General features: G+C 45.2%; 102 protein-coding genes, 1 tRNA gene, 2 pseudogenes and 1 riboswitch (2 of these 106 only partly in view). Of the genes and pseudogenes, 42 read left to right on the forward strand and 63 right to left on the reverse strand.

Annotated features, from left to right (window positions below):
- Window positions 1-386, reverse strand: partial view of a thioesterase family protein gene (locus AC27KT_RS09310; protein ID WP_487129319.1) — the 5' portion only. It extends 127 nt beyond the left edge of the window; the window shows 386 of its 513 coding nt (coding positions 1-386); its start codon is at window positions 384-386; the stop codon falls past the left edge of the window.
- A gap of 213 nt (window positions 387-599) precedes the next feature.
- On the opposite strand from AC27KT_RS09310, the gene recQ reads away from it, so the two are divergent.
- On the forward strand, window positions 600-2,441 hold the full coding sequence (gene recQ / locus AC27KT_RS09315; protein ID WP_487129321.1) for a DNA helicase RecQ: 1,842 nt from the start codon (window positions 600-602) through the stop codon (window positions 2,439-2,441).
- 86 nt (window positions 2,442-2,527) lie between these two features.
- Here the strand turns inward: recQ and AC27KT_RS09320 are convergent, their stop codons facing one another.
- Window positions 2,528-3,196, reverse strand: a complete 669-nt coding sequence (locus AC27KT_RS09320) for a glutathione S-transferase (RefSeq protein ID WP_487129323.1) — start codon at window positions 3,194-3,196, stop codon at window positions 2,528-2,530.
- Between the two features lie 105 nt (window positions 3,197-3,301).
- On the opposite strand from AC27KT_RS09320, the gene AC27KT_RS09325 reads away from it, so the two are divergent.
- The 4 genes from AC27KT_RS09325 (at window position 3,302) to AC27KT_RS09340 (ending at window position 9,133) form a co-directional block, all read left to right on the forward strand.
- Complete coding sequence (locus AC27KT_RS09325) at window positions 3,302-3,619, forward strand: hypothetical protein (RefSeq protein ID WP_487129325.1); 318 nt, start codon at window positions 3,302-3,304, stop codon at window positions 3,617-3,619.
- Between the two features lie 151 nt (window positions 3,620-3,770).
- Entirely contained in the window at window positions 3,771-6,602 is a 2,832-nt protein-coding gene (locus AC27KT_RS09330) for an EAL domain-containing protein (protein ID WP_487129327.1), read from the forward strand.
- Window positions 6,603-6,734: 132 nt separating this feature from the next.
- The gene (ribA, locus tag AC27KT_RS09335) at window positions 6,735-7,349 is read left to right on the forward strand and encodes a GTP cyclohydrolase II (RefSeq protein ID WP_039220999.1); all 615 of its coding nucleotides are present in this window, start codon (window positions 6,735-6,737) and stop codon (window positions 7,347-7,349) included.
- Window positions 7,350-7,591: 242 nt separating this feature from the next.
- A complete protein-coding gene (locus AC27KT_RS09340; protein WP_487129329.1) occupies window positions 7,592-9,133 on the forward strand; it encodes a DUF3300 domain-containing protein in 1,542 nt (513 codons plus the stop codon).
- A gap of 97 nt (window positions 9,134-9,230) precedes the next feature.
- Here AC27KT_RS09340 and AC27KT_RS09345 read toward each other — a convergent pair whose 3' ends face one another.
- Window positions 9,231-10,103 carry an ATP-grasp domain-containing protein gene (locus tag AC27KT_RS09345; protein ID WP_487129331.1) on the reverse strand — a complete coding sequence of 291 codons (873 nt, stop codon included), beginning with the start codon at window positions 10,101-10,103 and terminating at the stop codon, window positions 9,231-9,233.
- Window positions 10,104-10,276: 173 nt separating this feature from the next.
- Here AC27KT_RS09345 and AC27KT_RS09350 point away from each other — a divergent pair, with 173 nt between their 5' ends.
- The 3 genes from AC27KT_RS09350 (at window position 10,277) to AC27KT_RS09360 (ending at window position 13,179) form a co-directional block, all read left to right on the forward strand.
- Window positions 10,277-11,758, forward strand: coding sequence for a methyl-accepting chemotaxis protein (locus AC27KT_RS09350; protein ID WP_487129333.1), 1,482 nt, complete (start codon window positions 10,277-10,279; stop codon window positions 11,756-11,758).
- A gap of 40 nt (window positions 11,759-11,798) precedes the next feature.
- Complete coding sequence (locus AC27KT_RS09355) at window positions 11,799-12,317, forward strand: DUF6436 domain-containing protein (RefSeq protein ID WP_487129335.1); 519 nt, start codon at window positions 11,799-11,801, stop codon at window positions 12,315-12,317.
- 121 nt (window positions 12,318-12,438) lie between these two features.
- A complete protein-coding gene (locus AC27KT_RS09360; RefSeq protein WP_487129337.1) occupies window positions 12,439-13,179 on the forward strand; it encodes a MauE/DoxX family redox-associated membrane protein in 741 nt (246 codons plus the stop codon).
- Between the two features lie 35 nt (window positions 13,180-13,214).
- On the opposite strand, the gene AC27KT_RS09365 is transcribed toward AC27KT_RS09360, so the two are convergent.
- From AC27KT_RS09365 to AC27KT_RS09390, 6 genes are all read right to left on the reverse strand, one after another.
- Window positions 13,215-14,195, reverse strand: coding sequence for a histone deacetylase family protein (locus AC27KT_RS09365; RefSeq protein WP_487129339.1), 981 nt, complete (start codon window positions 14,193-14,195; stop codon window positions 13,215-13,217).
- The gene (locus AC27KT_RS09370) at window positions 14,185-16,032 is read right to left on the reverse strand and encodes a GNAT family N-acetyltransferase (protein WP_487129341.1); all 1,848 of its coding nucleotides are present in this window, start codon (window positions 16,030-16,032) and stop codon (window positions 14,185-14,187) included. The genes AC27KT_RS09365 and AC27KT_RS09370 overlap by 11 nt, the downstream gene beginning before the upstream one ends.
- 236 nt (window positions 16,033-16,268) lie before the next feature.
- The gene (locus AC27KT_RS09375; RefSeq protein ID WP_039221014.1) at window positions 16,269-16,766 is read right to left on the reverse strand and encodes a YqiA/YcfP family alpha/beta fold hydrolase; all 498 of its coding nucleotides are present in this window, start codon (window positions 16,764-16,766) and stop codon (window positions 16,269-16,271) included.
- 57 nt (window positions 16,767-16,823) lie between these two features.
- On the reverse strand, window positions 16,824-19,922 hold the full coding sequence (locus tag AC27KT_RS09380; RefSeq protein WP_487129344.1) for an efflux RND transporter permease subunit: 3,099 nt from the start codon (window positions 19,920-19,922) through the stop codon (window positions 16,824-16,826).
- Between the two features lie 21 nt (window positions 19,923-19,943).
- A complete protein-coding gene (locus AC27KT_RS09385) occupies window positions 19,944-21,089 on the reverse strand; it encodes an efflux RND transporter periplasmic adaptor subunit (protein ID WP_487129346.1) in 1,146 nt (381 codons plus the stop codon).
- Window positions 21,090-21,400: 311 nt separating this feature from the next.
- Window positions 21,401-22,072, reverse strand: a complete 672-nt coding sequence (locus AC27KT_RS09390; protein ID WP_487129348.1) for a DNA-J related domain-containing protein — start codon at window positions 22,070-22,072, stop codon at window positions 21,401-21,403.
- 162 nt (window positions 22,073-22,234) lie between these two features.
- Between AC27KT_RS09390 and AC27KT_RS09395 the strand changes: the two genes are divergently transcribed.
- Window positions 22,235-22,951, forward strand: a complete 717-nt coding sequence (locus tag AC27KT_RS09395; RefSeq protein ID WP_487129350.1) for a DUF1499 domain-containing protein — start codon at window positions 22,235-22,237, stop codon at window positions 22,949-22,951.
- A 126-nt stretch (window positions 22,952-23,077) separates the two neighbouring features.
- Here the strand turns inward: AC27KT_RS09395 and AC27KT_RS09400 are convergent, their stop codons facing one another.
- Together AC27KT_RS09400 and AC27KT_RS09405 are read right to left on the reverse strand one after the other, a co-directional pair.
- On the reverse strand, window positions 23,078-23,395 hold the full coding sequence (locus tag AC27KT_RS09400) for a DMT family transporter (protein ID WP_487129352.1): 318 nt from the start codon (window positions 23,393-23,395) through the stop codon (window positions 23,078-23,080).
- Window positions 23,396-23,504: 109 nt separating this feature from the next.
- Window positions 23,505-24,107 (reverse strand): LysE/ArgO family amino acid transporter, encoded by a 603-nt coding sequence (locus AC27KT_RS09405; RefSeq protein ID WP_039221028.1) that lies wholly within the window; start codon window positions 24,105-24,107, stop codon window positions 23,505-23,507.
- 218 nt (window positions 24,108-24,325) lie between these two features.
- On the opposite strand from AC27KT_RS09405, the gene AC27KT_RS09410 reads away from it, so the two are divergent.
- Window positions 24,326-25,210 (forward strand): ArgP/LysG family DNA-binding transcriptional regulator, encoded by an 885-nt coding sequence (locus tag AC27KT_RS09410; protein WP_487129355.1) that lies wholly within the window; start codon window positions 24,326-24,328, stop codon window positions 25,208-25,210.
- 4 nt (window positions 25,211-25,214) lie between these two features.
- Here AC27KT_RS09410 and AC27KT_RS09415 read toward each other — a convergent pair whose 3' ends face one another.
- The 3 genes from AC27KT_RS09415 to AC27KT_RS09425 all read right to left on the reverse strand — a co-directional run bounded on the left by AC27KT_RS09415 (window position 25,215) and on the right by AC27KT_RS09425 (window position 28,617).
- A complete protein-coding gene (locus AC27KT_RS09415) occupies window positions 25,215-26,525 on the reverse strand; it encodes a GGDEF domain-containing protein (protein WP_487129357.1) in 1,311 nt (436 codons plus the stop codon).
- A 449-nt stretch (window positions 26,526-26,974) separates the two neighbouring features.
- A complete protein-coding gene (locus tag AC27KT_RS09420) occupies window positions 26,975-28,147 on the reverse strand; it encodes a diguanylate phosphodiesterase (RefSeq protein WP_487129359.1) in 1,173 nt (390 codons plus the stop codon).
- 161 nt (window positions 28,148-28,308) lie between these two features.
- Entirely contained in the window at window positions 28,309-28,617 is a 309-nt protein-coding gene (locus tag AC27KT_RS09425; protein ID WP_458730726.1) for a hypothetical protein, read from the reverse strand.
- 212 nt (window positions 28,618-28,829) lie between these two features.
- Here AC27KT_RS09425 and AC27KT_RS09430 point away from each other — a divergent pair, with 212 nt between their 5' ends.
- Complete coding sequence (locus AC27KT_RS09430; protein WP_487129361.1) at window positions 28,830-29,297, forward strand: hypothetical protein; 468 nt, start codon at window positions 28,830-28,832, stop codon at window positions 29,295-29,297.
- Here AC27KT_RS09430 and AC27KT_RS09435 read toward each other — a convergent pair.
- The gene (locus AC27KT_RS09435) at window positions 29,294-30,475 is read right to left on the reverse strand and encodes a BaiN/RdsA family NAD(P)/FAD-dependent oxidoreductase (RefSeq protein WP_487129363.1); all 1,182 of its coding nucleotides are present in this window, start codon (window positions 30,473-30,475) and stop codon (window positions 29,294-29,296) included. The two genes, AC27KT_RS09430 and AC27KT_RS09435, sit on opposite strands and share 4 nt — an antisense overlap.
- Window positions 30,476-30,855: 380 nt before the next feature.
- Here AC27KT_RS09435 and AC27KT_RS09440 point away from each other — a divergent pair.
- From AC27KT_RS09440 to AC27KT_RS09450, 3 genes and pseudogenes are all read left to right on the forward strand, one after another.
- Window positions 30,856-31,254: pseudogene (locus AC27KT_RS09440) on the forward strand (mechanosensitive ion channel family protein); the annotation flags it as partial.
- Between the two features lie 348 nt (window positions 31,255-31,602).
- Window positions 31,603-31,821, forward strand: coding sequence for a YgaP family membrane protein (locus AC27KT_RS09445; RefSeq protein ID WP_487129365.1), 219 nt, complete (start codon window positions 31,603-31,605; stop codon window positions 31,819-31,821).
- A 169-nt stretch (window positions 31,822-31,990) separates the two neighbouring features.
- Window positions 31,991-33,748: a putative bifunctional diguanylate cyclase/phosphodiesterase gene (locus AC27KT_RS09450; protein ID WP_487129367.1), complete on the forward strand. Its 1,758-nt coding sequence runs from the start codon at window positions 31,991-31,993 to the stop codon at window positions 33,746-33,748.
- A gap of 52 nt (window positions 33,749-33,800) precedes the next feature.
- On the opposite strand, the gene AC27KT_RS09455 is transcribed toward AC27KT_RS09450, so the two are convergent.
- The 12 genes from AC27KT_RS09455 to gmk all read right to left on the reverse strand — a co-directional run bounded on the left by AC27KT_RS09455 (window position 33,801) and on the right by gmk (window position 46,529).
- Complete coding sequence (locus tag AC27KT_RS09455; protein ID WP_487129369.1) at window positions 33,801-34,835, reverse strand: ABC transporter ATP-binding protein; 1,035 nt, start codon at window positions 34,833-34,835, stop codon at window positions 33,801-33,803.
- Complete coding sequence (locus tag AC27KT_RS09460) at window positions 34,835-36,358, reverse strand: ABC transporter permease (protein ID WP_487129371.1); 1,524 nt, start codon at window positions 36,356-36,358, stop codon at window positions 34,835-34,837. Before AC27KT_RS09460 ends, AC27KT_RS09455 begins: the two co-directional genes overlap by 1 nt.
- Window positions 36,355-37,389 (reverse strand): extracellular solute-binding protein, encoded by a 1,035-nt coding sequence (locus tag AC27KT_RS09465; protein WP_487129373.1) that lies wholly within the window; start codon window positions 37,387-37,389, stop codon window positions 36,355-36,357. Before AC27KT_RS09465 ends, AC27KT_RS09460 begins: the two co-directional genes overlap by 4 nt.
- A gap of 9 nt (window positions 37,390-37,398) precedes the next feature.
- Entirely contained in the window at window positions 37,399-38,208 is an 810-nt protein-coding gene (locus AC27KT_RS09470) for a hypothetical protein (RefSeq protein ID WP_487129375.1), read from the reverse strand.
- Window positions 38,209-38,549: 341 nt separating this feature from the next.
- The gene (locus tag AC27KT_RS09475; protein ID WP_487129377.1) at window positions 38,550-39,023 is read right to left on the reverse strand and encodes a redoxin family protein; all 474 of its coding nucleotides are present in this window, start codon (window positions 39,021-39,023) and stop codon (window positions 38,550-38,552) included.
- 1 nt (window position 39,024) lies between these two features.
- Window positions 39,025-39,810 carry a class I SAM-dependent methyltransferase gene (locus AC27KT_RS09480; RefSeq protein WP_487129379.1) on the reverse strand — a complete coding sequence of 262 codons (786 nt, stop codon included), beginning with the start codon at window positions 39,808-39,810 and terminating at the stop codon, window positions 39,025-39,027.
- Window positions 39,803-41,875 (reverse strand): ATP-dependent DNA helicase RecG, encoded by a 2,073-nt coding sequence (recG, locus tag AC27KT_RS09485; RefSeq protein WP_487129511.1) that lies wholly within the window; start codon window positions 41,873-41,875, stop codon window positions 39,803-39,805. Before recG ends, AC27KT_RS09480 begins: the two co-directional genes overlap by 8 nt.
- A 194-nt stretch (window positions 41,876-42,069) precedes the next feature.
- Window positions 42,070-42,777: a tRNA (guanosine(18)-2'-O)-methyltransferase TrmH gene (gene trmH / locus AC27KT_RS09490; RefSeq protein WP_014947808.1), complete on the reverse strand. Its 708-nt coding sequence runs from the start codon at window positions 42,775-42,777 to the stop codon at window positions 42,070-42,072.
- A gap of 3 nt (window positions 42,778-42,780) precedes the next feature.
- Window positions 42,781-43,167, reverse strand: coding sequence for a RidA family protein (locus tag AC27KT_RS09495; protein WP_014975316.1), 387 nt, complete (start codon window positions 43,165-43,167; stop codon window positions 42,781-42,783).
- Window positions 43,168-43,191: 24 nt separating this feature from the next.
- Window positions 43,192-45,303, reverse strand: a complete 2,112-nt coding sequence (gene spoT, locus AC27KT_RS09500) for a bifunctional GTP diphosphokinase/guanosine-3',5'-bis pyrophosphate 3'-pyrophosphohydrolase (protein ID WP_487129382.1) — start codon at window positions 45,301-45,303, stop codon at window positions 43,192-43,194.
- A gap of 142 nt (window positions 45,304-45,445) precedes the next feature.
- The gene (gene rpoZ / locus AC27KT_RS09505) at window positions 45,446-45,718 is read right to left on the reverse strand and encodes a DNA-directed RNA polymerase subunit omega (protein ID WP_015065914.1); all 273 of its coding nucleotides are present in this window, start codon (window positions 45,716-45,718) and stop codon (window positions 45,446-45,448) included.
- Window positions 45,719-45,887: 169 nt separating this feature from the next.
- A complete protein-coding gene (gene gmk, locus AC27KT_RS09510) occupies window positions 45,888-46,529 on the reverse strand; it encodes a guanylate kinase (RefSeq protein ID WP_487129384.1) in 642 nt (213 codons plus the stop codon).
- 277 nt (window positions 46,530-46,806) lie between these two features.
- On the opposite strand from gmk, the gene AC27KT_RS09515 reads away from it, so the two are divergent.
- Window positions 46,807-47,478 (forward strand): alpha/beta hydrolase, encoded by a 672-nt coding sequence (locus tag AC27KT_RS09515; protein ID WP_487129386.1) that lies wholly within the window; start codon window positions 46,807-46,809, stop codon window positions 47,476-47,478.
- A 167-nt stretch (window positions 47,479-47,645) separates the two neighbouring features.
- Here AC27KT_RS09515 and AC27KT_RS09520 read toward each other — a convergent pair whose 3' ends face one another.
- Window positions 47,646-48,707, reverse strand: coding sequence for a GGDEF domain-containing protein (locus AC27KT_RS09520; protein ID WP_487129388.1), 1,062 nt, complete (start codon window positions 48,705-48,707; stop codon window positions 47,646-47,648).
- A gap of 197 nt (window positions 48,708-48,904) precedes the next feature.
- On the opposite strand from AC27KT_RS09520, the gene hemC reads away from it, so the two are divergent.
- The 11 genes from hemC (at window position 48,905) to AC27KT_RS09575 (ending at window position 61,493) form a co-directional block, all read left to right on the forward strand.
- Window positions 48,905-49,843 (forward strand): hydroxymethylbilane synthase, encoded by a 939-nt coding sequence (gene hemC, locus AC27KT_RS09525; protein WP_487129390.1) that lies wholly within the window; start codon window positions 48,905-48,907, stop codon window positions 49,841-49,843.
- Window positions 49,844-49,921: 78 nt separating this feature from the next.
- On the forward strand, window positions 49,922-50,653 hold the full coding sequence (locus AC27KT_RS09530) for a uroporphyrinogen-III synthase (RefSeq protein WP_487129513.1): 732 nt from the start codon (window positions 49,922-49,924) through the stop codon (window positions 50,651-50,653).
- The gene (locus tag AC27KT_RS09535) at window positions 50,654-51,826 is read left to right on the forward strand and encodes a uroporphyrinogen-III C-methyltransferase (protein WP_487129392.1); all 1,173 of its coding nucleotides are present in this window, start codon (window positions 50,654-50,656) and stop codon (window positions 51,824-51,826) included.
- Window positions 51,823-52,998: a heme biosynthesis HemY N-terminal domain-containing protein gene (locus AC27KT_RS09540; RefSeq protein WP_487129394.1), complete on the forward strand. Its 1,176-nt coding sequence runs from the start codon at window positions 51,823-51,825 to the stop codon at window positions 52,996-52,998. Before AC27KT_RS09535 ends, AC27KT_RS09540 begins: the two co-directional genes overlap by 4 nt.
- Before the next feature lie 108 nt (window positions 52,999-53,106).
- Window positions 53,107-53,218, forward strand: a riboswitch (TPP riboswitch).
- A 275-nt stretch (window positions 53,219-53,493) separates the two neighbouring features.
- The gene (gene thiC / locus AC27KT_RS09545; RefSeq protein WP_487129396.1) at window positions 53,494-55,404 is read left to right on the forward strand and encodes a phosphomethylpyrimidine synthase ThiC; all 1,911 of its coding nucleotides are present in this window, start codon (window positions 53,494-53,496) and stop codon (window positions 55,402-55,404) included.
- Window positions 55,401-57,035 carry a thiamine phosphate synthase gene (gene thiE, locus AC27KT_RS09550; RefSeq protein ID WP_487129398.1) on the forward strand — a complete coding sequence of 545 codons (1,635 nt, stop codon included), beginning with the start codon at window positions 55,401-55,403 and terminating at the stop codon, window positions 57,033-57,035. The genes thiC and thiE overlap by 4 nt, the downstream gene beginning before the upstream one ends.
- A 142-nt stretch (window positions 57,036-57,177) precedes the next feature.
- The gene (locus AC27KT_RS09555) at window positions 57,178-57,915 is read left to right on the forward strand and encodes a HesA/MoeB/ThiF family protein (RefSeq protein ID WP_487129515.1); all 738 of its coding nucleotides are present in this window, start codon (window positions 57,178-57,180) and stop codon (window positions 57,913-57,915) included.
- On the forward strand, window positions 57,902-58,111 hold the full coding sequence (gene thiS, locus AC27KT_RS09560; protein ID WP_487129400.1) for a sulfur carrier protein ThiS: 210 nt from the start codon (window positions 57,902-57,904) through the stop codon (window positions 58,109-58,111). The genes AC27KT_RS09555 and thiS overlap by 14 nt, the downstream gene beginning before the upstream one ends.
- A gap of 1 nt (window position 58,112) precedes the next feature.
- A complete protein-coding gene (locus tag AC27KT_RS09565; RefSeq protein WP_487129402.1) occupies window positions 58,113-58,883 on the forward strand; it encodes a thiazole synthase in 771 nt (256 codons plus the stop codon).
- Window positions 58,880-60,019 carry a 2-iminoacetate synthase ThiH gene (gene thiH / locus AC27KT_RS09570; protein WP_487129404.1) on the forward strand — a complete coding sequence of 380 codons (1,140 nt, stop codon included), beginning with the start codon at window positions 58,880-58,882 and terminating at the stop codon, window positions 60,017-60,019. Before AC27KT_RS09565 ends, thiH begins: the two co-directional genes overlap by 4 nt.
- A gap of 247 nt (window positions 60,020-60,266) precedes the next feature.
- Window positions 60,267-61,493, forward strand: coding sequence for a threonine/serine exporter family protein (locus AC27KT_RS09575; RefSeq protein WP_487129406.1), 1,227 nt, complete (start codon window positions 60,267-60,269; stop codon window positions 61,491-61,493).
- A 174-nt stretch (window positions 61,494-61,667) separates the two neighbouring features.
- Here the strand turns inward: AC27KT_RS09575 and AC27KT_RS09580 are convergent, their stop codons facing one another.
- From AC27KT_RS09580 to AC27KT_RS09595, 4 genes are all read right to left on the reverse strand, one after another.
- Complete coding sequence (locus AC27KT_RS09580; protein WP_487129408.1) at window positions 61,668-62,744, reverse strand: DUF697 domain-containing protein; 1,077 nt, start codon at window positions 62,742-62,744, stop codon at window positions 61,668-61,670.
- Entirely contained in the window at window positions 62,741-64,132 is a 1,392-nt protein-coding gene (locus AC27KT_RS09585; protein WP_487129410.1) for a YcjX family protein, read from the reverse strand. Before AC27KT_RS09585 ends, AC27KT_RS09580 begins: the two co-directional genes overlap by 4 nt.
- 212 nt (window positions 64,133-64,344) lie before the next feature.
- The gene (locus AC27KT_RS09590; protein WP_487129412.1) at window positions 64,345-65,106 is read right to left on the reverse strand and encodes an MBL fold metallo-hydrolase; all 762 of its coding nucleotides are present in this window, start codon (window positions 65,104-65,106) and stop codon (window positions 64,345-64,347) included.
- A gap of 54 nt (window positions 65,107-65,160) precedes the next feature.
- Window positions 65,161-66,084 (reverse strand): LysR family transcriptional regulator, encoded by a 924-nt coding sequence (locus AC27KT_RS09595; protein WP_487129414.1) that lies wholly within the window; start codon window positions 66,082-66,084, stop codon window positions 65,161-65,163.
- A gap of 235 nt (window positions 66,085-66,319) precedes the next feature.
- Here AC27KT_RS09595 and AC27KT_RS09600 point away from each other — a divergent pair, with 235 nt between their 5' ends.
- On the forward strand, window positions 66,320-67,540 hold the full coding sequence (locus tag AC27KT_RS09600) for an acyl-CoA dehydrogenase family protein (RefSeq protein ID WP_487129416.1): 1,221 nt from the start codon (window positions 66,320-66,322) through the stop codon (window positions 67,538-67,540).
- A 62-nt stretch (window positions 67,541-67,602) separates the two neighbouring features.
- On the opposite strand, the gene AC27KT_RS09605 is transcribed toward AC27KT_RS09600, so the two are convergent.
- From AC27KT_RS09605 to AC27KT_RS09625, 5 genes are all read right to left on the reverse strand, one after another.
- Window positions 67,603-68,121: a hypothetical protein gene (locus AC27KT_RS09605; protein WP_487129418.1), complete on the reverse strand. Its 519-nt coding sequence runs from the start codon at window positions 68,119-68,121 to the stop codon at window positions 67,603-67,605.
- A gap of 150 nt (window positions 68,122-68,271) precedes the next feature.
- The gene (locus AC27KT_RS09610; protein WP_487129420.1) at window positions 68,272-70,998 is read right to left on the reverse strand and encodes a TonB-dependent receptor plug domain-containing protein; all 2,727 of its coding nucleotides are present in this window, start codon (window positions 70,996-70,998) and stop codon (window positions 68,272-68,274) included.
- 289 nt (window positions 70,999-71,287) lie between these two features.
- Window positions 71,288-73,006 (reverse strand): amidohydrolase, encoded by a 1,719-nt coding sequence (locus AC27KT_RS09615; RefSeq protein WP_487129422.1) that lies wholly within the window; start codon window positions 73,004-73,006, stop codon window positions 71,288-71,290.
- A 191-nt stretch (window positions 73,007-73,197) separates the two neighbouring features.
- Window positions 73,198-73,719, reverse strand: coding sequence for a hypothetical protein (locus AC27KT_RS09620; protein WP_487129424.1), 522 nt, complete (start codon window positions 73,717-73,719; stop codon window positions 73,198-73,200).
- 231 nt (window positions 73,720-73,950) lie between these two features.
- On the reverse strand, window positions 73,951-76,044 hold the full coding sequence (locus AC27KT_RS09625) for a TonB-dependent siderophore receptor (protein WP_487129426.1): 2,094 nt from the start codon (window positions 76,042-76,044) through the stop codon (window positions 73,951-73,953).
- A 181-nt stretch (window positions 76,045-76,225) separates the two neighbouring features.
- On the opposite strand from AC27KT_RS09625, the gene AC27KT_RS09630 reads away from it, so the two are divergent.
- From AC27KT_RS09630 to AC27KT_RS09650, 5 genes are all read left to right on the forward strand, one after another.
- On the forward strand, window positions 76,226-76,840 hold the full coding sequence (locus AC27KT_RS09630; RefSeq protein ID WP_487129428.1) for a class I SAM-dependent methyltransferase: 615 nt from the start codon (window positions 76,226-76,228) through the stop codon (window positions 76,838-76,840).
- Window positions 76,840-80,133 (forward strand): DUF3427 domain-containing protein, encoded by a 3,294-nt coding sequence (locus tag AC27KT_RS09635; RefSeq protein WP_487129430.1) that lies wholly within the window; start codon window positions 76,840-76,842, stop codon window positions 80,131-80,133. Before AC27KT_RS09630 ends, AC27KT_RS09635 begins: the two co-directional genes overlap by 1 nt.
- 87 nt (window positions 80,134-80,220) lie before the next feature.
- Window positions 80,221-80,634, forward strand: coding sequence for a hypothetical protein (locus tag AC27KT_RS09640; protein WP_487129432.1), 414 nt, complete (start codon window positions 80,221-80,223; stop codon window positions 80,632-80,634).
- Window positions 80,604-81,098: a nuclease-related domain-containing protein gene (locus AC27KT_RS09645; RefSeq protein WP_487129434.1), complete on the forward strand. Its 495-nt coding sequence runs from the start codon at window positions 80,604-80,606 to the stop codon at window positions 81,096-81,098. The genes AC27KT_RS09640 and AC27KT_RS09645 overlap by 31 nt, the downstream gene beginning before the upstream one ends.
- Window positions 81,099-81,444: 346 nt before the next feature.
- Window positions 81,445-81,693, forward strand: a complete 249-nt coding sequence (locus tag AC27KT_RS09650; RefSeq protein WP_071817702.1) for a DUF2960 family protein — start codon at window positions 81,445-81,447, stop codon at window positions 81,691-81,693.
- Between the two features lie 49 nt (window positions 81,694-81,742).
- Here AC27KT_RS09650 and AC27KT_RS09655 read toward each other — a convergent pair whose 3' ends face one another.
- Both AC27KT_RS09655 and AC27KT_RS09660 read right to left on the reverse strand, forming a co-directional pair.
- Window positions 81,743-82,384: a hypothetical protein gene (locus tag AC27KT_RS09655; RefSeq protein ID WP_487129437.1), complete on the reverse strand. Its 642-nt coding sequence runs from the start codon at window positions 82,382-82,384 to the stop codon at window positions 81,743-81,745.
- A gap of 121 nt (window positions 82,385-82,505) precedes the next feature.
- Window positions 82,506-84,266, reverse strand: a complete 1,761-nt coding sequence (locus tag AC27KT_RS09660) for a BCCT family transporter (protein WP_487129439.1) — start codon at window positions 84,264-84,266, stop codon at window positions 82,506-82,508.
- Window positions 84,267-84,544: 278 nt separating this feature from the next.
- Between AC27KT_RS09660 and AC27KT_RS09665 the strand changes: the two genes are divergently transcribed.
- Together AC27KT_RS09665 and AC27KT_RS09670 are read left to right on the forward strand one after the other, a co-directional pair.
- Window positions 84,545-84,973: a YeeE/YedE family protein gene (locus tag AC27KT_RS09665; protein WP_487129441.1), complete on the forward strand. Its 429-nt coding sequence runs from the start codon at window positions 84,545-84,547 to the stop codon at window positions 84,971-84,973.
- Window positions 84,974-84,994: 21 nt separating this feature from the next.
- On the forward strand, window positions 84,995-85,414 hold the full coding sequence (locus AC27KT_RS09670; protein ID WP_487129443.1) for a DUF6691 family protein: 420 nt from the start codon (window positions 84,995-84,997) through the stop codon (window positions 85,412-85,414).
- A 102-nt stretch (window positions 85,415-85,516) separates the two neighbouring features.
- Here the strand turns inward: AC27KT_RS09670 and nhaC are convergent, their stop codons facing one another.
- Window positions 85,517-86,914 (reverse strand): Na+/H+ antiporter NhaC, encoded by a 1,398-nt coding sequence (nhaC, locus tag AC27KT_RS09675; RefSeq protein WP_487129445.1) that lies wholly within the window; start codon window positions 86,912-86,914, stop codon window positions 85,517-85,519.
- 301 nt (window positions 86,915-87,215) lie between these two features.
- On the opposite strand from nhaC, the gene AC27KT_RS09680 reads away from it, so the two are divergent.
- Together AC27KT_RS09680 and AC27KT_RS09685 are read left to right on the forward strand one after the other, a co-directional pair.
- Window positions 87,216-87,506: a helix-turn-helix domain-containing protein gene (locus AC27KT_RS09680; RefSeq protein ID WP_487129447.1), complete on the forward strand. Its 291-nt coding sequence runs from the start codon at window positions 87,216-87,218 to the stop codon at window positions 87,504-87,506.
- Entirely contained in the window at window positions 87,496-88,689 is a 1,194-nt protein-coding gene (locus AC27KT_RS09685) for a type II toxin-antitoxin system HipA family toxin (protein WP_487129449.1), read from the forward strand. Before AC27KT_RS09680 ends, AC27KT_RS09685 begins: the two co-directional genes overlap by 11 nt.
- A 4-nt stretch (window positions 88,690-88,693) precedes the next feature.
- Here AC27KT_RS09685 and AC27KT_RS09690 read toward each other — a convergent pair.
- Window positions 88,694-88,770 (reverse strand) — tRNA-Arg (locus AC27KT_RS09690).
- A 280-nt stretch (window positions 88,771-89,050) separates the two neighbouring features.
- Here AC27KT_RS09690 and AC27KT_RS09695 point away from each other — a divergent pair.
- Together AC27KT_RS09695 and AC27KT_RS09700 are read left to right on the forward strand one after the other, a co-directional pair.
- Window positions 89,051-89,458 carry a c-type cytochrome gene (locus AC27KT_RS09695; protein ID WP_014947775.1) on the forward strand — a complete coding sequence of 136 codons (408 nt, stop codon included), beginning with the start codon at window positions 89,051-89,053 and terminating at the stop codon, window positions 89,456-89,458.
- A gap of 102 nt (window positions 89,459-89,560) precedes the next feature.
- Window positions 89,561-92,161: a sensor domain-containing phosphodiesterase gene (locus tag AC27KT_RS09700; RefSeq protein ID WP_487129452.1), complete on the forward strand. Its 2,601-nt coding sequence runs from the start codon at window positions 89,561-89,563 to the stop codon at window positions 92,159-92,161.
- Window positions 92,162-92,378: 217 nt separating this feature from the next.
- Here AC27KT_RS09700 and rep read toward each other — a convergent pair whose 3' ends face one another.
- On the reverse strand, window positions 92,379-94,394 hold the full coding sequence (rep, locus tag AC27KT_RS09705; protein WP_487129454.1) for a DNA helicase Rep: 2,016 nt from the start codon (window positions 94,392-94,394) through the stop codon (window positions 92,379-92,381).
- 111 nt (window positions 94,395-94,505) lie between these two features.
- Here rep and ubiK point away from each other — a divergent pair, with 111 nt between their 5' ends.
- Window positions 94,506-94,757: a ubiquinone biosynthesis accessory factor UbiK gene (gene ubiK / locus AC27KT_RS09710; RefSeq protein ID WP_136783222.1), complete on the forward strand. Its 252-nt coding sequence runs from the start codon at window positions 94,506-94,508 to the stop codon at window positions 94,755-94,757.
- A 113-nt stretch (window positions 94,758-94,870) separates the two neighbouring features.
- Here ubiK and AC27KT_RS09715 read toward each other — a convergent pair whose 3' ends face one another.
- From AC27KT_RS09715 to AC27KT_RS09730, 4 genes and pseudogenes are all read right to left on the reverse strand, one after another.
- Window positions 94,871-95,176 carry a helix-turn-helix domain-containing protein gene (locus AC27KT_RS09715; RefSeq protein WP_071816592.1) on the reverse strand — a complete coding sequence of 102 codons (306 nt, stop codon included), beginning with the start codon at window positions 95,174-95,176 and terminating at the stop codon, window positions 94,871-94,873.
- Between the two features lies 1 nt (window position 95,177).
- A pseudogene (locus AC27KT_RS09720) lies at window positions 95,178-95,551 on the reverse strand (type II toxin-antitoxin system RelE/ParE family toxin).
- Between the two features lie 164 nt (window positions 95,552-95,715).
- Window positions 95,716-96,576: a 4-hydroxybenzoate octaprenyltransferase gene (gene ubiA, locus AC27KT_RS09725; RefSeq protein ID WP_487129457.1), complete on the reverse strand. Its 861-nt coding sequence runs from the start codon at window positions 96,574-96,576 to the stop codon at window positions 95,716-95,718.
- Window positions 96,573-97,142, reverse strand: a complete 570-nt coding sequence (locus AC27KT_RS09730) for a chorismate--pyruvate lyase family protein (protein WP_487129459.1) — start codon at window positions 97,140-97,142, stop codon at window positions 96,573-96,575. Before AC27KT_RS09730 ends, ubiA begins: the two co-directional genes overlap by 4 nt.
- 148 nt (window positions 97,143-97,290) lie before the next feature.
- On the opposite strand from AC27KT_RS09730, the gene AC27KT_RS09735 reads away from it, so the two are divergent.
- Window positions 97,291-97,704, forward strand: coding sequence for a flagellar basal body-associated protein FliL (locus AC27KT_RS09735; RefSeq protein WP_474828792.1), 414 nt, complete (start codon window positions 97,291-97,293; stop codon window positions 97,702-97,704).
- A gap of 205 nt (window positions 97,705-97,909) precedes the next feature.
- Here the strand turns inward: AC27KT_RS09735 and glpG are convergent, their stop codons facing one another.
- The 8 genes from glpG to AC27KT_RS09775 all read right to left on the reverse strand — a co-directional run bounded on the left by glpG (window position 97,910) and on the right by AC27KT_RS09775 (window position 106,837).
- Window positions 97,910-98,773 (reverse strand): rhomboid family intramembrane serine protease GlpG, encoded by an 864-nt coding sequence (gene glpG, locus AC27KT_RS09740; protein WP_487129461.1) that lies wholly within the window; start codon window positions 98,771-98,773, stop codon window positions 97,910-97,912.
- A 158-nt stretch (window positions 98,774-98,931) separates the two neighbouring features.
- Window positions 98,932-99,243, reverse strand: a complete 312-nt coding sequence (glpE, locus tag AC27KT_RS09745; protein WP_487129463.1) for a thiosulfate sulfurtransferase GlpE — start codon at window positions 99,241-99,243, stop codon at window positions 98,932-98,934.
- The gene (gene tdh / locus AC27KT_RS09750) at window positions 99,243-100,268 is read right to left on the reverse strand and encodes an L-threonine 3-dehydrogenase (RefSeq protein ID WP_039222484.1); all 1,026 of its coding nucleotides are present in this window, start codon (window positions 100,266-100,268) and stop codon (window positions 99,243-99,245) included. Before tdh ends, glpE begins: the two co-directional genes overlap by 1 nt.
- Window positions 100,265-101,461 carry a glycine C-acetyltransferase gene (locus AC27KT_RS09755; RefSeq protein ID WP_487129466.1) on the reverse strand — a complete coding sequence of 399 codons (1,197 nt, stop codon included), beginning with the start codon at window positions 101,459-101,461 and terminating at the stop codon, window positions 100,265-100,267. Before AC27KT_RS09755 ends, tdh begins: the two co-directional genes overlap by 4 nt.
- Before the next feature lie 163 nt (window positions 101,462-101,624).
- Window positions 101,625-104,069: a putative bifunctional diguanylate cyclase/phosphodiesterase gene (locus AC27KT_RS09760; RefSeq protein ID WP_487129468.1), complete on the reverse strand. Its 2,445-nt coding sequence runs from the start codon at window positions 104,067-104,069 to the stop codon at window positions 101,625-101,627.
- 9 nt (window positions 104,070-104,078) lie between these two features.
- Window positions 104,079-105,254: a hypothetical protein gene (locus AC27KT_RS09765; protein WP_487129470.1), complete on the reverse strand. Its 1,176-nt coding sequence runs from the start codon at window positions 105,252-105,254 to the stop codon at window positions 104,079-104,081.
- Entirely contained in the window at window positions 105,251-105,724 is a 474-nt protein-coding gene (locus tag AC27KT_RS09770; protein WP_487129472.1) for a hypothetical protein, read from the reverse strand. Before AC27KT_RS09770 ends, AC27KT_RS09765 begins: the two co-directional genes overlap by 4 nt.
- Window positions 105,725-105,811: 87 nt before the next feature.
- Entirely contained in the window at window positions 105,812-106,837 is a 1,026-nt protein-coding gene (locus AC27KT_RS09775; RefSeq protein ID WP_487129473.1) for a glycosyltransferase family 9 protein, read from the reverse strand.
- A gap of 72 nt (window positions 106,838-106,909) precedes the next feature.
- Here AC27KT_RS09775 and AC27KT_RS09780 point away from each other — a divergent pair, with 72 nt between their 5' ends.
- Together AC27KT_RS09780 and coaD are read left to right on the forward strand one after the other, a co-directional pair.
- Window positions 106,910-107,635 (forward strand): 3-deoxy-D-manno-octulosonic acid kinase, encoded by a 726-nt coding sequence (locus AC27KT_RS09780; protein WP_487129475.1) that lies wholly within the window; start codon window positions 106,910-106,912, stop codon window positions 107,633-107,635.
- 107 nt (window positions 107,636-107,742) lie between these two features.
- Window positions 107,743-108,231: a pantetheine-phosphate adenylyltransferase gene (gene coaD / locus AC27KT_RS09785; RefSeq protein ID WP_179981907.1), complete on the forward strand. Its 489-nt coding sequence runs from the start codon at window positions 107,743-107,745 to the stop codon at window positions 108,229-108,231.
- Between the two features lie 100 nt (window positions 108,232-108,331).
- Here the strand turns inward: coaD and mutM are convergent, their stop codons facing one another.
- The 9 genes from mutM to radC all read right to left on the reverse strand — a co-directional run.
- Window positions 108,332-109,141 (reverse strand): bifunctional DNA-formamidopyrimidine glycosylase/DNA-(apurinic or apyrimidinic site) lyase, encoded by an 810-nt coding sequence (gene mutM, locus AC27KT_RS09790; RefSeq protein ID WP_487129477.1) that lies wholly within the window; start codon window positions 109,139-109,141, stop codon window positions 108,332-108,334.
- The gene (locus AC27KT_RS09795) at window positions 109,142-109,606 is read right to left on the reverse strand and encodes a hypothetical protein (protein ID WP_487129479.1); all 465 of its coding nucleotides are present in this window, start codon (window positions 109,604-109,606) and stop codon (window positions 109,142-109,144) included.
- 339 nt (window positions 109,607-109,945) lie between these two features.
- Entirely contained in the window at window positions 109,946-110,101 is a 156-nt protein-coding gene (rpmG, locus tag AC27KT_RS09800; RefSeq protein ID WP_012516577.1) for a 50S ribosomal protein L33, read from the reverse strand.
- An 11-nt stretch (window positions 110,102-110,112) separates the two neighbouring features.
- Window positions 110,113-110,349, reverse strand: coding sequence for a 50S ribosomal protein L28 (gene rpmB, locus AC27KT_RS09805; RefSeq protein ID WP_012516576.1), 237 nt, complete (start codon window positions 110,347-110,349; stop codon window positions 110,113-110,115).
- A gap of 330 nt (window positions 110,350-110,679) precedes the next feature.
- Window positions 110,680-112,812, reverse strand: a complete 2,133-nt coding sequence (locus AC27KT_RS09810) for a YjbH domain-containing protein (protein WP_487129481.1) — start codon at window positions 112,810-112,812, stop codon at window positions 110,680-110,682.
- A complete protein-coding gene (locus AC27KT_RS09815; RefSeq protein WP_487129483.1) occupies window positions 112,809-113,558 on the reverse strand; it encodes a capsule biosynthesis GfcC family protein in 750 nt (249 codons plus the stop codon). The genes AC27KT_RS09810 and AC27KT_RS09815 overlap by 4 nt, the downstream gene beginning before the upstream one ends.
- Window positions 113,558-114,247 (reverse strand): YjbF family lipoprotein, encoded by a 690-nt coding sequence (locus AC27KT_RS09820; RefSeq protein WP_458730508.1) that lies wholly within the window; start codon window positions 114,245-114,247, stop codon window positions 113,558-113,560. Before AC27KT_RS09820 ends, AC27KT_RS09815 begins: the two co-directional genes overlap by 1 nt.
- Before the next feature lie 94 nt (window positions 114,248-114,341).
- The gene (locus AC27KT_RS09825; RefSeq protein WP_458730507.1) at window positions 114,342-114,701 is read right to left on the reverse strand and encodes a hypothetical protein; all 360 of its coding nucleotides are present in this window, start codon (window positions 114,699-114,701) and stop codon (window positions 114,342-114,344) included.
- A 92-nt stretch (window positions 114,702-114,793) separates the two neighbouring features.
- Window positions 114,794-115,343, reverse strand: the 3' portion of a protein-coding gene (gene radC / locus AC27KT_RS09830) for a RadC family protein (RefSeq protein ID WP_039222513.1). The gene runs 128 nt beyond the window's last position; the window shows 550 of its 678 coding nt (coding positions 129-678); its start codon lies beyond the right edge, outside the window — the gene reads right to left on this strand; its stop codon occupies window positions 114,794-114,796.

Consider the following 115,343-nt stretch of genomic DNA (forward strand, 5'->3'; position numbering starts at 1 on the left):
CCTCTTCCCGGCCTTAAGTAGTCAACGCGCATATCAACCGTGCCCATGGTGGGCAATCTAACTTGAAGGTCCGCAAGGTGTTCACGCGCGGTTTGTTTGATGGTTTCTACAATTGAAACTAAACCACCGATGGTGTCTAGCATAGTCGCTGTTACACCGCCGTGTAGGATTTTTTGCATTGGATTGCCGGTCAGCGCTGGTTGCCAATCAAGGTGCAGGGAGATCTGTATATCCAGTCCCTCTCCTTCAGTAACAAATTCCAAGCCCAGCAACTGGTTAAACGGCATAGTATCACGAAAAAGCGCAATGACATGTTTAATCATTAGTTCATGGTTTAGTGTTTCGCTGCCCTTAGCTTCGTCTTTATTAGTCGTTTTGTTATCCACTCGCTTTCCTTGATGAATTGATATTTGTAATGTGCTTATAAGCAACATTACTACCGAACGTCAGTTTGACGGAAATTCATCCAACCAATGATGTTGAATCAAAATAAATTATAAGAGCTGCTGCCCCTCTGATCAGGACTATCGCTGAATTTTAGTCTAGTTTTTTAAATTGCCCCGTGAAGACGTCGCCAAAAACGCGTAAAATCCAGCGCCATGACAACTGCAATAGCTCCATCAGAATTAGCGCCAGAAACGCAACGTGTAAAAACACCAGAAACCGTCTTAAAAGATGTATTTGGTTACGATGCTTTTCGCGACGGTCAAGGCGAAGTCATTCACCAAGTATGTGAAGGTAAAGACGCACTTGTTTTGCTTCCAACAGGTGGTGGCAAGTCGCTGTGCTATCAAATTCCTGCGTTAGTGCGCCAAGGCACCGCTATTGTTGTGTCACCGCTTATATCGCTTATGCAGGACCAAGTAGAACAGCTTAAAGCGCTGGGCGTAAAAGCTGCTTATCTCAATTCAACGCTAGAAGCAGACGAACAAGCACGCATAAATGACGCACTTCAAGCAGGAAAGCTCGACTTGCTCTACGTGTCGCCTGAGCGTTTAATGCAGTATTATTTTCAGCAGTCGCTTGCGCACGCCGACATTGCCTTATTTGCCATTGATGAAGCGCACTGTGTCTCCCATTGGGGGCACGATTTCAGGCAGGATTATCGCGCTCTGGGGCAAATAAAGTCTCGCTTCCCTTCTATTCCTGTTATTGGATTAACAGCTACTGCAGATTCAGCCACCCAAGCAGACATACTGACGCAGCTAAACCTTAACGACCCGCTGGTTTATAAAGGCAGCTTCGACAGACCTAATATTCGCTACCGCGTAATGAGCAAGTACAAAGCCTTTGATCAAGTTGTTGCTTACGTAAAACAACAAGAAGGTAGCGGCATTATTTACTGTAACAGTCGCGCGAAAGTTGACGATCTGCACGCTAAATTATTCAGACAAGGTTTTCGCTGTGCGGCATATCACGCGGGAATGGATAACGACGAACGAGAGCTGGTACAACGCCAGTTCCTTAACGATAAAATTGATATTGTGGTGGCCACCGTTGCCTTTGGCATGGGTATCAACAAATCGAACGTGCGTTATGTGGTTCACCACGACGTTCCGCGCAGTGTTGAAAGCTATTATCAGGAGACCGGCCGAGCTGGGCGAGACGGCCTGGAGTCTGAAGCCTTATTGTTGTTTGATGAAAAAGACGCAGCCCGCGTAAAACAGTGGATAGAGCAAGGTGAAATAGCCGAGCGCAACCAAATTGAGTTACAAAAATTTGCGGCTATGGAAGCTTTTTCAGAAGCGCAAACCTGTCGTAGACAAGTACTCCTGAACTACTTTTCGCAGTTCAGTGACAGCGCCTGTGGCAACTGCGACATTTGCCTAGACCCACCTAAGATGATCGACGGTTTGGTGATTGCACAAAAAGTACTGTCGTGTGTACTTCGGCTCTCACAGCAAGCCTCCAGCCAGTACGTTATCGATGTGTTGCGAGGCAAACAGCTTCGGCGCCTTCAGGAAGCAGGTCACCACCAGCTTTCCACGTACGGCATAGGTAAAGATAAATCAGATAGCTACTGGCACAACATTATCAACCAGCTTGTTCATAAAGGCCTTATACGCGTTGATATTACCGCGCATGCCGCGTTGCGCTTAACTGAAGCAGCTCGGCCTGTGCTAAAAGGTGAAGTCGCCGTTCAGCTTGCCGTTCCGCGACTTGAATTTAAGCCCGACAAGAAAAAAGCAAAACAAGCGCCTGCTAACTACGACCGAACTTTATTCACCCGTCTTAAGCACTTACGCAAAGTGTTGGCCGAAGAAAACGAAGTGCCGCCGTATGTGGTATTTAGTGACGCTACCTTGGTGGATATGGCGTGTAAACTCCCCACGACGCGCAACACCTTGCTTGATGTAAGCGGCGTAGGCCAAACCAAACTCGAGCGTTATGGTGATGCCTTCATTCAGCTTATCGATGATTACATAAATCGAGAGCACTAGAAACTAATGAGCCAACTAGGGTTTCGTTTCCCAGCTGGCCGCAGGGTTTGCAGAAAGTAAAAGTGCACCCAGTAGAGATAAACACACTAGGCGTAAGCGTACTCACCACCTTTCTCTAGCGCCGCTTTGTAGGCTTCTCTGGCATGAACCCGCTTAACGTAACCTTGAATGGCTGTAAAATCTTTCGCTCGCCCGCTCGCTACCAGCGACTCTAACGGAAATATCATTTGAACATCAGCGCCACTAGGTTCATCACCGGCAAACCAGGTGTTCTTCGCAAGGTAAGATTCTACATAGCGCAAACTCTGCGCTAAATTAGGCCCATAGTAGGCGTTTAAAATACCGTCTATCAGTTTGTTAGTAATTGGCTTGATAAAGAAAGGCTTCGAACCTTTTTGACGCGCTTTCTCCAGCACCAAGTTTGCCACTAGTGGCGGCATTAATGAGCCTTCAGCGAAATGCAGCCAGAACCAATACTGTTGGAGCGCTTCTGGGTCTTCGGGGACAGAAAATACGTCAGTAGCGTGATGGCGAACAAGGTATTCCACAATAGCACCAGATTCCGCGATGGCACCGTGCGGCGTAGTAAGCACCGGAGAGCGTCCCAGCGGATGAACAGCGCGCAATGAATCCGGCGCTAGGTTCGTTTTACTGTCTCTTTGATAGAATTCTATTTTGTACTCTACGCCTAGCTCTTCAAGAAGCCACAAAATTCGCTGCGAGCGAGAGTTATTTAAATGGTGAAGTGTTAGCATACCCTGTCCTTAATACGCTTAAATTAACGCTATTGTTTTTATGTTGTACTATATACACGTTATAAAGCATGCAGGTTTACAAAAACCAGTGAATTGATACTTTTTATGCATAATTTCACCAAACAAGATATTCAAAAGAACGCTGCAATTAACGAACAAAGCCTAGAAATTAGACTTTCGTTACCAACCACACCGCTTAAAACCCAACAGTGGGTAGAACGATTTTGCGGCTTGTTTGATTTCAAGCTTTCAGAAAAAGATTGGGGAGCCGACCGGTTTCAGGCAGTGATCACGGCAAACAAAGGTGATACAGATCTGCAATGTATGCTTTGTATTGAGTGGCTTTGCGAAGCAATATGGCTTGAGCCTATTGGTACACAGCAGTCACCATCCATTATTTTAAACTACTTGATTCAACAATAGTGTAAGCCTTGTCACTTTACGTTGGGTTTGGCTTTTCATTAAAACTAGTATTATTCTAAGGAAAATCCCCGAGGGACGAGAGGGCTAAGCGATATATATTTTGCCTCTAAAAAACACCGCCCTCTTACTATGCGGTTCAAGGAATTAACGAGTGGTAACAGCGCGGCTAATAAAGTACGTATCAGCTATGCTCATCAGTTGGGTAATACTAACCGTCAACGCTTCGGCTAGCAGTCAGCTTACTGTCAACGAATCCTTTGAGCGTGAAATTATTAATCACTATGCGCGTTTAACTGTCGCACCAAGTAGCGCCACATACTTTGATATTTTAAACGACAACATTGCCATTCAAGCCCCGTCGTCAAACGGACGGGTATGGTACTCTACTGAACTTGTTCATACAGGCTACAGCCCAATACCACTGGTGCTTAATATTGACAGGCTGAACATTGACGACTTACAAATATTTCTTCTTGATAGTAGCGAGCGCATTGTTAAGTCTTATCGATACCAGGCTGGCAAAGGTGATTATTCTTTAAGGCAGCCCCTTCCCAATATTAGGCTTGCTTTTACCCTTCAGCCTTACCAAAACGCTCGCTTACTGATCGCTGTAAAAGATGAAGGGCTTAAGTACTTTCCTATTACATTGTGGGAGAAAGACCTTCTTGTCCAGCACGACACCAACATGCTTACCTTGCTCGGCGCGGTTACGGGTATCATGGCGTTAATTGCTTGCTATTTTCTATTTTCTTATCTTTATCAACGTATCCCCACGCGCTTTTGGCTTACCATGTCGTCGCTCGTCCTTATCGCTCTGCTTTTTATAACCGCGGGAGGGGTAGCGATTTGGCCAAGCCTGACCAACGGTAGTGAACATTTTTATGCGGTTTGTTTTGGCATATTGTTATTGTGCATTGCAAAAGTAACGCACCACCTATTCGCCCGTATCCCCTTTATTTTGCGCGCGTTGAATTATTTTGTACCTTTCGTAGCAACCCTCTATTGCTTTACTGTAAATGCATATACCACATCCATTACGCTACTGATATTAACAGCTGGAATGGGGCTATATCACGTCTTACTGGCCTTGGTGTTCAAGGATAAAGGCAGCCGTGCAGTCAGCATTACCTATATTCTCGCCTGGCTTTCCTTTTACGCATTCTACGCACTAGTGACGCAGAACTTATTCAATAATTTGGTTTATACCGTCGATGTAGCTATTGGCATGCTCTTCTTTCTTACACTCGGTTTTCTATGTTTTGGTTTTGCCGTCATAACTAAAGAAGAAGTTTTAAATCAACGCCAGCTTTCAACTCAGGCAGAAACGATTTCAAGCTTGAATCACTTCTATGATTTGTTCCGGCATTCAGCCGAAGGGCACTACACGTCGACATGGGATGGAAAGCTCATTTCAGTAAATCCCGCTATGTGTAAAGTTTTTGGCTACGACAATGAAGAAGAGATGCTTGCCGAAGCAGAGAACACAAAAGTGTTCTACGCCAGTGCTGAAGATAGAAAGATTTTACTGGGTGAAATATCGCAGCAAGGCCACGTTACCGGCAAAGAAATACGAGGCAAGCGCCGCGACGGTAGCGAATTTTGGTTTTCTCTATCGTGTCAAATTCGGGAAAACGATGAAGGCAGCTTTTTGTACGGCTCGATTATAGATATTACCGAAAAAAAGCAATCAGATTTAAGCCTTCAGTATTTAGCTACTCATGATTCACTCACGGGTGTTTATAACCGTCGTCAGTTTGAATTGGTATTTAAAGAAAAAGTACTCGAAGCGGACGACACGCCTATATGTTTGCTGTTTTTAGATCTCGATAGGTTTAAGGTGGTTAACGATACCTGCGGCCACAAAGCCGGGGATGTACTTATTAAAGATATTGCCCGCCTTATTGAAAATACGTTGCAGCCAGAAGCACAATTAGCTCGCCTTGGGGGCGATGAGTTCGGCGTTATCTATTCAAATATCGATACCGATGCCGTTTACTTGAATGCCGTAAAGATCCTCAACGCTGTTCAAGCTTATCGATTTATGTGGGACAACCGCATTTTCAACTTAGGTGTGAGTATAGGGATGGTTGTTTGTGACGACGCCGATGTTAGCTCTGGTCAGTATTTAAGTATGGCGGATGCGGCGTGTTACTTTGCAAAAGAACAAGGTCGAAACCAAGTTCACAGATACAACAAGAATGATGAAAGTATGCAGCGCTATCAGCGCGAGCTCGATTGGGTATCTTCCATAAACAATGCGCTAGAAGAAGGGCGCTTCGAGCTTTTCTATCAATCGTTAAGGCCATTGAGCAAAACCGCCGATGGACACTATTATGAAGTATTACTGCGGCTGCGAGAGAAAGATGGGAAGCTTGTAGAGCCTGCCAATTTCTTGCCCACAGCTGAGCGATTTGAAATGAACGTGAGTGTGGATAAATGGGTAGTAACGAATACGTTCAAGTGGTTGTCTGAAAACCCTGAACACCTGGCAGAATTGAAACGATGCAGCATTAACCTTAACTGCCACTCGCTGGCAGATAGGGATTTCACTCTGTTTATTCTAAATGCATTTGAGACCTTTAACATTCCTTACAACAAGATTTGCTTTGAGGTTATCGAGTCGGTAGCCATTATCAAAATGGAAGACACCCTTGCCTTTATGCGAACGTTTAACCGCCTTGGGTGTTCTTTTGCCCTTGACGATTTTGGCAGCGGCTTCTCCTCGTACAGCTACCTGAAAAGCTTACCGGTAAGTCAGGTAAAAATTGACGGTATGTTTATTAAGGACATGCTTAACGATAGTGTGGACACCGCAATGGTCGCATCCATTAACGATGTAGCAAAAGCTATGGGCATGCAAACTGTAGGCGAATTTGTTGAAAATGAAGGTACGATGGCGCAACTCGGAAAAATGGGCGTTGATTTCGCTCAGGGCTTCGGCGTTGCTAAGCCTGCTCCTTTGCGAGAATTCCAACCACTATAATAACCATATCTAATGCCTGTGTTACGAAAAAAGTGATAGCACAAGCGTCTACTCGCGTATAATAAAATGGTAGACTTGCAAAAATAGAAGTCACCCCCACTTATTGCCTACTGTCCAAAGTGTAGAAGTAACATGAGTAGCAAACAGCCTAAATACGAATATGTCAGTACTGCAAAATTACCCACTAGAATGGGTGATTTTAAAATACACGGCTTTGTTGAAGCCAGCGGCCAAGAGCACGTTGCCCTTTCCTACGGAGAGTGGAAAGCTGATGATGTAGTGCCTATTCGTATTCATTCAGAATGCTTAACCGGCGATTCTTTATTCAGCACCCGATGTGACTGTGGCTTTCAATTAGAAAAAGCCATGCAGAACATTGTAGATAACGGTCATGGCGTTTTGCTTTATTTACGCCAAGAGGGCCGAGGTATTGGTCTTTTAAACAAAATTCGCGCTTACAATCTGCAAGACAGCGGTATGGACACGGTTGAAGCTAACGAGCACCTTGGCTTTGACGCCGACTTAAGAAGCTATGACATCTGCAAGCTAATGCTAGATACGCTTAATGTAAAGCACGTTGAGCTTATGACAAATAACCCGAAAAAACTGGCAGCGTTGAAGGCGCTCGGTATAGATGTGGTAGCGAGAAAGCCTATTGACCACGGCATCACTAAAGACAACAAACACTATCTCAAAACGAAGACAGAAAAGCTTGGCCACGCTTTCGACCCGCACGTTTTTAAATAGTTAGGCACAGCGGCTTCGCCTTTCATGCTTTAACGCTTTCCCCTTTTAAAAAAATGCCCACGTTTAACGTGGGCATTTTCTATTCAGCTTAGGTTAATTATACGTTGACCATAATGTATACAGACTTACCACATTGCGCGCGAAAGCAGATGCTTGGCAGCACAGCAATTTATTACCAGTTCGCATAGAAAATTACCTTCTGAGTGGGCAATTCTCTATGCGGATTGGTATAAGGAGAATGTATGAAAAACATAGCCTTATCTGTAGTTATAGCGCTAGCCAGTGCCTCTGCACTGCCTGCGCTTGCTCAATCGAACACAATCTCTAGTCAGGTTTCGTCTACAGGTCAACAATATTCTGACGCAGACTTAGACAGTGTACTTGCGCCCATTGCGCTTTATCCAGACACGCTTCTTACACACATTTTGATTGCTTCTACCTACCCCTTAGATGTGGTTGCGGCCGATCGCTGGCGTCAAAGTAATAAGCATTTAGCACCGCAGCAGGTAGAGAGTGTATTAGACGGCGTTAGCTGGGACCCTAGTGTAAAAGCGCTCGCGTCTTTCACTGAACTACTTAACACCATGGCCAATGATCTTGAGTGGTTACAGCAGCTTGGCGACAATGTGCTTGTCGACCAAAGCCGTGTATTAGACCGTGTACAGGTACTAAGACAGCATGCGCACAACACGGGTAACCTAGTAACCAACGACTATATTGAAGTTGAGACAGAACGTGAAAACAGCCGAGAGATCATTTACATTGAGCCTCGCCAGCGAGAAGTAGTGTATGTACCGTATTACGACCCCCATGTGGTATATGGCAACTGGTGGCACACGAGTTCCCCTGTGCGCTGGCGTCATCATGTAAGCTATCATCACTATAGCAATGTTTATTGGTCTCCCAGTGTACGCCTTTCGACTTTCTTCTTTTTCGGTAGTGTGCATTGGCACAATCGTCACGTGGTTATTCACCGTGAGCCCGTTCGTCGGTATTACCACGGTAGCCCACGAAAACGCGTTGTAAGTCGTGACTATCGCCGCTGGGAGCACAATACAGTGCATCGCCGGGCACGTTATTCTGAACGCGTAGTGCGCAGTGCGCCTTCGCGCTACGAGCATGCCGGTGTTACGCGGGCCAAACATTTATCAAATAAGCACGTTAAAACGGTAAATACGCCGGCGCGTCATAATGATAAACGTTTTAATAAGCCTTTAGCGCGATCGGTTGAGAAGCCCTTAGCACGTACAAATGAAAAGCCCTTAGCGCGTGCTAATGAAAAACCCTTAGCGCGCACTAACGAAAAACCTTTAACGAGGTCTATCGATAACAAGCCGGTAAAACGGACTATCGAGCCTAAACAGGTAACACCACTAAGAGAAAATCGCTTTCAGAAGCAAGACTCAGCGAATCGTAAGCAGTCAATAGAGCACGCCCTGAAACGCAATCAAGCGGTGGCCAGAAGTGAGAAGCCAAACCGAGACAACACATTAAAAGCGTTAAAGCGAGACAAACCCACTCGCGTTACACCCGCTTCAGAGTCGAAGCGCTACGCGAATAGAGGCGAAACAACGCAACGTTCAATGAAGCAAAGCGTCAATCGCCAGCGTGTTGAAAGAACAAGTCCGCAGCAACGAACGATTGCACGCGAGAGCAGTCAGCCCAACCGTATTGAGCGAGCTAGTAGCAACAGGTCGGTGAAACACTCCAGCCGGGAGAAGTCACAAAGACAAGTATCCCGTGTTGAGCGCAGCGTTTCAAAGGGCAACAGCTATAGACACTAAGTTTTAAGTAAACTTAGAAGGATACTCAACATTCAACAGGCTTGCCGACACTAGGTCGCAAGCCTTTTTTAAAATCAGCTTTGGTTAGATGACACCCTTATTGTGCGTCTTCGTGAAAGCTCTCCAAAGCTTCTACAAAGCGGATGGGAGACTGGGCATCTAGGTTGAAATACAGTGAAGGCTCAATAAGCTCAAGTTCCATTATCGCCCAACTATCGTTTTGCCTTATTAAGTCAACTCGCGCATAAAGTGCTTCATATGGCATAGCAGATAATGCTTTTTGGGCGATATTTAATTGTTCTTTATCAACGTTAACGGGGTGTAAGCTGCCGCCGTGCTCTTCCTGAACGCGAAAGTCACCCTTTTGGGGTACCTTTTTGATAGCGTGACTGTACTTACCACCAAAATAAAACAGCGAGTATTCACCTTCTTCAACGACACTGGTTAAAAAAGGCTGCACCATGAAGTCCCGTTGATTAAACGTATCACAAAGTGCCTGCCGTTGATTATGCCAATCAGCCACCGAAAGTTTGAAAGTATCATCAGCGTTTGCGCTAAGCGTAGGTTTAATCACGACAGTGTTGCAATTGAAGTGCGAGAAGGCCTGATCAATAACACTGTTATTAAATGTATTTCCCCACAGCGTAGTGACAATAGGCACACCGTTTCGCTGTAAATCTTTAAGATAATGCTTTTCTAAATTCCACTGCATAAGCGGCAGTGGGTTGAGCAAAGTAGTACCCGACGCATCGATCTGACCTAAACACTTCATAAAAGCTCTCGGGTGCTGCTGATAATCCCAAGTGCTTCGTACGATCACATAGTCAAATCTATCCCACTTTTCTGACTGGCTATGCCAGGATATGGTCTCTACAGACCAGCCTCGCTCATTAAAATATGGAACCAACAGCTCGTCGTAAACAAAAAAGTCTTCAAGGTGATCGGTGGAAAGAAAGGCGATAGCAGGCATGATTGTCTCCTTCAGTTTAATCGGGCCACTTGCACATTAAACTTTTCAATAACAGTGACTTCTATACAAAAGTTAAATGGCCTAAAAACCGTTATTTCCGTAAACTGTGGCGAACATAGCATACCCCTCATTTTTAACCTACACTTAACCCCAAATACTTGTTGGAGATTGGCATGCAGTACCCTTGGCTCCTTGAAGGTCACAAAATTTTTCGCGTTGTGATTGTTGTACAACTACTAATTGCTGTAGGGATTGGTATGTTTACCGGTGAACTTTTACCTGCGTTTATTTTTGGTGTTCCTATTGCAGCTTTGCCGCTTGTACTCAGCCTTCAAAATCCCTACTCAGCAATAAGCCGCCATGCTATGGCTATCGGCGTTCAGTTGCTAACTGCCCTCCATATCCATCAATCTTTCGGTTTAATTGAAGTCCACTTCGAGATTTTTGTTCTTCTTGCCTTTCTTTCTTATTTCAGAGACTGGAAAGTGGTTGCAACAGGAACTGCTGTTGTTGCCGTCCATCATATCTCTTTCTTCTTTCTGCAGTCTGGCGGTGCACCGCTAATGATCTTTGAAGAAGGTCATGTAACCTTCCCTATCTTGCTCATGCATGCTGCTTTTGCATTAAGCGAGGGTGGCGTGTTGATGTACATGGCTAAGCAAAGCCATCAAGAGGGCGCGGGGGCAGCCGAACTGCGCTTGGCCATTGAAACAATGCAAAAAAGCGATGGTAAGCTCGATTTATCTGTTGACCTAAATCGCGCTAACAAGATAATCAGGCCTTTTGCTGAACTTATCGATCAAGTAAAGTCGCTGATTGAGCTTGCTTCCAATTTAACTGACGAAGTTGTGAGGGGCTGCGGTAAAATGGAATTGGCAGCCAATAACATGTTCGAAATTAGCAGAAATACCGACCAAGAAATTGCTATGGTATCGGCGTCGTCAGAAGAAATTGCACAAACCATGCAGCTTTCAACAGAGCAAACTACGCTTGCTAGCGACAAAGCATCGGCAGCGCAAAATGCATCCCAATCTACTCGCGATTCTATTTCTCAATCCAGTAAAACAATAGATTCGTTGCGCAATACCCTAAATGCTGCTGCGCAGACTAACTCTGCGCTTAATGAACAGTGTTCACATATTTCTGATGCCATGCGCTCTATCACTGCTGTAGCTGAACAAACTAATTTGCTTGCTCTGAATGCTGCTATTGAATCGGCCCGCGCTGGCGAATACGGTCGCGGTTTCGCCGTGGTTGCCGACGAAGTACGCACGCTAGCCATTCGTTCAAAAGAAAGTGCAGACCAAATTACTAGCATTACTGAACAATTAGTGGCACAAACCGCCAGTTCAGTTGAACAAATGCAAACGTGTATCCAATTAGTGGATGAGGCGGTCATTTCAAGTGATAGTGCCACCTCGGCCATGTCAGAAATCATGCAGCAAATCCGCGAGGCCAGCGAAAGCATGACCGAAATAGCCACCTCTGCCGTAGAGCAAGAAACCGCGTCTGCTTCCATCGCGCAGAGCACCGCTCGTTTGAGTGAATTTACTTCCGAAGAACTCGCTACAGCTGAATCGCTCGCGGGTGAAGTTGAAGTATTGTCACAAATTTCTCAGCGCATGCGCAGCGCAGTTGAGCGTTTTAAACTTTAAACGCAGTATTTAATGCAAAAAATGAAAGGCATTACGCCTTATGCAAAAAAAGACTAGCTGGCTATTATTAGCATTATGGGCGGTGGGTTTACTCACCGCCCTGCTCGTGTACGGTCAGCGCCAACTTTCACAGTTCGACCCTAATGGTGAATTGCTGCACCGCACCACGGCGCCAGACTTTGATGCAACGCTTGTTGAATTCTTAAAAAATCAGAACATCAAGGCGGGGGCAGTCATTCATGTGGGAACGCAGTCTCGCTGCTATTGCGATACGCTAACTACACCACACCAAACTCAGTTGCTAGCAAAGCTCGGGAATGACTATCACCAAGTTAGGTTAAACGTGGAGGATGTGCCCGAGTTAGCGGCTTTACTTGAGGCCGTGCCAGCGCTTATCGTGTTAGATAAACAAACTCAACTTCGCTATTTAGGCCCTTATGCAACAGGCTATGGTTGTTTTACCGGTAAAAACCTTGTCGAACAAGTGGTGAGCTACACCACTCAGCTTCCCTATAACGGTGCCGTTATCAATGCAGACGCAACAGGTTGTTTCTGCTAAAGCGCTGGCACAAATTTTGTTGTTTTCTTTGTATATCGCAATATTACTAATAATCGAGCTTGAAGTGCGCATATTTTGCACACCCTACGCTCTCTAGTGAAAGCTTTACAAGGAGTCCACAATGTCAAAGCGCGCCGTTCTTTATCGCATGGTTACCCCTGACCATATTTGCCCCTTTGGGCTCAAATCAAAAGACTTACTAGAGAGAAAAGGCTATAAAGTTGAGGATCATCACCTATCTAACCGAAGTGAAACCGACGCCTTTAAGGAAAAGCATAGTGTGAAAACAACCCCGCAGACGTTTATCGATAATGAGCGCATTGGTGGTTATGACGACCTTAGAGAGTATTTCGATTTGAAACAGGAAAGCGAATTCGGGTCACGCTATACACCTATCATTGTGATTTTTTCTTTAGCTGCACTTATGGTATTTGCGCTTATGCTAAAAGGCGGTCTACCAGCAGGGTTAGAGCCTTTTATATTGAATTTCATTGGAGTGGCGATGGTGATACTTGCCCTTCAAAAGCTGCAAGACTTAGTGGCTTTCTCAAACCAGTTTATTACCTATGACTTATTAGCAATGAAGCAGGTACGATACGCGTATATTTATCCATTCGCGGAGGCGTTTGCTGGGCTGGGTATGCTAGCAGGTCTTCCTGCACTATTGGTCTCACCCGTTTCCATTTTTATCGGCGCCATTGGTGCAGTTTCAGTTATCAAGGCGGTTTATATCGATAAGCGCGAGCTTAAATGTGCCTGTGTGGGCGGTAACTCAGACCTCCCCCTTGGCTTTATATCACTGACAGAAAACCTAGCCATGTTAGGGGCCGGACTTTACATGTTGTCTTCATGGCTAGCCTAGTCTGAAAGATTGTTGAGGCTAGATAACCCGTCGTCCTATTGTGCTTCTTCGATAGGACGACTCATGCCTTTTAGGTGGGACACTACGCTGCGGCCTAACGCACTTAAATCATAGCCGCCTTCTAGCATACTTACGATACGGCCTTCGCAACATGTATCAGCAACGGCGCGAAGCTGTTGACTTACCCAGAAATAGTCATCTTCTACTAGGCGTAGGTGAGCCATTGGGTCTTCGGCGTGAGCATCAAAGCCCGCAGAGATAAGAATCAGTTCAGGCTGAAAGTTGCGTAATGCATCAAACCAATGCTGCACTTTTTCTCTAAAAACGTCTCCTGTTGCGCCGGCTTCTAGCGGTACAGAGAGAATATTACTTGCCGACACCGGCGAGCCACTGTGCGGATAAAAAGGGTGCTGAAAACTGCTACACAGCATAATGCGCTGGTCGCCAGCAACAATTTGCTCGGTTCCATTTCCGTGGTGCACATCAAAATCGACAATAGCTACCCGTTTCAGCTCATAGTTTTGAAGCGCGTAGCGAGCGGCTATAACAATGTTATTAAAAATACAAAATCCCATAGCGCTATCATATGTCGCGTGGTGTCCTGGTGGCCTAGTGGCACAAAAGGCTTGCCGGTCATTGCCTTCCATTACCCAATCGACAGCATTACACCCTGCACCAGCCGACTCAAGCGCAGCGTTTAGGCTGTGGCGCATTAAGCCAGTGTCTTCATCTAACCATGCTACGTTATCTTTGTTTTCTGAATACAGCGTTTTTTCGTGGTCGTTAAATATAGATTGAGCCGCATGCTCAAACACACTTTTTACATAATATGGGTCGTGCGCTAGTTTCAGGTAAGCCTCGGCAATAGGCGTAGCGTCAGCATGTTCACACACCATATCTAATCCTGAAGAAAGCAGTTGGTCGTCAATCGCAAACAAGCGGTCTGGCGACTCGGGATGGTCTTTGCCTAAATCGTGTTTAGTGCCGTGCTTGCCACGAAATATTTTAATTGTCATGCAGTGATGCCACGTCTAGTACTAACTCTATATCACTGGGGTCGCCAGTAAATTTTCGTTTAAATTTGGCTTGTTCGAAAATAGCGATCATGGGGCTATTATCCCCACGCACGTAAGCCATCATTTTCGCAATGCCTCTTATTTTTGCTACCGTGATAAGCTCGTTTAACAAGCGGCTTGCCATGCCTTTTCCTTGCTGGGTTTCCCGAGTGACAAAAGCAGCTTCACAGGTATTATCGTTTGGGTTGTAATAGAAGCGCCCCACCGCGTGAATGGTAATGCGCGAGCCTTCTTGTCTTACTATACATAACGCTGCATCAGAGCTTTGATCCACCGACACCAAATTACATGACTTTTCACGCGACATTTGTTTCGGGTCGTAGTTGTAGCGCAGCCTTAACGTTTCTTTAGTATGGGAATAGAAAAATTCTTGCAGCCGCCTTTCATCTGCAGGATTAAGCGGGCGCATGTAAAACGTTTCACCCTGTATATTGAGCTTTTTAAGCTGAATAGCCCCTAGTTCCGGAATATCTGTGGGGTACTTCTCTTGATAATGGGGCACCCAGTAATGCTGACGCACTTCTTCTAATAGTGCGGCACGGAATTTAGGGTGGGCCACGCGAATAAGCTCTAACGCACGCTCTCGAATGCTTTTCCCTTTAAGCGATGCTATGCCGTATTCGGTAACTACATACTGTACATTACCGCGCGAGGTTACCACGCCTGCGCCTTCGCTTATACGCGGTGTAATACGTGAAATAGTTTCGTTTTTTGCGGTAGAAGGAAGCGCGATAATGGCTTTACCGCCTTTACTAATGGACGCGCCAGTTACGAAGTCAACTTGACCGCCTATGCCGCTGTAAAAGTCATAGCCCAGTGAGTCAGCTACCACCTGCCCGGTTAAATCCACTTCTAGGGCGCTATTTATGGCAACCATATTGTCGTTTTTTGCGATATTAGTCGGCTTGTTGACATAGCTACTCGGGTAAAACTCAATGTGCGGGTTACTATCAATTAAATCGTATAGGTTGCGTGTACCAATGGCAAAGCTAGTAACAATTTTACCGGGATGAAAAGTTTTCTTTTTATTCGTAATAGCGCCAGACTCTAACAGTTCAATAATACTGTCAGTAAGCATTTCACTATGAATACCTAAATCTTTGTGATTACACAGGTATTTGAGGGTGGCACTGGGTATTTTACCAATACCGAACTGCAATGTAGCCCCATCGTCCACCAGCATAGATACATACTGACCAATTCGTTCTGCCACCGAATCAATGGGCGGCGGCGTTACTTCAACCAACGGCTCTTCGGCTTCTATGCACGCCGTGATTTCACTGATATGAATATAGGAATGTCCTGAAGTTCTTGGCACCTGAGGGTTAATTTGAGCAATGACTTTTTTGCTTTGCCTGATGGCAGACATGGCAATATCTACCGCAGGGCCTAGCGAGCAGTAGCCGAATTCATCGGGAGGGCTTACATTAACCAGAGCAGCATCAAGCGCCAGTGTACCATCGCTAAACAAGCTTGAAATTTCAGAGAGGAAAACAGGGGTGTAGTCGGCGCGGCCTTCGTCAACGGCTTTTCGCATGGCCTCACCACCAATGAAAAACGTGTTGGCTTTAAAAAGGTTCTTATACTCGTCTTTTACCCATCGGGTGTCGCCTAAGGCCAACATATGTACCAGTTCAATGTCGCTGAACCCTTCGCTATTGTCAATCAGATGCTGTACCAATGCGTGCGGTACTGCCGCATTTCCCCCGACAAAGACACGACAACCCGACTTTATCAGCGACGACCACTGCGGCGCTTGAGGTAAGTTAAATGCCATTTCCTTCTGCCCCGTGTTAAGCAATGCCCCATCATGCCATAAATATGGGTAATTTTATGTATTAACCCTCACCTGACTATAAGCGATTAGTCTTACCTTACAGAGCAAACCAGTAGTAACAAAAAAGCCTACTCATTAATAAGTAGGCTTTAAACGCTAGCGATCTTTTTGACGCAACAAATATTACGCCGGTAGACCGTTTCAAAAGGTCAGCTCCCTTTGCGTAACACTATTCACTAGTAGCGGAACTTCTCCAGCCAATTTCTGAAAAAGGGGGAAATTACTGATTTACTGTTAGCTAAGCGATGACCATCGTTAAGCAATAACAACTGAGCTTTTTGGTGACGTGCATATTTAAGGCTGTTTTCAATAGGTACGATGTCATCATTCCAACCATGCACCAAGCTCACATAACCATCGTACGGGAAGCGTTGAATCTTGTAGTTGGGCAAGTAAAGCGCAGGCGCCATCAAAAACACGCCTCTGGCTGAAATCTGACTGGCGGCAGCAAGTGATACATAACCGCCCATGCTCGAGCCTACTAACACAACGTCATTACACTTTTCAGCGATGGTTTCTTTTAATCGCTCTAAGCGGGCTTCGGGACAGTCGAGATCTTGATAATCGATACTCTCAACACCAAAGCCCATATCGTTTGCTACATTAGAAAGCGTGGTTATCTTGCTGCCCCATGGCCCGCTTTCTTTACCGTGAGAAAAAACAACGGTGGTCATTACCAATATCCCTATGTAAAAAATGAAAAGTTTTTCCCACTCTAGCGTACTTACTCGTTACTTGTCTTCCTTATGAAATAGTTTTTCTACCATAACGTAGAACATAGGAACGAAGAATATTGCTAAAAAAGTCGCTGCAAACATGCCGCCCATTACCGCAATACCTATGGCGTTTTGGCTTGCTGCACCTGCACCACTGGCTAATGCTAATGGCGTAACCCCTAAGATAAACGCCATTGACGTCATCAAAATTGGGCGAAAGCGCTGAGATGCCGCATTAGACACAGCGGTCATCAGGTCTTCACCGTTTTCGTACTGCTCTTTAGCAAACTCTACGATAAGAATGGCGTTTTTCGCCGCTAAGCCTACGGTAGTTAAAAATGCGACCTGTAAATACACATCGTTGGGCAGGTTAAATATGAAGGCCGCGGTTACCGAACCTAAAATACCTAAAGGTACAACAAGCATTACCGCAAAGGGTACCGACCAGCTTTCGTACAACGCCGCTAAACATAGAAAGACAACCAAAATAGAAATGGCATAAAGCATAGGAGCCTGAGACCCCGCCTCTTGTTCCTCATAAGATAAGCCTGACCACTCAATGGCAAAACCAGGAGGCAACTGTTCAACCAGCTTCTGCATTTCAGCCATGGCTTCACCTGACGATACGCCTTCTGCCGCGCTACCCTGAATATTTACCGAAGACAAGCCATTAAAACGCTCTAGCTTAGGCGAGCCGTACACCCACTCTGTTGTTGAGAATGTACTGAAAGCTACCATTTCTCCGTCGCTGTTGCGCACAAACCACTTATCTAGGTCTTCAGGCGTCATACGATGGGGAAGATCTGCCTGCATATACACACGCTTAATTCGGCCTTTATCAATAAAGTCATTCACATAGCTTGAGCCCCAGGCGATTTGCAGCGCGTTATTGATCTCACTTAAATTCAAGCCAAGTGCCGATGCTTTTTCGCTATCAATGTTGATTTTAAACTGGGGCACATCGCTTAAACCGTTAGGGCGGACACCTGCCAGTTTCGGGTTCTGTGCAGCCATACCTAACAGCTGATTGCGCGCATTCATTAGTGCCTCATGGCCATTGCCACCACGATCCACCAGCTGCATGTCAAAGCCCGTTGCGTTACCTAATTCCATAATAGGTGGCGGCACAACCGGAAAGGCTGACGCATCTTGAATCTGGCTGAATGCTCCGAATGCTCTGCCCATTACAGCAAAGGCCGAGTTGCTTTCGTCACGCACACTCCAGTCACTGAAGTTTAAGAATGCCATACCGGCATTTTGCGCTTGTCCCGCGAAGCTAAAGCCCACTACCGCAAACATTCCGTTTACCGCTTCTTGTTCTTGTTCAAGAATGTAATCTTCAACCTGCTTAATGGATTCCAGGGTACGCCCTGCTGTCGCGCCCGGAGGTGTGCTTACTAACACCATCATTCGACCTTGGTCTTCATCAGGTAGAAAGGCTCCTGGAAGCTGGCTAAAGATAAATACCATTCCGCCCACAAGTAAGCCGTATACAACGAAGTAACGCTTAAAACGCTTTGCCATGTGGTTAGTTGTTTTCTGATAGCCGTCGCGTCCTTTATTAAAGGTGCGATTAAACCATCCAAAGAAGCCTTTATTCTTGTCGTGATCCTCTGAGTGCTGCTTCAACAAGGTGGCACATAATGAAGGCGAAAGCACAATAGCCACCAGCACTGAGAATGCCATAGCTGAAACAATGGTTACCGAGAACTGTCGGTAAATAGCTCCGGCAGAACCGCTGAAGAAAGCCATAGGAATAAATACCGTTGATAGCACAGCGGCAATACCCACAAGTGCACCGGTGATTTGCGACATAGACTTCTTCGTCGCTTCGGCAGGCGGCAAGCCTTCTTCTTCCATGATGCGTTCAACGTTTTCTACAACAACAATAGCGTCATCAACAAGAAGACCGATAGCCAACACCATGGCAAACATGGTCAATACGTTGATACTAAAACCAAAGGCCAGTAACACCGAGAAAGTCCCAAGTAGTACAACAGGTACAGCAATGGTGGGAATAAGCGTTGCGCGCCAGTTTTGAAGGAACAGCAGCATCACCAAGAATACTAGTACAACCGCTTCGATAAGCGTGTGAACCACTGACTCGATAGAAAGCTCAATAAAAGGCGAACTGTCTACTGGGTAAACCACTTTCACCGTATCAGGTAAGTTTGAACGCAGCTCTTCAACACGGGCTTTTACCGCTTTGATGGTGTCTAGCGCGTTCGCGCCTGAAGCAAGGCTTATCGCCATTCCTGATGCAGGCTTGCGGTCATAACGGACTATAACGTCATAACTTTGCGCACCAAGTTCAACACGTGCAACATCACGCACACGAACTTGTGAACCGTCTGTGTTCACACGAAGCACGATATTCTCAAAATCTTCTACGGTTTGAAGGCGGCTCTGCGCTTGAATCGTGGCGTTTATTTGTTGATTTTCGATGGCAGGTAAACCGCCCAACTGCCCCGCTGACACGTCGGTATTCTGCACTTGTACTGCGGCCTGCACGTCGGTAGGCGTTAAGTTATAGCTGTACAGTTTATCTGGGTCTAGCCAAATTCGCATTGAACGCTGTGCACCGAATACTCTTACGTTACCCACACCGTTAACCCGAGAAATAGGGTCACGGAACTGGGAAACGAGCAGGTCACTTAAGTCGTACTGCGTCATTGAGTCGTCTTCAGAGTAAAAGCCTACCGCCAATGCAAACGCGCTGTTTGCCTTAGTCACCGTCACCCCTTGCTGCTGCACTTGTGTGGGCAACAGTGGTAGTGCCCCCTGCACCTTGTTCTGAGTTTGCACCTGTGCAATATCGGGGTCAGCACCTGGTTCAAAAGTGAGCGTAATAGACATGCTGCTGTTAGAGCTGCTCGCAGAGAAATAACGAAGGTTATCAATGCCTGTTAGGCTTTGCTCAATAACTTGTGTTACCGAGTTTTCGACAGTCTCTGCAGATGCACCTGGATACGTTGCTGAGATAGTCACCGATGGTGGCGCTACCTTAGGGTATTGTTCAATGGGGAGTGAGGTAATTGCCAACACACCCGCCATCATTGTGATAATTGCCAGCACCCATGCAAACACGGGCCTGTCTATAAAAAAACGAGCCATATTACTTAAATCCCTTGTTTGCTATCGTGAGCCACGTGATGAAGGTTGCCATTCTGATGGGTTAACTTTGGCGCCAGGCTTTACCTTCTGATAGCCAGTCACAATGACTTTTTCGCCTTCGTTCACGCCATTTAGCACAACGTACTGGTCACGGTATATCTTGCCGATTTCTAAGGTTCGGCCCTCTACCTCATTATTTTGGTTCACTACATATACAGAGAGCGAACCATCTGGCTGACGCGTAGTAGCTCGCTGGGGAACAAGAAGCGCGTTCTCACGCCCTGTAATAACGTGGCCTTTTACAAACAAACCAGGAAGCAACACGCCATCAGGGTTAGGCATTTCAGCGCGCAGCGTTACCGAGCCTGTACTTTCATCAACCGTTACTTCAGAAAATTTAACGCTACCTTTTTGTTCGTAGCGCTTGCCAGTGACTTCATCTACGGTCAACTCAACATCCATTGAGCCTTGCTTACGCATAGACTGACGAAGTGTAATGATAGAGGCGCCAGATTCCTGCATATCGATATAAACAGGGTCTAATTGAGTAATAGTTGCTAACTGCTGTGCTTGATTCGTGGTTACCAGCGTGCCTTCGGTAACATATGAGCGGCTAATTCGACCGCTTATGGGCGCGTAAACCTTGGTGTAACCCATATTAACTTTAGCAACATCAACTGCCGCCTCAGCCACACTTATCGCTGCTTGTGCTTGCTCTTTTTGCGCAATAACATCATCATATTCTTGTTTGCTCACCGCATTTTGTGCCACAAGGTCATCGTAACGTCGCGCCTTGGCTTCCAATGTTTTTAGATTTGCTTGAACACTTTTAAGGTCGGCTTTGGCACTGTTTAGCTGTGCTAGGTAGCGCGCTTCATCTATTTGATATAGCTGCTGCCCTTTTTCCACATATGCGCCTTCTTCAAACAAACGTTCAGTGATAACACCATCCACCTGAGGTCGCACTTGCGACTGGCGCGACGGACTGACGCGGCCTGGCAACACCATTTCATGCACTACAGGTTGTTGTTTCAGCGTAACTACCGATACTGATGGAGCAGGCATGCCTTGCTGAGCACCTTGCTGTGCTTGCTCGCCTTCGTTCGAACACCCAATAACACCCAAAAGGGTTATTAATGCTGCTGTAACATAAAAAATGCGGCTCATAAAATTTCTATTTCCCAATAACTTTCATACAAAACACGGCCATGGTTCTGTATCGTTAAATTAAACGTTAGTTGTGCTTCCAATGCGCCGAGTTACCCCAACCCCTAAGTTCGGACATGAGGGGATAATCGGAAAAGACGTGGCATAGCTAAGCGATCATTAATACGAATCTACGCGCTTACAGGTCATATTGTGCGCATTTAATGATAATAATAAAAGCCAATGAAGCTGAAGTTACCGATGTTGTCGGTCAGTTACCGATGCCTATGTACATTATGCGAATAATACGAAGCTAAAAGGCAACACACATTCTATTTAGACGAATAGTAACGACTAAGAACTTGATAAGCGTGGATAACTGACTGTGCCTCTTGTTGCGTTCCACCTTTATCAGGGTGAGCGGATTGCAGTTTGCGTTTGTAAACATGTTTTAGCTGCACAAGTGTGACGGGCTCGCTTTCGGACAGCCCAAGTACAGTGTGAGAAGTGCTGATATCTTCTTGGTCATGCCTGCTATTAAAGCCACCCGACATCCTTTGCCAAAATGCATTGAGCAATGTGTCTACGGTTTTACGATTAGTTTCTTCAAAATTCCCCCAATCTAGATAATACTCAGCAAGTGCATCAGGTTTTTGTAACGCTGTCACTGCTTGTTCATCATTACAATGAGCTGGGACACTCTCATCAAAAATATTAAGTTTTATGCCTAGCGCATGAATCTCTAACACACCTTCATTTTGCTCTATCCAATACTGCTTTAACTGATAGAGTGCATGAAACAGAATAAAATGCGTTTTAAAAAGCATTAGCGGGTCGCGCAGCGCATCTTCATCGAACAGCTGATAAGGCGTTTTTTTTAATAGCTCAATAAGCGCATATTCAGAAATACCGTTAATAAACAGTGCTTTTTGCGTCGACAAAACATCAACAAGAAGTTCAGCTTGCAATGCGTGTATATTGTTGGCGTCCGGTTGTGTATTCAAACCCAGTACCTATTAATTAACGTCGGTAGAAGAAGATAAACCAAGCGGTCAAATATGTCGCGTGCGGCCATAGGTGAATTTTGTTTATCGAAAGTAAACCAAATTACCTCTTTCACTGTTAAAGTAGGTTGGTCAAACTAAAATAACAACCTTGGAGTTCCCTTGAAAGCACTCATTGCCCTTACCAGTATTGTTGGTTTTTTAATGGTGGTTTTACCTGGACCGCTATATCAGTACGCCGGTGTTAGTTTAGGTACTGCATTTACCTCACTTCGTTTTGGCGTATATGTAGGCGGCGCAGCGTTAATACTAATTATTCTGCAAGTATTGATTAATCGCAAACGCGTAAACTGGGGTAGTACACTTGTATGCGCGATTTTATCGTTAGTAGCAGTTGGCATGCCCGTTAGCATGATGAGTAAAGCGAGCGCCGTTCCTCCCATTCACGACATTACCACTGACGTAACAAACCCACCTGAGTTTGTTGCCATTGCACCACTTCGAGAAGGCGCACCAAACTCCATTGCCTATGAAGGTGGTGAGGTAACCAAACAGCAGCTTGAGGCTTATCCTGAAATTAAAACTCAGCTACTTCCTCAACCTATAAACGAAGTTTACATGGCTGCAGAAAAAGCCGTTGTAGCGCTTGGGTGGGAAAGAGCAAGTGAAGGCGCACTCCCTAATACGGTAGAGGCAACCGATACTACCGCTTGGTTTGGTTTTAAGGACGACGTAGTCATTCGATTAACCGCCAAAAGCGATGACACCCTTGTAGATGTTCGCAGTAAATCGCGAGTAGGTAAAAGTGACTTGGGTAAAAACGCTGAGCGAATTGAGACTTTCATGGCTGAACTAAGGAACCAATTGGGTTATCACTAAACCAACCTAAAAAGCTCAGCAACTATATAAAAGCCCAACAGTGAATCGCTGTTGGGCTTCTTCTTTTTATCAATCTATCGAATTAGCTAAACACAGCCATCGAAGCCAGGGTTCGGTTTTGTTGTACTAGTGCGCGAGTTTAAGTACCACTACGCCGGCCACAATAAGCGCTACGCCGAAGTAACGCGCTAGCGACGACGGGTCGCCGTAAAATATCACGCCTACCAAAAACGTGCCCGCTGCACCTATACCCGTCCATACGGCGTATGCGGTACCTATAGGAATTTGTTTTTGTGCCATCCAAAGGCAAAAACCACTGGTAGCCATAAACCCTATCGCCAGCAATATTCCTATTACACGGGTTTCCGCCTCTTGCGACATTTTTAGTCCTACGGGCCATCCAATTTCCAGTAAGCCCGCAACGATTAAATAAATCCAGCTCACTTATATATCCTTAACATTACTTGTTTTGGCTTATCGGTAGAATATACCTGCACGGCTATAGGATGATATTCAATGCATCTTAGCATGTTGCTATTCAGCGTTTTTCTTACTAAAGGCTAGCCAACTGAATGCTGACCATACCTAATACTGCTGCGTTTAAACGATTGAACCAGCGCCAAAAGTTAGGACGCTGCATATGGTGGGCAAAACGCGCTGTCAACGTGCTCAACCCTATAAACCACACAATAGATGCCCCAATCGCACCGCCAACGAACCACCATTTGTTTTCTTGCCATTGGCTCGCCAAATTGCCCATCAGCAGCAAAGTATCTAAATAGAAATGTGGATTTAACCAAGTTACCGCTAACGCAATAAGTAGCGCTTTTTTAAACGACAGCTGCTTTTTTGCCATTTCTAAAACAAGAGCATCATTTGCCAGCGAAGACTTTATCTTGTTAAACGCTATCCACAATAAAAACGCTACGCCAGCCCATTTGGTTACCGTTACTAGCATTGGGTACTCCTGCAGCAACAGGCCAAAGCCCATGGCACCCAAACTAATAGAGATGGCATCGCTTAAAATAAAGAGTAAAACAAATAGCGAAGTCCACTGCCTTTTCATCGACTGCTCAATCAGAAAGCTATTTTGCGCGCCTACTGCGATAATAAGGGTGCCGCCCATCACGAAACCACTTGTTGCTGCCGCCAACATGATAAATGCCTCTTCGAATAAATAATTGAATGAATGTTTCTATGCACGTTTCTTGCTTTGATTTGCGGCATTTGCCGCTTGACGTTAGATATGAATATCCCAGCAAGAAACTTAACTGACGCTATTTTATACACCTTGTGTCACTTAATTAAATTAATGATACTTGTATTGCATAAGCATAATTAATATTTTTAACGTTCATTTCACAGGCTACAAAAATGTTAGATTACGACGCACTTAGGTGCTTTCATGAAGTATTGCGCTATGGCGGCTTCGAAAAAGGAGCACAAGCATTAAATCTTACACAGTCAGCCGTTTCGCAAAAGATTAAACGGCTAGAACAAAGTGTAGGCGGGCCTGTTATGGTGCGAACAAAGCCTCTTAGAGCAACGCCGCTAGGAAAAGAACTGCTTGCACACATCCAGAAAGTTAGTGTATTGGAAGAAGCCCTTAACATTAAAAGCGGCTTAGAAGCTTCAGCTGCCCCTATTAGCGTGGCGGTGAACAATGATGTACTTGCTACTTGGTTTTCACAAGTTATGGCGGCGTTTAGCGATAAACGCGCTAACCCCGTTCACATCGTCAATGCTGATCAAACACAAACTAGAGACATTCTGCAGCAAGGTCGCGTTATGGCATGTATTAGCCAAACGGGCACGCCCGTTACTGGCGGTCAGTCGATAAGACTAGGTACCATGCGCTATCAGCTTTTTGCGTCGCCGCGTTTTATCGAACGATACCTTCACAAAGGCGTGACGCCCGATAGTGTGATGAAAACACCAGGCCTATTGTACGATGAGTATGATGTTACATTACTTACTGACTATCAAAGAGAGTGTTTACAAATAGCACCTTCGTTCACCACGTGCCACTGGTACCCGTCGTCTCACGGCTTTGTCAAAATGGCGCTGGATGGTGTGGTATGGGCGTTACTTCCCACATTACAGGTTGTGCAAGAAGTGAAAGAAGGAGAGCTCATTGCACTTTTCCCTGATAAAGAACTAGGCGTTCCTCTTTTTTGGCATTGGACTACCCTTGAATCGGCCGCCCTTGCCGACCTGACAAAAGCCGTAAAACAGGTCGCCAAAACACAGTTAAAATAACCTGCTATTGAGAGCTAGACGTGCATTGGTCAGTTTTATGTTTCTTTTTAACACTGTACATCAACTTGTCGGCTTTAGTTAATAAGCTCGATAAATCTTTGCAACGTTCTTTTGTAATATAAGCACCTACGCTCGCTGTAACGTTTATAACAGCGTTATCTGTTCTTATGTCTCGTTCAGCCAAGCTTTCTTCAATGCGCGCAGTCAGTCGCTCCGACTGACCTTCGCTATAACAATGACTTAATACGACGAATTCATCGCCCCCTAAGCGACCTACTGCATCTTGTTCTCTACACCGGCTCTTTAAGATTTTAGCAACGACTTGCAAGACATTGTCCCCTACGTGATGCCCGTACTGATCATTAATTTCTTTGAATTTATCAATATCAATGAAAAGTAATGTTAAATAGCCGCCCTCTTTGTTGAAGTTATTCAAGAGGGTTTGCGCTACCCCCTCCCAGCCACTGCGGTTTAGCACATTACATAACGAGTCAGTAGACGCGCGCTTGAATGCACTAAGCCTGTCATCATCGAGCTTTTTTACTTTCCTTGATGTGGCAATAGCAAAAATAAAGGCCTCCATAGTAATACCCACTATAAGAGAATATCGATACATGAATGCCGAGGCGTCTACGAAAACCAAACGAAAAAGCATTGAAAAAACCATGATGGCTATGCCAAGCATTACCAAGTCTGCGCAATGTACTTTGCGATACGCAGCATAAACACAACCTGATAGGGTACAGGTCATAGTGATAAGCGTTATAAAGCTCAGCATGCTGTTTATTTTCATGGCATCTGAAACTGGAAGAATAAGCTGAACTAAAGAAAACGCGAGTGCCGCACATGCCATTCCTAGCATAAATTGGCGCTGCCACGCTTTCAGCAGTGCTTTAAAATCAAGTAGCTGATCCAAGAATTTCACTCCAGCAAAAACCGTGACTCCAGCAAACAATAAGTGCAGTTGGAAATTCGCAAGTAGAGCTACTTCTGGAAATACAATGCTTAATAACCCTTCTTGGAGCAAGAAGAATACGCCAGCACTGAAAACGTAAAAGCTATAAGAATAAAAACCTAAGCTTTGCATGCTAGTTCCCAGCATGCCTACATATAAGGTCAGAGCCAAACAAAAGCCAACAAATAGACTCATCGTGAGCGTGTGAATCGACACATATTTTTGAAAATCACTAAGCGGCGTTACCTTAAACGTCACGCTGCGTTGAACCTGTGCATTAATATCAAGGTATAGGCGGTTGTTCGAACTGTCGATAGTGTATGCTTCAAACGCGCTGGGTAGTCTTTGCACTTTGCGCATTTCACTATCGTAGAGCTGGTTATAGTTTATATAGTTTCGCGGGAAATAAAGGATGTGTTGCGTATCTATGTTGCATATTAACCTGAGACGCTGATCGCCTGATTGCAGCATCATAGTAGAAGAGTGAGGATCTGCGCTATCTTCTAGGTAACATTTAGCAAGCGAGTGGGCACTTGCTGCACATAAAAAAAGGCCGATAAATAAGCGAATAAAATTACGTGACACACACCATGTCATAGATTTGCTTCCTACTGGTACCGCAGCCAAATCCGTGTAGCAAAAATATCCCTGTACGGCTATTACACTAAGATAAGTATGTTTGGTTATATTAAGGTATGAAAAACCAACACACATTAATCTTAGTTTATAAATTTCAATTCGCTAAATAATTTGCCTTTGAACACTCAAAACTAACATTAAGAGATAACAGGTTGTGAGTTAAAAGCACGTCAGACGTTGAACGAAATTCCCTTTACGCCGTTAAGTTTAGGTTTAGCAAATAAGTACCCCTGAAAACGCTGAACACCCGCATGCTGTAACCACAACCATTCATCTAAGGTTTCTACTCCCTCGACCACTAATGGAATACCCATTGAATTCGCAAACTCAAGTACGGCTTCTGTAATAGCCTGTCTATGTCCATTTTCATGAATACCAGTGGTGATTTTTCTGTCTAGTTTTATTTTGTCGGGCGAAAAATCTGCGAGTAATGAAAGCCCAGCGTAGCCTGCGCCAAAATCATCAATGGCTATACGAATACCGAAAGAACGAATTTGTTCAATTGCATCATGAAAAACACTACTTTCTTTGATTATCTCAACCTCAGTTACCTCTACGACTAACTGCTGGGGGTGAAGTCCTGATTGAGTAACCAAGCTATGCAAATATTCGCCTACATTTGCTCTATGAGCGATAGCACCGGGGCATAAATTTATCGACAACGATTGTTCAGAACTGATCAGTGCAGCTCCCTGCTTGATGGCAATAGCTTTCGTTTCCAAGTCAAACTCGTACTTTTCCGCCCCCTCTAGACACCCAATAATATCCTCGGGGTACTTACCATCTTCGCTTCTAATTAGCGCTTCTATTGATGAAATTCTTTCTTTACTGGTGTCGACAATGGGCTGAAAGGCAAACTGAATAGGTGAATCACGATAAGGTGCAACGTCCCTATCTAGTGTACTTACATTGACCTTAAGATTTTTGCGGTCTTCATTACTTAAACACGTCCGCCATTTACCAGAAGCAAAACTATTAAGAAGTGCAAAAATCCGGCTTTCCCGGTTTAAAATAATATCTGGTGGCAGCCAGTAACAACTGCTCCCCTCTACCACTGTTAATGCTCGCAAGTGCCAATCACCAAAATCTCTCTTATGAACAACGACTTCTGTAACCTTCACCACATTCTCGTGCCGGCTATCATTTTTTATGTGTTCAAAGAGAAAATCAACGGGCTCACCCTCGCCTTCAAGTACCTGGAAGAAATACTCTCCGTCGAAAAGTAGAATCCCCGTTATGTTATGACGTTCATTAAAACGTGAAGAGTCAAACGTGATTTTTTGTAAACCTGCTTCATCTATGTGACCGGTAGAATGGCTTCTATAAACTAACTGTTTTAGCACAAGACTCCTCTTTTATTTCAAACTCTAATCCTTTTAAAAGTTAAGCTGGTGCTGTCACCTTCAGTGACAGCCATTTATAGCCTTTGTATGACAGCCCCTGTCGATAATCATAGTAGTAAAAACGCCGTTTTCACAAAGTAAGTTCACAACTGAAGGTTTATTTAACGACGCTCAATAGCAGGTATTGCAAAGTAGGCATCTAAGTCTGACTCTTTTAGTGCATCGAGTTTGCGCTTTCTCTGAGCTCTTTCGTCAATGGTTTCCCCAAATACTTCTATATGTAGATCGGCTATTAGGGCTTTACCTTCTTCTTTGCTGATCAAGCCCATTAGTTCACCGGCATGCATAAAGCCTTGCACTCGATACTTTTCTGCTTCTACCTTTTTGCCTTGCTTGCTCGCGTTGTAAAGGCTTACAAGCTGCGTTTTGCAAGCGTCGATAAATATGTGTTTTTCGTTCTTGTTTTGCATTCCTGCATTCCTTCTAAAAACCCCAGACACCATAGCGATTTTTGATCTTATTAGGTAGCGCAATCGCCGCCCGCATGGAATTAAAGTGCATGTACTATGAAAAGGTACAACTAAAGTTCATTGGTGAGAAAGTCATAGTCCGTCTACTCTTTGAACAGTGCTAGAAGTTAAATCTTCTAGGAAGTCACAAATAAACGTAAGCGAGCATCATTATGCGAGTAAAAATAGCTTTAGGCTTGGTCACTGCCTTGGCATTTGCGCCTGATGTTGCAGCAAAGGGAAGTGCTCATCATTGGGAAACATCTCCCCACCACTTGTCTGCTCTTGTGGGCACTACCTACACGAAAGAGTGTGGCAACGCATTTACCTTGGGCATCGATTACGAGTATCGACTAAATGACTTTCTCGGTGTGGGGTTTGTTGCCGAATACGCCTTTGAAGATTTAGATGCCTACACCTACTTACTTGTCGCCGACCTTCACATTACCAACAATTTTATCGCACAAATTGGCCCTGGCGTTGAATTCCACGGCAGCCATAAGATGGAAGTGGCACGGTTAGGCTTATTGTATGAGTTTGAAATGTCAGGCTTTACCATCTCGCCACAGCTTCATTACGATTACCATCGAAACCACAAAAGCGCAGTGGTTGCTGGTCTGGCAATTGGTATGTCGTTTTAAACCACTTGCCCAGCTGCCCAGCCGCTACTCCAAGCCCACTGGAAGTTAAAGCCACCGAGCCAACCGGTAACGTCAACCACTTCACCTATGAAGTAAAGGCCTTCGACGTTTTTCGCCATCATGGTTTTTGACGAAAGTTCGTTGGTGTCTACGCCGCCAATGGTGACTTCCGCTGTTCTATAGCCTTCAGTGCCGTTTGGCTTTATTTGCCAATTCTCTAGGGTGTCAGCAATGGCGTCACACTCGCCGTGAGTTAGCTGTTTTACCGGCACGTTGCGCCAACTATGATACTCAATAAGGCTCTGTACCATACGCTTTGGAAATACTTTATTTAAACAAGTAGTAAGCAATGCGTCTGGCGTCTCTGTGCGTGCGGTTTGTAGAAGCGCCGTAGCATCATCATTAGGTAGCGTATTAATGCTTAAGCTGTCACCCGCCTCCCAATAACTTGAAATTTGCAGCATAGCGGGGCCGCTCAAACCACGGTGGGTAAAAAGCATCGCTTCTTTAAACGTGGTGTCGTTACAACTAGCGTATACATCAACGGCTATGCCGCTAAGCTCTGCCAGTGTGTCTTTGTCTTTATCGTGTAAGGTGAAGGGCACAAGTGCGGCGCGTGTGGGTAACACGTTCAGGCCGAATTGCTCGGCAATTTTGTAACCAAATGGCGTCGCTCCCAGCTTTGGCATACTTAAACCACCGGTTGCAATTACTAAAGACTCACACCTATATTCGCCGTTCGAAGTAGTTAGTAAGTACCCACCTTCAACCTTTTCTACGCTTGTAATTTCACAGCGAGTAGTAAGGGTAACGCCTGCTTTTTTACATTCGTTAAGCAATAAATCGACGATATCTTTGGCGCTGTCATCACAAAACAATTGGCCCAAAGTTTTTTCGTGATAGGCAATACCATGCTCGGCAACCAAGCCAATAAAATCCCATTGGGTATAGCGACTTAGTGCTGACTTACAAAAGTGAGGGTTTTGCGATAAGAAATTGGCGGGTTCTGCATACATATTGGTGAAGTTACAGCGGCCACCGCCTGACATAAGAATCTTGCGGCCTACTTTTTTAGCATGATCGAGCACTTCTACGCTGCGCCCGCGCGCGCCTGCCTGTGCCGCGCAGAACAGCCCTGCTGCACCTGCACCAATTACTATAACGTCGCGCTTAATCACTTTGTATTCACCTTACATCAAGCCAAAAAACTCACGCTCATTTAAGCGCAGGTTAAGAACCTCGGGATTATACGTAATAAGCCATACCGCACAATGCAAAGCCCGGTATTACTACAAATTTAATCTAGTTCTTTAGTTTAAAATCATGAGTTTTAATACTTTTTAACAATACTAAAGAAATTTTAATTCCTCTGTAAATACGCCCCAGAGTTGAGGTGCAACTCAATTTGAACGAACAAACAAACGAACAAAACATCGCAACTACTTCGCAAATTACAGAGGATTGTATCCATGGAAGAGTTCCTAGCGTCACTTGATATTAACCAATATCTGCCAGCCGCCTTGGCGAGGGCCACGAACATATTACTTGCTTTGGCAATTTTAATACTATTTTGCAAACCTTCGATAATAAGCAAATCATCATTCCAAATAGCCAAATTTGGGGTGAGCAAATTGTTAATCATTCTCACCATAAAATTCGCGGTGTAGATATGACCTTTGGTATTGCATACAACGAAAACATTGATGCCGCTCGCGCTGTTATCGATAAAGTCTTGGCAGATCACCCGCACGTACTTAAAGACCCGGCGCCATTTGTTGAGGTATCTACCCTTAACGATAGCTCGGTAGACTTTATTGTGCGTCCATTCTGTCATGGTGAGCACTACTTCGACATTCTGTTCTCAGTGCCAGAACAGGTGAAGAAAGCGCTAGATGAAGCGAATATCGAGATTCCATTCCCGCACCGCAAAGTGATTGTGGTAAACGAGAACGCGTAGTCTTATAGCGCGCTTAGACAGACTTTTTAAGCGTTCATTATTCTCGTTACACTAGATTATTTGCCTGTAGGCCAGTGTCACCAGTTGGTCTTTTCTCTAAATTTCCCTTGGTGTAAAGACACAAAGCTCAACAGCTTGCTTTTTTAGGCCTACATGGGTGGGCACTAAGTAAATTAGCTTCGCACCTGTCACTTCGAGTACTGCCGCTAACTAACTGCACTGCTGGCCCAGAATTTTAAATTTCATTGATAGCTGATCGTAAAGCCACTTAGTTCTTTCTAAAGTGTAGTATTCGATCTACTGAAAAACGGCTATGATTTATATAAATCACTATTAAAGAGGATTGTGATGGCTATAAAGTCTAATTTAAGCAGTATAGATCGCTACACACGAGGAGCGATTGGAATAGGCGTTACTGCCTTTGCACTTTTCAACGGCAGTATCATTGAAGACGTATTTATTGAGGTACTGTTGGGGATTTTCGGTTTTTTAAACCTTATCTCCCTTTTCACTGGATGGTGCCCGGTATATCAAGTTGCTGGAATAAGCACGAAAGACAGTACTTAATATCGAGCAGGTTTTAATGGATAACTCTCCTTCTTTACCTAAAAAAACCACTATTCGTTCGAAGTTAATATTTGCATGTTTAGCGGTTTCCGTTCTTATTTCTGCAATTTATGTCACTGTCTCTTATCGGTTAACTTCGGATGTAAACATACAGGCAGAAAGGAAAAGCATGCGGCTGCTTCTTTCTTTAGTTACAAGAGAAGTCGAAAAATTTACTCCGTTACAAACAGAAAGTGTGCAGGTCATCAAAGAGTTAATCGCGCAAGGAGAAAGTGCGGCCTTTTTACACATAAACCAAAATGAAGAGCAATTCACAGTCACCCACAACCTAGATGAGAAACTCACTAAAAAGTTAGTGCTGTCCATTGATAAACAGACTGCCGCAGAAAAATCTAGCGAATCGGTTATCGAACTTGGAGATAAAAGCTATTTGTGGGACATGGCATCAAAAAATGGGTTTACGGTTATTTACGCAAGAGAAACCGCACTGCTTGACGCTGCCCTTTACACTGTTGCAAAGCGACTATTCATAACGACGGTTATTGTTTTTTGGATAGCAGTTTGGCTGGCGTTGACCCTTTCATCGATTATCGCTAAACGTGCGGATGAAATAAATGAATCGTTAACCCGTCTAGCAACACACGATTCTCTGACGGGCTTACCCAACAGTTTTTATCTGAAAGAATTACTGACACGATTTGCCAGCAAACAAAAAGACAATCCGTCTTACAAACAAGCCTGCCTTTTTGCCATCGATTTGGATAAATTCAAGGACGTTAATGACACATTCGGTCATAGTGCTGGCGACCAACTTTTGATCACCTTGTCACGCCGTATCTTGGCAATACTCGAAAAGCCATGTGAGCTTATTCGTATTGGGGGCGACGAGTTTATTATTTGGGCACCGGCATTTACCGTGGAAGAGGGGAAAGCATTAGCCAAAAAGCTTATCAATACCTGTGATACTTCTATTCCCTTAAGCGGCCTGAATGTAAACACTGGGGCGAGTGTAGGCTTTTCTCATTACCCTTCACATACAGATAACCTGGAATCGTTGTTATCGTGTGCAGACACCGCTATGTATAAGGCTAAAAGACAACGCAGTGGGTGGGAAGTTTACGATCTTCAAAGTCGTATTAGTAATGAGCGTGATATCATGCTTAGAGCAGAGCTCAATAATGCGATGTCAGACAGGCAAATTATCCTGCACTTTCAACCCAAAATTGACATGCGAACCGGCGTTGTAACCGGTGTGGAAGGGCTCTGCCGTTGGCAACACCCATCACTTGGCTTGTTGAGTCCTTTCCACTTTATTGATTTAATTGAGCATTCTGGAAAAGTTCAGGATTTCGGTCGCTATATCGTTCAATTAGCAATAGAGCACGCCAGTAATTGGCGAAAAGCGAAGATTGTAACCCCAATTGCGATTAACTTGTCTCCATACAACTTACTGGACCCTACGCTGCCCAGTTATATTGCATGCCTTCTGCGTGAATTTGAACTGCCCGCAAGTGCCATTGAAATTGAGCTTACTGAAAATGAAACCTGCATCAATATTGAACACATTAGTAGCGCACTGACAGATATAAAAAACTTAGGAGTTGAAATCGCGATAGATGACTTTGGCACGGGCATGAGCTCACTAGCCTACTTAGATAACCTAAAAGCTAACACCATTAAAATTGATAAGTCTTTCATCTGTGATATTGACAAGAATGCAGGTCACCGAGCCATTGTCTCTTCAGCGTTAACCCTTGCTGATACCTTCAAATGCAGGGTATTAGCAGAAGGCGTCGAGACCCAATCTCAAGTTGATATGCTTATTTCGTTAGGCTGCTTTTATGCTCAAGGCTACTTTTATGCCAAGCCCATGTGCGAAACAGACCTGAAACAGTACATAAAAACAAGACTTGCACAAGCAGTCTGAGAGACAGCAAGTTAGGCATTTAAAAGACCTTAGCACCACAACAGGTTTTGAGTTATGTATTCGGAGGAAAAACAGCTAATGGGTGTGTAGTAATCAACTGCACAAAAGCGCGGGCTCCAGGCTTAATGGCGTTTTCATGACTTACGCGTACTTTAAGTTCATCTCCGCTATCTAGCATAACGGCATAAAGGCGGCTTTCACCCTCATAACGCACCCACTCCACCGTACAGTTAGTTTCACTGTGGGATGCATCTAAACTTAAATCGTCAGGGCGTACGAGTAAATCTACATTACCATTCGCACCTTGAAGCGGCGTGCCTGGTACGTTTCCAATTTCAGTAACCACTGTGTTGTCTGTATTTGCTGCGCTGCTAACGAATGTGGCACTTAAGAAGCTCGCTTCGCCCATAAAACGCGCAACAAAACGGCTTGCTGGCGACGAGTAACAGGCTTCAGGGGTGTCTAGTTGCTCAAGCACACCTTTATTCAGTATACCCACTCTATCGCCAACGCTTAATGCTTCTTCTTGATCGTGAGTTACCCAAATCGCTGGAACACCTGCTTTTTTAAGCGCATCGCGAATTTCCCAGCGCAAGCTGTCTTTTAGCGCCGCATCTAGGTTTGAAAGGGGCTCGTCTAGCAGTACAAAAGAAGGTTCGTGAGCTAGCGTTCGCGCTAGCGCAACGCGCTGCTTTTGACCGCCAGAAAGACGTGCAGGTTTTGCATCGCGGAAGTTATCTAGGCCTAATAATTTTAGCCAATGATCGGCAAGCTTAGTGTCTTTTAATCGAAAGCACACGTTTTGCTGAACGGTAAGGTGTGGAAATAACGCAAAGTCTTGAAACACCATGCCCACATTACGCTTTTCAGGCGGTACGTGTTTATTTGCTGTACTTTTCCAATCACCTAGGCTCATAGACCCTTCTGAAATAGGAATAAGCCCAGCCAATGCTTGCAAAATAGTAGTTTTACCGCAGCCAGTTGGCCCCACCAGCATCAGGATTTCGTCTTGCCCCAGCTCAAGATTTAACTTGTCGACAACGCGGGTAGACCCATAATTCACTGACAAATTACTTACACTAAGCATTACGAACGATCATCCTCGGTAACAGTAAACTGGGCTTTTCTTTCGCCCGACAGCATGAGAACCAACCCCACGCCAGACAATAAAACTAGCAGAAGCCCAGGTACGGCAGCGCGGCCAAAGTAGCCCGCCTCGTAAACACGCCACATATAAGTGGCTAAGGTTTCAAAACCTGTAGGCCCCAACATAAGCGTTGCTGGCAACTCGCGCATGGCTTCTAAGAACACCAGTGCTGCGCCCGCTATCATACCACGAAGGGTAAGTGGTAACGTAACTCTAATAAACGCCTCACGAGGGCTAGCACCAAGCACACGAGCCGCTTTCACTAACCCCGAATCTATATTCTCAGCGGTACTTCTTACGCTACCTACTGCAAGAGGAATAAAACGCAGTACATAGGCCATAACCAATAAACTTAAGGTTTGATAAAGCGCAGGCAAGTACTTAAGCCCCACGTAAACCAGCGCCGTTCCCATAACAATACCTGGTACACCAAAGCCGAAATAAGTAATACGCTCCATAAATCGCCCAGCTTTGCCGGCAATAGCCGCGTGAGCAACCGGAATGGCAAGCAGCACGGCTACAATAGCGGCGATAAAAGAGGCATGGGCTGAATTCCACGCATAGCTTAATTCAAAGCCGCCAGTTCCTTCCCGTACTAACCACAGCGTGAAGATAGCAAGGGGAAGTACAATAGCCATAAATACAACGGGCAAAGTCGCAAGTAACATGAGGTTGCGCTGCCAGCGTGCAGGAAATAATGATAAATGCTTTCCTGGGCGCTCTTGTGCGCCACCTATACGGCTTTCTATAAATAGAATAAGACCAACAATTACCATAAGCTGCAGGCTTAGCATGGCCGCCTGGCTTAAACCAAAAGCGTTATATTCAACAAAAATAACGCGAGTAAAGGTGTCGAAGCCCATTATTGCGGGCGTACCAAAATCAGATAACGCGTAAAGTGCAGCAAGAAGTGCCCCCGCAGCAACGCTATTGACTACGCGCGGTAGCACCACGCGCCATAAGCTAGCGCCCAAAGACAGACCTAACGTACGCGCCGCATTAACCAAGCTTGCATCTAAACTTAACAGGCTTGAACGGGTTGTCATCATTACAAAGGGGTAAGTGTATAGGCTCATGACCAGAGCCGAGCCCCACAAACCGCTAATTGGCGGCGTGCTAATACCTAAAACGTTCTCTATTTCTCCACCAGTACCAAATGAAAAATACATGGCGAACGCACCAATGTAGCTGGGTAGTGCCAGTGGCGCAGCGAGCAAAATAAGCCAGAACCGCTTAAACGGCATTTGCACATAGGCGGTTAAAAAGGCAAGCGGTACACCTATAAGCACCGAGCCAATGATAGTCAGTACAACAAGCGAAATTGTGTTGCCTAAAACGCGGAGATTGTGGGTATCGAAAAGCTGCGCACTATCTTGGGCTAAAGAAAACAAAACGCCGACGGGCAATAAAGCCATCAGCGCAATAAGAAGTGCCAGTGGATACGACTTTGGCCAGTTTGTCACAGTACGCCAACTTCCCTCATCAGGTTAAGTGTTGGGCGTAAATCAGCCAGTTTACGAAGGTCCATTTCTGGTGGCGAAAGCGCATTTAAATCCGCTAAGCCCTGTGGTGGTTCAACGCCTTGTACCAGAGGTATTTCGTATGCTTCGCGAGCAAGATAAGACTGTACTTCGTGCGACAGCAGATATCGGATAAAGTTAACCGGCAAATCACCGTCGCTCAACGCAACAATACCTGATGCGTTCACTAAACAGCCCGCATCGCCTTTGCTGTAAGCAAGGGCCACATTCGCGTTTGGTTTACCCGATTTAAGGCGAAGCGTGTAGTAGTGATTTGCAAAGCCTATATCTACTTCGCCACGTTCAACGCCCATCACTACACCGAGTTCGCCAGCGTACTTTTTTGCGTGCTTATTAATGCCTTTAAGCCACGCTTTGGTCGCTTTATCGCCTTCCCAAATACGCATAGCGGTAACAAAAGACTGGAACGACGAATACGCCGGTGCCCAGCCAATTTTCAAATCGCTATCGGCTAACGCCATAACGCTTTCTGGAATTTGTTCGGGCTTAACGCGCTCGGTATTGTAAGGCAGTGTACGCACGCGACCTGTTACCGGAGACCAGCTAGGGTACTGAAAATCTTCGCGAAGCTGCGAACGCAAATCGTCAGGCAACGGCTTTGCAGCACCTGCATCAGTAACCACACCAATAGAGCCCGTATCTACGGCCCAAAACAAGTCAGCGCGTTTAACGCCCGCTTTTGTTTCAGCAACAATGGTGTTTGCCAGTGCTGCCGAACCGCCGCGTCGAACCTTCAGGTTCAGTTTGGGATTGCGCTTTTCAATGGCTTTTAGAACATTCTCATACAGACCGCCTTCGCCACGCCCTAAATAAAGGGTGAGATCACCTTCTAATTTAGGCAAAGACTCAACCGACACACTGCCAGTTTGGGTCATAGCGTGGGCAAAACTAAACGGCAAGCCAGTCAATGCACCGGCTGCAGCTAAGCCTTGTAAGAATGTTCTACGTTGCATACCCCTTCCTTAAAATACGTCTTTGCGACTTTGTTCTACTTCAACTAAAAGTGCACGAGCGCGGTCAAGTTTAGCCTGCATAGACTCTACCACTTTACGCACCGCATCTACGCCAGTATCTTTCGAAATGGCTTGAGGAAGCGTTACGTTAAAGTCTTTTTCTAGGTCTTCAACCAAGGCTGCGTCTTTCGCAATCAAGTCACCTTCTACACCTTCAAAACGTTGAAGGTAGGTGTCGTGAACTAATGTTGTTGCCACTTCATGCAGCTGTTCTGCGTACTTGGCAACAACACGATCAAGACGTGTTTTTATATCATCGATAACTTCAGGGCCAGTAGTTGGTTCTTTTTCAGTGGTTTGAACTTTGCCTACCAAACCTTTCTTCTGATATTGAGACGCAAGTTTAACTGCGCCTAGCGCCTGCCACAAGGCATGATTTAGCTTCTCTTGCTCTACGCGCACATCAGAAACTGCCTTACCTTCATCAATAGCTACCTTTACACCATAAATACCTTGCCAAATAGAAGCATAAATAGGCACGTACTGGGTTTCGATAGCTGAGTGGAAGTCTACTTCTTCCCAATACTCAATCAGCGCATCGGTTTTAAGCGATTTATCTTTTGCTTCATACGCATCAACAACACTGCCAAACTTACTTTCTAACCAATGTACCTCTTCGGTGTATTCTCCAATATGCGCATGCAAGTTGTTTACGTGATCACCAATTGCACCGTTAGCAAGCGCCTGAGTAGAGAACATTGAGAAAGTAACGGCCGAAGCCATTACTAAAGCACTTATTTTTTTCAGTGTTATTGTCATATTTTTTCCTAAAACGTTTGTCTTTTCGCGCAAATGATACTTATTATCATTAAGCAAGTAAAGGTAACTAAACGAGGCTAGATGCCAAGTACCGCAGTGTCTTTGCCTTTAATTTCTTATGTTTTCCGACACGAAATAATGTGTGTTAGTTCATTAATCCTCGCTGAACACTTTGATATTCAACGCAAATAGCTATCTGCCAGATCATAGTTTGGTTACATTTTAATGAAATTAACGACCAAGTATACGCATATGTAAATTAATGAATATTCACAAAAAACTAAACGAAAAAAGCCCGCAACAATTGTTGCGGGCTTTGAGTATTTAAGGCCTTTTAAAAATTAAAGGCTATCTAACATGGTTTGCGCATCGCTCACGTCAAAACGACCAGGGTCTTCAACGTTTAGCTTTTTAACTTCGCCATCTTCTACAAGCATAGAATAACGTAGCGAACGTAAGCCACCGAAGTTACCTGTACTCATGTCTAAGCCAATTTGCTTGGTAAAGAAGCCGTTGCCGTCCGCCAGCATAGTAATTTCTTCAGCATTGTTTGCTTTACCCCACGCATCCATAACGAATGCATCGTTCACACTTAGGCAAATAATACTATCAACACCTTTTGCCTTAAGCTTATCAGCAAGCGCTACATAGCCTGGCAAGTGCGCTTGTGAACAGGTCGGTGTGAATGCACCGGGTACCGCAAACAATACAACGCGCTTATCTGAAAACAACTCGTTAGTTCCTGGGTTAGTTATCTCGCCATTTACTAAAAGGCTAAAATCTACTTCAGGCAAAGTGCCCCCAACTTGTATCATGCTACTCTCCTAGATTTTTTTGACACAAATACACATCAAATCTGTGTTTTTTGCTTTCAATAGCCATTGATGCTTTTATTCCTGCCAGCACGTCTGCACTGTTTGGGCGTTTAACCACTACCCGGTGCGTGGCTAGCTCTAGTGCTGGCGGTAACAGCGCATCTGCGTCTGGGTCATGACCAAGCAGTTGCTGAAACAGCCGCATTTCCTTTTTCACCAAGGCTGACTTCTTTTTGTGTGGGAACATGGGGTCTAAGTAAATAGCGTTCACATTCTCACCAGTGAAGTATTGCATTACCTCAGCACTATTTCCATGTTGAAGCGACATTTTAGCTGCAAGTTCCGGAAAACTAAGCGCTAATCTGCGAATACCATCTTCAAGTAAGGCGGCAACCACGGGCGAACGCTCTATCATAGTGACCTTGCAGCCAACGCTTACCAACACAAAGGCATCACGACCTAGCCCAGGCGTTGCATCCACTACGTGCCATGCTTCATTGCCTTTAAGACCAATGGCTTTAACAATGGGCTCTTTGCGCCCACCGCCGTGCTGCTTGCGATACAAACTCGCTGGCGAAGCAAAATCAACCTCTACCGGATTCACTTTTTTCTCACCTGCGTCGGCAAGCCCTAGCACGCCGTTTTGTACCTGCAAATACAAGCCTTCGCTTGGCTTTTCACTGCTGCTAACAACAGGAAAACCCCACTTTTTGCTGATTGCACTAATTAATGCAGCGTCATCGCTATTAGCGTCATCACAAATTATTAAAGGCACACTATTAAGCATGGCCGTACTGCTCCTTATGCCCTATCCATCTATTTATAATGGCTTGAGCGTGAGAGGGGTATTTGTCCCAAAGGGTATAGGCAATTTCCTGAACCTTTGGGATAAGGGCGGCGTCGCGTACTAGGTCTGCTATTTTAAGTTCGGCCATTCCCGTTTGCTTAGTACCCATAAATTCACCCGGGCCACGAATTTCCAAATCGCGCTGGGCAATATAAAAACCGTCGTTAGATTCGCGCAATACGCCAAGGCGCTGAGTAGCGGTTTTCGATAGCGGGCTTTGGTACATAAGTACGCACTGACTTTCCACCGCACCACGCCCTACTCGGCCTCTAAGCTGATGAAGCTGTGCTAAACCCAGTCGTTCAGGGTTTTCTATGATCATGATACTGGCGTTTGGCACATCTACGCCTACTTCAATAACCGTAGTTGCCACCAATAAGTCCAGTTTACCGTCTTTGAAATCAGCCATAACCTGCGCTTTTTCAGCGGGTTTTAATCGCCCGTGTACTAAGCCAACGTGTAAATCTGGCAGCGCAGTACGCAAGGTAACTGCAGCGTCTTCTGCTGCCTGACATTCCAACACTTCCGACTCGTCAATAAGCGTACACACCCAATAGGCTTGGCGGCCGTTTTCTTTACAAGCCTGACGTACGCGCTCTATCACATCCGCGCGGCGCGTATCGGGTAGCACAACGGTTTGTACCGGCGTTCTGCCCGGTGGTAGTTCATCAATTATCGAGGTGTCTAAATCGGCATAAGCTGTCATGGCCAGCGTTCTTGGAATAGGCGTTGCCGTCATAATTAGCTGATGAGGGTAGCGACCTTGCTGTTCGCCTTTATCGCGTAGGGCCAAACGTTGATGTACACCAAAACGGTGTTGTTCATCCACAATAACCAGCGCTAGCTGCTGGTAGTTTACGCTTTCCTGGAAGATGGCGTGAGTACCCACCAACATTTGAATGTCGCCAGCTTCTAAGCGCGCTAATACTTCATTGCGGGCTTTACCTTTCAGCTTTCCAGCAAGCCAACCTACTTCAATACCTAAAGGTTCTAGCCAGCCACGAAAGTTATTGGCATGCTGTTCTGCCAACAGCTCAGTAGGTGCCATTAACGCTACCTGATGCCCTGCCCCAATGGCTGATAGTGCAGCCAGTGCCGCAACTAAGGTTTTGCCCGACCCTACGTCCCCTTGTACAAGGCGCATCATAGGCCGAGCGTGCTCCATATCTTTTTGTATATCTTCCACTACCCGAGCCTGCGCACCCGTTGGTGAAAATGGCAGTTGAGCGAGCATTTTATCGATAAGCGGTTGATTCACCTTAATAGGAATACCAGGCTGGGCGTCAGATAGCTTGCGTACTTTCAACACACTTAGGTGGTGTGACAATAATTCTTCCAGAATTAACCGATACTGAGCCGGGTGCAGCCCCTCTTCCATTTCGTGTACGTCTACATCGGGTGGCGGGCGATGCACCAAATGAAGCGCCTCATTAAGGCTAATTTGGTCATCGTAAATGCCGTCGGGCAGCAAATCGGCCAGCGCCCCTTTATCCAAAAGCTTTAAAGCTTGATCAGTCAAATTGCGAAGGGTTAGCTGTTTTACACCGTCGGTAGTGGGATAAACCGGGGTTAGTGATTCTTCAGTGGGCGGGGCATCTTCATCCACAAGCTTAAACTCTGGGTGCATCATTTCAATGCCCCATTTGCCAGTACGCACTTCGCCGAAACAGCGTACCGTGTTGCCCGGTGTCATGATTGAACGCTGCACTGCGCCAAAATGGAAAAAGCGTAAGGTTATGGTACCCGTACCGTCGCTAAGCTTAACCACTAGCATGCGTTTTTTGCCGTACTGAATGTCGGCGCTCATTACCTCGCCCTGCACGCTTACATGGGTAAACGGACGGCACTCTGCCACGCTGTAAATACGGGTTCTGTCTTCGTAGCGATGAGGAAGATGAAACAGTATATCTTGAAGGGTAAACAAGCCTATTTTGTTAAGCTTTTCTGCCACCTTTGCGCCTACGCCTTTAAGCGCAGTAATGGGTGTAGTGGCCAGTGCTTGCATCAAGCGACATCCTTCTTTTGAAACATTAACTATTTAACCTTTGAATTGGCACAAGCTGGTGTTATTCAACATGTTATAGAAAAAGAAGTGTAAAGGATTGTTGAGGGGTTGGCGAGTACGCTTTAGGCCAGTTTTTTACGCTGGCCTACATACAGATGAGAACATAACTAAAAGCGAAACCAAGACATTAAGTCCTAGTCAGCTTCGAGCGCGTTAGCTTCTGCTTTTGTGATCTGCATTTCTTTCCACCAGCTATCGTCGGCATCCACTTCGCCAATGGCGTTAATAGCAGGCAAAGGCAAACCTTTGCGCTGGCAAAGTTTATACAAACGCGGGTAACCATTTTGAAAGGCCAATGCTTGGCACTCTTCTTCTGGTAACTGCTGAGTGTTATACATGCCCGCAATGGTACGTTGGCGTTGGGCTTCATATAACACCAGCGCAGCGGCTACCGATACGTTCAATGACTGCACCATGCCCATCATAGGAATAACAATGTCTTGATCGGCAATGGCTTTCGCCTCATCAGAGGCACCGTATTTCTCTTGGCCAAACAAAATAGCCGTAGGCTTGGTGTAATCAATATCACGAAAATCGACAGCGGTATCAGATAAGTGGGTGACTAGCACCTGCATGCCTTGGCCTTTTAGTTCAGCCATCGCGTCGTTAATATTATCGTGATTGGTTTGGCGCACCCATTGTTGGCTGCCCATAGCGGTGCCGCGACGAAACTGGTATTTCTTTTCCCACACGGTGTGAACGCGATGAATACCCACTGCATCACAGGTTCTCACTACTGCAGATACGTTATGTGGCTTATGTACATTTTCAAGGCAAACCGTAAGATCAGTTTGCCTTCTTTCCAGCACTTGTCTTATGCGCTGGTAACGCTCAGGTGACATGGCTTACTCCGGCAGTTCCATTACACCATCAATTTCAATTTGTGCACCTTTAGGCAATGCCGACACCTGAACGGCAGCACGTGCAGGATAAGGCTTAGTGAAATAACGGCTCATGATTTCATTAACCGTTGCAAAGTGACCTAAGTCGATAAGGAAGATGTTCACTTTCACCAAGTCGTTCGTGGTGCCGCCCGCCGCGTCACACACCGCTTTAATGTTCTCAAAAACTTGTACCGCTTGAGCTTCAAAGTCGTCAGAAACCATCTCCATGGTTTCAGCAACCAAAGGAATTTGGCCGGAAAGATAAACGGTAGTGCCTGCTTTAACTGCTTGGCTGTAAGTACCAATAGCAGCAGGTGCCTTATCGGTCTGAATAATAGACTTAGACATAGTAGTTCCTAAATAGTGTAGTAATTAGTGTCGTGATTGACTATGACGAGACACTTTCTGAACTTCTGGCATGGTGCGTATTTTCTTCATCACGCGGGCCAAATGCACACGGTTGTGCGTGGTAAGTTCTAGGTCGATAAAATAGATATTACTCTCTTTTTCTTCAGTTTGCAGGCCAATGATATTGGAATCGCACCCTGAAATAGTGTTCGTTAAAGTTGCCAGTGTGCCCTGATGGTTGAACAATTCTATACGCAGTGACGCTTTGAATTCACCCTGCGGATTGTCGTCCCATTGCATAGGCAGCACGCGCTGTGGCTCTTCACGGCTAAGCTTGCGAATATTGTTACAGCCAGTTTGGTGAATGGTCATACCGCGACCTGGGCTTAACACTGCAACAATCTCATCATCAGGTATAGGGTGGCAGCATCGAGAATAGTGAACAAGCAGGCCTTCCGTACCACGAATAGCCACATTGCCTTTTTTGTCAGACAGATCCGTTGTGCTCTCGCCTAATAAACGGCGAGCCACGATAGCACTTAGTTCGTTACCTAAGCCGATATCTACCAATAGGTCGTCAAAATTAGCGTGCTTGGTTTCTGCCACCACACGCTCAATATCTGCATTAGGAATGTCATCTAACTTCACTGTGCCTAATGCATGACGAAGTAGACGGTTACCCATGTTCACGGCTTCTTGAGAATGCTGTTTACGAAGGTATTGACGAATACGGGTGCGCGCTCGGGCACTCACCACAAAGTTTAGCCAATTCGCATTAGGCTTCGCTTTTGGCGAGGTAATAATTTCTACGGTTTGGCCGTTTTCAAGAGGCTTACTTAAGCTAAAGTTTCTGCGCTCTACGCGCACGCCCACGCAGGTATTGCCCACATCAGAGTGCACTGCATACGCAAAGTCAACAGCGGTAGCGCCCATTGGCAGCTCGATAATTCGCCCGTCTGGTGTAAACACGTAAATTTCATCAGGGAACAGGTCAGTCTTAACCGATTCGATGAATTCAAACGATGAACTGGCTGACTGCTGAAGTTCAAGTAAGCTTTGCATCCACTTGCGTGCGCGAAGCTGAGCGGTGGTGCCATTATCGCCTGGCTCTTTGTAAAGCCAGTGGGCCGCCACTCCTTTGTCTGCCATTTGATCCATTTCCTGGGTACGAATTTGAATTTCCACAGGAATGCCGTGCGGGCCAATTAATGACGTGTGCAACGACTGATAGCCGTTGGTGCGCGGAATAGCGATATAGTCTTTAAAACGGTTTTCAATTGGCTTGTACAAGCCGTGCATTGCACCGAGTGCGCGATAGCAGTTATCTACAGATTTAACCACTATACGAAACGCATAAATATCCATTACCTCGTTGAACATCAGTTCTTTATTTTTCATTTTACGGTAAATGGAATACAGGTGCTTCTCGCGGCCTAATACATCAGATTCAATCTCGTAGGCATCAAGACGCGTATTGAGCTCTTCACGAATGTTTTCAATGATTTCTTTACGGTTGCCTCGGGCCTGACGCACAGCAGATTTCAGTGCACGATGGCGCATCGGATACATGGCCTGAAAGCCTAAATCTTCAAGCTCATTTTTAATATCGTGAATACCCAAACGGTGGGCAATTGGCGCATAGATTTCGAGTGTTTCTAAAGCTATCCGACGACGCTTATCTGGACGTAAAGAGCCTAGCGTGCGCATATTGTGAGTGCGGTCGGCAAGCTTGATAAGAATAACCCTGATGTCTTGCACCATGGCCATCATCATTTTGCGGAAGTTTTCCGCCTGCGCTTCTTGCTTGGTACTAAAAGCAAGTTTATCTAACTTACTAACACCTTCAACCAGTTCGGCAACGGTATCACCAAACGCTTCAGCTAAATCTTCTTTGCTGTAATGGGTATCTTCAATAACGTCGTGAAGAAGTGCCGCCATGATCGTTTCGTGATCAAGGTGCATGTCGGCCAGTATGCCGGCAACAGCTACAGGGTGAGTAATGTACGGGTCGCCACTTGAGCGCATTTGTCCATCGTGCGCTTCTTGGGCTAGCACAAAAGATTCCTGAACCTGCTGTACGCGTTCAGCTGGCAAATACTCTAAAACTTTCTGCTTTAAACCTTCAAACAAATACACAGTGAAGCGTGACCCTTATCTAACGTTACAACCCTAAGAATACGTTTAAATGCGCAATAAGCCAATACACCAAAAGAAAAGCGCCAGTGCTTTTTTCAAAGCACTGGCGCTAAAATACAGATCAAACCGTTAAAAATAGGTCTTATTGGTCAGATAGGATATTTGCTACTGAAGCAAATTCAGCGTGTTCTTGCTGTTCTTGAGCTTGAAGTTCTGCTTGTTCAAGCGTTGCAGCAGTTACAAAACCTTCTTCAATTTCACGAAGTGCTGTAACAGTTGGCTTGTCGTTTTGAACGTCAACCATAGGATCTTTGCCTTCAGTGGCAATTTGACGTGCACGGCGTGCAGCAACAAGCACTAGGTCAAAGCGGTTACCAATTTTATCTACGGCATCTTCTACAGTTACGCGAGCCATGTATTTCTCCGAAAATTAGGTTGAGCAAGTTATTCAAAAAACGGCCGCGTAGTATACACAGATACGTGGCGCGATCCTAGTATTTTGTTTGAATTTGAAGCAGTCAGATCGTGCAGATTGGGCAGCGATCGCCTGATGTTAAAACAAAACACCTATAATGTCGTTAAGCTTACGCGCTGCCGAGCAATTCGTCCAATAGCACTTGATGACGCATTTGCTGTTTTACTGTGCGAAGGCGCTGCGCTGTTACAATGGCTTCTAAGTCATTTAACGCTGTTGCAAAGTCATCATTAATGATTACGCTATCGAACTCATTGAAATGAGACATTTCCGCCACAGCTTGTGCCATGCGCCCAGCAATCACTTCGTCGCTGTCCTGACCGCGGTTATTTAGGCGCTGCTCTAGTACGTCTAGCGACGGTGGAAGAATGAAAATACCACATGTGTCTGGCATAAGCTTTTTGACTTGACGCGCGCCCTGCCAGTCAATATCTAAAAATACATCAATACCGCGATGTAATGTTTGCTCGATAGTCACTCTTGATGTGCCGTAATAATTACCGAACACTTCTGCGTACTCAAAAAATACACCTTGTTCGATAAGTGCTTCAAACTGTTCTCGGCTTACAAAATGGTAATGTACACCGTCTACTTCACCCGGACGCGGTTGACGCGTGGTGTGAGACACAGACACCTGCATAGGCGTGGCTGTATTGCCTTCATACTTTTCCATAAGCGCCTTGATAAGGCTTGATTTTCCTGCCCCTGAAGGAGCAGCAAGTATAAATAAATTGCCGAGTAGTGAAGCCATAGGATATTAAAATTCTATCAAAATGTGGTTATTTCAAGTGGCAATGATAGCATATGAAGCCATTGCGCCGTAACTGCGATTATGAGGTTTATCCATTAATGATATGGCCGTTACCATTGCAGACTGGTGCTAGCAAAAATTAATAACAATAATAATTTTCTAAAAATGGTGGTGGCAGAAAATGTACTCTGACCACGTTTCTTGGAAAAGACAGAGATTGCCTGTGAGAAAGGATAACCATTGGTGATAAAGCAACAACAAAACTAGGAAATAAAGAATGACTCAGCAACTTCTGCCGTGCGTAGAGATAAACCCTTCCACTGCGCCTGATGCCTGCGTTATCTGGCTACACGGTTTAGGCGATTCTGGCCATGGTTTTGCGCCTATCGTGCCTGAACTTAAACTCCCCGAATCGATGGCGGTTAAATTTCTCTTTCCCCATGCGCCAGAGCGCCCTGTTACAATAAACGGCGGCATGCGAATGCGCGCATGGTACGACATCAAGTCATTAGATTTTGAAAGTCGTGCTGATTTAGAGGGCGTAAAAGAGTCTGCTGCGCAGGTAGAAGCACTTATTGAGGCGCAAATTGAAAGTGGTATTCCTAGTGAACGTATAGTACTTGCTGGGTTCTCTCAAGGCGGTGTTATTGCCCTTCACCTAGCCCCCAGATATGCCCGCAAGCTTGCTGGCGTTATTGCGCTATCAACTTATATGTGCGAGCCATCGCTACTTGCCAGTGAGGCAACAGACACCAACCGTGAAACCCCAATTATGATGGCCCACGGTGAGCAAGACGAGGTAGTGCCGGTATTTATGGGTAACGCTGCTTTTAAAACGCTCAACGAAAATGGTTTTAAAGCCACATGGCAAACCTACACCATGCAACATAACGTCTGCATGCAAGAACTAAACGACATCAGTGCTTGGCTTCAGAAGGTTTTAAACTAAGATTTACGATGCCTTACCCAGTGTGATAGCTAGCTGTAACAAAGCTAATTATCACACTATCTAATTACCACACTATGTCGAGCACCTTTGTGGTTATTACCGTTATATTCACGCGTTGCGTTCGTACTTGGCATTAAGATGCCGAACAGGTCGTCTCAAACATCTCGCTATTCAGCAACGCGGTTTCTGCCCCCATTTTTTGCCTTATAAAGATTATCATCGGCTTGTTTTAAGCTAGCGTGAAGCTTGTCTTCGGTAAGCGCGGTTGCCACGCCAAAGCTGGCGGTTATGTTATGGTTGATATCACCTTCCGTAAATGGGCTCTCTTCAACTACTTTTCTCATTTTTTCGGCAAGTTTTACGCCTTGGCTTAACGATGCAAGTGGAAAGAGTACTAGGAACTCCTCTCCTCCGGTGCGCGCAACAATATCAGACGCTCTAACAGCGCTTTTGATAACGCTTGTAAAGTGAATAAGTACCTCATCACCGATATCATGCCCAAAGGTGTCGTTAATTTTCTTGAAGTGGTCTATATCGACAACCACTGCGGTTAGAGGGAAAAAGGCACCTGGGTCTTTCATAGCCCGTTCAAAAAAAACGGTTTCTAAAAAGCGTCTATTTGGCAATTTAGTTAGCGGATCTGTATTAGCCTGCCTCATGCGCTCTAAGTTTTCACGCAGCATTTCTTTTCGGCTTTTGTGCCAAAAATTTTCGCCAATAAAAGCAACACATATAAAGCAAAAAGTGGAAATCAAAAACCGAGAGACATGCTCAGCAGGATATTTAGCCACAATGACGTCTTGGTTATAGAGCATGTAAATCGAGAGCCCAACGGTGACTGCAACATAGAGCATAGCGGGTTTAAATCGCACCACAATTATTTGAATAAAAAGTAGTGGGAATATGAAGTACAAACCCGTGTTATTCAGTCCGCCGGTATAAACCAAGGCATTGATGGTGAAAAGAACAATGAGTCCAGCGACATAATAAAAAACATCACTTTTTGGGAAAATATGTGAGAGCGCAACGTTAAGGTAAATAACGGTGGCGGATGTAGCCAATACTCCGACCAACAAAGGATTATTAGTACCCCAATTAAGCCATGCCATGAACGCTATAATGGTGCCACCAACGTAGGAAATAAAATATAGCGTCAGTTTGCGCCTTTTTATTTCAGCATCGTCTTGCTGTGCGTTTCTTAATAATTGTCCTATTGGCGTGTTGTCCATACTAACAACTTTTCCCCTCGCATGCTTAAGTAAACATTTTGTCCACACAGCATAGACGCATACTTCCTTAACCGCCAAGTAGAAAACTGCGCCTAATTTCAAACATTAATACAGAAAATGCGTATACTACGAGGTACTTCGTATAACGTTGTGTGTTACATCGTTTAAGTTTCTTTTTTACAGAGTTTGGAATAGCCATGAGTCACCTCAACACTACCCGCACCGTTCGAATTGCTACTAGAAAAAGTGCTTTAGCGCTTTGGCAAGCAGAGTATGTGAAGGCAAAATTGATAGAGCACTATCCATCAATGACCGTTGAGCTTGTACCTATGAGTACGCAGGGCGATAAAATTCTAGACACACCTTTAGCTAAAATTGGCGGGAAAGGGCTGTTCATTAAAGAGTTAGAGATTGCCATGCTAGAAGGCCGTGCTGATATTGCAGTACACTCAATGAAAGACGTACCGGTAGAGTTTCCTGAAGGCTTTGGTCTGCATGCTATTTGTGAACGCGAAAACCCGTTTGACGCTTTTGTGTCTAACAACCACGATAGCCTAGATGCGTTACCACAAGGTGCAGTAGTAGGCACATCTAGTCTTCGCAGACAGTGTCAAATTCGAAAATATCGTCCGGATCTTGTCATTAAAGACCTGCGCGGTAACGTAAATACCCGCCTAGCCAAGCTCGACGCCGGTGAGTACGACGCCATTATCCTGGCTTCTGCAGGTCTTATTCGCCTTGAAATGGAATCTCGTATTCGTATGCCGCTACCTGCCGACATTTCATTGCCGGCTGTAGGCCAAGGTGCTGTAGGCATTGAGTGCCGTAACGACGACGAAGAGCTAATTAGCTTGCTACAGGCTCTGAATCATACAGATACCAACACCCGTGTTACCGCAGAACGCGCCATGAACGAAAAACTGGAAGGCGGCTGCCAAGTACCTATCGGTAGCTTTGCTACCCTTGACGGCGACGTACTAACCTTAACTGGTATGGTTGGCAAACCAGATGGCTCTGAACTGTTGTTTGCGTCAGCAACAGCGTCACGCGAAAAAGCGACGGATATAGGCATTGAAGTGGCTGAAGCGCTTTTAGCGCAAGGTGCTGGTGAAATCCTTAAAGCACTTTATAACTAAGTTATATTTAGTAGAAGCGCGCATTTCTAATGCACATAGAAATGCGCAGCAAACTTAAAAGGATGAGAGTTGGATAAAATGCTTCTTTTCACGCGTCCACTGCCAAAGTTGAAAGCGAGTGCTTCGGCTTTCGAACAAGCAGGCATTAATGCTGTAGGGATAGCCACTTCTGACATTATTAAAATCTCTTCTGAACAAAAAGCCGCTGCAGACTATGTAGCGTCCAATAGAGTAAACGCAATTATCGTTACCAGCGTGTACGCTGTCGAACCTGTTATTTCTGGGCTGCGCGAATCAGCCTCCCCCTTACCTCTAATTATTGCCGTTGGCGATGCCACCGCAAGAAAATTACAAGCCGGACTTGAAGCACTACCAGCCGCGCAAATAGTCACACCAAAGAACCATACGTCCGAAGGTATACTGGCAATGCATCAGCTTAATGAGGCAAACTGTCAGCATGTCGTTATTATTAAAGGTGAAGGTGGGCGAGACGCCATCGCAAAAGGATTAGACGAAAAAGGTACTTTAGTAAATAGCTTTTGCGTTTATAAAAGGGAGCAACTTGCACGCCCAATTTACACAAAACGGTGGAAAATGGGCGAAGTTAGCGGCATTATCGCTACAAGCGAAGCAATGGCACTGCAACTGATAGAACAATTTGGTCATGCGCTATTAACCTTTAAATGGTTAACAGTGAGTGATCGCATCGCCCTAACCCTTAACAGCAAAGGCGTTAAGGAAGTAGCGGTTTGTCAGCGAGCCACCGATCAGGCACTCATCGCCTGGGTAAAGGATAACTGGGAGTATTGAATGGCCAACGATAATGAAAATAGCCCACAAAAAGAGGAACTCGTAAAAGTGGAAGCTGAAAAAGAAGTAATTGAGTCTTCTGCCACGCAGAGCGAATCGACTGAATCTGGCGCTAAGCAAAAGAAATCATCAGGCAATGGTCTGTTGTGGTTCGTCGTCATCGTCTTATTCTTGGCCGTGTTAGGTATGGCTGGCGCAGGTTACTGGTATTATATGCAGCAGCAATCGGCCAGCGCAGATTCCGCCAACGCACAGCAAAACAACACCGCAAAGTTAAACAGTATTGAGCGCGAGCGTGGTGACATTTTAGCGTCGCTAGAAGCAATGTCGCGAACGAATAAAGCACTGCAAGGCACGGTATCCGAGCTTAAAATACAAAATGAAAAGCTTAGCCTTCAAGCAGAATCTACGCTTCAACAGTTAAACAATATGGAAGGTCGCCGCCCTGCCGACTGGTTAATTGCTGAAGCTGATTACTTGGTACGCATGGCGGGTAGAAAACTTTGGCTGGAAAACGATGTTCGCACAGCAATTTTACTGCTAGTTAATGCGGATAAACGCTTAAAGTCGTTGGCCGACCCATCGGTGCTGCCCGTTCGTGCTACGCTAGCTGAAGATATTCAAACCCTTCAACAGCTAAACCCTGTGTCGCAAAGCTCAGTGGCGCTAGCCCTGACCGGCATGATTGCGCAAATTGATAAGCTTCCCCTTGATACTTTCGAGAAGCCTGAAGACGCCAATGCAGAAGACACCACCTTGTCAGAGTCGGCTGATGACTGGCAGGAAAATTTAGCAAAAGTATGGCGCTCATTGGTTAACGATTTTCTTACGGTTAAAACCATTGAGGGTCCTGTAGAGCCCGTGCTTTCATTAGAAGCACAGTTCCTAGCGAAAGAGCAGCTTCGCCTGCAGCTTATGCACGCGCAAACCGCGGCGCTTCAGGGTGATGCTGGCCTTTACAGCCAATCACTTCAATATGCTCAAACGTTAATTATTGAAAAGTTCGACACAGAAAAAAGCCAGGTAACCGGCTTTGTAGATGCACTACAAAACCTGATTGCTACCGATGTATCGCGCCCAATTCCAACAGAACTAGCGTCACAAAAACCGCTAGAACGCCTTCTGGATAGTCGCGTGAAGCAGGTGTTTGGACAAGGAGCAAGCGCACTATGAAATGGTTAGCTATTGCCCTTGCGGTATTAGCCGCATTCGTTGTTGCACTCATTGTTGGCCCAATGCTACTTGGCGACAAAGGCTACGTACTTATTTCGCTCGGTAACACTGCTATTGAAATGACAGTGATAAGCTTTTGTATTTTAGTGATCGGAGCCGTTATTGCTTGGTATGTGCTATCTCGACTTGTCTTATGGTCGTTAAGCCTGATCACCGGATCACATAAATGGTTCGGCACTTTGGGTGAGCGCAAGCGCAAACGCGCGTTTTACGATGGCTTACACGCTATGGCCGCTGGTGATTTTGATTCGGCGCAAAAAGCCTTAGGCAAAACCACCAACGGTGATTTCGAAGGTGTTAATTACTTGGCCTCAGCGCAAATTGCATTTGCCAACGGCGATTTGGCCAAAGCCCGCTACTTCCTTGTTCAAGCAACTGACTTTCCAAAAGCAAAAGTAGCCGCAACCGTCATGCACGCACGCATTGATGTGGCTGAAGAAAAGTACGATGCGGCACTGGAAAAACTTAACGAGCTTGACGAGCAAGAGCGCGAGAACAAGCAAGTTGTGCAGTTAAAAGCACAAATTCTTGCCAAGCTAGGTAAATGGCAAGTGCTTGAGGAGAATTTATCAGGCTGGCGTAAAGCATTGCCCAAAGCTGATTACACGACGTGGAGCCAGCGAATTGCCAAAGGTAAGTTTGCAGAAATTGCCAGTAAGCAAGGTGCAGTCGAGCTTAAATCGTATTGGGACACCCTTCCTCGTAAGCTTCGTCACGACGATGCTTACCGTGCTGCATACGTTCAGCAGTTGCTTGACCAAGGCATGCATGCCGACGCACAGAACTTGCTAGTTGAATGGCAAAAACGTGGCCCGAATAGCACCCTTTTTCCACTGTTCACGCAGCTTAATATTCCTGATGCATCGCCATCACTACGTTTGCTTGAAAGCTGGATAAAGCAAGACGAAGAGAACGTGTCGCTATATTCCACACTAGGCCAAGTGGCGTTCAATTCAGGCGATGATGTGTTGGCGGAAAAAGCGCTGCTTAAAGCCACTAAAATGCAGTCGCGTAAAGAAGACTTATTGCTGCTTTCTGCCATCAGTGAACGCAAGCATGACACAGCCGCTGCACTTCAGCTTTACAAGGAAGGTCAGCAGCTAGCCAGCTAAATGAACATTCGTTTAGTTTTTTAGTAGTACTTGTATTACCCATAAAATTGAAGATATAGTAAAAAGGAATTCTCAATTCGGGTTATTTCAACAACCCGAATTGACTTAAACAACTTGTCGGAGTGCTTCACTGGTAACCCAGTAAGCTGAGACCGCGAAAGCGGGATCCGTAGAACCTGATCAGGCTAGTACCTGCGAAGGGAACAAGAAAATACAATGTGTGCAATACCAAGCACTAGCTTGGCATTGTGAAGCGAAGTTATTTAGCTGTTGATGATTAACACACCACGCTTTACGACACTATGAGTTACTCATAGACAGTTGTTTAAGTGGGTTACCTAATAAACATCAACACAGGTTAAGCGTGTAATTATCGTAGCCTAATTTGAATGCCTCGCTAAAGTAACGGGTATAGCCCCTTCTGCACTTACACTTTGTATTCTCCTTCACTCCTGACAAGCATTTTTAGAACCTAAATTTAAAAGGTTAAATGCTATGTCGAACAGACGCGAACAACGCCAACAAGCACAACAATTCATTAATGAACTTGCGGGCGAAGCTTACCCTAATTCAACACGCCACTACGAGTGTGGCAGCCGCGACGATATTCGCGTGGCCATGCGCCTAATTCACCAGCACGACAGCCTAGTCGGTGGTACCGAAGAAAACCCTATTTTAGAGCCAAATCCGCCAATTCCTGTTTACGACACTTCAGGCCCCTATGGTGATCCGCAAGAAAACATAGATGTGCACAAAGGCTTGAGCCCACTTCGCCAAAAGTGGATTGAAGAACGCAGCGACACTATCGAACTAGCAGGCGTGTCATCAAGCTTTGCGAAAGAGCGTGAAAACGACATTTTTACCGAAGATTTCCGCTTTATCCGCAGCCGCAAACCACTAAAAGCGAAGGCAGGAAAAAACGTAACCCAGCTTCACTACGCAAGGCAGGGCATTATTACCCCAGAAATGGAATACATTGCCATTCGCGAAAACATGGGCCGCCAAGCCATTAAAGATGCAGAGCTAACGCAACAGCACAAAGGCGAACACTTTGGCGCGAATTTGCCCGACACCATCACACCTGAATTTGTACGTCAGGAAGTAGCCGCAGGCCGCGCCATCATTCCATGTAACATTAATCACCCCGAACTAGAGCCGATGATTATTGGTCGCAACTTCTTGGTGAAAATTAACGCGAATATTGGTAACTCAGCAGTCACCTCGTCTATTGAGGAAGAAGTAGAAAAGCTGGTGTGGTCTACCCGTTGGGGTGCCGATACCATCATGGACTTGTCTACCGGCAGAAACATTCACGAAACCCGCGAATGGCTGCTGCGAAATAGCCCTGTTCCACTTGGCACCGTGCCCATTTACCAAGCGCTAGAAAAAGTAAACGGCGTAGCTGAAGACTTAACTTGGGAAATGTTTAAAGACACGCTGATTGAGCAGGCCGAGCAAGGGGTAGACTACTTCACCATTCACGCAGGCGTATTACTCGAATACGTTCACCTTACCGCGAAGCGAGTTACTGGCATTGTATCGCGCGGTGGCTCAATCATGGCGAAGTGGTGCTTAAGCCACCACCAGCAAAGCTTTTTGTATGAACACTTCCACGATATTTGCGAGATTTGCGCTAAGTACGACGTGGCGCTGTCGCTAGGTGATGGCCTGCGCCCTGGCAGCGTTGCCGACGCTAATGACGATGCACAGTTCTCTGAGTTACGCACCCTTGGTGAACTAACGAAAATTGCCTGGGAATACGATGTTCAGGTAATGATTGAAGGTCCAGGTCATGTACCAATGCACATGATTAAAGCGAACATGGAAGAGCAACTTAAGCACTGTCACGAAGCGCCGTTTTATACCCTAGGCCCCCTCACCACAGACATTGCACCTGGCTATGATCACTTCACCTCAGGTATAGGTGCCGCCATGATTGGTTGGTATGGCTGCGCAATGCTGTGTTACGTAACGCCTAAAGAGCATTTGGGTTTACCTAACAAAGAAGACGTTAAACAGGGGCTTATCACTTATAAAATAGCGGCACACGCAGCCGACTTGGCGAAAGGCCACCCAGGCGCGCAAATACGCGATAATGCTATGTCGAAAGCCCGCTTCGAGTTTAGATGGGAAGATCAGTTTAACCTTGCATTAGACCCCCACACTGCGCGCGCTTATCACGATGAAACCTTGCCGCAGGCCTCTGGCAAAGTTGCGCACTTTTGCTCTATGTGCGGCCCTAAATTTTGCAGCATGAAAATTTCTCAGGAAGTGCGCGATGTGGCTAAACAAACGCAGCAGCAAGAGTTTGATAAAGAAAAAGGCATGAAAGACATGGCCGATGCGTTTAATCAATCGGGCGCTGAACTTTATCACACCGCTGATAGCAAGGTAGAGTTGCCATGACAAACAGCCACCTAACCACCCCAGTACTAGAGCCGCCTAGCATTAGGCTGCCGGTTGTATGGTGCATAGGCGGCGTTGATTCAAGCGGCGGCGCGGGAATAACCCGCGACGCCATTACGCTTGCCAATTTAAATGTTCATGCCTGTGTGCTCACTACACAACTTACTGTGCAATCAAACCAGCATCTGCTTAGCAAAGAAAGTATGAGTGCATCTGCGTTGAACCAGCAGTGGCAAGTGCTTTACGAAGATACGCCACCACGCGCTATTAAAATTGGCGCTATCGCAAACGATGAACAAGCACTGTTGCTTTGCGCCCGTATGCAGTCGTTGGTTAGCCCTCGCCCTTTTGTAATATGGGACCCTGTATTGTGCTCTTCATCTGGAGGTGTATTGAGCGACTTAAGTGAAAGCGTTATCGACGAACTGTTAACCACGGTAGATTTGGTAACGCCAAACATTGATGAACTCGCGAAACTTACCCACCTCTCTGTTAGCGATGATAAAAGCCTGCAAACTGCAATAAATCGACTTGTAGGAAAGGGCGCAAAAAGCGTTTACGTGAAAGGCGGTCATGCACAATGGCAAGAAACCGTATGCGACACCTATTTTTGCTCATCACACTCGCTTTATTTTAGGCAACCCAAAAACAGCAAAGGTGATCTTCGTGGTACAGGATGTATGTTAGCGAGTGCCATTGCTGCATTTGTTGTTCACGACTATTGCATTGAAGATGCGCTAACCTTGGCGAACGCTTATGTGAGTGAAGTAAGACATAACACGCTCGGCGTATCTGATAACAACCTCCCCATCACGGCTACTTCGAATCGACATAAAGCGGCTAGCCTGCCTGCTTACTTCGCAAGGGCTAATGGTTTTCCCACGCAGGCGGCTAGTTTTCCACAGGTGAGTTTTCATTGCCGTAACACTGCTTCTAAAAGAAATGCTGCGGGTGTTGATAAAACTCCACACAACAAAAAAAGAGTAGAAACGGCACTGGCAGGCAATGCTTTCTTCCCAGCACTCACCAACACTAAGTTGGGTATTTATCCCGTGGTAGATAGCGTTGAGTGGATAGCGAGGCTTTGGCCAACGGGCGTAAAAATCATTCAGCTGAGGGTGAAGGAAGGGTCACAACAAGACATTCGCCAACAGATAAGAGAGGCCATTGAGTTAGTGGAACACACCAACTGTCAGTTATTTATTAACGACTATTGGGAGTTAGCCATAGAGCTTGGGGCTTATGGCGTACATCTAGGTCAAGAAGATCTCGATACTGCTGATTTAAACGCTATTCGCGATGCCGGACTAAGACTGGGCATTTCAACTCATGGGTTCGCTGAAATTCAGTGTGTTCGCGCTTTAAACCCGTCTTACATTGCCCTTGGTCATATATTTCCAACCAATACCAAAGACATGCCTTCGAAACCACAAGGTCTAGTGCGCTTAGCAAAGTATGTGAAGCTGTGTGAGGGAATTCCTACGGTTGCCATTGGTGGGATTAATTTATCGCGTATAGGTGATGTGTCTAAAACCGGCGTAAATGGTATTGCAGTTGTGAGTGCTATTACACATGCAGAGCATCCGCTGAAAGCCTACCAAGCATTGGCTCAGGAGGCAGGTTTTGCATAGTCAATCAGCAAATAGTACCGCGACTGACTCAGTCAATAACGCTTATGGCTCACTTAATACCGGTAACGGTTCATTCAATAACGCCAGAGGTCCAGTTAATCGCGCTAAAGGCTTCGCTAGCCGCCAGCTTGAACACCAAGATATAAAGCGTTATAGCAGGCAGCTTTTGCTCGACTGTATCGACCACGACGGTCAACTTAATTTAGCAAACGCACACGCTGTAGTTGTAGGGCTGGGCGGACTAGGAAGCTTAACCGCCCGCTATCTAGCTGGCGCTGGTGTTGGCAACATTACTTTGATAGATGGCGATACGGTCGATATTAGTAATTTGCAGCGGCAGGTTAGCTACAATGAAATGCACTTAGGCGAGCTTAAAGCCAAGTCGCTGTATAACGAACTTCGCAAAGTTAACCCTCATCTAAACATCCAGTTTAAAAGCCTTTTTGCCGATAGTAATAACTTACCAACTTTAATTTCGTCAGCGACTTGCGTACTGGATTGCACCGACAACATTACGGTAAGGCGCCAAATTAATGCAGCGACCTATCGTGCATCTATTCCGCTTTTTATTGCGGCCGCTAGCGGGCTCACTTGGCAAGCACTGAACTTGCCGCAAAACTCAAACTCCAGTGGTTGTTACGAGTGCCTAGTGAACAAGGTTTCCGTGCGTGAAGACTGCATGAGCAAAGGCGTACTTGGCCCTGTTGTTGGTATGGCCGCTTGCCACCAGACAACACAAGCTTTGTTGTTTTTAGCAAAAGGTTTCCAAGCCGACATTAAGTGGGGGCACTATCTAACTGGGAATGCAGGCCTTGGTTCGCTACAAAGCTTTGCATTACCCCCCTCTTCTACTTGCGAGGTTTGCAATGACGCAAATTAAAGTAAACGTGAACAATCAACCTATGAACGTGATCTCGCCTATTTCACTTAGCGAGTTAATCGCTCTTAAACAACTGAATGACGACGGTACCGCCATTGCTAGAAATGCCGCCATAGTGAGTAAAAAAGAGTGGTCGACCACTTATCTTAAAGACAACGACATCGTTGATATCTTCACCCTAGTTGCAGGAGGCTAATATGCTAACGCTTGCAAACCACACTTTTTCATCACGTCTTTTAACCGGTACAGGAAAGTTCAGCAACGCCACCACTATGAAAGACGCAGTGGCCGCTGCACAAAGTAACATTGTTACCCTGGCAATGAAGCGCGTTGCAAGTAATAACGCGCAAGACGAAACGCTAACGGCCCTTCGAGAGTTAGGAGTTACCCTGCTGCCCAACACATCGGGGGCTAAAAATGCCCAAGAAGCCATATTTGCCGCAGAGCTTTCTTATGAGGCGCTAGGTAGCCCATGGATAAAACTTGAAATTCACCCTGACCAGCGCTACCTGCTGCCCGACCCAATCGAAACCCTTCAGGCCGCCGAGGCCTTGGTAAAAAAAGGGTTTCACGTACTGCCCTACTGCGGGGCAGACCCCGTTTTGTGTAAACGTTTAGAAGAAGTAGGCTGCGCCGCTGTTATGCCGTTAGGCGCTCCGATAGGAAGTAATCAAGGCTTACAAACTAAACCCTTCTTGCAGATTATCGTGGAGCAATCGACTATTCCAGTCATTGTCGATGCGGGTATAGGCAAACCCAGTGAAGCCATGGCAGCCATGGAAATGGGCGTAGATGCAGTGTTGGTGAATACAGCTATTGCCACTGCCCAGAACCCTGTTGCCATGGCAGAAGCCTTTGCAAATGCTGTGGAAACAGGCCGAAAAGCGTTTGAAGCAGGGCTTGGTGCTACCAGCAACTTTGCGCAGGCCTCTAGTCCGCTTACTGCCTTTTTGGAGCCAACGGTATGAAGGTAGCACAGGCACTAATGCAGCAAGACTTAACTCATCTAGCTATGTCAATTAACAGTAAAACCGCGAGTGATGTTGAGCGAGCATTAGGTAAAGAATCACTTTCACTTGATGACTTTATGGCGCTTATCTCGCCTGCTGGCTCAAATTACTTGGAAGCCATGGCAAGTCGCGCGCAGGCACTAACCCGTCACAGGTTTGGCAATACCATGCAGCTATTCGTGCCTTTGTACCTGTCGAACCTGTGTGCCAATGAATGTACTTATTGCGGCTTTACCATGAGTAATAAAATAAAGCGCAAGACCCTATCTATAAGTGAGGTGCTCACCGAAATCGAAGCTATTAAAGATTTGGGCTTTTCTCAGGTGTTGCTGGTAACTGGCGAACACGAGACTAAAGTGGGCATGGACTATTTCGAACAAGCCCTTAGCGCCATTCGCGACAAGATAAGCTACCTTATGATGGAGGTACAGCCACTAAAAAGGGAGCAATACGAAACACTGAAACACCAAGGGGTAGATGCTGTTTTAGTGTATCAAGAAACTTATTCGCCCCAGCAATACGCCAGCTACCATACCCGGGGTAAGAAACAGGATTTCTTATGGCGATTAGAAGCCAGCGACCGCATAGGGCAAGCGGGTATCGATAAAATAGGTATAGGTGCGCTACTAGGTTTAGGTGACTGGCGGGTTGATAGTGCAATGACCGCCTTTCACGGCAAACTAATCCAGCAGCACTATTGGCAAAGCCGTGTATCTATTGCCTTTCCGCGCCTTAGAAGCTGCGAAGGCAATAGCACTGGCGGCAATGCGCTTACCAATAACAAACTACCTAACGAACGAGACCTGCTGCAGCTGATATGTGCTCATCGTATATTTAACCCGCAAGCAGAACTATCCCTGTCTACCCGAGAGTCGGCTGCGTTTAGAGACGGCGTAATGCCCCTTGGAATAACGTCAATGAGTGCCGCTTCTCAAACTCAACCTGGCGGCTATAGCGAACCCTCACAAGCGTTAAACCAGTTTGATATTGATGACAGCCGCTCGGTACCAGAAGTGATAAACGCGATTGCAAGGAAAGGACTAGAGCCTGTTTGGAAGGATTGGATGCCCTTTGAAGCACGAAAGGTGGTTTAAAGTGAAGGCCGTAAGACTTTCTACCTCGTTACAGTATAAATAGCTATTTTTGATCTTGATTCCAAGCCTTTAGTTTGAGAAAGAGCATTAGTTTTTTTAAGGCAAAATAAATAAAAAATTTGTTTTGCTTTCGCGTAAAACCCTCCGTAGAATCCGCCCAAATTTTAGCCAGACACTTTATCTATGCGTCTGGCTTTTTTGTCTTATTTATCTCATATTAAAGTTATCAAAACTTAAGGGCAGTGCGTTGGATACCGTTGAATTTATTCAAATTCGTAGATTTATAGTGAAGCTTGGCAAAATGCTGCACAAGTATGGTACCCCTGCGTTTCGTCTGGAAGCTTACCTAGGTGAAGTCGCCAAGTATTTAGGTGTACACGCGTCATTTATTTCTACGCCTACGTCGCTAACTTTTGTTATTTGGAGCGATCGTCACGAAGACGAGTACAACCACGCAGCCCGTTTACTTCCTGGCGAACTAGACATGAATGCGCTGTCGCTAACTGACGAACTTGCCAGCGAGCTACTGTCTGGCAATTTAACATTGAGCGAAGCAGACAAGCGTTTAAACGAAATAGATGCCATGGGCAGCCCTTATGGCAAAGGAATAACCGGCGCCGCCTTTGCCATGGCCACCGGCGCATTTGCCATGCTAATGGGTGCAAGCTGGAGCGAAATTGGCTGGTCAGCCGCTTTGGGAATTGTGGCTTATTTGTGGACACTATGGGCGCAGCAGTCCAAGCGCGTAAACTTAATGCTAGAGCCTGTGACCGCGTTTGTTGGTGGTATTCTTGCCTGCGCCATTGGCCAGTACGTTGATCCTGGCATTAATATCCCTTTGGTTGTACTTTCTTCCGTTATTGTATTTGTGCCTGGGCTTGCGCTGACTATGGGCTTAGCCGAGCTATCTTCCCGCAACATGGTATCGGGTACCGCCCGCACTATGGACGCTATTATGCAGCTATTCAAACTGTATTTCGGTGCGTTTTTGGGCGTATCTATAGGTTTTAGCGCGTTTGGTGAGAACGTATATACGCCAGCAGAATCACTACCGTATTGGGCAACCTGGCTAGCGGTGTTCCTACTGTGCATTGCCCTAGTGGCCATATTCAGAACCCGTATTAAACATATTCCTTGGGCATTGGCTGCGGCGTTTATTGCTTACAGTGCTACCGCATGGAGCTCTGATTACATGAGCCCGGGACTAGGCGCATTCGTTGGAGCCTTTGCGTTAGGTATTTTTGCAAACGCGTTTACGCGCATTGCCAACCAGCCAGCGACTATTGTGGCTATGCACGGGCTTATCGTGCTGGTGCCGGGGTCTAAAACCTATATTGGTTTGAACTCGTTTATGACCGGCCAAGACTTCGTAAAAGCTGATCATTTAGGGCAGGAAGTGTTTCTTATTTTCATGTCGCTAGTGGCGGGGTTAATCTTTGCCAACGTAGTCGTGCCCACTAAGAAAGCGTTGTAACAGCATAGTCGCCGGGCAGCCTAAAAGAGCTAGGCTTGTTACGCAAACTTATGACGCAAAATTATAACGCTGCCTTGTAAGTGCCAGATCCGTTTAAATAAGCGTAGGCAAAAGCAGCGTAAACAAAGACAGCTTAAACAAAATCAGTATAATGAGGTAGCGTAGCTAAAAGCGCTATTTAAGTAGTTTAATTAACGCTCTTCCTAAACGGGCGTTAAGCGCACCGGCGGCAATGGCTTCAGCCGAGTTTTCCATAAACTTGGCCGACAAGCTGCCGCCAATTTGATTGGCTACTTCATCGGTAGCCAAGTCGAACACGCCCTGTGCCGCTATGTTTTGTGCCAGTACTTTTAGTAGCTTCCAATTGCCCGCTGTGCTTGGTCGTAACCCATAAACACGGGCCATCCGGCGAATGGTGCGAAAGCTAATCCATATCACTGCAAAGGTTTGAATAAGGTTGTTGGGGCTAATAAATGCCAAGCTTCCTGCGGTCACCGATTCTTTATTGAGCACCTTGTGCGCTTTTTCCTGAACAGGCTTTAATACTGCATCTTCGTAAAGACCAAGCCGTTCTGGCCCTGTCATGTCGTCTTGAAGTTGCTGCTTGTAACGGTCAAAACAATGAGCCGCATAAGAACCGCGAGAAAAACGTTTTCCGTGCTGACTTAACACGCTGTCTATTTTTTGTGGCGATGTTTCTCTTCCTCTATTAACCAATAAATCACGGATAACACCGGCATCTTCCATCGCTGTATTTACTTGCTTATAGCCGCACCATTCTTTAAAACTTAAAAAGCTGAAACAGCTTACAAACCCCACCAGCAGTGCCCCTAAAGCTCCGGTACCAATGGGGTGCTCAGAAACGTTCGCAGCAAGAGTGGTATAAGCTTCAAAAACGAAAAAGCCAATCAATGACACTACACCAAAGCCCAAGGTGGCGGCACCTAACGAAATGCCATCTTTTTTCGCATCTACTTCCCACGCGTCTTCACTGACTTGCTGTGGAAGTTTGGTTTCAGGCTGCGCAATATCTAATGTTTGTGTTTTGACTTTGGTTTTGTACTGCGGCTTGTTTACCGCACTCGTTTTTTGAGCACTTTGAGACGCTGTTTGAGGTTGCGTGTCTGCATTACCTTGCTGATCGCTATTAGCGCCATAAAGCGCATCGCTTCTTATATTGGACGAACTGATGGTGTCGGGCGAGCTAGACGGCTCTGGGCTTTCATCAAATGTATAAGGTTTATCGCTCATTCTTGCTCTCCTTTGCCCAGTAAAAACTGAAGCAATCTATCTACACCCTTGCCTGCTAAAATACGTGCTTTGAAATCGCTGGGCACACTCACATCTGGTACTGGGAAGTGACTGCCCTCTTCCATATCTTTCAGCGTACTGGGTATGGGTTCAAACGTAGATTCAACGTAACGACCGTCAGTGTCTTTGTAGCGAATAGCATCTTCATTACTGCCCTCGTCGGTGACTTGCATGCTAGACACTAAAAAATGTTCAAACTGAATAGGTTTACCGTCGAACCGTGCTCGTGCCCCTTCGGTAATTTGGGTTAGCAAACTAAGTAAGTTACCCCGTTGACTTACCGGCACCAAGTCAGACTTAGTGGCAACAAACGCCACCTTGCCAATTTGCTCTTTTTTCAGCACATTGCGCGAAAACCACGTACTTTGCCCGTACACAAAGGTATCGGCCAAGTGGCTTAAGGTTTCTTTTAACTGATACAAATGCAGTCTGCTGTGGTTGAGCCCTTCAAACAGGTCTACAAGAATAATTTGCTTATCGGTTTCTTTAAAAATGGACTGTTTTAACGGTGTTAACCAGCCGCTTTGAAACTTTGAAAAATGCTTATCAAATACTTTAAACCACGGGTGCGAGACGTCGCTGGTAATGCTTGAGGGCAGCGGCGTAAAGCCAAAGGCCTGCCAATCAAAGTCGCTCGACTCCAATAAAAAACTACCTGGCTGAAGCAAAGATATACCGTTAGCTTTAGCTTCAACTAAATAATCACGATAGGCGTTAACTAGCAGCTGAATGCGCTGTTCTGTGGGCTCTTGCTCAAAATCGAACTGATTAACAAAGGCTTTCCACTGACTGGCAAAATATTGCTGCGGCCCGCTGCTTAGCTGAGCCCATGCAGAGTCTGACCAATGAGCGTAGGTTTTACTTAACATGGGGATGTCCGTCACCCACTCCCCTGGGTAGTCAATAAATTCAAACACCACTTCGCTATGGGGTAAAACATGACGCTTCAGCGAAGCGGTTTCTTTTAAACGTACTACTAACTTAAAGCCAAACGCTTCTTCGGTCGCTTTTGGCCACTGACCGTTTTCAAGATCAGCAATATTCTGCAAATGTGGAAAGGTTTTATAGCCCTCAATAGGCGCTATGTGCATATCTAGCACTAGAGAAGGCGGTAAGTATCGCAATAACGGCAAACACGCATAGCCTTCTTCACTTCGGCTTTTCAGCATGGTGATAAGGCTGGTAAACAGCATAGACTTACCACTTCGACTAAGCCCAGTAATGGTGAACCGGTGCGTTTCTTTATTAAACGCACTACTTAGCTTGTCGCCAGTTAGCGACGCTAATTCCCGAGTTTTGTCAAAAAGCGTAGCGATATTCTTTTGCATTATTTTTGTTTGCTGCCTTTGCAGTTCCTATAGCCTTGAACCTATTACTTTGGCCTACTGCCTTAAGGATAAGTTGTCGCAAGGGGTGCTTTCACTTCGTTGCCCTCACTTCATTATAGATATGACTTAAAGAGTAATGTGGTTACTGAGGGATAAAAGCAAGGGCGGTGCCAGCTAAGTTATCACTGTGAAATAAAAAACGCGTTGGCTATTTAATGCTCGCGGGTTTGGTTAAAGAGCTTTTTCTTTATGCGGTTTTTGCTGGAATGCCAGTGATTCTTGGGCTTGCGCGGTGCATTTTCGATTACGTGTTCAAAATCGATATCTGACTTTTTCGTCGGTGGTACATGGGCGCAAAAGAATGTATCAATTTGTGACTGAGCCAGCCTTTTTAAGCTTTCACGGTATTGGTTTGGGTGACATAAAGGGTACGGCGGCACTAACTCTCCTTTAACCTGTACCAATACATCGGCTATGTAAGCCTGCTGCGTGGGAATATGCGCAAGGGTTAGGTCATGATCGGTATGGCCTGGCGTGTACATTACCTGCCAATCAGGAAAGCCCGGTAGCGTTTGATTGTCTTTAAGCGTGATGTCTGGCGCTAATATCGGGTTGTACCAAATGGGCATTCTTGGTTTGCCAATACGATTTGCCACCCACCAGGTTAATAGCAGGTCGATACCGTGAGCGGTACGCCCCGCAAAACCCGAATACCAGTTAACCGCCTTAGGATGAGACGCCACCTGCGCACCTGTACGCTTGCGCAACGCAATAGCGCCACCAGCGTGGTCAGGATGCATGTGGGTAACCACAATAAGCTTTAAGTGAGTTAACGGGCGCCCTAAGGTTTGGGTAATGTAATTGCACACATTGTCTACATCGGCACGACTACAACCATCAAGCAACAGCAAGCCACTCTTGTCTTCAACAAGATAAATATGCTGTATGTAGCCTACTAATGTGTGAATTTTCATTAAAACTTCCTTTTCACCCGACCCTGCGTCGATAGCATTAAATCCTATCAGAACCTATCTGGTAAGACCAGATTCAGCGAACAAGTGTAGCATTAAATCCCGTAACCACATCAGCCCTGGTTCGCCTTCTTGTTGGCTATGCCAGTAAAGGTGTGTTTCCAATGCGGGTATCTGATAAGGCAGCTTAGTGCTTATCAGGTTATCGTCACTTACCGCATCAGCCACTGATCCCGGCAAGGTTAACAAAGCTTCGGTATTTGCTACCACATCTGCTGCCGCACGGTAGTTTTGGCAACGCCACAAAGAAGGCCGGCTTACGCCCAACTGTTGCAGCGCAATTTCTTCCACCGACGCCCCTTTAGCGCGGTTAGACACCGTAATATGGCGGGCTGCCACGTACTTTTTCTTATCTAAATTCTGCGCCAAGGGGTTTTGTTTATTCATAAGCACTTTGTAGGTATCGCGACGTAAAAGCGAATGAGAAATGGGGGCAGCAACGGCGCGGCCAATATCAATGACCAAATGAAGGTTTCGATTGGTCAAATCAGCCACCATTGCGTCACGGTGTAAGCGGGTGCTTACTATTTCTATATTAGGAGCCTGTTTCTCTAAGGTTGAAAGCAACGCAGGTAATACACCTAATTCTAACGACTCTTGCATGGCAATAACAAAGCGCTGATGACTATGTAACGGGTTAAAATCAGTAAACTCTCCAAGTGCTTTTCGAATATCACCCAAAGCTTTCAAAATAGCGGGGGCTAACCGTTCGCAGGCAGCGGTGGGCAACATGCTTTGCTTTTCTTTAACAAAAAGCGGGTCGCCTAAAATATCCCGAAACCTGCGCATGGCATGGCTAACTGCAGACGGCGTAATATGCAGCGCTTCAGCCACACGGGTCATGTTTCTATGCTGCCAAAGCGCTTCGAACACCTTTAGCAAGTTCAAGTCTAGTTTTTCAAATTGTCTGCTTTCAAGCATCACCTTAACCATGAATGAAATTCACACTGCTTAAGGATTATATTTCATTTCATTCACTGAGCAAGTTTCTCTAATATGAAACTAACTAAGCACTTTCGCACTCATTCATCGATAGCTAAAGAACATGGATTTAGTGCACGCTTAACAAGCATGCTTAGCATGTGATGAAAAGCCTAAATACGCTGCTGAAAAGCATTACAAACTTAAGCGAACAATTTAAAAATAAAGGTACCCTATGGATTTTTCACATAACGACAAAACCAAAGCCTTATTAGAAAAGCTGGATAACTTCATTGCTGAGCATATTGCGCCAATTGAAAATGAAGTTTACGACTTTCACCATGAAGAAAATAACCACGGCGACTGGAAAAACTGGAAGCTGCACCCTGGCACCGAGGCAATAAAAGCCAAAGCACGTGAAGCGGGCTTAGCGAATTTATTTCTGCCAGATGCTGAATTAGGCCAAGGTCTTACCACGCTTGAATACGCGCCAATGGCTGAACGCATGGGTAAATACCTGTTTGCCCCTGAAATCTTCAACTGTAATGCGCCTGATACCGGCAACATGGAAGTGCTGTATCACTTTGGCAGCGATGCACAAAAAGAAAAATGGCTAACACCATTACTGGCTGGCGAGATCCGCTCAGTGTTTGGCATGACCGAACCGGATGTTGCATCGTCTGATGCTACCAACATGGCCGCAACCATTATTGAAGATGGTGACGACGTCGTTATTAACGGCAAGAAGTGGTGGTCGACAGGCCTAGGACACCCTAATGCAGCCTTCACGATATTCATGGGTTTATCGAACCCAGATAACGACAAGCACAGCCGTCACAGTATGGTGATAGTGCCGCTAGATACACCAGGAATTACCATAAAGCGTATGCTAGATGCTTACGGCGATTATGATGCGCCATACGGCCACGGTGAAATGCACTTTGATAATGTTCGCGTAAGTAAAGACAACATTATAATGGGTTTGGGCAAGGGGTTTGCCATAGCACAAGGTCGCTTAGGCCCTGGCCGCATTCATCACTGCATGCGCGCTATCGGTATGGCCGAAAAAGCATTAGAGCTTGCCCTTAAACGCGGTCACGAACGGGTTGCTTTTGGTAAGCCTATCATCCGCTTAGGTGGCAACCTAGAGCGTGTTGCTGATGCGCGCATGGCAATAGAGCAAGCGCGCTTGCTTACCCTACACGCGGCATGGAAAATAGATAACCTAGGGGTGAAGCACGCTATGACAGAGATCTCGGCCATTAAAGTAGTAGTGCCGAACATGCTACAAAGCGTCGTGGATATGGCACTACAAATTCACGGTGGTGCAGGCATGTGTAGCGACTTCCCGCTGGCCCGTTTTGCGGCTGGCGCAAGAGCCCTTCGCTTAGCTGACGGCCCTGACGAAGTACACAAAGGTATGGTGTCGCGCCTAGAGCTTAAAAAATATCAGTAGCAAAAACTAACACAAAAAATGCGGCTTAATGCCGCATTTTTTAGGTTCAAACGCCCTAAAAATTAGTTGTCTTCTTTGCGCAGCTCAATGCGCTGATGTAGCGCATCTAGTTTGCTAAAGCTGTCGAACAGCTCTGGGTGTGTGGCAATCAGCGCTGCAACATGCTCGAAGGCTTCTTCGCGCGTGTCGTTAGTAAGAAAACGAATTTCGTCATCGCTAGGTAAGCGATTGAAGTCAATTCCTACGCCTGTAGAAGAGGTTTGAATCTTCATTGCGCGAAAGTCTTTTACATAGCGGGGTTCGCAGCTTTTACGGGCAATTTTGCTACCAATGGGCTTTTCATATTTACAGATAACATCGAACTTCGCGATTTCGTTAATGTTGTTATACAGTTCCAAGAATTCGAAGCGCTGTTTATCGAATGCTCTTTTTAGTTGCGGTGTGGTCTTTTGGCCGAATACTTCAATGGTTTCAACGCGTTCCTTGTCGTTTTGCGCCGCCACCTGAAAGCTTGCAGCAAGTGCTAGCGAAAGCGCAGCTGTTTTTATGGTATGAAGTCCATATTTACGTGGGTTTATCACAATTAACATCCTCGTTGTTTTACTTGTACATTTCTTAACCTAGCACTTGAATAAATTCCAGTCAAAAAAATACCGCTTCTTATAACAAGAAGCGGTATTCAATTTTGTCTATAAACTAATTAGTTAGCTTTTTATCTGGCTAAGAATAGCTTAGTAAGTATAGCGTGCCTGCACGTACCACATACCACCATTGAAACCAAACGGGCTAGCTTCTGAGTAAAGCTGACCTAAGCTTCCCGCACTTGGGTTTTCTTCCGGGTATTCGTCGAACAGGTTGTTCACACCAATAACAAGGTCGAGGTTTTCGCTATAAGAGTATTTAGCTTCAACGTCTATCAAGATAGCCGCATCAATACCGTCTACACCGTTTCCTGTGTCGTCCCAACCACCGTAGTAGTTAGCGCGAACAAGCGTACGCAATGCGCCCTGGGTGTGTGTCCATGAAATATTACCGCGTAGGTTTGGCAGTAAGTCTTCAATAGCTGCAACACGGCCCTCGCCGATTGGGTTAAGCGTACCTACATCGTCTACTTCGGTTTCGTTGTAGTTTGCCGCTAGGGTAATACGTGAATTACCTTCCCATAAATCGAAGCTGTAGTTACCTACAATATCAATACCGCGTGTAGTGGTGTCGAAGCTGTTCGAGAAGAAACGGAACTGCGATAGGTCATCAAGGCCGATAAAGTCTGAACGGTCGATAATACCCGACGCATCAAGCTCGGTCAGCGCTTCAGAAACTGAAGCGTAGTCTGTACCACCACCGGCAAAGTTAAGCGCATCCAAGAAGTTCACGTTAGCACCAAGTGCAACACGGTTTTCCATTTCAATGTTGTAGAAGTCGATGGTCCAGCTCATATCTGCCACATCAATTGATGCACCAAACGAGAAGTTAACCGCTTCTTCTGGCCCCAAGTCTGGGCGACCGTTACCTTGGCTTTCAATGAAGTCAGCCGCTAGCTGACCTGCCGCCGATGACAATGGCAATGTGCCTTGGTCAATCAGCACGCCGTTCACGTTTTGCGTGGTAACGTTAGTAATGCTTGCTTGACCCGCTGTTGGCGCGTGAAAACCGGTTGAGTATGCACCGCGTAAACGGAAGTCGTCAGTTACGTGGAAAATACCCGCCAGTTTAAAGTCGGTAGTATCACCAAACTCACTGAAGTCTTCACGACGTAGCGCTGCTTGTAGGGTAAGCTGCTCTGTTACGTCGGCTTCCAAGTCAATGTAAACCGCGTTACTGTCTTGCGACGAGCTGGTATCACGAGGGAAACCACCAAAACCGTTAGAGCTAGAAGAGAAGCCTTGGCTTGCTAGCGGACCAAGAGCATAAGACGCTTCATCACCAGCAAATAGATCGAACTCTTCTTTGCGGTATTCAGCACCAAACGCAACGTTCAAGTCAGACGCTAAACCTACATCAACACCGTACACAAAGTTAAGGTTAACTAGGGTTTCGGTTTGCTCTTGACCACCAGGTACAAAGTCGCGAGGGGTTGCCGGGCCTAATGACGCATTAATGGTGTTCTTAATAAAGAAATCTGTGCGGTTCGAACCACGCTGCGCACTAAAGTCGTAGCCTAAGCCGTTACCAATATCTAAGTCACCACGTACACCTACAGTAAACGCCATGTCTTCGTTATCACCACCAAAGCGCGGTACAAAGCCCGTTGGGATGGTTTCAATGAACGAGAAACAATTATCGTCTGCCTGAACTTGCGCTAGGAATGTTGGGTCGGGGAATACATTGCCTTCACCGCCAATTGGAATACCGTCAATACAGCTTCCACCTACGCCTACACCGTCAAGGTCGCCAACAAGTACTGAGTGCACGCCGTCTGGGTCGGCTAAACCTGTGAGTGGGTCAACCAGTGGACCTGCGTATACACCGCCGCGCTGGCTACCTTCAGTTACTGGGTTACGGTAGAAGAAACCACCGGTAACCGTACGTTTACCGTAGTTACCAAATAGATAAAGCTCAGCTTTGTCGTTTAGCTCATACGCTGAGTTAATGAATAGCTTGTAGTCGTCTTCTACGTCTGGCTGGCCCCAATACTGTGGCACTTCGTTGGTGTAGGTGTTAATGGTAGAAAAGTCTGACTGTGTTAAGTAACCCGCATCAACCATGCCCTGCACGTCGTTACGTACTACTGAGCGCACCGTACCTTCAACGTCGCGAATTTCACCCGTGATATTTACAAAGCCGTCTGCACCTAACGAGAAACCGGCGTTAGCTGAAATAGTGTAGTTGTCGCCATCGCCTTCATAGGTAGAGCCATAGTTAGCACGGAACTCAAACCCTTCGTCGTTATCGCGAAGTAAGAAGTTAAGTACGCCAGCGATAGCATCTGAACCGTACTGTGATGATGCACCGTCACGCAGTACTTCTACTTGCTTAAGAGCGAGTGATGGAATTGCGGAAATATCAACACCCTGCGCACCATCAGAAATACCACCACCTAAGAAAGAGATAATAGAGCCACGGTGACGGCGCTTACCGTTTACCAGTACCAACACGTTATCTGGCGACAGGCCGCGCATGTTAGCCGGGCGCACAATAGTAGCGGCGTCACTAATTGGCTGTGTGTTTACATCGAACGACGGTACATTCGTACGCAGCATATCTTGCACGTCGCTTGACGAGTTTTGACGGAATTCCTCACCCGTAATTACATCTACCGGCACTGGCGAGTCGGCTGCAGAGCGGTTGCTCATGCGTGTACCCGTTACAATGATATTTTCAAAATCTTCTGCTTTCTCTTCCGCTTCTTGTGCAAAAGAAGGTGCTGACATTGCCGCAAAAAACGGTAATGAACTAGCAATAATGGCTGAGGTTATTCGATTAAGTTTTTTCCCTTTAGGGAAGTTACCTTGATCCAATGTGTTTCTCCTTCAAGACTTGTGGTTTTTTAAGCGTTTTAAGTTTTTTGATTATTTTTATTATTGGCGTAGGCAACACTTATTGGTGGTTGTTGAATGAAATGTGATACAACCAAACTAATAAGCAACTCTAAATTAGAATAGATTAACTAAAAAATACACCTTTAGGAGATAATTATCACTCATTAGACGAATATTATATTAGCCTTTAGGATAAAATAACGCTTTGTTATTAAGGAGAGTCGAGAAAACGCCGCACACAACGGCATGCAGCGGTTATAAAAGCAGATTAATTATTGGTAAGATTTTGGAAGACTACTTTGCCGTTTACCACCGTCATCACAACGCTGGCCTTCAAAATATCGCTAGGTTCTGCCGTCATAAAATTAGTGTCGAAAACGGAAAAGTCGGCGAGCTTGCCTACTTCAATAGAGCCTAAATTATCTTCTTGAAACGACGCATAGGCAGGCCACAGGGTGAACATGCGAAGCGCATCTTCCCGAGATAACGATAATTCTGGGTGCCAACCTTTATCTTGCGTACCGTTGAGCCTACTACGGGTAATGGCTGCGTAAAACTCAATGCGCGGGTCGCCCACTTCAACAGGGGCATCTGAGCCACCCACCAAAACAACGCCTTTATCCACTAAGGGTTTCCACGGGTAGGCATACTCCAAACGACTGTACCCCAATCGACTTGGCGCAAAGTTTAAGTCACCGATAGCATGACTAGGCTGCATTGATGCCACAATCTTCATGTCTGCCAGTCTGTCTTGCTGGTTAGGTGGAATAATTTGCGCGTGCTCTAAGCGCCATCGCAGATCGTCGCTTTTCCACTTAGCCTTGGGCAACGCCTCCCATGCCTCTTCGTACCAATTTAGCGTGGAGTATAGCGCACGGTCACCTATAACGTGGGTCATCACCTGGAACCCCTGCTTTAAGGCCTGCTCCAGTACCGGCATAAGTTCATCTTTTGTGGTGCGGTTCATAAAGCCACTGTGATCAGCGTCGCTATAAGGTGCAAGTAGCGCGGCGCCACGAGAACCTAAGGTACCGTCGATGAACACCTTTATCCCGTTTAAGTAAAACAGCCCTTCTGCAAGCGTTTCAGTGCCATTTTGAAAAAGCTTTTCTGACTCGCTAATAGGTATAGCAATATAAACCCGGTGCAGCATCTCGTCACTATTGGCCAGTTGCTTTAACTGCTGAACCTCTCGCCACTTCATGCCTGCGTCGTGAGTTGCCGTCCATCCTTGCGACACATTTACCTGCATACCGCGCTTTAAGTTATCTTGTATATATTGGTCGGACTCGGGGGGTAAAATATTTCTAAAGAAGTCCATTGCCGTTGCCAAAACATAACCGGTGGGCGTGCCATCGTCATAGCGTTCAAGCTTTCCACCTTCTGGGTCGGGCGTGTTTTTGGTAACACCGGCTAGGGCCAACGCTTTTGAGTTTACCACGGCTGAAACACCGTCGGCGCGGGGCATAAATAGCGGCTTATTTCGAGTGAATGGATCTAGGTCGGCAGCCGTTAAAAAGCGTTGCTCATCTTGCCACTCACGCTCTATCCATCCACGGCCTAATACCCACTCACCGTCTGGTACGTTTTGGGCAAAGCTTTTAATTTCAGCTACCGTTTGCTTTAGCGTAGGAATGCCAAACAAACTTAACGTGCGCGTGCGCTTACCTATACCTTCAAGATGCTGATGGCTGTCGGTAAAACCAGGGAAAAGCGTGCTGCCTTTCAAATCAATACGCTTTTCAGCACCGCAGTACCAAGGCGCTGCGTCGGCCTCTTTGCCAACAAACACTATGCGACCGTTTTCAACTGCTACCACCTCGGCCTGCCAGTTTTTATCGTCAGCAGTATATATAACACCGTTATAAAACACTACATCTGAGCTGTTACAGGATTCCGAGTTTTGTGCCAAAACATCATGAGATACAAAGGCTACAGTGGCGATAAAGCCCTTTAATATTAAGCGCGATAACGCGGTTGGAAACATTGAGTTCACCTACTTTATTATTACTCGCTTTCATTGGTAAAAAGCGAGAACTGGCCAGTTAAATGAACCCATGTTTGTTGAAACATACGTTTTTAAAAGTCCATTTTTTATGCAGTTCAACTACACTAGCAACTGCCCTAATTTTTATCAAGGCAGTGGCTTGGTGTTAGAAGCGTGAAAATTGCGGAAGGTTAGTTTTCAAGATTGTCGTCAGAGCTGCGCGCCTTTATGCGTTCATGCAGTGCATCTAGTTTCAAAAAGCTGTTTAGCAGCTTTTCATTAGTTGCCACTAACGCGGCTACATGTTGATAAGCCTCTTCGCGGGTGTCTTTCGTTAAAAAGCGTAGCGTGTCATCGTTAGGCAAGCGGTTAAAATCGATACCTGGCTGTGTTGACCAGGTTTGCATTGTTAAGGCACGAAAATCAATCATGTATCTAGGCTCGCATAACTTACGGGCAATTTGGCTGCCGGTAAATTTGCGCCATTTGCAAACCACCTCGAATTGGGTATCCGTGTTCACAGAATTGTATAACTCAATAAACGCCATTTGCTGCTTTTTAAAGGCACGCTTAAGTTGAGGCGTGGTTTTCTCGCCCTGCACATCGATAGTTTCAACAGACTGTTTATCGGGCTGAGCAAATACCGGCGTGTGCATGCTTATGCATAAAAAGGCGGCACTAAAAAACGCGGGTACTTTCTTTAATGACTGCATAACGGTTTCCTTTTACGTGTGATCCAAAGGAAACAGTACGCAGCGAACATTTTTTAATCAAATTAATTAAGGTTAAGTCTTAGTGACAAGCAAAAATAAGGGAATACGTGGAGCATCACTCAGCTATCAAAAAGCGGGCAGATGAAAGTAGCAAGACAGGTTGCTGAAAGTAAAGGCAAAAGGTAGCGCCACCTATAGGTTAGCTACCTTTACCCTAATATAGCGCTTTAATTAAAAGCTGTACGACGCACTTAGCTGAGCGTTAATGCCCGCGCCGTAATAACCCACGGTGTGTAGGCTGTTAATGTACTTCTTATCGAAGATATTATTGATGTTCATGCGAAGAGTAAAGTCTTCAGTAAACGCGCGTGATGCATACACATTACCTAAGAAATACGCGCCTTGTTCAACGTTATAGTCCACATTGCTTATTTCAGACTGCCAGCGACCGCCAAAGCCTACTTCCACCTCTGGTGCTTGCGGTACTGTGTAAGCTAGCTGGAAAGTTACTACGTCACGCGGTGCCCATAAGTTTGCATCATTGCCCTGTTCATCTTCTACATCAATATTGGTGTAAGACGCATTAACACGCAGTGCTTCGGTTACCTGCCCCGCTACTTCAATTTCAAAACCATCAGACTCTACCGACACGCCTTTGTAGTAATACTGAAGCGTGTCTGGGTTGGTGCCTGCATAGGCCGCCAAATTATCTTGCTCTGCAGTAAAGTACGCGAACGTGGTTAATAAACGGTCATCGAACCACTGGGCTTTCACCCCTGCTTCAAAGTTTTGGCCTTTGGTTGGGTCAAGGTACTGCCCGTTAATGTCGTACTGCTCTTGCGGCTGGTACACGTCTGAATAACTTACGTACGCGTTCACGTCTTCAGTGACCGCGTAAGTAGCGCCAACGTAAGGGCTGGCTTCGCTCTCTGAGTTATCGATAACCGCGCCTGCGTTTTGCCCTGTACGCTCAAAATCAATAGCGTTGAAACCAGCAATAACATGCATTTCATCAGTAATGCTAAAACGCGCAGAACCGAAGTAACGGGTTAGGTTTTGTTCAATGTTCGAATACTCAGAAGCGGCAAGCCAATCAGGCTCGGCAATGGCATCTAACGCATAAGGGAACGCAGGCGTTGGGCCGTAGGCAGGTGTGGTGGCATAATCAAATGCATGAACAAAAGACACATCGTCGCTAGTAGCGTGGCTTACCCCAAAGTTCACTTCGTGATTACGGCCAAATAGCGAAAAATCACCAAACACACGGCCTTCTACAAGATGAGAGTCGCGCTCTGAGTCATAACGACCCGGCCAGCCAACAAGACCTAAGCCCGTGTCTTTATCAATTGCGCCGTAGGCATAAAACAGTTTGCTTTGATCTTCAAAGTCGCGGTAGTTATAGCTAAGCAGAAGCTGCCAGTCGTTATCGAACACATAGTCTAGCTCTACAAACGCGTTGGTAGTTTCGGTATCCCACTTCGTCCACTCTTGGGTAGTGGTATCGCTAATGTCCCACTCTGCCTGGGTGCCATCAGTATTGTTAAATACAAGCCCACCCCACGTGTTGCCGTCGGTATTGGCATCTTGATATGACAACCCAAAAGTTACCGTTGCGTTGTCGGTAAGCTGGCCGTCTATCACACCATAAGCAAAGCTGCGGTTGTTCTCTAGGCCATCAAGGTGAGATCCTTTATCTTCCACACTGCCTACTACACGCGCCGCCCAGCGGCCGTCTTCGGTAAGCAGCATAGAGTAATCGCCCTGCACGCGCTTAAAGTTGTACGAGCCTATGCTTGCGCCAATTTCACCGCCCTCTTCATTCGTTGGGCGCTTGCGCACATAGTTAATGGTACCCGACGCATTACCCACACCGGTTAAAAGACCATTGGCACCACGAATAACTTCAATTTCTTCATAACCGTAAGCTTCAACAGAGCCGGTAACAATACCCCAGTCGTTCGGCAGGCCTACACCGTCAATTTGAGTGTTTTTAATTTCAAAACCACGGGCTGTGTAGTTGGTACGGTTAGTTTCCCACTCTTCTACATTAATACCCGGCGCAAGTTTTAGCGCGTCATTAATATTAAACGCACCAAACGACTGCATTAGGTCTTCAGAAAGAATACTAATAGACTGCGGCGTTTCGCTAATTTCCATGGTTAAGCCCGTTGCACCGCGGCTAACGCGGTTTTGACGAACGCCAACAATACGAATTTTTTCAACGTCTGCTTCTTTAACTTCTACCGTATCGCTTTGCGTAGTTTGCGCATTTACCGACAATGCAAACGCGATAGGCGTTAGTGCAAATAAACTGCTTAATTTCATGGTTTTCTCTGTTATTGGTTTTGAAGGGTTGTTTTTCGGGCAGAAGTATAAAACAGCTTAAACTTAATTTAAATGATAATTGTTATTATTTACAGTTATATGATTGGAGAAATGCTGTAACGCTGGCTGCGCAAAGCCTAATGCGATAATCTGTACTTCAGATCAGGGAGGCATCGACGTTTTGACCAGCAGTACAAAAAACACCATTACGCATTACAGCGAAAAAGCGCAGCACTATTTCGATTTGTACAATTCGGTAGAGGCAGAAAGTGTACACAGCGATTGGAAAGCATTCTTACAAAACGCCAATAAAGGTACTGTGCTAGACGTAGGCGCTGGTAGTGGCAGAGACGCCAACTGGTTAGCCAAACAAGGATGGAAAGTAGTAGCTGCAGAACCTGCCGATGAGCTTAGAAACTTAGCACAAGCCAATTCCCATAACAGTGTTACATGGTGCAATGCCAGCCTACCCGCGCTGACTGCCCTACCCCAACAGCCAAAAACTTACGACCTAATACTGCTTTCAGCGGTATGGATGCACTTGCCTAAAGATGAAAGGCCACCCGCGTTAAAAAGGTTAGCAGAATTGCTTTCAGAAAATGGAACCATGTATATCAGCCTTCGGTTTGGACCCAATGATGAAGCAAGACCCATGCACCCAGTTAGCTATGAGGAGTTGGCGGTTTTAGCACAAAGTAACGGACTAACTGCACGCAACTTAAACCCGGTTCCGAGTCAGGATGGTTTGAAGCGAGATGATGTGAAGTGGGTTACGGTTGAAGTGGTGAAGGGATAATGACTGCTACAAATTATTTGGTTACCGGTAGAAACAAGCAATACCTTCTACATGAGATTCGCGACGCCCTAAAAAACGCTACAAGTATAGAAATAGCAGTTTCGTTTATTCGTATGTCGGGCCTAAACCTTATCATTCAAGACATTGAAGATGCGATGAATTCGGAAGAGCGCAATGTGAAGTTATCATTGCTGACTTCTGACTATATGAACATAACTGAGCCACAAGCCTTAAAGCGTTTAATGCTGCTTAAAGAACGGGGCGCTGACATCCAAATCTTTGAAAGTAAGCAAGCCACCAGCTTTCATTTGAAGTCATATATATTTGTTAAAAATAGTGGCGAAGTACTAACCTCAGCTAGAGCGTTCGTTGGCTCTAGTAACATCAGTAAAACGGCACTTACCGACGGTATAGAGTGGAACTATCGAATTGATTACCCAAATCATAACGACAAAGAAGCCATAGCCAGAATTGAAGAAATCCGAGAGCAGTATCACTACCTCTTCACATTACCCCAAGTTAAGCCATTAACTTATGACCTAATAGCTGATTACGAAATTAGGTACAACACAGCAAGAGTTGTTACACCAATTCAATCTGCTGCATCATTGCCAGATGAAAAAGAGCATGTAATTCCGGAGCCAAGAGAACACCAAGCAAACGCTTTAGCAGCGCTTAATCAGGCTCGAGAAGAAGGCGTTCAAAAAGGTTTAGTAGTACTAGCAACAGGTATGGGTAAAACCTACCTAGCGGCTTTTGATGCTGCGCAGTTAAATGCTAAAAAAGTACTTTTTGTAGCACATCGAGAAGAGATCTTACTTCAAGCAGAGGCTAGCTTTCTTAAGATACACCCAAATAAAAAGGTAGGTCGATACAGCGGAAGGAAAAAGGATGAAGAATATGACTTTCTGTTTGCCTCCATTCAAACAATAGGACAGTCGTCTCATCTAGCTAAATTTCATGCTGTTGCTTTCGATTATATTGTTGTCGATGAGTTTCATCATGCCGCAGCGGGTGGTTACCAACGTTTACTGCAACATTTCACGCCGTCATTTTTGCTAGGTTTAACCGCAACACCGAACAGGACTGACGGTAGCGATATCCTCAAACTATGCGACAACAATCTTATTTACCAGCAAGACCTGTTCGATGGAGTCAAAGCTGATGCGTTGTGTCCTTTTTCTTATTTCGGCATTTTCGACAAAGAAGTAGACTACGAGCACCTACCTTGGCGCAATGGTAAATTCGACCCTGAAAAGCTATCTAATAAATTAGCGACCAAAGGCCGTGCGCAACATATTCTCACTGAGTGGAAAACTAAGTCGCAAGATGTATCACTAGCTTTTTGCGTATCGCGCAAACACGCCGATTACATGGCAGATTACTTTAATCAACAAGGTGTCGCAGCAGCCAGTGTTCATTCGGACTCATCACTTACGCGCAGCGAAGCCTTAGAAAAACTTAACAACGGCGAAATTAAAATATTATTTTCGGTAGACCTATTCAATGAAGGCGTCGATTTACCGAAGATAGATACCGTATTAATGCTTAGGCCTACTGAATCGAAGATACTTTTTCTACAGCAAATGGGGCGAGGCCTTCGTAAAAGCGAAGGAAAGGAAAGGCTCATTATTCTGGATTTTGTGGGTAATCATCATAGCTTTTTAAATCGCCCCGAAATGTTGTTAGCTAGCATTATAGCTGGCCCACAAAACCGCAGAAAAATAGTCGGCCTTGCCAAAAATGCCAATAAACTACTTCCAGACGGGTGTTATGTAAACTTTGATTTAGAATTCATTGATTTCCTAACAAGCCTTTCTGAAGACGAGCTTGATATCCAATACGATAAGTTAAAAGAAACGTTAGGTAGAAGGCCTACTTATACAGAGTTCTATCAGTCAGGCGCGAGCTTAGAAAAGCTTAGACGAAATAGGGGATCATGGTGGGAGTTTGTTGATAGCAAGGGCGACCTCAAAGCTGACGAACTGGAAGTGCTTGAAGAGCACCTACAGTGGTTTAAAGACCTAGCTGTTACTCGTACTTCGAAGTGCTACAAGCTGGTGTTACTTTCCACGATGATTGAGCATAAAGCTTTTCAGTCACAGGTAAGTGTTGATGATTTAGCAGAGTGGGCAAGACAGTGGTTTTTAGATAACCCAGAATGGATTTCAGATTTACCGCAAAGTAAACAACAATTAGAGACGTTAAGTAAATCAAAATGGCGAGCGCATTGGCGTAGTAACCCGATTGAATTTTGGTGTACTGAAGAGCCTGAATCGAAGGTTTCGTGGTTCAGCATTAGTAATCAGCAATTTCGTTTCAAGCAAAGTATCACAGCAATTCAACATGATTTGTTTTTGGCAATGACCGTTGAGGTTAATAACCAGCGCCTTGCCAAATACAGATATCAGAAGTTAGCTATAGCGGCCCCTTCTTCCAACAACATTGTTCAATTTCCCGAGAAAGTGCAGCTTCCCTTTTTCCCTGACATCAAAATAGCTTGCGGGCATTTCAAAACGGGCAATGCGGAGGCATCCGAACTTGTAAATGCACCATATGGCTATGGAAATATAGACAACTCTCGACATTTCATCGCTCGTGCATCTGGTAATTCTATGAACGGAGGTAAGAACCCTATTTATGATGGTGACTACCTGCTTTTAGAGCAAATCACACCAAATAATGCTGGTAGTATAAGCAATACAACAGTAGCCATCGAAAGGCAGGATGAAACTGGCGACAATCAATACTTGCTAAGGAAAGTACTCAAAAATCCAGATGGCTCTTATACTCTGAGAGCAGCTAATTCAGATTATGATGATCTCATAGCAAGTGAAGAAATGGTGACCTTCGCGCGCCTAAAAGGAAAAGTCGACCCGCTTGAGCTTTTTGTAGGGCAAGAACTAATGCGCGAAGAGATCCCTCCGCTTTTCAACGAAGAGTTCAATCCTGGTAATTGGCAATCGGGGCATGTCGTACTCAAAGAAAAGAATGTTCAAATTTTGCTGGTTACCCTAAACAAACAAGGGAAAGGCAGCGAACATCAGTACCATGATTATTTTATTGATGATAAACATTTTCATTGGCAGTCGCAAAATAGCACTTCACCAAGTAACAAGCGTGGAAGAGAAATAGTTGAACACCAGAAATTAGGTAGCCGCGTTTACCTTTTCGTTCGAGAGAGTAAATTAAGAGGGAAAACAGCTTCACCCTTTATGTTCTATGGCGAGGTGAAATATATTAGTCATGAGAGTGAAAAGCCGATGAATGTGACTTGGGAGTTACTAGGTTAAGTTTTGAATAATCTAAATAAATGCACAGGTTCGCAGACTCATCATTTCAACTTAAAATTTTAAAGTGCTTTAAAACAGGGACTGTACATGGAAATACTTTTCGTAATGGCGATATCTCTTTTCCCCTTCGCGTTAGTGATACTTTTCGCCGTTTGCTACAACAAAATTACAGATAAAAAATCGCGTATACCTTTTGACTATGCACGTACGGCACGAATCCCAGCCTTTACATTATTGCAGCAGCATAAAGATGCAACGTTAGACATGCTGGTATATTCACTACTATCAACCTTATACTTCCAACTTCCCTTTTCATTGCCAACCATTGCAGACTTGCTAGGTTTCGTTGATGTGTCGAAAAACTGGTTAATATATGTCACTATTTTTTTTGCAGCTGCTATTTATTCATTGTTTAAAGCAATAAAGGCCTTCAATAAAATTAGAACCACCAGATTAGGAATAGAGGCCGAGTGGGCAGTATCATTTGCTTTGAGGAAATAACAGATAGTAGAGTACGTGTATTTCACGACGTTCAGGCACCTAATTTTAATATTGACCATGTACTAACGTTTCCAGGAGGTGTATTAGCTATTGAGACTAAAGGAAGGCGGAAACCAAACGTAAAAAACTCTAAGAGTTCACACAAGTTAACCGTAGAAGGCGACAAAATTCAGTTCCCTCATTACACCGACACGTCGACGGTTGAGCAAGCGAAGCGACAAGCAGATTGGCTTAGTAAGCAGTTAACTCAAAGCACCGGTATGAGTGTGGAGGCCAGCCCCGTGGTTGTTATTCCTGGCTGGTTCATAGAATATAAACAAAAGCCTATAATTCCGATTATGAACCATAATTCATTAACTAAACACTATGCTTTGTCTAAAAAAACTATACTAGACAACTCATCACTTGATCGTATTAATCATCAACTTGAAGCTCTTACTCTGAGAGGGTCAGACCTGTTTTGATAATTAACAGGTCTTTTTATTTCAAGAGATAGAAGCTAAAGGATTCGAACCCATGACCTTTGCCTCCGGAGTGCTAAGGCACTGATCAACTTTTCATGGGTTGAACCTTAATCACCCAATCAAAGTCTATATCATTGTCAAAATAAAGCTGGCTTAGCCTACTTTTCTTGATTTTGTAGGCAGCACTGACAAAAGCAAGCGCTTCTAGAGCTACTAAATTCCTCATCGAACACCTCACGCTGTGTCTTTGCCACCCACTTTTTTAATACGCTAATCATTGGTACTAATTGAGTTTATAATAGCGGTTAAAGAGTTTTAGAATTGCAACGACCAACCTGAGTAGAACATGGCCCATAAAGTACGTTATAAGTTTAAAGGTGTGGCAAAAGAGATAAATTTTTCTTACAGCCGCCATCAAAATATGCATGAAGCTGTGGCCGATGCTGAGGGAATAGATCTTTCTCAGTTCCTGCAAACTGAACAGCAGCTTGCCGCTATCAGTAAAGACAAAAAAACCGTAAGAAACTTCAGAGATACCGAATTTGCAAAAATGGGGTTTTCTGAATTGTACTTCTTAAAAAACGGTCAGGAATGATGGTTGGGCCCGATAGGGGTCGAACCGCTGATTCCGAAGCGCAATGCCATCAATCAGCTTTTGATTGATGGTCTTCAACCAACCCATGAAAAGCCTCAATCGCCCTATCAAAGCTTTCATCGTTGTCGAAATAAAGCTGACTTAGTCGGCTTTTCTTGATTTTGTAGGTAGCGCTGGCAAAGGCTAGCGCTTCTCTAAAGCTGCTAAATTCTTCATCGAATACTTTAAACGCTTCGCGCTGTGGTTTTGCCACCCGCGTTATGTTGCCGTTTACTTCATAGTCGAACCCACCAAATTGAAGGCGTGAAAGGGTTTCTTTGCCCAATCGCATGCCGCCTTTTAGGCTTATTTGAAATGCGGCATCCATTTCTTCTATTTCTTCCATACTCCAGTGGTTATATACCCTAATGGCCTTTTTGTACTTTTCTGCCAATAGCTTTTTTAACACGGTAATTCTAGGTTCTAGCGTGGCGTTGTTTTCGTTTTTTAGCAGGTCGAAGCATTCGTTGCATGAAGGTACGGAAATGAAATCGGCCTGTAGATGTCCGCTTTGCCAGTCGTGAATGAATTTTATAGGCGGAATAAAGTCTTGGCGGGCCGCCTCGCAGCCACAGTAAATACAGCGATTGAAGTCAGCCGAATGTACTGCATTTAAGGGCTGATAGAATTTTTGATAATTCTTTACTGACATACCGCTACTTGTTCGAATGGTTAATGCTATTTGGGTGCTTTTAATCTTGGCTACGTTAACACAGCGCACCTTATGTAAAAATGAAATATGTGGCTTTTTCCTTTAGATTAATTTTTTAACCCTACAAACGCGATGGCCTACTATGCGGGTCGCCTTCTACGTGATCTTTTGGTTCGCGAGGTTTAGGTTTTGCCGCAATAGGCACTTCTTCCTCGCCTTCCTCATCGATATCCCATGTGCCTTCTTCGCTCCATGGGTCGTCGTCTGGGAACTCGCCAATGTTGATTTCTTTCACTGAATAGTCGGGCTGATAGCGCATGTCGTAATTAGCTGCCCGCACAATTGAAATACACAGCATTAAGGCTACAGCTAATAGCGGTACCCCCCCTATTATTGACGCGGTTTGTAGGGTTTCTAAGCCGCCCACAAACATAAGCACTATGGGCATGAAAGATAGCGCAAAGGCCCAGAACAAGCGGTTCCAGCGAAGTGGCTCTTCGTCTACTTCTTTTTGCACTACGGCAGCCAGAATGTACGAAATAGAGTCAAACGTAGTGGCAGTAAATATTAGCGCCAATAGGGTAAATACAAAAATAACCACGTAGTCCATGGGCAGTGTGTGCAGCATGGCAAAAATGGCCGCTGTTGGGCTTTCTTGGTTAAGTATAGTGACTACGTCTAGTTCGCCTGAAAGCTGTAAATACAGGCCGTAATTCCCCATTACCATGAAGAATAAAAAGCAGCCCATGGTGCCGAAGAACATAGAGCCCGCCACCATAGCGCGAATAGTACGGCCCCTTGAAATACGGGCAATGAATAAGCCTACGCTTGGCGCAAATACTAACCACCAAGCCCAGTAGAATATGGTCCAGTCTTGTGGGAAGTGGGTGTCTTCAAAGCCATTGAATTCGGCGAAGGGCTCTAGCCATGTGGCCATTTTAATGATGTTACTCATTACGCGGCCCAGGGCATCTAAACCTGTGTTCGCCATAAACAACGTTGGGCCCACAATAAAGATAAAGAGCAGTAGCCCAACTGCCAGCCAAAAGTTAATGTCTGATAGCAGCTTGATGCCTTTTTTAAGGCCAACATAGGCGCTGTAGCCAAATATTGCGGTGCAGGTGATTAATACAATCACTTGGGTAGTGAGTGATTTAGGCACACCAAAGAGCTCGTGAACCCCTTCGTTTATCATAGGTGCCGCCAAGCCAAGCGTTGTTGCCCCGCCGCCTAACATGCCGAAAATAAAGCTTACATCGATAATTTTACCTAACCAGCCGTGGGCCATTTTCTCGCCAATTACCGGCATTAGGGCTTCGGATATTTTAAGTACGCTGTGATTACGTACGTAGTAGAAGTAGGCAATAGGTACTGCAGGAATAAGGTAAATAGCCCAAGCAAGTGGGCCCCAGTGAAAAATGCCGTAAGCTGCGGCCCATTTGGCAGCTTCGGGAGTTTCACCTTCTATATGAAACGGCGGCGCTTGGTAGTAGTACACCCACTCGATCATAGACCAGTATAAAATAGACGCTCCAATACCTGCACAAAACAGCATGGCCGCCCAAGATACAGGCGAGAACTCAGGTTTTTCTTCAGGTTCACCCAGCTTTATTTGGCCGATGTCGCTAAACATGATGTAAACCATGAAGCCACCTGCGCCTACACCAAGTAGTAGATATAGCACGCCAAGTTTACTGGTAACGAAGTCTTTGGCGGCTGCCACCCATTGTGCGCCCTGGTCGGGCCAAATGATAAGAGGAATGGTGACGGAGAGAAGAAGAAGAAGAGAGCCAAAGAAGGTTGGCTTATCTATAACGCTAAACGCGTTTTCCTGTTTAATAGTAGCCTTTGGTGAGGCCGCATCTCGGGTATTACTACTCATACACGATCCTTTGTTTTGTTTTTTTATAGATGCTTTATGCGTTGAAACTTTAAACGGGCAATCTTGCTAAACAGTTTATCAGAATTATGTTATGCATGTTTTATTGCGGCTTTTAGCTGGTTGATAAATTAAACGCTAGAGCGGGACAGATGGGTATATTTGTGCGATTGAATTAACAGACTTTTCGCTGTAATAGCCGTAGAATATAAATATAAGATTATTTTTATATAAAGATTTGGGTTACACGTTTTTGATTGGTGAATATTAAGGAGAGTGCGTTGGAATACTGGACAACAACACCATTTGAGCCCTTAGCAGGGCTTGCAGGAGGTCTGCTTATTGGTACGTCGGTCGTATTATTGCTTTATACGCTTGGCCGCATTGCCGGTATTTCAGGTATTGCCGCTGGCGCAATGACTCAGCATGGCGCTGAACGATACTGGCGCTTAGCCTTTATTGCCGGCATTGTTTTGTCTGCCTTACTGTACATGGTGTTTGTAGGCGATTTACAAATTCAAACCCAAATGGGCTCGGCATGGCTGGTTATTGCTGGCTTATTAGTTGGCTTTGGTACGCGTCTTGGCTCTGGGTGTACGTCGGGCCATGGCGTTGCTGGCCTATCTCGGTTATCGCCTCGCTCTATTGTGGCAACCGTTACCTTTATGGCAGCTGCCATTGTGACCACGAATATCATCAGACACCTGTAAATTACCGAGGAGCATGTACTTATGAGAGCAATTATCGCCTCGCTTATTTGTGGGCTTTTATTTGGCTTTGGCCTTATTGTATCGGGTATGAGCAACCCTGCCCGCGTGCTGAACTTTTTAGATTTCAGTGCAAATTGGGATGCTACGTTAGCTTTTGTAATGGGCGGCGCTATTTTAGTGGCTGCACCTGGCATGTATTGGGTGCGCAAGCGCAGCAAACCCTTGTTTGCGAATAAGTTTGATATTCCTACCAGCAAAACTATTGATGTAAAGCTAATTCTGGGCTCTGCGGCTTTTGGCATTGGCTGGGGAATTAGCGGTTTCTGCCCAGGGCCTGCCGTAGTGGCGATTGCCTCGCTTCAAACTGATGTTTTGTTGTTTGTAGGCGCGATGATCGTTGGCATGCTGGCGCAGCATTGGTTGAAGCCAAAAGCAGCTTAAAACATAACTACCTTTGCGGCTTTATCCTCTAGTGAGGATAAAGTCGTAATCATCCTTTTAAGGGGGTAAACGTGACAGCTTACATACGTGAAAATAGCTGACTTATCGTTTTGCGGTTTTCCCTTTCAATAAACCTACCCCCAATGCGGCCATGGTTACGGCAATAACGCCGTTTAGATAGTTGAAAAAGGCATAGGGAGCATAGTCGAGCACGTCAACGCCTAGGGTGGCAGAGTAGAATGCACCAGCGGTTGTCCACGGAATAAGCCCTGTGGTCATGGTAGCGCCTTCTTCCACCGACCGTGACAACACGGCAGGATCAAGGTTCTGCTGTTCATATTTTGGTTTAAACAGTTGGCAGTTTAGAATGATGGAGATATAGGCCTCACCCATAGCTACGTTACCTAAAAAACCTGATGCTATGGTCACTCCAATTAGACTTGCCGTACATTTTACCCGCGTGATGATGCCCGCCAGTAGCGCCGCTAAAAAGCCCGCGCCGTGTAATATACCGCCTAATGCTATTGCCATTAGAGCAAGAAGTAGCGTCCAGTTCATACTGCTGATACCACCCCTACCTAAAAGCGCATCTAAATTCTCGATGCCCGTATTTTGCGGGGTGTTTTCCCACAGCGCGTTAAGCACGCTAGTGGTATTAGTATCTTGATAGAAAATGGCGATGATGACGGCCAGCAAAATACTGCATGACATGGTCACTTCAGCCGGCACTTTTTTAATGCTTAGTACTGTAAGCAATACTAGAGGTAACAGTGTTATATAGGGTGCAAGGTTATAGTGGCTGGCAAGCGCTGCTTTAATTTCAACTATCTGTTCAACATCTATATTTTGGTTTGCGTAGCTGAACCCTATTACTAAGAAAATAACGAAGGTAAGAAGAAAGCTAGGCAGCGTAGTAAACAGCATGGCGTACATATGCCGATAAAGGTTGGTGCCCGCACTCATGGCCGCTAGGTTGGTGGTATCAGAAACCGGTGACATTTTATCGCCAAAGGTTGCCCCGCATACCACCATGGCCGCCACAATGGGCAGTGGTATGTTCATGGCTGCGCCAATACCCATTAGCACTACGCCCATAGTCCCCACCGTACCCCACGATGTGCCCGTAGCTACCGACATGACCGCACACAAAATTAATCCCACCGCCAGGAAAACACTGGGGTTTAGCCAACTTAACCCGTAATAAATGAGCGTTGAAATAGTGCCGCTTTGCATAAAGCTGGCGATAACCATACCTATAAGGATAAAGATATAGATTGCTGGCATGGCCCGGGTTAATGCGCTGGTCATTAATTCGCGGATTTGTAGGTATGTGTATCCCAAACTAAACGCGTTAATACCCACCCACAGTAAGCACATAAATATAAGTGCGTGTAGGCTAATACCTAGGCCAAATAACCCACCCGCTATTAGCGCGACAATAACGCTAAAACAAACCAGTGACTGAGCAAAACTAGGGTTACGCAAAGACTTAGGCGACATGAGGGCTCGCTGATACGTTTGAAAAAATGGAAGTAGTGAAAAACAGTATAGCGACTTTGCTTTGCGTTGGAATGACTTTAACGTTGGATAGACTTAGGATGCGCACAGTGCCTTTGAAAACAATGCCTCTTTCAGCCAATAAGTGCTGCCTAAAAGAACAAAATGAAAGTTCGCTCCACTTATAAAACATCATAAATGACAAATTAAAGCCCTATTAGCCATTTATGATTATTTAATTGACACGCCTTGTAAAGTAGCCATACTAAATAATTACGTTACTAATGGCTATTTTTGGTGTTTTATGAACAAGGTTGAATATACGAAAAGACTACTTGGTAACCTCGTAAAGCAAGCGAGAGCCGCTTCTATGGATCAAGAAGAATTAGCGCTTAGAACCGGCACCAGTAAAAATACTGTTAGTAGATTAGAGCGAGGAAAAGGCATAAATTCAGATACGTTGCTTACAATATTAAATCAACTCGAAGTGCTTGACCCACTTATTGAAACCATCGAAAAGGAGTACGAATTAGTAAGCAATAACCCCTTGAGAAAAAGCTCACTCATAGAAAAGGAGTTACCTAATGACTTCTAGAGCTTATGTTTTCGTTGACGGACTCGAAAATAACCCGGTTATATGTGGCGTTGTTGAGTTAAACCCAAAGACCAATATCGGGAAGTTTCGATATGGACAAAGCTACCTACAAAGGGATGATGCATTCCCACTAGATCCAGTTCACCTCCCCCTACTTAGCGATCAGTTTATTACCAGAGTAAATAAAGGGATGTTTGGCGCTATTTTAGATGCTGGAGCAGATAGCTGGGGTAAAAAGCTTATTTTGTCGCTGCACTCAACTAAGCCTAACAATGACCTAGAACTCGTTCTGGCTGGTTCTGGGATGGGTGTTGGCGCACTTACTTTCAGCTTATCTAGAAATGCAAGTAAGCCAAAGAAGAATAAGAATACGCTTGGCGATATTCCCATGCTTTTGCAGGGGAAAAGGGCAATTCTTAAAAATGAAGACATTCCTAAGGAAGTCAAAAAAGCATTTGAATACGGGTCCAGTATGGGTGGCGCCCGACCTAAAACACTGATCGAAGACAGTGGTATAAATTACTTAGCGAAATTCAACCGTCCAGATGATTTATACAACGTATGTTTAGTAGAACATGCAACAATGACAATGCTAGAAGAGCTGGATGTTAGAGTTGCAGCCACGTCTATAGTGAACAACCAACAAGAAGACATATTATTGGTAGAGCGATTCGACTGTAACGCTGATAGACCAACACACCATTTCTTAAGTGCTAATTCCCTAATTAACCAAGAAAAATTGACGAATCAGGCACTAACTGAGAATTATAGTTATGGTGCTTTGGCAGAGTTTATAATGAAGCATGGAGCAGAGCCGAGAGATGCACATGAACTGTACACACGCATGGTTTTTAATATCTTAATGGGTAACACTGATGACCATTCCAGAAATCACGCTTTCTTGTATTCCTTCTCAGATAAAAAATGGCGCTTATCTCCAGCCTACGACGTATTGCCGATAAACAACTCCCGCCAACATGGAATTGGAATAGGGGTTCACGGCAGAGAAGGAACGCTCGAAAATGCGCTGTCTCAATCTAAAAGGTTTGGACTTTCTCAAACAAAAGCCAAAACAATCATTTCTATTGTGCAAGCGTTAACTAATGAATGGATATCTTATTTTACCAAGGCTGGTGTACCCGATACCGATATAGAAACGCTCAAGGGGATTATTCCTTCATAGGTAATGGCCCGCCCTAGAGGATTCGAACCTCTGACCTCGGCCTCCGGAGGGCCGCGCTCTATCCAGCTGAGCTAAGGGCGGTATGTAGAAACAGTGAATAACCACTGAACGTTTACAGTAGTTTACGCATACACCGAAGAGTACTGCAGCTATATGCATGCTGCAAACGGGGCGTAATAATACTGACGCCGTGAGTTCGCTTCAACTCATTTATTAAAATCTCTTTAGATGGCTTGGCATAACCGTTAAAAATCCTTACTTTTTATAGGTAATTGGCTTCAAATAGTTGTTCAACCCCAATTAACCGTTATAATCTGGCCAGTTATATTTTAAACAAATTCATCATTGCCTGGAGACAGATGTGAAATTAAAGACTTGGTTAACTGTTGCTGCTACTGCGCTAACTGTATTTGCAGCACAAGCACAAGAAATGAGTAACGATGAAATTGCCGATCGCATTAAGCCGGTAGGTCAGGTACACGTTGCAGGTGCAGCCGCAGAAGGTAGCGCTGGCGCAGCTGGCGGCGCAAAGTCTGGCGAAGACGTTTACAACTCTGCATGTGTAGCTTGCCACTCAGCAGGTGTTCTGGGCGCTCCTAAAGTTCACGTTGCCGCCGATTGGCAACCTCGCCTAGATGAGCGCGGTCTTGACGGCGTATGGCAGAATGCTTTGAACGGCATTAATGCGATGCCTCCTCGCGGTACGTGTGGCAACTGTTCTGACGACGAAATTAAAGCTGCTATTGAGTATATGATTGAAGGTATTTAGTACCTGATAAATAGCAACAACTTGATTGAAAAAGTAGCGTTTTACCCGCTAATCGGGTAGTTTAGCTCGTTGGGAAACGTTACTTTTTTACTGGCGAGCGGAATGTCAAAAGATTCGACGCAACACGAATTGACGGAAGAAGAACTGCGCGAACTTATACCGCAGCTTCAACAACTTACCGACAAGTACAAGCGCGCTGAACGTGTTCAGAAGGCGCTTTTTGATATTTCTGAACTTGCCAGTTCTGTAAGCCACCTAAATCGCCTTTACTCCGCTATTCATGAAATCATTGCCGACTTCATGAACGCAGACAACTTCTTTGTTGCCTTTTACGAACCAGAGACCCACATTGTCGACTTTGCCTATTTTATTGATGAATTCGACGAACAAACCGTTCCTCAGCTTCCTGCTGAATCTTTAATGGACGGTATGACCGGCTACATTTTAAGAACCGGTAATTATCTTTTTTACAAACGCGACGAAGAGGAAATTTTTGCCTCTGAGCTCGACATCAAATTAGTGGGCTCTCAACCTTATGAACTGCTGGGTGTTCCCCTAAAACGGGGCAGCCAAGTGATTGGGGCAATGGTAGTGCAAACATACGACGAAGGCGTGCACTACACTCAAGAAGATTTAGAAGTTCTACTTTTTGTTTCCCAGCATATTGTTACTACGGTAGATAGAGTAAAAAACAGAGAGCTGACTGAACGCACTATTCGCGAACGTACCCGCCAGCTTCGAAAAATTAACGACGACCTTCAAGAAGAAATTTTAGAGCGCCAAAAAGTAGAGTCATTGCAGCAAGCGCTGTTTGAAATTTCTGAATTAGCCGCCAACCTTGAAGGCGATATGGATGCGTTTTATTCCAGTTTGCATGAGATTTTGGCGAGGCTAATTAGTGCGCCAAACTGCTACATAGCCATTCATAATAAAGAAGAGGGCTTGTTAGAGTTCCCTTATTTTAGCGATACCAAACAAAGTAAAATTGATGCCAGACCGCTTGGATTGGGGCTGACTGAGTTTGTATTGCGCACTGGGCAAGCAGAGCTTATTAACCCGCCAAGAGTACTGGAACTTGCAGAGTCAGGGGAAATTGACGTTTCGTTAGCGCAAACTATGTTGAATAGCGCTAACTCGTGGCTTGGATCGCCACTTGTCGTTGAAGGCGAAATTGCCGGGGTTATTGCGGTTCAAACCTACGGCAAGCTGGCAAAATATAATGCCCGCGACCAAGAGCTTCTTCGCTTCGTTTCGCACCATATAGCGGTGGCAATTGAGCGCAAGCGCAACACAGAGTCGATGCAGCGATATAACGTTCAACTTGAAGAACGTGTTAAAGAACGTACCGCAGAACTTAACCGCGCAAACAAGTTTTTGAAACAGCAAATTGAAGAGCGTAAAGAGATTGAGCTTAAGCTTATTCACGATGCCCACCACGACTCGCTCACAGATTTGCCCAACCGTGCCATGTTCACCAGCCGTCTAGAGCTGGCTATAGCCAGTAAGCAGCGCTATAGCGAAAACTTGTTTGCGGTCTTGTTTATTGATTTAGATCGTTTCAAAGTCATAAACGACACGCTAGGTCATCATGCCGGCGATGAATTCTTAATTGAAGTAGCCAGACGTATTGCGCTATGTATTCGCGGTCATGACTTGCTAGCCCGTTTAGGCGGCGATGAGTTCGTAGTGCTTTTGGATAACTTTGAAGATGAAGCGGATGTTGAAGAGGTAGCAAGCCGTATCATTTCATCAATTTCAGAGCCGTTTTTACTGGATGGCCGAGAAATGTACTCAGGTGCCAGCGTGGGTATTGCGCACTTGGAAACCTATTATCGCAGCGCAGATGAAGTATTGCGTGACGCTGATGCCGCCATGTACCAGGCTAAAACACTTGGGCGCGGTCGCTTTGTCATGTTTGATAAGAGTATGCGCGACAGGCTTATTGAAGAACTTGAACTAGAAAACGAGTTCAGGCGCGCGCTGCGTGAAGAAGAGTTTGATTACTTTTTACAGCCCGTTATTGATTTAAATGACAACAGCACGCTGTATAAAGAAATGTATATTCGCTGGTCTCACCCTACCTACGGTAAGATAGCCCGCGAGCAGTTCAGACAAGTTGCGGAACACAGCGGTCTTACCCTGGACCTCGACTTATTTCAGCTGACCAAAGCGTGCGAGTTGCTAAATCACTATAAAAATACCGATGAGCATATCAACAAAATAGCAGTTAACGTATCGATTAATCATTTACTGCAGGCCTCTATGGTTAATCAAATGATAGATGTGATCGCAACATCTGACATTACGCCGAGCCAGCTAGTGTTTGAGTTTGACGAAAATGACTTAAACCGCCGTTCGCAGTTTATCTTACCGGCAATTAAAAAGCTTAAACGGGCTGGCGTAACCCTTGTGCTTGATAACTTTGGTAGCGGCTTGGCTTCGCTTAGCTATCTGTTTGCCTACCCCTTCGACTTCATCAAGATTGACCACAGATTTGTAAAATCGCTGCCGCGCTCTCAACGTAACTTAAAACTGATTCAGTCGGTTATGCTCATTTCTGAGCATTTGAAGTTCCAAGTAATTGCAGAAGGTGTAGATTCTCAGGCACAGCTTGATGCCCTCAGTGAAATTGAATGTTCATATGGTCAGGGCAAGATATTGAAGCACGCAAAAGTGCTTGATATGACGTCGTTAGCTGGATAAAAGTAAGCACTTACTTACAACCAAACCCATCTTCCATAGAATAAATAGGTGATGTAGATTCTAATTACACCATCTAAATTCTTTCAAACTACTTACCCGCTTTCAGCTGATGCTCGCTTAACGATGTATGCCTAGGACATCGGGCCGGAAAGTTTCTCACTAGGCTTATTTCGACCAGCCTTCACTGATAAAGCTAACTTAGTTCGATACTTGCCGACTACTTTTTACCTAAAATGCCTCTTAAGTTAGCAATACCCACCTGCGCTTTTTGTTGGCGCTCTTCCTTCGTTGCCTTCGGCTTTTGGTTTTCCCACTGAACGTCATCGGGGGGCAACTCGAATAAAAAGCGGCTTGGCTCAGGGTTTATCACCTCACCAAATTGACGGCGCTCTTTGGCAAGGCTAAATATAAGCTCGCGCTGGGCACGGGTAATTCCCACATAAGCAAGTCGGCGCTCTTCTTCCACGTTATCTTCGTCAATGCTGCTTTGGTGCGGCAATAAGCCTTCTTCCATCCCCACTAAGAATACAATGGGGAATTCCAAACCTTTTGAAGCGTGAAGCGTCATTAACTGTACTTGGTCCCCTTCCCCGTCGTCTTCGCCGCGCTCCATCATGTCGCGCAATATCAAACGGTTTACCACTTCGGTTAAGGTCATAGGTTGGTCCAAGTCGTTGCCTTCCAGCATATCGTTCACCCAACCGAATAGGGTACTTACGTTGGCCATGGCCATTTCAGCAGCTTTGGGGCTGGCGCTGGTTTCATATAGCCACTCTTCGTAGCCCATGGTTCGGATCATGGTGCGCACCGCATCAGCGGTGTTGCCACGCTCTGCATTGTCCGATAACTCCACTACCCAGCGGGCAAAGGTTGAAACCGAATGAAAAGCTTTGTCGGGCAGCACGCTATTTAAATTTGGATGGGTTGCCGCTTCAAACATAGACACGCCCAAGCTATTGGCGAAGTTACCCAGTTTTTCTAGTGTAGCGCGGCCTATACCACGCCCTGGCGTATTGATAACACGCAGCAGAGCGTTATCGTCGTCCTGATTCACTAAAAGCCTTAAATAGGCCATGATATCTTTAACTTCGGCGCGCCCAAAGAACGACATACCGCCGCTAATTTTGTAAGGAATGCGGTTACTCATTAACAGCTTTTCAAAAATACGGCTTTGATGATTCCCCCGATACAAAATAGCGTAGTCTTTAAACTGGGTACGATTCATGAACTTGTGCGCAAGCAGTTCTGCCACCACTCTCTCACCTTCATGCTCTTCGTTCTTCGCCTCTATGACTTTAAGCGGCTCGCCATACTGCAACTCTGAGAAGAGAGTTTTATCGAACAAGTGCGGGTTGTTCTGAATCAGTATATTCGCGCAATGCAGGATACGGCCTGACGAACGGTAGTTTTGCTGTAGCTTAATCACGTTCAACCGCGGGAAATCTTCTTGCAGCAAATGTAGATTTTGCGGTTTTGCACCACGCCATGAGTAAATAGACTGGTCGTCGTCACCAACCACGGTAAAGCGTGCGCGCTCCCCCACCAATAGCTTTACTAACTCATACTGGCTGGTATTGGTATCTTGGTACTCATCCACCAGCAGATAGCGAATTTTGCTCTGCCATTTGGCTCTTATTGCTTCGCTGCTTTTTAGAAGCAGGGTGGGAAGCAAAATAAGGTCGTCAAAGTCTAACGCATTATAGGCTTTTAGATTGTCTTGGTAGCGCTTATAGGCTTCTGCAAATTCTCGCTCGCCCGTGCTGGTTGCTGACTTTAATAAAGCATCGGGCAAGATAAGGTCGTTTTTCCAGTTCGAAATGCAGCTTTGCAGTAGCTGAAGCTGATCTTTATCACCATCTAGGGTGTCGGACGTTAGGTCATTAAGTAGGGCAAAGGAGTCTTTATCGTCGAATAACGAGAAGCCTGGCTTTAAACCAAGGTCTTTTACATGGGCTTTAATAATGGTTAAGCCCATGGTGTGAAAGGTCGATACTTTTAACCCGCGTGCTTCTGGCTTACCCAAGGTTTGCGCAACACGCTCTTTCATTTCACGTGCGGCTTTGTTGGTGAAGGTAACCGCTGCAATATAGCGCGCTGGCATATCGCAGTTTCTAACTAAATGAGCAATCTTGTTGGTAATTACACGGGTTTTACCACTGCCCGCCCCTGCCAGCACCAAACATGGGCCAGACACATAGGTTACGGCAGATTCTTGAGCTTCATTTAGTTTCATTTAATTCCTAAAACAACGTACGTTTGGCGGTAACACGGTTTTCATTGCATGTCGCGACGATACCGATAGAATAGCTTTCATATTTTGAGCTGCGCATTATAAGGGAATTCCATGTTGGATCCGAAGAAACTCGAAGATTTAGCGAAACAAATTGCTGATGCCGTACCACCTGGCGTTAAAAACATGGCTGAAGAAGCCGAAGGTCGAGTAAAGGCAGTATTGCAGTCGCAGCTGTCTAAGCTAGATTTAGTCACTCGGGAAGAGTTCGATATTCAAAGCCAAGTGCTTATTCGTACACGCGAGAAGCTAGACGCTATGGAAAGCCGCATTGCAGAGCTTGAAGAAAAGCTAGCAGAAAAGTAGCTGTTCACAGCTTATAGAAACCACAAAAAGCGCCTTTATGGCGTTTTTTTATTGAAACCGATAAATTAAAAAATGCTCTTCTGTCTTTGCAAAAGCGCAGAACAAAAGAAACGTTACATCAAGATCTCTAAACCTTTCTGCTCAACAAGACTCAGAAGCTTTAAAGAAGTACCTCGAGGTTTTTTGTTCCCCTGCTCCCACTGCTTGATTGTAGATGGCGTGATATTTAAATAGGCAGCAAAAACAGCTTGGCTTACTCTTGCTTTTTCACGGATTGCTTTTATCCGCTGTCCATCATATTGCTTGAGTTTGGGTAAACATAATGCATCAAACTTATGCATAGTCTGCTTATCCATTACTCCGGCTTCGCTCAAATCTTTTGCAGTACTATGTACTACATCTAAAATGCTTTCTTTCATGTTATCTCACCTCTTCAATACTACCTGAACCAATAGCTTTCTTAAGCTTTTCTTCGCTGTAGTTCAGTAGCTCTTTAGCTAAGAGTTTTAAAGACTTCATCTCTTTAACACTAATGTTAGAGCGGGTGCTTTTGGAAAACCGTAAATAAAAAAGGCTTTATTATCCACTTGAAAAGCTATGAGGGTTCTTAAACTTCTACTTTTGCCTTGCCCCAAAAGAGGTACTCGCTTTTTATATACGTTTGCACCTAAATCGGCGTCAACTAATCCCTGTTGCATTTCTGCAATTGCTAATTTTAGCAAGCTGTCTGATAAACCTTCCTTACTCGCCCACCTCTTGAACCACTTCAATTTATATATGCGTATAGATTCCATTCGACACCTAAAGTATAACACTTAGTAGCATACTTTGTGCGCGAGTTTTAAATACATTTAGTGAGTAAAGCGCGTGCCTATAAAAACTAGTAAATACTTTAGACTGGCTATAATTCAGTTATAAGGGGACATTGGTACAGGTTGAAGTTTGCTGTTGGTAAGTTTTACCTTACCAAATAAAAATGCAGTGCTGTACCAAGCGTAATGGCTAAACCAATGTAGTGGTTTTCAATAAACGCGGTGAAACAGCCTTCTCGCTGGCGGCGTTTAATAAGCTGATATTGGCGCACGCATAGCAAAGCAGAGAACAGCACGGCCGTGTAGTAAGGCCATGTCGCATTGATTGTTAAGCCTATGCACCACAGAATTGTTAGCGCGCAGCCCTGCAACAACATTACAATTAACACGTCGTTTTTACCGAACAAAATAGCGGTAGATTTAACGCCTATTTGTAAATCGTCGTCGCGGTCTACCATGGCGTACATAGTGTCGTACGCTACGGTCCATAGTAAGTTAGCAATAAACAACCACCAAGCGTACGTTGGTACAGTTTCTAGCACGGCCATAAACGCCATAGGAATGGCCCAGCCAAATGCCGCGCCTAATACCACCTGCGGCAAGTGGGTATAACGCTTCATGAAGGGATAGCTTGCAGCAAGCATAAGTGCCACAACAGACAACGAGATAGTTTGCCAGTTAAGAAACAGCACCAATATAAACGCGAAGGCGATAAGTGCGCCAAATAACTGCAGTGCTTGTTTAGGCTTAACTTCGCCCGTTGCCAACGGACGCTGGGTTGTGCGCTTTACGCGTCCATCTACTTTCCTGTCTGCATAATCGTTAATTACACAACCCGCTGAGCGCATAACAATTACACCAGCAACGAAAATAAGCGTAATGTCTAATGACGGTAAACCTTGGGCCGCCATTAAAAGCGCCCACAATGTAGGCCACAGCAGTAAATAAATACCTACGGGTTTATCGAGGCGCATAAGTCGCGCATATGCATTCCAATTATGCTTCATAACTGTTGTTCGCTTTCCTTTTCACATGTAGCTATCTGATCGTATGCCGGAGAGTCTGGAAGAAATACTTCTGCCACTATCATGCTGTAGTTGTCTAACGTAAATAGTGACCGCCTGCCCCACAAGACTTGGTTACTGTTAATACCAAAATGGGAAGCCGCGGCAGTGCACAATTGGAATTCTGATCGGGTGAACCGCGTGTCGTTAAACAAGCGTTTTCCCAGTGGCTCACGACCTAAGTCAGAAAGCTCACTGTCTACAAATGCTTGGGGAATAATAGAGCGCGCAAACACCCAGGGTTGGTGATTACCACACAGCAGGATTTCCCGAGCTTGATAGCGAGTGTTGCCGTTATTGTGTAATAGCGATAACTCATTGTCGTGGGGTATTTGCGTGCGCTGACCAATAAGCTCAAGCGAAAAATGGTCACTTAAGGATTGCACTCGCTCGGTTAATGACCCTGTGTCTAACAGCCAGTTTTTAAGCTGCGCATTAGGAAATGTGATGCCAGAAGGTGCTTGCCAGTCAACCGCCAAACCCACTGGAAAAGTGGCATTAAAACTCACACGAAAAGCCCGAATAATGAATCTGTTGGTATGATAACACGTCATGTAAGAATATTTTCACTTGGTTAAACTTTTGCAGTAGTGTGTTTGATCAGAGATTTGCTACACTACCAAGTGAATTTATTACTTTGGTGTTTCAGGCTTCACTATGTTTAAGTCACTAGTTTTACGTGTATTTGCGGTTAGTTTTTTTGTTTTTGGTTGCAACTCAGCATTGGCACAAGATAAAGCCAACTACGCTTATTTGGGCCTAGAGCCAGAGATTGTTACCAACTATATTAGCGATAGCGCACAGAAGCTGGGTTATGTTCGTGTATCGGTTGAATTAATGATCCACGATGTGAACCAGCTTGAAATTGCTGAACACCATATGCCGCTTCTACGCTCTACCGCCATTGAAATTTTCGGGCAGCAGCCTGCGGAGAAAGTAAAGTCGCTCACCGGCCGTGAAGATATTCGTCGCGCTATTTTAAAAGCGCTTCAAGAGCACATGCAGCAAGAAACAGGCGGTGAAGTGATTAAGAACGTTATCTTTACTAAGTACTTATATCAGGGCGCTTAAGCAGAAAAACCGCTGTCTACGTCAATGAAAAAGCGAGCTTTTAACCAGCTCGCTTTTTTGTTTCTAAAGCAGTTTTACCATTTTTTGTCTTAGCGTGTAATACGCCAATTCTCTAGGTTATAGCAGATTGCAGTCTCATATTTATACGCTTTGATACATGAACGCTTTAGCACCTTTGCAATCTGAGCCCTGCATTTATTAATTGCTAACGCTTACCAGAACCTAAGCTTAGCGTGGCAGCGAGTAGGCAGCCAGAGATAAGGCCGGCCGTATGCGCTGCATTTGCCATACTCACCCACAGAATGTCGGCATAGCCAAGTACTAGCCATACCAGCATAAAGCCAACGATAGAGTTTGGCAGCGATAAGCCCCAGCTTGGCCGCAGCCAGCCAAGCCACCAAACAAAGCCCATAACGGCATACACCACACCAGATAGACCGCCAAACAAGAGTAAATTACCTTGTACTGGGTCGCTAAATAGCGCTTGTGCAGCATTTGAAACCGTGGCTGATATGACAAAAACAATCAGCAGCATGCTTATGCCCAACGTACGCTCAATCTTGGCTCCCAACATGGCCCACCAGAGTAAGTTAAATACGATGTGAAGTACTGAAAAATGAATAAACGCCGGGCCAAGTAGCCGCCACCACTCGTGATTTTGCAACAAAACAGAAAACGGCTGCATAAGTAAGTGCTGTGCTATGGGGGCAAATAACCCAAATAAAGATAATAGGTACACCGCCACGCACAGTACAAACACCACAGAGGTAAACGGTGCTTTAACAGCATCGGACATTATTTTATTCAACGAAAAGCCGTTGCCTGAAGGCGCCAGCTGTACGTTCTTACCACTGTCCCAAGCCGCTTGCTGATATTTAGGGTTTGTTGGATTTGCTAAAAAATCTTCTGCGATAACCTTTGCGCGATCGATATGCTCACTATTATCCAGTACAACCACGAATTCTTTGTCGTGCTGTACGACCTTGGCGTTGATACCCTGACTGTTTAAATAGTTCGCGAGAAGGTGCGCTGGACTTTGCTGGTTAAACGCAATTAAAGGATGACCCATAAGCTAATTATTACCCCGAAAGCAGTAGAGTGTGAATGCAAGATACGCGGACAAGGTCATGATACCGTAGCGCGTTATATTCACTCTTTATACTGAATTAGTTAAAAGCCTGCAAAACATAAAACAAAGGTGCACATTGTGCACCTTTTGTTAAATAGCTATTCGGTTACTACCGGGTTCGCCTGTCGCCACGCTTCAAAGCCCCCGTCCATACTATAAACGGTTTCAAAGCCTTGCTGAGCAATCACTTGGGCAGCCTGCTGGCTGCTCACGCCGTGGTAACACACCACAACAACTGGGATATCTTTGGGTGTTTGATCGATAAACGTACCAAAGTTGTCGTTGTTTAGCGGTGCCGCATTGGGCATATGGCCATTAGCAAACGATTGGGGATCGCGAATATCCACAATGGTGACGTTGCCTTCAAAGTTAGCCACGTCGCTTACGCTAATGTGTGAGAATGTTGTCATTATTGCCAATCCAAAATAACTTTACCTGAATGTCCTGACCCCATGGTATCAAACCCTTTCTGAAAGTCATCAACCGAAAAGGTATGGGTGATAATAGGTGAAAGGTCTAGGCCGCTTTGTAGTAAGCTCGCCATTTTGTACCAGGTCTCGAACATTTCTCGGCCATAGATACCTTTTATCACCAACCCCTTGAAGATAACCTGGTTCCAATCGATAGCCACGTCTTGCGGAGGAATACCCAGCATGGCAATTTTGCCGCCGTGATTCATTTTGTTTAGCATGTCCCTAAAGGCTACGGGCACGCCAGACATTTCAAGACCCACATCGAAGCCCTCTGTCATACCTAACTCGTTCATGACATCTTTCAAATCTTCTTTGCTTACGTCGACAGCGCGGGTAGCACCCATTTTTTTAGCCAGCTCAAGACGATAAGGATTGATGTCGGTAACAACAACATGTCGCGCACCTACGTGCTTAGCGACTGCTGCAGCCATAATGCCGATAGGTCCAGCACCTGTAATAAGCACATCTTCACCGACTAAGTCAAAACTTAGCGCTGTGTGAACGGCATTACCAAACGGGTCGAAGATAGACGCGAGGTCGTCGCTGATATTGTCTGGAATTTTAAATGCGTTGAATGCGGGAATTACTAAATACTCTGCGAAAGCACCAGGACGGTTTACGCCCACACCCTCTGTGTTACGGCATAAATGAACACGCCCAGCACGACAGTTACGGCAGTGACCACAGGTAATGTGGCCTTCTCCCGATACGCGATCGCCAACGTTGAAGCCTTTCACTTCTTGGCCCATACCCACTACTTCGCCCACGTACTCGTGGCCGACTACCATAGGCACTGGGATCGTGTTTTGCGACCACTCGTCCCAGTTGTATATGTGCATGTCTGTACCGCAAATAGCGGTTTTGCGAATTTTAATCAGTAGGTCGTTATGCCCTACTTCAGGCTTTGGCGTGTCTTGAAGCCAAATACCTTTTTCCGCTTTTGCTTTTACAAGCGACTTCATGAGATCACTCCCATTTCACGGCCCACTTCGATAAATGCATCAATGGCTTTATCAACGTGTTCAAGGCTATGCCCTGCTGACATTTGCGTACGAATTCGGGCTTGGCCTTTTGGTACTACAGGGTAAGAGAAGCCGATAACATAGATGCCTTTTTCTAGGAGTTTGTCGGCCATTTCGCTGGCTAGGCGGGCATCGCCAAGCATTACAGGGATAATAGCGTGATCTTTTCCGGCAAGGGTAAAGCCAGCGTCTTCCATACGTTTGCGGAAGTGATTGGCGTTTCGCCACAAGTTAGCGCGTAACTCATCGCCTTCTTTCATCATTTCAAACACTTTAAGAGATGCTGAAACAATAGGTGGCGCAACAGAGTTTGAGAAAAGGTAAGGACGTGAGCGCTGACGTAGCCATTCTACAACTTCTTTTTTGCCCGACGTATAACCGCCAGACGCGCCGCCAAGGGCTTTACCTAATGTACCGGTAATAATATCAACGCGGCCCATTACACCACAGTATTCGTGGCTGCCTTTACCGTTTTCACCCAAGAAGCCTGTTGCATGGCAATCGTCAACCATAACCATTGCATCGTATTTGTCGGCAAGGTCACATATTGAGGCGAGGTCGGCAATGACACCGTCCATTGAGAATACACCGTCAGTAGCGATAATTTTAAAGCGCGCACCGTCGGCATCGGCTTGCTTTAACTGCTCTTCTAGCGCGGCCATGTCGTTATTGGCGTAACGATAGCGCTTAGCTTTACAAAGGCGAACGCCGTCAATGATACTGGCGTGGTTTAGCGCGTCAGAGATAATGGCATCTTCTGGTCCAAGCAGAGTTTCAAATAAACCGCCATTAGCGTCGAAGCAAGACGGATAAAGAATGGTATCTTCTGTACCTAAGAAGTCGCTGATAGAGGCTTCTAGCTGCTTGTGAATGTCTTGTGTACCGCAAATGAATCGCACAGATGCTACACCAAAACCATGACTGTCCAAGCCTTCTTTCGCTGCTTCAATCAAGCTTTCGTTGTTTGCAAGACCAAGGTAGTTGTTGGCACAAAAGTTTATGACATGCTCACCGCCAGCAACACCAATATCTGCTTGTTGTTGCGACGTGATAACACGCTCTTTTTTGTACAAACCATCTTCTTTTGTGGCTTCAACTTGCGATTGCAAATGAGAAATAAATGCCGCAGACATGCCATTCTCCGAGTGTAGGTGTATAAAAACCGCTAGTGTAATGAAAGCGCGTGAAAGGGTACACACCCTTGCGCTGTATTTAATGGGTTTGTCGACTAAGTTTGTAAATTATTCAACACACTCGCTGAAAAAACCGATAAATGCCGCGCGGTCTATCCACGCGTCATACAAAGTCTTTCCAGAAGCCGTTTTCAACTTTGTCTCTTAATGTGTCCCAGAGGTTGACCTCTGGTATAGGTCGGCTAATAAGATAGCCCTGGCCCTGATGGCAGTCGAAATGACAAAGCAATTCATACTGCTCATTGGTTTCAATGCCTTCAGCTACCACCTGCATGCCCATATTACGCACCATAGATATGGTGGAGTGGACTATGTTTCTGTCGTCTGCACTGTTGGCAATGTTGGCAACAAAAGAACGATCGACCTTAATGTAATCGGCTGGTAGCGATTTTAAATAGCTAAGTGACGAATAACCGGTACCAAAGTCGTCAATGGCTAACATACACCCCATATCGCGTATGGTTTGCATTATTTCCGTTGCGCGTTTGATATCCGAGACCAAAACGGTTTCCGTAAGCTCTAAGCATACCTGATCAGGCGCTATATCATTTTTGATGATTTGGTGTTGTAAAAACTCAGGTAAACTGGGGTCAAGGAACTGTCCCGCCGATAAGTTAATTGCGACTTTAATATCTGGATAGCCACTATTTTTAAGCTCATGTACCAAATGGGTGGAGCGCGTGATAACCCAGTAATCTAGCTCTAGCATAAACGACGTATTTTCAAGCAATGGAATAAAATCACCTGGTGAAATATGCCCTTTTTTAGGATGATACCAGCGCAATAGTGCTTCAAAGCCCATAAGCTTGCCGCTGTGCATGTCAATTTGCGGTTGCAAGGCAAGGCTGAACTGGTTACCCCTAAGGGCTTCACGAGCTTCAGATTCTAACTCAACCTTTTGCATTACCTTGAGGTTCATGGTGGCATCATACACCCTGAACTCAGCGCCTTTCTTCGCTTTTGCCTCGTACATTGCGATATCGGCATGGCGCAATAACTCAACTGGCGTGGCGCGAGAATGATTGGTTATGGCAATACCAATACTGATTGAGACATAAAAGGTAACGCCATCAACAATGATAGGCTCTTTAAACTCGTCGATAATTTTTTGCGCAACAGTATCAACATGCTTTTTGCTTTCTATATTTGACAATAAAATAACAAACTCATCGCCCCCGAAACGCGATGCTATATCAGATTCTCGAATAGGTCGTGAAATTCGCATTGCAGCGGCTTTAAGCAACTTGTCGCCTACGTCATGGCCATGACTATCGTTAACTTTCTTAAAGTCATCTAAGTCCATGAACATCAGGGCAACTAGCCTTTCATCCCGCAGGGAGCTGGCTAACTGCTTCTCTATTTGAAACGTCAACATGTTGCGGTTAGGTAACCCTGTGAGCACGTCGAACATGGCCATTTTTTCAAGCTTAGCGGTATTGATTGCCATTTGACCATCAAAGCTTTCTAGCTGGCGCGCTAAATCGTTCGCCGCTTCCTCAACCACATCCAGTTCGTCAGTTAGCTTAAACACGGGCAGTTTTCGGCGCTTGGCCGCAACGGTATAAAACTCACTAAACTTATGCTCCGCCAGCATAGGCAGGCGCTCGCTTATGTCTAAAAGCCTTGTGCGGTATTGATTTAAGAAAAGATAAAGTAGCGCTGAGAAAAGCAAAAACAAACCTATGGCGCTAGAGATAACAACGTATCGATATTGCTCGTTTTGTCGCATCATAGCCGACACGTCCTGCACTATGAGCAAATAGGGATGGTCGCCAGCAGCATGGTCGAAAGGCAAAAGACTCACTAAAAGCTGTTGGCTATCTAAACCTACATTAACCCCCTTGATAACGAGGTCGTCAACACGCCAGTTAGCCGGCAAAGCGTCAACGAGCAAGTTTAAATAATGTCGATTGGCCGCGGTAACTTGGCTCGCTATCTTTAATGAAAGTTTACCTTCTTGTGATTCATTCAACTGGACAATCGCCACCTTATGTACATCAGTAGCCCGGCTAAACAAATACAGAAGTTCCCGCATAGAAGTAGACACAATGATAACCGGCACTGTATCGCTCTGCGTCATTATTGGTATTGATATATAGTGAGTGCATACATTCTCACACGATAATAATGAACGGCTTTCAAATGATGCTCGCGTAGTGTCCACAAGCCGCTCAATATTGTCATTCACTGGATACGCTGGCTGTCCAACAATGCCATATTCATCAAACAGATAGAGTGTTTCAACCTGAAAATTTAGCGTTAGATACTCACTTAGCTCGTCTAAAGTGCTATAGAGTTCTTCGAGGTTGTTCGAGTACGCGCCATTCCTTCGGCTTATAATATCAATAAGGGTGATCATGCGGCTATGTAGAATATCTTCAAACAACTGCACGCGACGTTGATTGCTGATTTGGCTTTCACGCTGCTGCAGCACAACCTGCGCCTCAGACTCTTGAATTAGCACGGTAGAGATTACAATGGTCACAGTTAAAACCATTGCCAGTAATATAGCGATGGTTTTAGTGGTAAAAGATACCTGAACCTTCATTGATTACCCTTAAAACCAATACATCAATTGTATTGACCACATTTCCCAATGTTTATCAGCATGAGAAGCCACATCGCGATTTAATAAACTGACCACCCGTGTTGCACCTTCAACCCAGTGATATTCTCCCTGCAATCTCCATTTTGGTGCAATGTCCCAACGTAAACCCAACGTGTACGTATCTTGATACCCAAAATAAGCTGGGATAAGGCCTCCTGTCCTTGCCTCTAGGTCTTTGCCATCACTGTCGGAGGTATCATTAATGTACGTATCGTAGCCCAATAGGCCGCTAACGTGGTTGTTAAAAAGGTACCTAAATTGAACAAAGCCGCCTTCCCCAGTGCGCTTCTCAGTGAAGTCTGGCGCAAACAGCCCTTGACTGTCTTGCTTTTCTCGAATTAATTCAGCCGACACTTCCCAGTTCTCAGCAAAATATTGCGCAGAAAGCATAAATCGTTCTATGTTTGCCCCACCCGATAAGCGATTATCATCTTGCGATGGTGTATATCTAAAATCGGAATTAAGCCAACTCGCTCCTATTTTCCACGTCATTGATGAGGGCTGTAAAAACACGCTTGCTTGATGCACAAAATCTTGTTTGATCTTACCTTTTGCTTCACTGCCTAAAAGAAAGTCGCGCTGAGAGTCGTTAATATTTGAGCGTCCATAGCTCCAATTAAGCTCCCAGATGTATTCCTTTCCATAATGAGAAAAGCTGGTCAAAATGCCGTTGCTGCCTAATGCAACATCACGAAACCCGTCAAAATACACTGATTGAGGCAACACTGAGGTATATCGCGTTTGAGGGACGTCTCTGGTAGAGGAATATAGCCAATGGGTATTTTTAAAACGCCCCGCATGAATTTTTCCACGCCACCCGCCAGGTAAGTTAGGCAGTTTCCAATCAACAAATAAATAATCGAGTCGAGTCCCCTGCTCGAAGCGGTTACCACCTTCTAGATAATTTATTTGTCCAGCAATGGAAATGTTTTCTGCAAGTTGATAATAACTATTTAAGCCAATCTCGGTGAGTTCACCAGTTACGTTATTGTCGTCGGTGATAAAACTACTGTCTTTCGACTGGGTAATGCCTTGTGAAACATAGCCATGCCATGTGAAGTCTGTTTGCGCATTAACAGCAAATGAACTAACTATAGCGAGCGCAAAAGCAATGTGATTTTTCATTTTAGTTCTACCTCAACGCGTCTTAGCTTAACGATCTCAGTTCGCTCAACGTAACCAATAGCACCTTCTGTATTTTCCAGTGCATCAACTAAGGCTTGATAAGAGGTCACTCTGATAGGTGTAATACCTTGGCCGGAATAGGTAATTTGATCCCAAAGCCGAGATAACTGATAGGGAAACATTTGAAGAATATCGCGACAAAACTGACGATGTAATTCGTCGCTGTCTTGCAGTACAAAAACCGTTATTTTAGTGCCGTTGTCCCAGTACTGGCGCTGTCCTGTAAAGATCTGACGAAGCTCAGAGCGATTAAGCTCTGCAACCATTACGCTTTCATTCACCATGACGTTAAGTTCCGACGCATTTACTTTAGACACGCACATTAATAGCATTGCTAACGCTAGCAGCACTATTTTTGATGTGGTAAAAGCATAAATATCGGACAGCCATCGCAAAGCGGGCTTTTTCATTAAGTAACGACTCCCTGTTTCACAGAAGTACACTTCACAATGCTAAGTGTAGATAATAGTTGATTGTTTTACCTTACGATAAAAAAATTAAGCAAGAAACGGCGCAACTTTTTGCTTTACCATGTCTACGGTAATTTTTTCCATTAATTGATTCCCCTTGACTCGCGTACCCCATGGCAACGCGTCCCAGGGTTTCCCCTTTTGTTCTTCTACACATTCATCATACACAGAGACTACCCTATCAAGGTCGTTATAAGGCCCGGTTCTGCGTGGGTTAGAATGTGCGTATAGCCCAATAACTGGCGTGCCTACGGCGGTTGCCATGTGGGCAGGCCCGGTATCTGGTGCAATGACTAAATGGGCATGCTTTAGCAACATGAGCAGCTGATGCAATGTTGTTTGGCCAGTAAAATCTTGAAGCGGTTGTTTTACGCTCGCTTTAATTGCATCAGCGGTTTTGCGGTCTAAATCTCCTGGACCTCCGCATAATATCACGCCGACACCAGCCTCTTGGATATAATCTGCAATACTTGCGTATCGCTGTGGCAACCAATTTCTTTCAGCTTTACTTGCAGCAGGTGAAATAACCACATACTTTCCCAATGCTTTTGCTTGTTCTTCTCCCCACTGCACATCTTCAGGCGCAACGGGAATATTCCACGATACTGGCTTAGTCTCTGGTACGCCCAATGCATCGGCAAAATCCATGAAACCTTTAAGTACGTGGGCGTGTTTTGTGGCAGCAACTCGCTTATTAGCAAATAGCCAATGCAACTCTTTACTGCGTGCCCAGTCAAAGCCTATGCGCTGTTTGGCTTTAATCACTCGTGAGGCTAAATTCGCCCGTAACGCCACCTGCATCATCAATAGAGCATCAAAAGTTTCACCAGCGACTTCCGCTTTCAAGGATTCGACTGCAGCTTTCCCTTTTGATTTATCGAAAATAATGAACCGTACATTTGGCATTAGCCTCACCAGCTGGTACTCAACTTTCCCTATTACCCACGTAATTTCAGTATCGCGCCACTGCGATTGAATTCGGGTAACCATAGCGACGGCATGACACACGTCTCCAATAGCCGATAAGCGCATTAAACAAATCTTTTTTGCCACAGAAGCTCTCTCGTTGCTGAAAAACCAAAATAAATCATTAGAATGTGAAATTTACCATAAGTTGTGGGCAACATGGCGACAATGCGACGAGACATAGGTGCGGGGCACCACTTTATTTTCGACAATACCTTGGTCAGTCAGCCCAACACTGAAATGTTCAGCCCTGAGTTTTGGCAACTGCAAAACAAAATAACGGGCCAAGCTAAAGGGCGCGGTACAACTATCTTTATAGAGCATGAAGGTCAACACTGGGTTTTACGCCATTTTGTGCGGGGAGGCCTGGTAGGCAAAGTACTCAGCGACCAATATTTCTTTAACGGCGTTGAGCGCTCTAGACCTTTCGAAGAATTTAGGTTGCTCGAATACATGCGCGCTGAGGGCCTTTTAGTGCCTGTACCTGTTGCTGCTCGCATTCACCGCAGAGGCTTAATCTACCGCGGTGATCTGATTACACTTAGCATCCCTAACAGCCACGACCTTCATCATGTCTTGTGCCAGCAGCCATTATCACAAAGGGAATGGCATGAAGTTGGACGAGCGCTAGCCCGTATGCACAATTGTCAGGTTTATCATCATGACGCTAATATTCGCAATATCATGATAGATAGCGATAAACAGATTTGGCTTATTGATTTTGATCGCTGTTCAAAACGTCAGGGCGATAGCTGGAAGCAGGGCAATCTAGATCGCCTATTGCGCTCTTTACATAAAGAGCAAGCCAAAAATCCAATATTTCACTGGAAAAAAGACGATTGGACTGCATGCTTAGATGGCTATAACGAATTGGTGAAGCGCTAGGACTGTGGATAATAAACGCATTGGTTACATCACTTAGCATCGCAAATTAATGTGGTACAGTAGCCTCATAGAACTATAAACCCTATACAACGATAAGATTCAATTTTATGCATACTAGAGCACTCTATCCAGGCACTTTCGACCCAATTACGAACGGTCATGCAGACCTTATTGAACGCGCATCTCAGCTTTTCTCTCACGTAATTGTGGCCATCGCTTCTAATCCAAGTAAAAAACCGCTCTTTACATTAGAGGAACGGGTAGAAATGATAAAGAAAGTTACCGCCGATCTGCCTAATGTAGAAGTAGTAGGATTTACTGGTTTACTAGCGGACTTTGCGGATGAACAAAACGCGACTATTTTGATCCGTGGCTTGCGTGCAGTATCTGATTTCGAATACGAATTCCAGCTGGCCAATATGAATCGACGCCTTAACCCAAAGCTTGAAAGTGTATTTCTAACTCCAGCTGAAGAAAACTCGTTTATTTCTTCTACTCTAGTGAAAGAAGTAGCCTTACATCGCGGGGCCGTAAGTGGTTTTTGCCACCCCGTAGTGGAGCAAGCGTTAAGAGACAGGCTAGGTAAAAAGAGCTAAGTAAACCGGCGTTGTCCAGTAAAGCCGCTTTACAGTGTTAAGCTGCTTTGAGTTATCTTTCTAGCTGTAAACCTTTCTAGGTATGTCTCTTTTTTAGCTATTAGCGCTGGCAGCGAGTACAGAAAAAGGTGTTTCGCTGCCCTATCACCTTGCTTTCAATGGCTTTACCGCACACTTCACAAGGCTCACCTTTTCTTCCGTACACATTTAAATGCTGCGCAAAATAACCGGGCTTACCATCGGTTTGTGCAAAGTCTTTAAGCGTAGTACCGCCCTGCTCGATGGCTTTAGCAAGCACTTGCTTTATTGTTGCAGTAAGTGACTTATAGCGCTCTGCACTAATTTTCCCTGCCGCTCTTCGCGGATCGATACCGGCAAGAAATAAGGCTTCGTTCGCATAGATGTTGCCTACGCCAACCACAATTGCGTTATCCATGATGAAGTTTTTCACCGGGCCTTTGCGATTACGCGATAAACTGAACAAGCGCTTATCGTCAAAGTCGTCTGTAAGTGGCTCTGGGCCCAAGTTGTCGAACATTGCTTGTTGAGTATTGGGCGCTTGAAATAACACTGCACCAAAGCGTCTAGGGTCGTTTAAGCGTAAACACTTACCGGTATTTAAAACAATGTCCACGTGGTCGTGTTTCACAACGGGTATAGTTGCTTCGATGACACGCAGCTTGCCTGACATACCTAAGTGTAAAATCAGCGTGCCTGTTGCTGTTTCAATCAGCAGATATTTCGCTCGGCGTTTTACCGCAATTACCTTCTGACCCTCAACACTTGAGACCTCCTCAGGTATGGGCCAGCGCATTCTTCGTTCCCGTACCACGACATTAGTAATGGTATTGCCGATTAAATGCGGTGATATGCCTAGCCGGCTTACTTCAACTTCTGGTAATTCAGGCATTTACAATGTCCAAGGTAATAATTTATCTAGATCGGTATTAGTTAACGTGTACCAGTTATTTTCAAATTTGATCACTACTGGTGATGTATTGGGGTAAATAGCATAAACGTTGCCGTTATTATTGCCCGCAAGCCAAACTACAACAATATAAGGTTGGGTATTCATGACCGACTCAGGTACTTCCGATGCCGGAAGCAGCATGGCCCGTTGCCAATGAGAAAACTGTTCATATGGTGTAACTGCAAGACTTGTATCGGGCGCTTTTTGACGCCACTGTTGACCAATGCGCTCTAAGCTATTGTTATCATGCTCTATCTTAAGCACGTAAGCCTCTTCAGGTAACAGGCTACGCGTCTGTATTGTATTTTTCTTCGGTAGCAAACTGTCTAAGTTAAACAGTGCAATCATAATAAGCATTGCAATGATAACCACGTTGTTCATTGCTCGCTGAGAAATTCTTGCCACGCGTTATTCCCGTCAACTAGTAGGCTGTCTATAGCGCATTATAGTAATACCTCATTCTCTTATAAGCTAATTCAATGTTTTCGGTTTATGAGACATGTTCTGCTTAACGCTTAGCATTGTTGGGGCTTTATTTTATGTAATTTCAGCTTATTAAAACCCAAGATCGCACAGACTTCGTTGTTAGATCTGAAATAGGTACAGCATAGATTCGTATATTAAGTCAGCGGGATCTTGTTATGCCCGCCACGATCTGTAGGGAGAATTACTAGAAGTTTTCACAGTTCCAAAAGCAAAAAACCCAGCAAAAGCTGGGTTTTCGTGGAGACAAAAGCAAGCTAATTACTTGATTTTGGCCTCTTTAAACATAACGTGCTTACGCACAACGGGATCATACTTTTTGATCTCCATTTTGCCAGGCATGTTACGCTTGTTTTTATCAGTAGTGTAGAAGAAACCTGTACCTGCTGAAGAAACTAGTTTAATTTTATCACGCATTGTCGGCTTCCTTAGATTTTCTCACCACGGGCACGGATGTCAGTTAGTACTGAATCAATACCTTTCTTATCGATGATACGCATGCCTTTAGCAGACAAACGTAGTTTTACAAAACGGCTTTCGCTCTCAACCCAAAAACGGTGTGTTTGAAGGTTTGGTAAAAAGCGACGACGAGTCGCATTTCGTGCGTGTGAACGGTTATTACCAACCGTTGGACGCTTACCTGTTACTTGGCATACTCTTGACATTGTATTTGTCTCCAGAACAACGATAACTGTCGCGTCAGTTAATCCCAAGCGCTCAAACAGTGGTTGGGTCAAATGACGTATTACTATAAATTAGAGGGCGCATTTTATACAGCAAAGGCAGGATCATTTCAATAAGAAAGTACAAAAAGGTTACTTTTACGTACTATTTTTGCGCAAAATACCACCAACACTCTTTTTTGTGGCCCTTATTGTACTTTTCTCTTCGCTGTTTAGCTACGAATAAATAGGGTATTCCCACTTAAATTTTAACCTAATCCTATCTGTTCAAATGCTAAAAAAAACGCCACGATAACGTGGCGCTTTTCTTATTTAGTCATAAAAAGGTGACCTAACTTCCGTTAAATCTATTAACCGTGAAGGCCGGCGTAGTAGTTGACCACCATCACGCGAAATTGGCACCCAAGGGAAGAGTCCGCGTCCTTTCGACGGTTCTAGCAAGAACAAATCGGTAGGAATGGAAATATAGAAACCTTTGGTAAAACTTCCTTCTCCGTATTCTTCCGATGAAACATCAGTAAAGGCAGCATATGCTCCCACTATAATGCCGCTATCAAAGCGCTTGGCGTAATCAATATTAACACCCTTGTCTTTTGCCAAGAATTGACCTGCACTAACCGTGATTTGGGTATCATCAAGGAATTCAGGCTGCCAATAAACACTCGCATGACCGGTGATCGCATCGTAATCCTCTAAGCCGGTTTGACTGTAAGGGTCACGCTGCTTAACGTAGTTGATATCGATGCCATAGGCGACATTACTATCGACAGGACGATACAGAATTTCTCCGCCAACACCTGCGAACATAGTTTCAAGGTAACCTGCGTATGCTTGGGCATAAAGGTCTTCGGCAATATTGTCTTTGTAATGTAAAAACGCAGTATCTAACCAGACATCATTTTCAGACACATATTCACGAACCCTAGTACGTACACGAGGTAGTGACACATCTTCACCGTCAACGAGATAATTAAACTTATCGAAGTTATCAAGCAGTGTTACCCGTGCGCTGCTCATTACTGAGAAGTTTTCGTTTAACGCGTAGCCGCCATTTAGCATTAACCCAGTTTGATAAAGAAAGAAATCTTCTGGGTTACCAAACGACTGGGTGAAAAAGAAGTCAGCACTGTAGAAGAAACCCGAAGTATTTTCAGGGTCGTATGCTTCTTTTATCTCTTCAGAAGGCGATGTTCTCACGTACGTTTCCGTTATATCGGCATCGACCGATTCGTATCGCGCGGCTGAGATAAAGGCTTCAGCGTCTATTTGAGTATCGACCAGTGGTAGGCCACCGCGATTATCTACCATATGATAGGTTTTAACGCTATCTGGAAGCTCTGAAGCCGCAACACGACCTACCCGCTCAATAGCTTCATCTTGGTCGCGGTATTTGACCTGCGTCCCGTAAAAGGTCGCGCTATCTTCTTTAATCTCAGCATCGGATAAGAGGAAACCACCTGAGTTATAAAGGTCGTTATAAAGACGTGATTTGTTCACATCTTTAATATTAGATGGCGCATTTCTTCCCATTAAATTTCGCGGCGCATCGTCGAATTTGATTTGAGACGCAGTATTCATATTGAAGCGATACGTCACACCAAAGCCTATGGTGTTTCCACGTTGGTAGTTTAATGAGAAATCAAAGTCTTTATAGCGATATACCGCTCCCACATTCCAGCGAGAATCTTGCTCAAGCTGCCCCGCTCTGTCTCGGGAGTAATCGTTGCCTTCAAACTCAAGTTTTAGCGTTAACGGCTCCCATGGTGTTTGATACTCTACGCCACCAAAGAACGCGGTAGTACCTTTGAAAAACTGATCGTAATCGACCTTGCCACCTCGGCCTGAGAATCCGCCAGGGCGTTCACAGAAGCTATCTTTAACCTCACAAAATGGATTAGTAATATCATCTGCTGTCCCCAAATATCCCCAACCTAAGCCTAAATGGAAATCGAACGGTCCTACCGATTTACTGGCGTTTACGTACTCACTTTCAAAAAAGCCTGTCCCCCCGAAATCTCTGAAACCAACGCTGATATCAGGTAAGTAGTAACTTTCTTTCCAAAGCCTGAATTTAACGTCTAACCCTTTATCTTTTAAAGTCTGATCGCCGCTGAAGGAGTCAACTTGGCTGTATAAACGCGTACGCACATCGGTATAGCGGGCCGTCGCTTCCATCCAATCATAAAGTTGGATATTAACTGACCAGAAACGGTATTCACCATTGTCGGTATAATTGATGGCCATACCGCCTTCGTCGCGCATACGCGCAGTTGGCGTTTGTATAAGCCCGTTACCACCTTGCACCATTTGTGAGGGCGTAACACGAAGCTGGGTATCAGCAAGAGTGTTAGAAGATAGTGCACTGCCGATTACCAGCGCGAGTGTTTTTTTCTTAGATATTTTTTTCTTAGATATTTTTTTCTTAGATAATATTGGCGCACTCATTGAGGTAAAACCCTATGTACTGCTAACGCGGCAACGCGCTTATTTAATTGCTTAAGTTTATTGCTGAAAAGCTCTGAAGAAATAGGCACATAAATCTGGCTACCCGGCATAAGCTGGGCAAAATCTAAATTCCAGTAAGCAATCCCTTTTTCTTCTATGTTACCCATTGGGTCAATGACATAAACTACGCTTCTGTCTGCGTCTACCGCTTTTTTAACCGAATGAGCAGCCGTATAAATCGAGGTGTCGCTTTGATGCTGATAGGCACCTGGCTTTACTACAGCACCTGAGAAATGCACCACATTAGGACGTCCATTCAAACGGATCCAATATTTTCCTGGCTGGAACATAGGGTTGTCTTCGAAAAACAACCGAGCTCGATTGTAAGAAATAGGCATATCTATACGCGTAGACACCGTCCACGAAGATACTTGGTCTAAAAGATTTTGAAGTGCTTTATGGGTGTCCGAATTTTTATCAAAGCTAACCAAAAGCTCTCTTATCTGCGACAACGCTATCTCTTTTTCGCGTTCAGCTTTTGGATTGGTTAAATCAAATGCAGAAGCTGTTGGCCAATACCAGTCGCCACTGTCTACCACAATAGACAATACACTCGACAATCTAATTGGCCGGTCAAATTGATAGGTCTGCTTGTTCACCGTCACACTTACAATACCATCATTGGCGTACAAACTTGTGGATGTAATAAGACCCAAGGCAATAAAAAGCGTAGAAATAAACTTCATTATTGCGTTACTCCTTGTTTTTTCATCTGACGCACGACGCGGCTTAAATAAACCATGTCGTATACGTCTCCCTCTGGGCTGAACTTTTGCTTAGAGGCCAGCAGCTCTTTCGTGTGTTTATGTAAGAAGTAGGTATTTTCCCATGACAGTCCCACATCAATAAAGGGGGTATATTCTGAAAAATCTACGGTTTCAATTACTTTAATAAGGGGTACAGAAAAGCCAAGGTAGTTGTGTGTTTCTTCCCCCACAATACGCCATGAAGAATCCACTGGAACCCCGTAGCCTATTGAGGCAACATCGACTTTACGCTTCCAGCTAAAAGGCAAAACATCATTGGTGGCTAACGGATTGTGCTGCAAATTGCTTGTGTAAAAGAGGTCGTTATCTAAACCTTCCGTTTTCACAATAATACCGTGATGCATAGTGAAAATAACTTTGTCACCCGACACCCACTTATACTTATCACCGTCAATGTAGGCTAATGCAAGAGAGGCGGCGTCTCGTTCCCCCGCTTTAATTTGCATAAGATCCGCCTTACTCGCCGCGATTTCTTCAACGGTATAAGTTACCGTGCGGTCTTTAAGGGCAAGTTTAAGCGTATTGTAGTAGGCAATTGTTGTTGTGGAACATCCTGAAAGAGACAGGCAAAGAAAGCCAAAAACGGCTGATAGAATGTGTAGTTTCATTAAGGTACGCCGACAAAAACTAAAAACAATTAAATTTTGCTGTAAAAATAAAAAAAGCCGCTAAAAAAAGCGGCTTTTTCGAATACTCTTAAATTTACTGTACGGTCGGTGCGTAAGTAAATGTAACAGGCACAGTAATTGTTTTAGTTACAGTGCTTGTGCCAGAAGTAGTTACAGTAACAGTGTTAGTTGTACCAACACATACGCCGTCTACCAATGGATCGTCACCTTCACAAGTAGGTTGACCTGGATCAGTACCACCATTTCCTGGCGCGTCTGCAGAGTTGTTGTTTGCAACACCAGCGATAATACCAGCAGCAACAACACCAGTAGCGATTAGACCACCGCTTACTGCGCCCGCACCACCTGCACCAGCACCGCCTTCACCGTCTTGTGCGTTAACACCTGCTGCCATAGTTGCAGCTGCAAATAATGCAATGATTGACTTCTTCATAACAGTCCTTTAATAAAATTACCCACTAAATCCTATGCTAAATCATTTTCAACCATTTGACTAGATAATAATCGATAAATGACCTAGGTTTCTTATGTTAGCAAGCCTCGCTGCGCAAATGAAATGGTTTCTTTATCTCCAACCACAAAATGATCCAGCACGGGCACGTCGATCGATGCCATAGCATTTTTGATCTCTGTCGTTAAACGAATATCTGCATGACTCGGCTCTGCTACGCCTGAGGGGTGATTGTGGACCAAAATGATCGCCGCCGCATTATCGATCATAACTTGCTTGATCAATTCTCGCGGATACACTGCTGCGCTATTGATCGTTCCGTTGAACATGGTACGAAAAGCGATAAGTTGATGTTGGCTATCAAGCATCAAAAGCGCAAACTTTTCTCTTTCGCAGTCTCTTAATTTAGCCTGTAGATAACGCTTAGTATCATCTACATTATTAAATACATCTTGGCGCTTAAGTTTTATCTCTAAGTTGCGTTTAAATATTTCGAACCCCGCTTGAAACTGTGCGTATTTGCACGGCCCAACGCCAGACACTTTTGCATAACTTTCCTTTGTAGCCGTTACCACACCTCGCAAACAACCAAGCTCTTTTAGCAACTCGTGCGCGACAGACACA

Source organism: Alteromonas sp. 5NW40-0090 (genome assembly GCF_057552975.1).

What these genes read in the sequence shown, in the direction of transcription:
- AC27KT_RS09565 (WP_487129402.1), top strand. Translation starts at nt 58,113, where the DNA reads ATGCTAACGCTTGCAAACCACACTTTTTCATCACGTCTTTTAACCGGT.
- AC27KT_RS09425 (WP_458730726.1), bottom strand. Translation starts at nt 28,617, where the DNA reads ATGCAAAACAAGAACGAAAAACACATATTTATCGACGCTTGCAAAACG.
- AC27KT_RS09770 (WP_487129472.1), bottom strand. Translation starts at nt 105,724, where the DNA reads ATGAAAAAGCCCGCTTTGCGATGGCTGTCCGATATTTATGCTTTTACC.
- coaD (WP_179981907.1), top strand. Translation starts at nt 107,743, where the DNA reads ATGCATACTAGAGCACTCTATCCAGGCACTTTCGACCCAATTACGAAC.
- AC27KT_RS09475 (WP_487129377.1), bottom strand. Translation starts at nt 39,023, where the DNA reads ATGATACAAGTTGGGGGCACTTTGCCTGAAGTAGATTTTAGCCTTTTA.
- AC27KT_RS09450 (WP_487129367.1), top strand. Translation starts at nt 31,991, where the DNA reads ATGCGGCTGCTTCTTTCTTTAGTTACAAGAGAAGTCGAAAAATTTACT.
- thiC (WP_487129396.1), top strand. Translation starts at nt 53,494, where the DNA reads ATGTCGAACAGACGCGAACAACGCCAACAAGCACAACAATTCATTAAT.
- rep (WP_487129454.1), bottom strand. Translation starts at nt 94,394, where the DNA reads ATGAAACTAAATGAAGCTCAAGAATCTGCCGTAACCTATGTGTCTGGC.
- thiH (WP_487129404.1), top strand. Translation starts at nt 58,880, where the DNA reads ATGAAGGTAGCACAGGCACTAATGCAGCAAGACTTAACTCATCTAGCT.
- AC27KT_RS09455 (WP_487129369.1), bottom strand. Translation starts at nt 34,835, where the DNA reads ATGCTTAGTGTAAGTAATTTGTCAGTGAATTATGGGTCTACCCGCGTT.
- AC27KT_RS09650 (WP_071817702.1), top strand. Translation starts at nt 81,445, where the DNA reads ATGGCCCATAAAGTACGTTATAAGTTTAAAGGTGTGGCAAAAGAGATA.
- AC27KT_RS09640 (WP_487129432.1), top strand. Translation starts at nt 80,221, where the DNA reads ATGGAAATACTTTTCGTAATGGCGATATCTCTTTTCCCCTTCGCGTTA.
- AC27KT_RS09415 (WP_487129357.1), bottom strand. Translation starts at nt 26,525, where the DNA reads ATGCGCAAAGTGCAAAGACTACCCAGCGCGTTTGAAGCATACACTATC.
- AC27KT_RS09430 (WP_487129361.1), top strand. Translation starts at nt 28,830, where the DNA reads ATGCGAGTAAAAATAGCTTTAGGCTTGGTCACTGCCTTGGCATTTGCG.
- tdh (WP_039222484.1), bottom strand. Translation starts at nt 100,268, where the DNA reads ATGAAGTCGCTTGTAAAAGCAAAAGCGGAAAAAGGTATTTGGCTTCAA.
- AC27KT_RS09810 (WP_487129481.1), bottom strand. Translation starts at nt 112,812, where the DNA reads ATGAGTGCGCCAATATTATCTAAGAAAAAAATATCTAAGAAAAAAATA.
- nhaC (WP_487129445.1), bottom strand. Translation starts at nt 86,914, where the DNA reads ATGTCGCCTAAGTCTTTGCGTAACCCTAGTTTTGCTCAGTCACTGGTT.
- AC27KT_RS09660 (WP_487129439.1), bottom strand. Translation starts at nt 84,266, where the DNA reads ATGAGTAGTAATACCCGAGATGCGGCCTCACCAAAGGCTACTATTAAA.
- thiE (WP_487129398.1), top strand. Translation starts at nt 55,401, where the DNA reads ATGACAAACAGCCACCTAACCACCCCAGTACTAGAGCCGCCTAGCATT.
- AC27KT_RS09405 (WP_039221028.1), bottom strand. Translation starts at nt 24,107, where the DNA reads ATGTTGGCGGCAGCAACAAGTGGTTTCGTGATGGGCGGCACCCTTATT.
- AC27KT_RS09385 (WP_487129346.1), bottom strand. Translation starts at nt 21,089, where the DNA reads ATGAGCCGCATTTTTTATGTTACAGCAGCATTAATAACCCTTTTGGGT.
- AC27KT_RS09345 (WP_487129331.1), bottom strand. Translation starts at nt 10,103, where the DNA reads ATGCCTGCTATCGCCTTTCTTTCCACCGATCACCTTGAAGACTTTTTT.
- AC27KT_RS09325 (WP_487129325.1), top strand. Translation starts at nt 3,302, where the DNA reads ATGCATAATTTCACCAAACAAGATATTCAAAAGAACGCTGCAATTAAC.
- AC27KT_RS09375 (WP_039221014.1), bottom strand. Translation starts at nt 16,766, where the DNA reads ATGACCACCGTTGTTTTTTCTCACGGTAAAGAAAGCGGGCCATGGGGC.
- AC27KT_RS09825 (WP_458730507.1), bottom strand. Translation starts at nt 114,701, where the DNA reads ATGAAGAAGTCAATCATTGCATTATTTGCAGCTGCAACTATGGCAGCA.
- rpmB (WP_012516576.1), bottom strand. Translation starts at nt 110,349, where the DNA reads ATGTCAAGAGTATGCCAAGTAACAGGTAAGCGTCCAACGGTTGGTAAT.
- AC27KT_RS09445 (WP_487129365.1), top strand. Translation starts at nt 31,603, where the DNA reads ATGGCTATAAAGTCTAATTTAAGCAGTATAGATCGCTACACACGAGGA.
- recG (WP_487129511.1), bottom strand. Translation starts at nt 41,875, where the DNA reads ATGCAAGCACTGGCCACTACACCCATTACTGCGCTTAAAGGCGTAGGC.
- ubiK (WP_136783222.1), top strand. Translation starts at nt 94,506, where the DNA reads ATGTTGGATCCGAAGAAACTCGAAGATTTAGCGAAACAAATTGCTGAT.
- AC27KT_RS09365 (WP_487129339.1), bottom strand. Translation starts at nt 14,195, where the DNA reads ATGACAATTAAAATATTTCGTGGCAAGCACGGCACTAAACACGATTTA.
- AC27KT_RS09625 (WP_487129426.1), bottom strand. Translation starts at nt 76,044, where the DNA reads ATGAAATTAAGCAGTTTATTTGCACTAACGCCTATCGCGTTTGCATTG.
- AC27KT_RS09700 (WP_487129452.1), top strand. Translation starts at nt 89,561, where the DNA reads ATGTCAAAAGATTCGACGCAACACGAATTGACGGAAGAAGAACTGCGC.
- AC27KT_RS09815 (WP_487129483.1), bottom strand. Translation starts at nt 113,558, where the DNA reads ATGAAGTTTATTTCTACGCTTTTTATTGCCTTGGGTCTTATTACATCC.
- AC27KT_RS09590 (WP_487129412.1), bottom strand. Translation starts at nt 65,106, where the DNA reads ATGAAAATTCACACATTAGTAGGCTACATACAGCATATTTATCTTGTT.
- AC27KT_RS09370 (WP_487129341.1), bottom strand. Translation starts at nt 16,032, where the DNA reads ATGGCATTTAACTTACCTCAAGCGCCGCAGTGGTCGTCGCTGATAAAG.
- AC27KT_RS09320 (WP_487129323.1), bottom strand. Translation starts at nt 3,196, where the DNA reads ATGCTAACACTTCACCATTTAAATAACTCTCGCTCGCAGCGAATTTTG.
- AC27KT_RS09470 (WP_487129375.1), bottom strand. Translation starts at nt 38,208, where the DNA reads ATGACAATAACACTGAAAAAAATAAGTGCTTTAGTAATGGCTTCGGCC.
- AC27KT_RS09360 (WP_487129337.1), top strand. Translation starts at nt 12,439, where the DNA reads ATGTCAAAGCGCGCCGTTCTTTATCGCATGGTTACCCCTGACCATATT.
- AC27KT_RS09585 (WP_487129410.1), bottom strand. Translation starts at nt 64,132, where the DNA reads ATGCAAAAGAATATCGCTACGCTTTTTGACAAAACTCGGGAATTAGCG.
- trmH (WP_014947808.1), bottom strand. Translation starts at nt 42,777, where the DNA reads ATGTCACCTGAGCGTTACCAGCGCATAAGACAAGTGCTGGAAAGAAGG.
- AC27KT_RS09480 (WP_487129379.1), bottom strand. Translation starts at nt 39,810, where the DNA reads ATGCTTAATAGTGTGCCTTTAATAATTTGTGATGACGCTAATAGCGAT.
- AC27KT_RS09515 (WP_487129386.1), top strand. Translation starts at nt 46,807, where the DNA reads ATGACTCAGCAACTTCTGCCGTGCGTAGAGATAAACCCTTCCACTGCG.
- AC27KT_RS09615 (WP_487129422.1), bottom strand. Translation starts at nt 73,006, where the DNA reads ATGTTTCCAACCGCGTTATCGCGCTTAATATTAAAGGGCTTTATCGCC.
- AC27KT_RS09680 (WP_487129447.1), top strand. Translation starts at nt 87,216, where the DNA reads ATGAACAAGGTTGAATATACGAAAAGACTACTTGGTAACCTCGTAAAG.
- AC27KT_RS09635 (WP_487129430.1), top strand. Translation starts at nt 76,840, where the DNA reads ATGACTGCTACAAATTATTTGGTTACCGGTAGAAACAAGCAATACCTT.
- AC27KT_RS09780 (WP_487129475.1), top strand. Translation starts at nt 106,910, where the DNA reads ATGGCGACAATGCGACGAGACATAGGTGCGGGGCACCACTTTATTTTC.
- AC27KT_RS09530 (WP_487129513.1), top strand. Translation starts at nt 49,922, where the DNA reads ATGCTTCTTTTCACGCGTCCACTGCCAAAGTTGAAAGCGAGTGCTTCG.
- AC27KT_RS09580 (WP_487129408.1), bottom strand. Translation starts at nt 62,744, where the DNA reads ATGAGCGATAAACCTTATACATTTGATGAAAGCCCAGAGCCGTCTAGC.
- AC27KT_RS09765 (WP_487129470.1), bottom strand. Translation starts at nt 105,254, where the DNA reads ATGAAAAATCACATTGCTTTTGCGCTCGCTATAGTTAGTTCATTTGCT.
- gmk (WP_487129384.1), bottom strand. Translation starts at nt 46,529, where the DNA reads ATGGCTTCACTACTCGGCAATTTATTTATACTTGCTGCTCCTTCAGGG.
- AC27KT_RS09520 (WP_487129388.1), bottom strand. Translation starts at nt 48,707, where the DNA reads ATGGACAACACGCCAATAGGACAATTATTAAGAAACGCACAGCAAGAC.
- hemC (WP_487129390.1), top strand. Translation starts at nt 48,905, where the DNA reads ATGAGTCACCTCAACACTACCCGCACCGTTCGAATTGCTACTAGAAAA.
- AC27KT_RS09715 (WP_071816592.1), bottom strand. Translation starts at nt 95,176, where the DNA reads ATGAAAGAAAGCATTTTAGATGTAGTACATAGTACTGCAAAAGATTTG.
- AC27KT_RS09820 (WP_458730508.1), bottom strand. Translation starts at nt 114,247, where the DNA reads ATGAAACTACACATTCTATCAGCCGTTTTTGGCTTTCTTTGCCTGTCT.
- AC27KT_RS09760 (WP_487129468.1), bottom strand. Translation starts at nt 104,069, where the DNA reads ATGAAGGTTCAGGTATCTTTTACCACTAAAACCATCGCTATATTACTG.
- rpoZ (WP_015065914.1), bottom strand. Translation starts at nt 45,718, where the DNA reads ATGGCTCGCGTAACTGTAGAAGATGCCGTAGATAAAATTGGTAACCGC.
- AC27KT_RS09655 (WP_487129437.1), bottom strand. Translation starts at nt 82,384, where the DNA reads ATGTCAGTAAAGAATTATCAAAAATTCTATCAGCCCTTAAATGCAGTA.
- AC27KT_RS09535 (WP_487129392.1), top strand. Translation starts at nt 50,654, where the DNA reads ATGGCCAACGATAATGAAAATAGCCCACAAAAAGAGGAACTCGTAAAA.
- thiS (WP_487129400.1), top strand. Translation starts at nt 57,902, where the DNA reads ATGACGCAAATTAAAGTAAACGTGAACAATCAACCTATGAACGTGATC.
- rpmG (WP_012516577.1), bottom strand. Translation starts at nt 110,101, where the DNA reads ATGCGTGATAAAATTAAACTAGTTTCTTCAGCAGGTACAGGTTTCTTC.
- AC27KT_RS09465 (WP_487129373.1), bottom strand. Translation starts at nt 37,389, where the DNA reads ATGCAACGTAGAACATTCTTACAAGGCTTAGCTGCAGCCGGTGCATTG.
- ubiA (WP_487129457.1), bottom strand. Translation starts at nt 96,576, where the DNA reads ATGAAGCATAATTGGAATGCATATGCGCGACTTATGCGCCTCGATAAA.
- AC27KT_RS09600 (WP_487129416.1), top strand. Translation starts at nt 66,320, where the DNA reads ATGGATTTTTCACATAACGACAAAACCAAAGCCTTATTAGAAAAGCTG.
- AC27KT_RS09685 (WP_487129449.1), top strand. Translation starts at nt 87,496, where the DNA reads ATGACTTCTAGAGCTTATGTTTTCGTTGACGGACTCGAAAATAACCCG.
- AC27KT_RS09495 (WP_014975316.1), bottom strand. Translation starts at nt 43,167, where the DNA reads ATGTCTAAGTCTATTATTCAGACCGATAAGGCACCTGCTGCTATTGGT.
- AC27KT_RS09670 (WP_487129443.1), top strand. Translation starts at nt 84,995, where the DNA reads ATGAGAGCAATTATCGCCTCGCTTATTTGTGGGCTTTTATTTGGCTTT.
- AC27KT_RS09410 (WP_487129355.1), top strand. Translation starts at nt 24,326, where the DNA reads ATGTTAGATTACGACGCACTTAGGTGCTTTCATGAAGTATTGCGCTAT.
- AC27KT_RS09380 (WP_487129344.1), bottom strand. Translation starts at nt 19,922, where the DNA reads ATGGCTCGTTTTTTTATAGACAGGCCCGTGTTTGCATGGGTGCTGGCA.
- glpE (WP_487129463.1), bottom strand. Translation starts at nt 99,243, where the DNA reads ATGACAACATTCTCACACATTAGCGTAAGCGACGTGGCTAACTTTGAA.
- AC27KT_RS09755 (WP_487129466.1), bottom strand. Translation starts at nt 101,461, where the DNA reads ATGTCTGCGGCATTTATTTCTCATTTGCAATCGCAAGTTGAAGCCACA.
- AC27KT_RS09540 (WP_487129394.1), top strand. Translation starts at nt 51,823, where the DNA reads ATGAAATGGTTAGCTATTGCCCTTGCGGTATTAGCCGCATTCGTTGTT.
- recQ (WP_487129321.1), top strand. Translation starts at nt 600, where the DNA reads ATGACAACTGCAATAGCTCCATCAGAATTAGCGCCAGAAACGCAACGT.
- AC27KT_RS09350 (WP_487129333.1), top strand. Translation starts at nt 10,277, where the DNA reads ATGCAGTACCCTTGGCTCCTTGAAGGTCACAAAATTTTTCGCGTTGTG.
- AC27KT_RS09355 (WP_487129335.1), top strand. Translation starts at nt 11,799, where the DNA reads ATGCAAAAAAAGACTAGCTGGCTATTATTAGCATTATGGGCGGTGGGT.
- glpG (WP_487129461.1), bottom strand. Translation starts at nt 98,773, where the DNA reads ATGGGTCATCCTTTAATTGCGTTTAACCAGCAAAGTCCAGCGCACCTT.
- mutM (WP_487129477.1), bottom strand. Translation starts at nt 109,141, where the DNA reads ATGCCTGAATTACCAGAAGTTGAAGTAAGCCGGCTAGGCATATCACCG.
- AC27KT_RS09735 (WP_474828792.1), top strand. Translation starts at nt 97,291, where the DNA reads ATGTTTAAGTCACTAGTTTTACGTGTATTTGCGGTTAGTTTTTTTGTT.
- AC27KT_RS09620 (WP_487129424.1), bottom strand. Translation starts at nt 73,719, where the DNA reads ATGCAGTCATTAAAGAAAGTACCCGCGTTTTTTAGTGCCGCCTTTTTA.
- AC27KT_RS09595 (WP_487129414.1), bottom strand. Translation starts at nt 66,084, where the DNA reads ATGCTTGAAAGCAGACAATTTGAAAAACTAGACTTGAACTTGCTAAAG.
- ribA (WP_039220999.1), top strand. Translation starts at nt 6,735, where the DNA reads ATGAGTAGCAAACAGCCTAAATACGAATATGTCAGTACTGCAAAATTA.
- AC27KT_RS09340 (WP_487129329.1), top strand. Translation starts at nt 7,592, where the DNA reads ATGAAAAACATAGCCTTATCTGTAGTTATAGCGCTAGCCAGTGCCTCT.